The organism is Sphingomonas ginsenosidivorax, assembly GCF_007995065.1.
Taxonomy (GTDB): domain Bacteria; phylum Pseudomonadota; class Alphaproteobacteria; order Sphingomonadales; family Sphingomonadaceae; genus Sphingomonas; species Sphingomonas ginsenosidivorax.
In genome coordinates this window covers 2,458,728-2,570,707 of record NZ_VOQR01000001.1, presented here as the reverse complement: position 1 = coordinate 2,570,707, position 111,980 = coordinate 2,458,728, and the positions used below count along the sequence as shown (strand labels likewise).

Here is a 111,980-nt window from a genome sequence, read left to right as displayed (position 1 = left end):
GCGCTGATCGACCGCTTCCTCGAAATGATGATGGCCGAGGCGGGCGCTGCGCCGAACACGGTGGCGGCGTATCGCAGCGACCTGACGCTCGCGTCGCAGGCTTTGAGTGGTCGGCTGGCGGACGCGGATGCCGACGCCCTGGTGCGGCTGTCGGGTGGCTGGGCGTCGTTGTCGCGCGCGACCGTGAGCCGCAAATCGGCATCGCTGCGGCGGTTCTTCGCGTTCCTCGCGGACGAGGGCCACCGCGCCGACGATCCGGGCCAGTCGCTGCCCCGGCCCGGCACCGCGCGCCCGCTGCCCAGGATCCTCAGCCATGCCGATGTCGATCGGCTGTTTGCGGCGATCGCCGAGCGGCTCGCGCGCGAGATCTCGGACCCGAACGACCTGCGGCTCGCCGCGCTGATCGAGCTGCTCTACGGCTCCGGGCTGCGCGCGACCGAGCTCGTCAGCCTGCCGCGCGCCGCGGTGCACCCCGATCGCCCGTTCCTGATCCTGCGCGGCAAGGGCGGGCGCGAGCGGCTCGTGCCGATCTCCGATCGCGCGCGCGCCGCCGTCGCCGCGTGGCGCGAGCATGTCGCGGCCGACCGCGCCTGGCTGTTCCCCTCGGGCAAGGGCCATCTCTCGCGGATCCGGCTGTATCAGCTCGTCAAGGCGCTCGCCGCCGACGCCGGGATCCCGCCCGACCGCGTCTCGCCGCACGTGCTCCGCCACGCCTTCGCGACGCATCTGCTGGAGGGCGGGGCGGACCTGCGCGCGCTGCAATCGATGCTCGGCCATGCCGATATCGCGACCACCGAAATCTATACGCATGTCGATTCGAGCCGGCTGGTCGAGCTGGTCAACACGCGCCACCCGCTCGCCGACATCCCGCCTCGCGTTGACGCGCCGCCGCGCGCACCGTAACCGCAGACGCATGCCAAGCTTCCTCGACTTCGAGAAACCGATCGCCGAACTCCAGGGCCGGATCGACGAACTCCGCGACACCGCCGCCGAAGGCAGCGTCGACCTCACCGCCGACATCACGCGGCTCCAGGCCAAGTCCGACAAGCTGTTGAAGGACACCTTCGCCAAGCTGACGCCGTGGCAGAAGACGCAGGTCGCGCGTCATCCCGAGCGCCCGCACTTCAAGGATTATTGCGCGGCGCTGTTCGACGAGTTCGTGCCGCTCGCGGGCGACCGCGCGTTCGGCGACGACCAGGCGATCATCGGCGGCTTCGCGACCTTCCGCGGCCGCAAGGTGATGGTACTCGGCCACGAAAAGGGCGACGACACTGCCAGCCGGCTCCGCCACAATTTCGGCATGGGCAAGCCCGAAGGGTACCGCAAGGCGATCCGCCTCGTCGAACTCGCCGACCGCTTCGGCCTGCCCATCGTGACCTTGGTCGACACCTCGGGCGCGTTCCCCGGGATCCAGGCCGAAGAGCGCGGCCAGGCGGAGGCCATCGCGCGCTCGACCGAGGCGTGCCTCGGCGCCGGCGTGCCGATCGTCTGCGCGATCGTCGGCGAGGGCGGTTCGGGCGGCGCGGTGGCGCTTGCCGCGGGCAACCGCGTGCTGATGTTCGAACACGCGGTCTATTCGGTGATCAGCCCCGAGGGCTGCGCCTCGATCCTGTGGCGCACCGCGGACAAGGCGGCGGAAGCCGCCGAGGCGATGAAGATCACCGCGCAGGACTTGAAGGCGTTCGGCGTGATCGACGACATCGTCGCCGAACCGCTGGGCGGCGCGCACCGCGATCCCGCGGCTGCGATCGACACGCTCGGCGCCGCCTTGTCGAACGCGCTCGACGACCTGACGCATCTGTCGCCGGCCGAACTTCGCAGCGACCGCCGCGCGAAATTCCTGAAGATGGGCCGGCTGTAAGACCGACACGAAAAGGGCGGCGGAACAGAAGTCCCGCCGCCCCATCGTTCCATCCCTTGCGGGACGGGCTTACTTGACCGAGCTGTTGAGCTGGCCCGAGACGTTGTTGAAGGTCTTGTTCAGGCTGGTGCCCAGACCCTGCATCGCTGCGATGGCGGCAACGGCGATCAGCGCGGCGATCAGGCCGTACTCGATTGCGGTGGCGCCCTTGTTGTTCTTCAGGAAATTGCGAATCGTCTTCATTCCGGTCTCCATTGTCTGGTCGTTTCAGTCACCCGGCTGGACCGGACGGACCGGATCAGCAAATCGACGGATAAAGCTGGCAGGTTGAGAAAGGTTTAAGACCGGGCCCGTCGTGTCGGATCGTCAGCGCGCGTTGCTGACGCTGCCCGACACATAGTGCCACATCCCGCTGGTCGCGGTGCCGACCGAGGTGACGCCGATGAGCAGGGCAAGGAAGACGAACGCGAGAATCAGGCCGTATTCGGTCGCAGTCGCGCCCCGGCGATCCCGTACCAGACGGCTGAGCGTGCCGGCGGCGCGCTTTACGGCGAACGTAAGGGGCTTCATGACCGATGTTTACCGCCGGGATACTTAACGAATGACCAACGCCGTGGTGCCGAACATCCTCCTTCCCGTCGTCGCCGCGGCGCTCGTCGATGCCGATGGCCGCGTGCTTCTGCAGCAGCGGCCTGCCGACAAGTCCCTCGCAGGATTGTGGGAATTTCCCGGCGGCAAGGTCGAGTCGGGCGAAACGCCGGAGGACGCGCTGATCCGCGAACTCGAGGAGGAACTGGGCATCGCGGTACCCCATGCCTGCCTCGCGCCTGCCGCCTTCGCCAGCGCGCCGCTCGGCGACCGGCATCTGCTGTTGCTGCTCTATATCGCGCGCAAATGGGTCGGCGTACCGCGCGCGCTGGAGGCCACGGTGTTGAAATGGGTCCGGCCCGCGGACATGCACGCGCTGCCGATGCCACCCGCCGATCGCCCGCTGATCGGGCTGCTCGACGCGTTGCTCTGACGCGCGGAACGGCGCTCGTTGCAAAGACAGGGTTGACCGCCGCGCAAAACCCCCGCATTTGCGCCGCCTTCACGCGATCGAGGCCCGATGGCGGAGTGGTGACGTAGAGGACTGCAAATCCTCGCACCCGGGTTCGATTCCCGGTCGGGCCTCCAATCGTGCAGATCTGGTTTCAGGTCTCCGGCCTTGCGACGGGGCCCTAGAATGAAGCGCAATTCCGTACAATAACGCTTGACGTAGGAACTATTGTTTCTAACTAATGTTGGGCTAGCATCGACTGTCTTCGGTCAACCGAAGAAGGCGCTATTTGGGTGCGTACACCCTGAGATCTTCGCCTTCGGTATGCCCTCACGGCACTATCCTGCAACGCTGGCGCGGCGTTCCTTACAAATCGATGCGATAGCGCTCGGGATGCGTGCAGCTTCCGTCGCGCGCCGAAGGATTTTTCCGTGGCTACACTTACCGTAGGTCCCAATTCCACGTTCCGTTCCATCCAGGATGCCATGGTCGCCGGCGGCCCCGGTGATGTCATCCTGCTCGAGTCCGGCTATTCGGGCGAAACCGCCTCGGTTCTCTACACCGGCATGACGATTGCCGGCGACGCGACGTCGACCGGCATCGTGCTCAACCTCGCCGGCGGCGTCACCAGCGTCACGTTGGGCGGGACCGCACCGATCAACGTGTTCGATGGTGCCGACGGCAACATGATCACCGGCAACGACGGCGACAACGTCATCCAAGTCTCGGGCGGCGCAGACGCGGTCAGCGGAGGGCTCGGCCAGGATCGCCTGATCGTCGATTACAGGCTTGCGACCGGTGCGGTCACCGGTGATTCACTATCGAACTTCGCCGAAGCCGGCAGCGGCGGTCGCCTCGTCACGATCAATGGCGGGTTCGAGGACTTCACCGTCCTGACCGGCAGCGGCGCCGACACCATCACCGTCGGTAACGGCACCAACGAAATTCGCGTCGGCGACGGCGCCAACACCGTCACCGCGGGCAACGGCCGCAACCTGATCGTCGGCGGCAACGACGCCGACACCATCATCGCAGGCGACGGCGGCAACCGCGTCGAGGCCGGCAACGGCGCCAATACGATCACCACTGGCGCGGGTGCCGACATTGTCACGACTGGCAATGGCGCCGATTCGATCACCACGGGTGCCGGCAACGACATCATGACGATCACCGGCGGACAGGACACGATCGTCGCCGGTGGCGGCACCGACCAGCTGATCGTCGACTATTCGGCGGCGGTGACGGCGGTCACGGGCGGTGTCACCAGCGGGGACCTCGGCGGCGGCTATGTCGGGTCGATCGCCGATCTGTCGGGTGCCAAGGCCGACTTCATGGGCGTCGAGAATTTCCGCATCACCACCGGATCGGGCGATGACAGCGTTATCACCGGCGACGGCGACGACTATCTTGCTGGCGGCGCAGGGATGGACGTGCTGCGCGGCGGCGGCGGTGCCGACATGCTCTACGGCAACCAGGGCAACGACATTCTGTATGGCAACCAGGGCAATGACACGTTGTTCGGAGGCCAGGGTGAGGACCAGCTGTTCGGTGGGCAGGGCGACGACGTGCTCCACGGCAATCTGGGCAACGATTATCTCGAGGGCGGTATCGGCGCCAACCAGATCTTCGGCGATGGTGGGACGGATACGGCGGGCTATGCCAATGCCGCGACCGGTGTGACCGTCACGCTGGTCGGGCAGGGCGTCGGCGGAACGGGCGCGGTCGCACAGGCTACCGGGGTCAGCACCGACTCGCTCTATGACATCGCCAATCTGACCGGATCGGCCTATGCCGACACGCTGACCGGCGATGCCAACGCCAACGTCCTGACCGGCGGCTTCGGCGCCGACACGCTCAGCGGTGGTGACGGCAACGACACGCTCTATGGCAATCAGGACAACGACACGCTCAACGGCGGGTTCGGCACCGACACGCTGTATGGCGGCCAGGGCGACGACGTGCTGTTCGGCAACCAGGGCGATGACTCGCTGTTCGGCAACATCGGCACCGACACGCTGTACGGCGGGCAGGGCAATGACGTGCTCGACGGCGGCGACGGCAATGACATACTGGTCGGTGGGATCGGCACCAACACGCTCACCGGCGGTGCGGGCGCGGACAGCTTTGTCGCCAATGCCACGGCGCGCGACACCATCCTCGACTTCAGCCAGGGGGCGGGCGACCGTATCGACCTGCGCAGCGTCGACGCGGTGCAGGGCAACGCCAATCCGCTCGACCGCTTCGCGTTCGTCGACAGTTTCAGCGGCCAGGCCGGGCAGCTGACCGTCTCGGCGGCGAGCGATGCGGGCCATTACGTCGTCCAGGGCGACACCAATGGCGATGGCGTCGCGGACTTCGCGATCGACGTGTTCGGTGCGGCCGCCGCGCCCAACCAGGACGCGTTCCTCTTCGCCTGATCGCAGGTCGCGGACGACAAGGCCGGCCGGGGAAGCGATCCCCGGCCGGCTTTTTCATGTCACGCGATACCGTCGGTCCGTTTGTCGCCGACCAGCTCGAACCGCGTCGCCGGCGTGCCGATGTCGATCCCCTCCGCGACGAAGCGCTGCAGCACCTGCATCAACACCGCGCTGCGCGTAGGATAGGCTTCGCGCGGCCCTGCGACGTGCGCCATGCAGTTGAAGCCGATCCGCCCGTCGACGATGCCGTCGAGGAACACGACCGGTGCAGGCGTGTCGAGCACCGCCTCGGCATCCGCGAACGCCTGCAGCACGATCGCGCGCACGGGCCCCGGATCGGTGTTCAGCGGCACCGTGAACAGGATCTGGATCCGCCCCAGCGCATTCGACAGCGTCTTGTTGAGCACCGTCTCGGTGATCAGCTTCGAATTCGGCACGATCAGCGTCGAATGATCGCCGAGCACGATCTCGGTCGAGCGCACGCTGATCCGTTTCACGTCGCCCTCGTCCGCGCCGATCCGGATCAGGTCGCCGATCTTCACCGGGCGCTCGGCGAGCAGGATCAGGCCCGACACGAAGTTCTGCGTGATCGCCTGCAGGCCGAAGCCGATGCCGACCGACAGCGCCGACAGCAGCAGCGCGATCCGCTCGAGCCCGATGCCCAGTGCGGCGAGCCCCCACAGCACCGCGATCAGGATACCGATATAGCGCGCGACCAGCCCGACCGAATTGCGCGCGCTGTCGTCGAGCTCGGTGGTCGGCAGGTACCGATTGTTGAGCCAGCCGAGGAACCCGCGCGCGAGCGCCAGCCCGACGACGAACACCGCCAGCGCGCGCAGCACCGCGTTCGGCGAGATCGTCACCTGCCCGATCGTCAGTCCGTCCGACAGCGTGCCGAGCTGCGAGAAGAACGACCCGAACCCCGCACCGAACGGCGTCAGGATCGCGCCCAGCCCGAGCACGACCAGCATCAGCCGGACGACGCCCGACAGCAGCACGCCGAACTGGTCGATCGCGCTGGGGCGGATGCCGATGCTGCGTCCGATCAGGATGCCCGGCCGGCTGGAGGCGGCGAACAGGCTGGTCGCGACGTCGTCGGCGACCGTGAGCAGGATGTACAGCGCACCGATGACGATCGCCGGCCAGAAGATCACTGACCGCATCAGCCACAGCGCCAGCCCGATATAGCCGCCCAGGATCGCGATCGCCGCGCCGATCGTCGCGGCCGATACGATCAGCGCGACCAGCGCGATCGTCGGATGCGCGAACCCCGACGCGGCCTCGCCGCCCTCGGCCTGCAGCGCGAGGCGCGCGGCACGGCGCCGGCGCACGATCGTGACCAGCGCGCCGATCGCCACCGCCAGCGTCAGCACCGCCTCGGCGGTGTCGGCGGCGGTGTGCGCGGCGCGGCTGGCGCGCGCGGCGTCGTTGACCGCGAGCAGCACCGGATCGACCAGCGCCAGCGCCGCCAGCCACCAGCTCCACGGCCTGAGCGAATCCGCCAGCGTATCGTCGATCGGCAGCAGCCGCCACGACGCCTGGTGGCGCAGCAGCAGCGCACCCGCCAGCGCAGTGATGAACGCCGCGACGACGGTGGCGGGCACCAGCGCCGAGATGATCGGCTCCCACCGCGCATTGACCATCCCAGCGGCGCGCAACCCCCAGGCGAACGCCAGCGCCGCGAGCGCCGGGGTCGCGGTCCCGATCACCAGTCGCCACAATGCATAGCCCGACCGCCGCACGCGGTGTCCCGGCACGTTGTCGATCGCATATTGCCGCCCGACCGCGCGGAGCCGCAGCCGCACCGGTCCGAGCACCAGGATCGCGACCAGCGCGCCGACCAGCGCGAGCCAGCCATGCGCGCCGCGTGCACCCGCGACCGCGGTGGCGAACCCGAGTCGCGCCAACTGGCCGGTCCGCGCCACGTCCCCGGGGATGGCCTGCAACAGCGGCCCCCAGAAGCCCGGCGTCAGGATCGACGGCATCTGCTGCGCGAGCCGCCGACCGCGTCGCGCCGCGATCGTCGCGTCGAGTTCGTCGTCGATCTGCTTCGATTCGATCACGAGCAGTCGTTCGCGCTTGATCGCCGAATCGATCGTCGAGCGCTGCTGGGCCAGCAGCTTGCGCTGTGCGGCGATGTCGGGCGCCTCGGCGACCCCCGGCGTCGGCGGCCCGAGCTGCGCGATCCGCGCATCGACCATCGTGATCTGCGCCTGCAGCGTGTCCGCGCTGTCCGACGCCGCCTTGCGCGCCGCCGCCAGCCGCGCCTTCAGGTCGCGCTGGCCGTCCTCGTCGAGCCGCGCGTCGAGCATCCGGTCGGCCGCTTGCACGTCCTGCGACGCCTGCGCGAGCTGCGCGACCGCGTCGGCGACGGGATCGCCCTTTGCGGTCTGCGCTGCTGCCGCCTGCGTGCAGAACAGGGTGAATACCGCCAGCCAGATCAGGCGGACGCGCGTCATCGATCGGTACGTCATCGCTAGCCTTATACACGCCGGGCGGGGGTTTGCAGGGGCGCCTGCCGCGCCAGCCCGGCGGGCTGCCCCATGGGCGCCCGCTATGGTGTCGGACCTGCGATGCCGCTATCGCGATCGGCATGGCGACCAGCATCACTAGCGGCACCGGCTCCGGCGGCGTGGGCACACGAATCGCAGGGCCGGAGGATCACGTCGTGATCGTCGGCGGCGGCTTTTCGGGGACGTTGCTGGCGATCAACCTGATGCGCCACGGCGGCCCGCGCGCGACGCTGGTCGAGCGCCGCCAGCGCCAGCTCGCCCGCGGCGTCGCGTACAGCGCCGCGCATCCCAGCCACCTGCTCAACGTCCGCGCCGGCAACATGAGCGCGCTGCCCGACGATCCCGACCATTTCGTCCGCTGGCTCGGCGAACGCGGCGAGGGCGACCGCACCACCTTCGTGCCGCGCACCACCTATGGCCGCTATCTGCGGACGATGCTCGACGACACGATCGCGCGATCGGGCGGGCGGCTCGCGCTGGTCGAGGGCGAGGTCTGCGCCTTGGACTCGGCCGAGCGGGTGACGCTGACGATGGCGGACGGCAGCCGGATCGACGCCGACAGCGCGGTGCTGGCGCTCGGCAACCTGCCGCCGCACACCCCGCCGGGCCTCGCGCCCGAGACGCTGCCGGCAGGCACCTATTGTCCCGACCCCTGGGCCGCGGACCTCGCCGAGGACCTTGGCGACGACGACACCATCGTCCTCGTCGGCACCGGGCTCACCGCGATCGACGCCGCATTGCTGCTAGACGCGCGTGGCTTTGCCGGCACGATGCTCGCGATCTCGCGCCGCGGGCTGGTTCCGCGCCGGCATGTCGACGGTGCGCCCGCGACGCGCGGCGTGACCGACAAGCCGCAAGGCGGGCTCGCCGACCTGATCGTGCATGTCCGTGCCCGCGCGGTGGAGATAGGCTGGCGCGCCGCGGTCGACGAGCTCCGCCCGGTCACGCAGATGATGTGGGGCGCCGCCGCGCAACGCGAACGCGCGCGCTTCCTGCGTCACCTCCGCCCCTATTGGGACGTGCATCGCCACCGCCTCGCGCCGCGCGTCGCCGACCGGGTCGATGCCCTGGTCGCCGAGGGGCGCCTCCGCTTCGCCGCGGGCAAGCTGGTCGGCGCGCAGGCTCATGGCACGCAGGCCGACCTGACCTGGCGCCCGCGCGGCAGCGCGGATCCGGTCGTCACGCGCACTGCGCGGATCGTCAATTGCACGGGCCCACAGGGCGACCTGCTCCGCTCCGACGAACCGCTCGTGCGGCATCTGGTGGCCAGCGGCGCGATACGGCCCGATCCGCTGCGGCTCGGGGTGGACGTCGATGCGCAATCGCGTGCGATCCGCCGCGACGGCAGTGCCGACGACCGACTCCACTGCATCGGCCCGATGACCCGCGGCGGCTTGTGGGAGGTCGTCGCCGTTCCCGACATCCGCCAGCAGAGCTGGGACCTCGCCCGCCGCCTGTCCAACGCACAATGGGTGGGCGGCGAGGGGCTCTAGGCAGTCGCTCGGCGCGCTACCGTCGGTCCATCCGGCTGCTCGTAACCGACATCCGATACGCATCGCGGGTCTGTTGCGCGCCGTCGGCGGTATAGCCGTCGAACGCCCGCCACGCGGCGGCGGTGTTGCACACGCGGGTCGCCATGAACGAGCCCGTCGCCGTCATCGACCGGCAGGTCTTCTTCTCTTTCGCCGGTTGCTCCGTCGGCTGTGGAGCCTCCGGCGCCGTCTGCGCGACCGCGACGCCGGATATGAGCAACAGTGTAGCAGTCATTACCGTCTTCATCGCGTAGCTCCCCATTGGAGTATCCCGTAGTTTCCGTCCCGGCAGGCCGGCCATCACGCGCCGGTGGTCTGCCCGGGCAACGACGCCTGCCGAACGATCAGTGGTTCGTGCTGCCGCCGGCGTTGCGCGCCGCCGACATGCGCTCGGCATTTGCGGCGTTCGCGGCATCGATCGCGGTCCATTCCTCTTTCGAATGGCATGACCGCTGCGGAAAGATCGATCCGGTGACGGGTTCGCTGCGACAGATCGGCTTCGGTGGCTTGGCATTGGCCGCCGCCGAACCGGTCGCCGCGGTCTGGGCAAGACCGGCACTCGAACTCAGGATCAGTGCGATCGCGATCATCATCTTCATCGTACGTCTCCGGGAGTCGTCGGGACCATAGCCCGATTCCGTTCGCGTACAATGCGTTACCCGGGCGCCCCGTCGGCCCATCGCCACGATTGCCGCTTCAGGCCCCGAACTCCGGGCCGTCCTCGTCGGGATAGAAGGCGTGCGGATCGTGCACCGGCCGCGGCGCGGCGCGCATCGGCCGGGGCGCGGGCGGCGCGCGTGGCGGCTCCACGGGCGCAGGCGGCAGGGTGGGGAGCCCGCCGCCGAACCGTATCCGGACATAGGCGCCGCTCTGGACCAGTCCCTGGAACACCGCCGCGACCTCGTCCTCCTGCATCCGCTTCCCGATCCACGGCGCGCGCTCCGCACTGACATAGCCCATCTGCACGCCGCGCTCGGACCATATGCCGATCGCGTTGGCGTCATGCTGGTTGGTCGGTTCGAGCCGCAACTCGACCGGGTCGCCGGGCGCGCAGAGCATGATCTCCATGCGCCGGTTGCTCGCGCTCTTGTCGGGGTTCGGAAAATCGATCCCGACGATCGAGGTGGTCAGTTCGTCGCGGCTGCTCAACGGGACGTTCCGTCATCCACCGCAGGCGGTATGACATGCAGCGCCTGGGTCGGCGCGCCAAGGACCGCGGCACGGGCGCGCACGCTCGCTTCGAGGAAGGTGTTGGCGAGCTTCATGAAACGGCGTGGCGTCATACCCAGGAACGTATTGGCATCGCGGTGGAAATGCGAGATGTCGTGATAGCTCGGATCGATCGCGGACGCGTCGGTTGGAGTCCCGGACACGAACAGGGTGATGAACGAGCGCAGGAACCGCGCCCGTCGGAGCAACAGCTTGGCCGGCATGCCGAAATACCGCCGCGACAGGCGGAGCAGCGCCTGCTCGGTGATGCCCAGTTCGGCGCTGAGTTCTCGAACCTCGTTCATGCCGGGCCGAACGATCAGCTGCGACAGCGCCCGGATCTCGTTGATCCGCGGGTCCGTGCGGGCAAACAGCGGGACGCAGAACGTGTCGAGCAGGGGCTTGAGGCTGCGCGTGTCGGGTGCCGTCGCCAGCGTGGTGATGAGGCGATCGACCGTGTCCTGACCCAATATCGTCGCGGCCGGAACGATGAGATTATGGAAGTCGCCCGCGCTCCGGTCGGTGAGCGCGGCCCAGCCCGCCGGGCTGATCCCGATGCCGACCATCATGCCGCCATGCGTCGTCACGTTGAGCGGACGACTGGTGGGGCCGATCAGGCTGGCTTGCGGCATCGGCGAGAAGCGGCGGTTGCCGATGCGGGCCTCGATGGGGCCGGCGTCCACCGCAATGCACAGCATGACGGGCGCGGGAAGGAACCAGTCGGTACGGCAGTCGCGGTTATCCGCGGTGTAGGCGTTGTATCCGGTAACCAGGTCGGCCAGTCTGCGATCTGGCATGTCGTACCGGACCGACAGTCCCTCGGGCAGGTTGACGGATGCGAACTCTTCGGTTGCATGCCGCTCGATCTGAACGCTCATGTGTCTCGACGGCCTCACCTGACGAGCCTTCACGCGGATCGTCATCACAAAACGATTATGGTTTCGCTAGTTAGCTTTTCCATCCGGTCAACCATAATCGCGATGGAAGAGACGGAGACCTCTCAACGCCGCCCGTTCTACGGATCGCGACTCGGAGCGATCCCTCAACTTGCCTTTGTCGGAGTCCGCAACGGTCGAACCCTGACGATGACTGTTGCTACATGGCCGGTCAGGGCGCGCGCGCGAAGGGCAGCTCCGCCGGGCTGTCGTCAACGACGGGCATCGTGTACGGTGATCGCCGTGTCGATCATTGTCACTCCCTTGGCCGGCAGCCCGGGCTGATGTGCAACCGCGCGCGCAACCTCGGCGAACCCGAAGCCCTGTTCAGCCGCTTCGACGCGGGCTGGGCACCGGGTGTCGTGCGGCCGAACAGCGACCCCGTCGAACTCTATCCCCGTGGCAAGGCGTATGTCGTTCGCGCGGAACGCGACCGGCGCGTCCTCGACGTCATGGCTTGGGACGTGCTGGGCGGGCAGGCGGCGTGGCCGATGACCAACGTCCGCAATCTCGGCCTGCCGCAGTGGCGGCGTCTCGCGGCCGAACCGCACAACCGCTGCCTGATCCCGTTGACCGAATTCTGCGAATGGACCCCCGACAAGCACAAGGTGGGGAAGGGCGCGCCGATCAAGGGCGAGATGTGGTTCGCGGTGCCCGACCAGCCGCTGTTCGCCGTCGCCGGCTTCTGGCAGCAGACCGTAAAGGGCGCCGGCTTCACGATGGTCACCTGCGACCCGAACCCACTGGTCGCCCCGATCCATCCCAAGGCGATGATCACGATCCTCCATCCCGAGGATCACGCGCGGTGGCTGACCGGCAGCTATGACGACGTCGTCGCGTTGCAGCGGCCCTATCCCGCCGACCGCATGACGGTGCGCGGCCCGGTGTTTCCGACCCGCGAGGGCGCAGAAGCCTGACGCCGACCCGGGCGATGCGGCGAACCCGCTAAAATGTGGAAAATGGTCGGGAAGAGAGGATTCGAACCTCCGGCCCCTGCCTCCCGAAGACAGTGCTCTACCAGGCTGAGCTACTCCCCGACGGAGTCCGGACCGGCGCCGTGAGGCGGCATGTCCGTGCTTGGAGGCGCGGCTATAGACACAGGTTTCGCGCCGCGCAAGCGCCAGTTCGCCGCCCTGTTGCGGCGCCTCAGTTCGAGGGGGCCAGCTTGGTGTTCAGCACCCAGCCGACATTGTCGTTCTCGTCCGCGACCTCCCACCACAGCCCGGCCTTGGTGCCGGTCGGATAGACGATCGCGCCCGCGGGCAGCGTGCGGAGCACCTTCGCGGTGGCAACGCCGCTCGCGCGCATCGCCACCGGACCCTGAGCCGTATAGGTCTTGGTCGGGGCCGCCTCCGCGGTCCCCGCGCTGCCGGGCGTCACCAGCCCGAGCCCGGTCACCAATTTCGAATAGGCCTGGATGAAGCTCAGCGTCACGATCCGGCCGATATCGGTGTTGTCGTACCCGCCGCCGACCGCACCGCCGACCGCGAAGAACCCGCCCCCGCCGAAGGCGAGGTTGTTCTTGGCGGCATAGCCTTCCTCGACCGCGATCGTCTCCGTCGTGCGGACGTTGGTCAGCGACAGCACCGTGTTCGCCTCCATCTTCTTGCTCTTCATGCCGCCCAGCAGGCCGCCGACGCGCCCGCCGAGCAATCCGCCGACCGCACCCGCCGCGCCGCTGCCGCTGACGTTGCTGTTCGCGCCCTGGATTTCCGCGACCAGCACATAGTCCGCGGCCTTGATCTGGCCCTGGCCGACGTTCGACTGGCGCTGGAGACCCAGGTTCGATCCGATGTCGCGTTCGCGGCTGGCGGCGTTCAGCCCGGTGCCGCGGTCGACCAGGTTGAAGCAGCCCGACCGCTGGACCAGCGCGCGCAGCACCTTGGAGGGCGGGGCGAGGCTGTTCTGCGTCCAGGCATAGGGATCGTCGCCATCCGCGATCGACAGCGTGCCCAGCTTGCGTACGCAGCGCGGCACGTCGTTCGCGGCCTGGACCTGCAACTGCTGCCCCTTGGACGCGCGGGCCTGCGCTTCGGCCGCTCCCGGAATCGCGACTAGGACAGCGAACGTTACGGTTGCGACTCGAAGCATGGCAAAGACCCCCGGTTTGTGGACCGAAGTGTATCGGTCGGCCGTGACGGGGGGAAGTCGTTCGGACATGCGCGCTTTGGCATATCCGCCGCGCGATGCTAACGGCCTTTCCAACTCCCTTTTCGCAAAGAACGATAACCAGTGACCACGCCGCTCGACCGCATCCGCAACTTCTCGATCATCGCGCATATCGACCACGGCAAGTCGACGCTCGCCGATCGCCTCATCCAGCAGACAGGCGGGCTCACCGAGCGCGAGATGTCCGAGCAGGTGCTCGACAACATGGACATCGAGAAGGAGCGCGGGATCACCATCAAGGCGCAGACCGTGCGCCTCGCCTACAAGGCGAAGGACGGGCTCGATTACGTCCTCAACCTGATGGACACGCCGGGCCATGTCGACTTCGCGTACGAAGTCTCGCGCAGCCTCGCCGCATGCGAGGGCGCGCTGCTGGTGGTCGACGCGGCGCAGGGCGTCGAGGCGCAGACGCTCGCCAACGTCTACCAGTCGATCGAGCACGACCACGAGATCGTGCCGGTGATCAACAAGATCGATCTCCCCGCCGCCGAGCCCGAAAAGGTGCGGAAGGAGATCGAGGACGTGATCGGCATCGACGCGTCGGAGGCGGTGCTCGCCTCGGCTAAGTCGGGGATCGGCATCGCCGACATCCTCGAGGCGATCGTGACGAAGATCCCGCCGCCCAAGGGTGATCCCGAGGCACCGCTGAAAGCGATGCTTGTCGACAGCTGGTACGACCCGTATCTCGGCGTCGTCATCCTCGTCCGCGTGATCGACGGCGTCCTCAAGAAGGGCCAGCAGATCAAGTTCATGCAGACGGGGACGATGCACCTCGTCGACCGCGTCGGCTGTTTCCGCCCCAAGATCGAGCAGCTGACCGAACTCGGCACCGGCGAGATGGGCTTCATCACCGCGCAGATCAAAGAGGTCGCGCAGACCCGCGTCGGCGACACCATCACCGATGCCAAGCGCCCCGCGCTCGAGGCCTTGCCCGGCTTCAAGGAAGTCCAGCCGGTGGTGTTCTGCGGGATGTTCCCGGTCGACGCCGCCGAGTTCGAGAAGCTGCGCGAATCGATCTCGAAGCTGCGTCTGAACGACGCGAGCTTCTCGTTCGAGATGGAGACCTCGGCCGCGCTCGGCTTCGGCTTCCGCTGCGGGTTCCTCGGGCTGCTGCACCTGGAAATCATCCAGGAGCGCCTCACGCGCGAATACGACCTCGACCTCATCACCACCGCGCCGTCGGTGGTGTACGAGATCGAGCTGAGCCACCCCGATCCCGCGGGCACGACGCATATCGAGCTGCACAACCCCGCCGACATGCCCGAGCCGAACAAGATCGCGACGATCAGCGAGCCGTGGATCGAGGCGACGATCTACGTCCCAGACGAATATCTCGGCTCGGTGCTGAAGCTGTGCCAGGATCGCCGCGGCATCCAGAAGAACCTGACATACGTGGGCGGCCGCGCGCAGGCGACCTACGAACTGCCGCTCAACGAGGTCGTGTTCGACTTCTACGACCGGCTGAAATCGATGTCGAAGGGCTATGCCAGCTTCGACTATCACCAGATCGGCTACCGCGAGGGTGACCTCGTCAAGATGGGCATCCTCGTCAACGAGGAGCCGGTCGACGCGCTCAGCATGATCGTCCACCGCGGCACCGCCGAAGTCCGCGGCCGTGGCATGGTCGAGCGACTGAAGGAACTGATCCCGCGCCATCTGTTCAAGATCCCGATCCAGGCGGCGATCGGCGGCAAGGTCATCGCGCGCGAGACGATCAGCGCGATGCGCAAGGACGTCACCGCGAAATGCTATGGCGGCGACGCCACCCGCAAGAAGAAGCTGCTGGAAAAGCAGAAGAAGGGGAAGGCGAAGATGCGCGAATACGGTTCGGTCAGCATCCCCCAGGAAGCCTTCATCGCCGCGCTGAGAATGGGCGACGACGGCTAAGCCATCAATCCTCCCCCGCCAGGGGGAGGTGGCAGGCGCAGCCTGACGGAGGGGGCGGACAGGGTAACCGTCGTTCCGTATCTGCCCCCTCCGTCGCCTTCGGCGCCACCTCCCCCTGGCGGGGGAGGATGAGGAGCGCTTCCCTCCGTCATCCCGCGCTCGTCCCGGGATCCAGGGTTCCGCGCACAGATGCCCGCCCGCTAAAAGCCCCCGTCATGCCGGACTTGGTCCGGCATCCACCCCTCCGCGAACTCTTCGGCCAGAGGGTACGCCGCGCGGTGGACACCCCGGACCAAGTCCGGGGTGACGAGGGCAAGACCTACCACCGCGCACGTGACGCATTTGTCAGGAGCGGCACCCGCATCCACAATGGTAACGCCAGCCTGAATTGCGCACGCGGAGCCCCATGTCCCAACGTCCCGTCTTCTTCGACGCCAGCGGCCGCCGCCGCCGTCGTTTCGCGCTCGCGGTCGCCGCGTTCGTCGCGCTGCTGGTACTAGCGACCACCGTGTTCGCGGTCTCGATCGGCATCGTCCCCGCAGCGCCGCTGCTCCCGATCGAGCCTGAACACCCCGCGCTCCACCGCCTGCCGCCGCCGCGCGGCGGGATCATCGGCCGCACCCGGCGCGACATCGACTATTATGCCAAGCGGCTGTTCGGCGTCCCGCCCAGGGGCACGCGGACCGCGCGACCCGGCAACCCGTCGCTCGCGATCGCCTTCCACGCCCCCTGGGACCAGTCGAGCGCCGCCAGCCTCGCACGTCACGTCGACCAGCTCGACTGGCTGATCCCCGGCTGGATCTCGGTCACCGGCGCGAACCACCACATCACCGTGTTCCGCGACCAGGCCGGACGCGACATCCTCAACAAGGCGGTGCACCGCCCGGTCATCCTGCCGATGGTCCAGAACGCGGTCGACGGAAACTGGGACGGCAAGGGCAGCGCGGCGATGTTCGCCGACCCGAAGGCACGCAAGGCGTTCCTCGATTCGCTGGTACCGTTCCTCGCGGTCAACCACGCCGGCGGCGCGTTCTTCGACTTCGAGGACCTGCCGGTCACCGCGCAACGCGACTACCGCACGTTCCTCGCCGAGGCCAAGGCGCGGTTCGCGGCCCGCGGCTGGGTCGTCGCGATCGCAGCCCCGGTCGCCAACCCCGACTGGAACCTGCCCGCCTACGCCGCGGTGACCGACAAGATTGTCCTGATGGCGTATGACGAGCACGAGACCAGCGGTCCGGCCGGCCCGATCGCCTCGCAGCGCTGGTTCGCGCGCACCGTCGCCGACGCTGCACGCGGCATTCCGCCCGCCAAGCTCGTCGTCGCGATCGGCTCCTACGCCTATGACTGGCACGACGGATCGGGCGACGCATTGGACGTCGAGGAAGCGTGGCAGAACGCCGCCGATTCAGGCACCGTCCCGACCTTCGACAAGGCCAGCGGCAACAGCAGCTTCGCCTATTCCGAAGGCGCCAGCCGCCACCAGGTCTGGCTGCTCGATGCGGCGTCGGCGTACAACCAGATCGCGTTCCTGCAAAAGGCCGGGCTCGGCAGCGTCGCCTTGTGGCGCCTCGGGTCGGAGGACCCCAGCCTCTGGTCGATCTTCGGCCGCGATCACCGCACCTTGCCCGTCCCCGATTCGATCGACGCGATGCCCGCGGGCACCAATGTCGATATCGAAGGATCGGGCGAAATCCTCAAAATCGGCGCGACCCCCGTCACCGGCATCCGCGACGCGGTGCCCGCCAGGGACGGCAGCATCGCCGATGTCGTCTTCACCCGGATGCCGTCGCCCTATGTCGTCGATCGCACCGGCTATCGCCCGCGCCAGCTCGCACTGACCTTCGACGACGGGCCCGACGCCGAATGGACCCCGCAGATCCTCGACATCCTCAAGCGCGAGCACGCGCCCGCGACCTTCTTCGTGATCGGCGAGAACGCGCTGACGCAGCGCTCGCTGCTCGAACGCATGGTCGCGGAGGGGCACGAGATCGGCAGCCACACCTACACCCACCCCAATCTCGCCACCGTCTCGCCGCGCCAGGTCAAGTTCGAGCTGAACACCACGCAGCGGCTGTTCCAGGCGTTCACCGGCCGCTCGCTCCGCCTGTTCCGCGCGCCCTATTTCGGCGACGCCGAGCCGAGCACCGCGGACGAGATCGTCCCCGCGCTGCAGGCGCAGGAGCGCGGCTACATCTCGGTCGGCCTCCACGTCGACCCCGACGACTGGAAGCGCCCGGGTGTCCAGCAAATCGTCGACCGCACCATAGCGGGCGTCGAGGCTGGCAACCCCGAGCGCAGCGGCAACGTCATCCTGCTCCACGACGCCGGCGGCAACCGCGCGCAGACCGTCGCCGCGCTGCCGATCATCATCGAACGGCTCCGCGCGATGGGCTACAGCTTCGTTCCCGTCTCGACGCTCGCCGGCCTGTCGCGCGACGCCGCGATGCCGGTCATCTCGTCGGGCGACCGCGTCGCAGCGATGGCCGACCTCGCGCTGTTCAGCACGCTCGGCGGCCTCGTCGTCGCGCTGCGCTGGATTTTCGGGATCGCGATCACGATCGGTATCCTCCGCGCACTCGCCTTGTCCGCACTCGCGCTGATCCAGGCGCGCCGCGAGTTGAAGACCGTGTTCCCGCCGATCGACCCCGACCGCTTCGTCACCGTCATGATCCCCGCGTTCAACGAGGAGCGCGTCATCGTCCGCGCAGTGCACGGCGTGCTCGCCTCGACCGAGGTCCAGATCGAGGTCATCGTGATCGACGACGGGTCGAGCGACGGCACCAGCCGGGTCGTGCGCGACGCCTTTGCCGACGACCCTCGCGTCCGCCTGATGACGCTGCAGAACGGCGGCAAGGCGCGCGCGCTCAACCGCGGGCTGGAGGAAGCGCGCGGCGAGATCGTCATCGCGCTCGACGCCGACACGCAGTTCGAGCCCGTCACGATCGCCCGCCTCGCGCGCTGGTTCGTCGATCCGACGCTGGGCGCGGTCGCGGGCAATGCGAAGGTCGGCAACCGCGTCAACATCATCACCAAATGGCAGGCGCTCGAATACATCACCGCGCAGAACCTCGAACGCCGCGCGCTCGCCCGCCTGAACGCGATGACCGTCGTCCCCGGTGCGGTCGGGGCATGGCGGCTGTCCGCGATCCGGGCGGTCGGGGGCTATCCCGACGACACGCTCGCCGAGGACCAGGACCTGACCATCGCGATCCAGCGCGCCGGCTGGGCGGTGAAGTACGACCAGTTCGCGATCGCCTGGACCGAGGCGCCAGAGACGATGCGCGCGCTCGCCAAGCAACGGTTTCGCTGGGCGTACGGCACGCTGCAATGCCTCTACAAACATCGCTCGGCGATCTTCGGCTCGCATCCCAAGGGGCTCGGCTGGGTCGGCCTGCCACAGGCGATCCTGTTCCAGATCGTGCTCGCAGCGATCTCGCCGATCATCGATCTCGCGCTGCTGGTCAGCTTCCTCTTCACCTATCTCGCGGTGCGCGCGCATGGCTGGGAACAGACGAGTCACGACGTCTATACGATGCTCGGCTATTGGGTGGTCTTCACCGCGATCGACCTGCTCGCCGCGACGATCGCGTTCGCGCTCGAGCGCCGCGAGCGCTGGCACCTGCTCTGGCTGCTGATCCCGCAACGGATCGGCTATCGCCAGGTCATGTACTATGTCGTGCTGAAAGCGATCGCGCAGGCCTTGCGCGGTCCGCTCGTCGGCTGGGGCAAGCTGGCGCGGACGGGCAGGGTGACCGCCGCCTGAGAAACCATTGTTCTACACCCGCGCGATTGCCAGCGTCGGACCAAGTGCCCTCCACCCGCCACCACAGTCCCTCACTACCCCGGCGAAGGCCGGGGCCCAGTTGGGAAGGTCGTGGTAACGGAGAGCCGCGCTCCGACGCGATCGTCCCCAAACTGGGCCCCGGCCTCCGCCGGGGTGGCGCACGATATTCGCCGGAAAACACCCCCCTCCGCCGTGTCTTTTACGACTTTCCACGACCGCCGCGCGCCACCCGCTGGCCTTTCCCCGCGTTGACTATATATCGCGGGATATCGACATCCCGATCGAGGGCCAGCCATGAAATTCCTCCCCTACGCGCTCCTCCTCGCGCTGCCGACCGCCGCCACCGCGCAGCAGGCACCGCTGGTCCTCGCGGCCGCATCGCTGCAGGAATCGATGACCGCCGCCGCCGCCGCCTGGGCGAAGAAGGGGCACCCCAAGCCGGTCATCTCGTTCGCCGCCTCGTCCGCGCTCGCCCGCCAGGTCGAGGCCGGGGCGACCGCCGACCTGTTCGTCTCGGCGGACGAGGACTGGATGAACGACCTCGCCAGCAAGAGCCTGATCGTCGCCAGCACCCGCGTTACCTTCCTCGGCAACCGCCTCGTCGTCGCCGCCCCCGCGGGCAGCAAGGTCCGCATCCCCGTGCGTCCGCCCGCCGCGCTCGCCCGCGTGCTGACCACCGGCCCGCTGGCAATGGCCGACACCCCCGTGCCCGCCGGCAAATATGGCCAGCAGGCGCTCGAAAAGCTCGGCGTCTGGGCCCGGGTCGCCCCCAAAGTCGTCCGTGCCGAGAATGTCCGTGCGACGCTCGCCCTGGTCGAGCGCGGCGCCGCCCCGCTCGGCATCGTCTATGCGACCGACGCCAAGGCTTCGGCGAAGGTCCGCATCGCCGGCGTGTTCCCCGAATCGTCGCATCCCGCGATCACCTATCCGGTCGCGCGCCTGAAAGCGTCGACCAACCCGCAGGGCGAGGCATTCCGCCGCTTCCTCGTCTCGCGCGAGGGCAAGGCGATCTTCGTCCGCTACGGCTTCAGCGCACGCTGATATGCTGAGCCCGGGGATATGCTGAGGGCGCTGACATGCTGAGAGCGATGACATGCTGAGCGCCGCCGAATGGGAGATCGTCGCGCTGTCGTTGAAAGTCGGCGGTGTGGCGATGGCGGTGACGCTGCCGATCGCCTTCGCGCTCGCCTGGATGCTCGCGCGCGTCGCGTTTCCGGGCAAGATCCTGGTCGACGCCGCGATCCACCTGCCGCTGGTAGTGCCGCCCGTGGTGACCGGCTGGGTGCTGCTGCTCGCGTTCGGGCCCAACGGCCCGGTCGGCGGCTGGCTGCAGGGCTTCGGCATCACCGTGCTGTTCCGCTGGACCGGCGCGGCGATCGCGGCGGGCGTCATGGCACTGCCGCTGATGGTCCGCGCGATGCGGTTGTCGATCGAGGCGGTCGACCGCCGGCTCGAACAGGCCGCGCGCACGCTCGGCGCTGGCCGGTGGCGCGTGTTCTGGACGATCACTTTGCCGCTCAGCATCCCCGGCGTTCTCGCGGGCGCGGTGCTCGGCTTCGCGCGGTCGATCGGCGAGTTCGGCGCGACGATCACCTTCGTCTCGAACGTCCCCGGCGAGACGCAGACCCTGCCGCTCGCCATCTATTCGGCGCTGCAACAGCCCGGCGGCGATGCGATGGTCTGGCGGCTGTCCGCGATCTCGGTCGCGCTGTCGCTCGTCGCGCTGGTCGCCTCCGAACTGCTGACCCGGCGCGTGGGCAGGGGGCTCCATGTCCTTTGACATCGACGTGGTGCGCCGGCTCGGCGACACCCGCGTCGCGCTCGCGGCCAGGGTGGGCGAGGGCGCAACGGTGCTGTTCGGTCGCTCGGGCGTCGGCAAGACCAGCGTGCTCAACATGGTCGCCGGGCTCCTCCGTCCCGACACCGGCCGCATCGTCGTCGGTGGCGAGACTCTGTTCGGCGATAGCGACTGGGGGGGCATAGACCTGCCCCCCGAACGCCGCCGAGCCGGCTACGTCTTCCAGGCCGCGCGCCTCTTCCCGCACATGCGCGTCCGCGCGAACCTGCTCTACGGTGCCGCCGACGACGTCGAGCTGACGGACCGCACCGCGTTCCTCGGCATCGCGCACCTGCTCGACCGCTGGCCCCGCTCGCTCTCGGGCGGCGAGGCGCAACGCGTCGCGATCGGCCGCGCGCTGCTCAGCAACCCGCGCTTCCTGCTGCTCGACGAACCGCTCTCCTCGCTGGACCACGCCCGCCGCGAGGAAGTCATGCAGGCGATCGAACACGTCCGCGACGTGCTGAAGCTGCCGATCCTGATGGTGACCCACGACCCCGAGGAAGCCGAAAGGATCGGCACGCAGATCGTGAGAATGTAACCCTCTCCGCAATCCTCCCCCGCCAGGGGGAGGTGTCACCGCAGGTGACGGAGGGGGCGGACACGGAGCAGGTGTTATCGTTTCCGCCCCCTCCGTCAGGCTTCGCCTGCCACCTCCCCCTGGCGGGGGAGGATTAATCGCTACATCAGCTCGAACGCCTGCTTCTCGCCATCGACCGAACTCGTCGCGACCCAAAGGTCGAACATCCCCGGCTCGACCACCCAGCCGCCATCCCCCCAGAACCGCAGGTCCTCGCGCGCCAGAGCAAACCGCACCGGCTTCGATTCGCCAGCCTTCAGCGAAACCCGCGCAAACCCCTTCAACTCCCGCACCGGCCGCGTCCGGCTCGCGACCCGGTCGTGGATGTACAGCTGCACCACGGCATCCCCGTCCCGCGCGCCCGTGTTCGTGACCGTCGCCGACACCTCGATCCGGTCGGTCATCCGGGCCGGCACAGACACCGCCGATACCGCGAAGCTGGTGTAGCTCAGCCCGAACCCGAACGGATACAGCGCCTCGTTCTTCGTCTCGCGGTACCGCGACTTATACTCTTGCGACCCCGTATCGGGCGCCGGCCGGCCGGTATTCTTGTGGTTGTAGAAATACGGCTCCTGCCCGCTCTCGTTCGGAAAGCTCGCCGACAGCTTGGCCGACGGGTTCACGTCGCCGAACAGCACGTCCGCGATCGCATGACCGCTCTGCGACCCCAGGAACCACGTCGCCAGGATCGCCGGCGCGTCCTTCACCGCGCCGTGGAGCGCGAGCGCGCGACCATGCCGCAGCAGCACGACCACCGGCTTCCCCGTCGCCGCCACCGCCTCGGCCAGCGCCATCTGCGGGGTGGGCACCACGATCTCGGTCCGCGCCTGCGCCTCGCCCGACATCAGCTGCGACTCGCCGATTGCGAGCAGCACCACGTCGGCCGCCTGCGCCGCCGCCACCGCCGCCGCGATCCCACCCGGCAGCGGCGCCTCGATCCCCGACCCCGCCACCGCGGTCACGCTCACCCCCCGCGCGCGCAAACCCTGCGCGATCGAGACGTTGAGCGTTTCATCCGCCATGAACGCCCAGGTCCCGACGACGTTCTGCCGGTCCTCCCCGAACGGCCCGATCAGCGCGATTCTGCCCGGCGCCTTCTTGAGCGGCAGCAGCGCACCCTCGTTCTTCAGCATCACGATCGACCGCGCCCCAGCCTCGCGCGACAGCTTCAGCATCGCCGGCGTCGACACGCTGATCCGCTCGGCCCGCGCGCTGACCGAGCGATAGGGATCGGCGAACAGCCCGATCGCCTCCTTCAGCTGCAGCACGCGCCGCACCGCCTCGTCGAGCCGCGCCATCGGCACCTCGCCCTTGGCGACCAGGTCGGGCAGCCACAGATTGAACAGGTTGGACTGCATCGCCATGTCCATCCCTGCCAGGAACGCCTTCTTCGCGGCATCGCGGCCATCGGCGGCATAGCCGTGCGCGACCAGCTCCTCGTCCGCGGTATAGTCGCCGACGACCATCCCCCTGAACCGCCACTGGCCGCGGAGCAGATCGGTCATCAGCCAGTGGTTCCCGCTCGCCGGCACCCCGTCGATATCGTTGAACGCGCTCATCAGCGTCGCGACGCCCGCATCGACGCACGCCTTGAACGGCGCCAGATGCACCTCGTTCAGCGTCGCCGGCGAAATCTCGGTGAAATTGTAATCCTGCCCACCCGACACCGCGCCATAGGCCGCGAAATGCTTGGCGCAGGCCGCGACCCGCGTCGGATCGCGCAGATCGTCGCCCTGGAACCCCTTCACGCGGGCCTTCGCCAGCGCGATGCCGAGATACGGATCCTCGCCCGATCCTTCCGCGACGCGCCCCCAGCGCTGGTCGCGCGCCACGTCGACCATCGGCGCGAAGGTCCAGTGGATCCCCAGCGCCGTGCTTTCCAGCGCCGCGGCACGCGCGGTGCGCATCGCCAGGTCGGGATCGAACGCGCACGCCTCGGCGATCGGCAGCGGATAGGCGGTCCGCAGCCCGTGGATCACGTCGCCGGCGAAGATCAGCGGGATCTTCAGCCGCGTCGCCATCGCCGCATCCTGCGCGGCCTTCGCGCCTGCATAGCCGACGCCGTTGAACAGCATCCCGATCGCACCGGTCCTGATCCGCGCGAGCTGCTCGGTCGCGCCGCCGTTCGCCAGCCCCGGATTGAACGGCACGCCGATCGGCCGGATCTGGTCCGAGAAGCAGCTCAACTGCCCCGCCTTCTCGGCGGGCGTCATCTGCGCGATCAGGCTTTCGACCCGGTCGCTCTGAGCGACGGCCGCGCCGCCCAGCGAAAGGCCGGCAATGGTCGCGCTGGCTTTCAGCACCTGGCGGCGATCGAGATGGGACATGGGTCTGCTCCTGGAATGTCCAGGGAGCGTTACGCCCCCGGCACCGCTCACGGCAACCGCGGTATCGGGGGCAAAGGTGTCGCGGGCAGGGGGCTTACTTCGCCGCGGTCGCCTCGATCTCGACCAGGAACTGCGGCGCTGCCAGCGCGGCGACCTGCACCGTCGATCGTGCGACGGTGTTGGGGTTCTCGGCGCTCCCGAAATACATCTTGTAGGCGTCGTTCATGCCCGCGAAATCCATCTTGCCGCCGAGCTTCGGATCGCCCGCGACGAACACCGTCAGCCTGATGATATCGGACATTGTGAAGCCCTTGGCCTCGACCAGAGCCTTGATCTTCTTGAGCACGCTGATCGTCTGCGTCTTCGTATCGCCGAAGTCCGCGATCGTCAGCGCCGCGGGCGCGACCGTCTTGGTGGGGTCGATCGGCGCGGCGAGCTGGCCGCTGAGATAGAGCATTTCCGCGCCCGGCTTCACGGTCACGCCCTGCAGGATGAGCGCGGGCGGCGTGTTCGCGTGCCGAACGACGGTCTGCGCGGCGGCGGGGGTGGCGACGGGAAGGGTGGCGAGCAGGCAGGCGGCGAAGGCTGTCGTCTTGATCATGCGGAATCTCCCGGACGCGACGTCGCGGGGACCCCCCGTCGACGGCCTGTCGCAGCATCCCCGCCCGGCGCCCGCCGGATCCACGTCCGGGCGGTTCGTCAGGAATGCACGATTGAAGCCGAGCATTCGGCCGCGCGCAACGGGATTCGCACATCCGCGCGTCATCACGGGCCTGCCCCGCGGATGACACGCGTTCGACGGACCAGGTCTATTCGAGGTCGCCCTCGTCGATCACGATCAACGTCGCGTTGGGCTTGGCGACCGCGGCCTCGGCGCAGATGTCGACGATCTCGTCGCTGAACCGCTCGAACAGCTCGAGCGCGTCGTCCTCGGGCTCGTCGCCGCTCAGTTCTTTCAGAACCGCGTACTTGACCGCGAAATCCCGGTCCTCGCCGTCGATCTCACCGGTGAATTCGACCTGCTTCTGGCGGTCGTTGTCGGTCAGGCTGGCTTGGTCGATATCGAGGCGGCTGGACATAGGGAACTCCTGGAAGCGAATGGCCGCCTCCTGCCCGCGGGTTCGCGGTCGCGCAAGCGCTGATCGCTTGTCATGTCGATCGGAGAAATTTGGTGGGCCCGGCAGGAATCGAACCCGCAACCTAGCCGTTATGAGCGGCCAGCTCTAACCGTTGAGCTACAGGCCCCACCTGAGGCTGCGATAGCGCAGCGGCCGCCAAAGAAAAAGGCAAAGAAAAAGGGCACTCCCGCGAAGGAGCGCCCTTTCGTCATGCAAATCGTACCGGGTGCGAACACCCTGGTGCGATATTACTGCATGTTGTCGATCTTGGCGTCAGCCTGGTCACGGACGTTGTCCGCAGCAGCGTTGACGTTGTCGGCCACGTTCTCGAGAACGTCCGAAGCAGCGGCGTTGGACGTGTTGTCCGCCATCGCGTCGATGTTGTCGGCCTGCATTTCCATGTTGTCCGCCAGCATGTCCGCGTTGTTCTCAACAGCGGCAGCTTCAGGCGACTTGTTGCAGGCTGCGACGGACATCAGGCCGGCGGCAGCAGCGATCAGAACGATCTTCTTCATTCGAATGCTCCCAAGCATAGTTCACTTCGCGGCCGACCCGATTGCCGTCGCGAAGCGCCGCAAATAGCGCACGGGTCCCCCCGGTCAATCCGCTAAATGCACCGTTCGGCCCGGTTTGCGACGGTTCGAAGACAAGATCGAGCCCTCGTCTGGTCACTTTTTCGGGGCGATCGGTCCGATTTCCTCGGGTGCATCGGCCACCGTGGCCAGCATCGCGGTCCACGCCGCGACATTCTGCTTCAGCTGTGCGGGGTCGATCCGGTCGAGCGTATCCTCGGGCGTGTGATGCCAGTCGAAATAGCGCTGGCCCGACTGGTTGAGGTCGATTCCGGCCACCCCGGTCGCGATGATCGGCCCGACATCGGTACCGCCATGCGGCATGTCGGCGCCGCGGATGATCCCCAGCGGCGTGAGCGCGACCGCGAGGCGATCGACGATCGGCTTGGCCGCGTCGGGCAGGCTGCTTTCGAACCGCCAGACGCTGTCGGCACCGAAATCGGATTCGGCTGCGGTCGCGTGGCGCTCGCCCGCATGCGCCTTGGCATAGGCCGCACCGCCGAACCCGCCGCTCTCCTCGTCGCCGAACCAGACCACGCGGATCGTCCGGCGCATCGTGCCGGGCGCGTCCATCACGATCTTCGCCGCTGCAGCGGTGATCGCGACGCCTGCGCCGTCGTCGATCGCGCCGGTGCCGAGATCCCAGCTGTCGAGATGCCCGCCGACCAGCACGATCCCCGCCTTCGGGTCGGTGCCCGGCACCTCGGCGACGACGTTGCCCGATTCGCGCATGCCGACCTGGCGGTCGTCGAGCACCAGCTTCAGCGTCACCGGCTTGCCCAGCTTGACCAGCCGCTCGACCTGCTCGGCGTCCGCGACCGACAGCGCGGCGGCGGGAATCGGCGTGACGCCGGCCTCGAAATTGGTGTTGCCGGCATGCGGCCCGCGGCCATGGTCGGTCCCGATCGAGCGGATTACGATCGCCGCCGCACCCTTCTTCGCCGCGACGTTCGGCCCGACGAACCGCGCGGTGCCTTGCGAGCCATAGCTCGACCCGTCCTGCGTCGGCTGCATCGCGTTCGAGACGAAGGCGATCTTGCCCTTCAGGCTGCCGTCGGCCGCCAGCGCGAGGTCGTTGTACGTCGCGAAATAGGCGATCGGCAGCGTCAGCCCGCCCGCCGGAGTCGCGCCCGAATTGCCGAGCCCCACGACATGCAGCTTCTGCGCATAGGGCGCGACGAGGTCGGCGCTCTCCGTGCCGCGCGACCAGACCGGCAGCTGGTACGGCTCGATCCGGACGTTCTTGAACCCCATCGCCTTCAACCTGGCGACCGACCACGCCCGGGCGCGCGGCGCCGCCTCGGTCCCGGTCATCCGCGGCCCGACCTCGGTCGTGAGGCCCTCGACGATCTGATAGGCGGTGTCGTCGGTCAGCGCCTTGTCGCGCAGTGCGGCGACCTTGGGGTCGGCCGCGGTCGGCGGGGCGGCTGTGCGCTGTGCCGAGAGGGGAACGGCGGTGATCGCGGCACAGGCCGCCAGAAATGGTGCGATACGCGTCATTGTCTATTCCCCCTGAGTGGTTGGCCCACCGTTAGGTCCCACCGCGCGCGTTGCCAACCTTGGCGCCTGCGCTTACATGCGCACATCAATCCCGCACTCACGAACACCCGAACGGAGACCCCCGTGGCCGGCCAATACGCGTATGTCATGAAGGACATGACGAAGACCTTCCCCGGCGCGCCCAAGCCGGTGCTGTCGAACATCAACCTGCAATTCTATCACGGCGCCAAGATCGGCATCGTCGGCCCCAACGGCGCGGGCAAGTCGACGCTGATCAAGATCATGGCCGGGATCGACAAGGACTATACCGGCGAAGCCTGGCCGGGCGAGAACGTCACCGTCGGCTATCTCGAGCAGGAGCCGCAGCTCGACGCGTCCAAGACCGTGCTGGAGAACGTCAAGGACGGCGCGCGCGGCGTCGCGGACATGGTCGACCGCTTCAACGCGATCTCGGCCGAGATGGGCGATCCCCAGGACGACACCGACTTCGACGCGCTGCTCGAGGAAATGGGCACGCTCCAGGAGAAGATCGACGCGATCGACGGCTGGACGCTCGACAACCAGCTCGAGGTCGCGATGGAAGCGTTGCGCTGCCCGCCGGGCGACTGGCCGGTCGACAAGCTGTCGGGTGGTGAGAAGCGCCGCGTCGCGCTGACCCGCCTGCTGATCCAGAAGCCGGGGATCCTGCTGCTCGACGAGCCTACCAACCATCTCGACGCCGAGAGCGTCCAGTGGCTGGAGAATCACCTGAAGGATTATTCGGGCGCGGTGCTGATGATCACCCACGACCGCTACTTCCTCGACAATGTCGTCGGCTGGGTGCTCGAACTCGATCGTGGCAAGTATTTCCCGTACGAGGGTAACTACTCGACCTATCTCGAGAAGAAGGCCAAGCGCCTCGAGCAGGAGGATCGCGAGGAATCGGGTCGCCAGACCGCGATCAAGAACGAGCTCGAATGGATCCGGCAGGGTGCCAAGGCGCGCCAGACCAAGTCCAAGGCGCGTATCGCCAACTTCGAACGCCTCGTCGCGCAGCAGGAAAACCGCAGCCCGGGCAAGGCGCAGATCGTCATCCAGGTGCCCGAGCGCCTCGGCGGCAAGGTGATCGAAGTCGAGAACGTGTCGAAGGCGTACGGCGACAAGCTGCTGTTCGACAATCTCAGCTTCACGCTGCCGGCCGGCGGCATCGTCGGCGTCATCGGTCCCAATGGCGCCGGCAAGTCGACTCTGTTCAAGCTGATCACCGGGCAGGAAACCCCGGACAGCGGCACGATCGAGAAGGGCTCGACCGTCCGTCTGGGTTATGTGGACCAGAGCCGCGATCATCTCGACGACAAGAAGAACGTCTGGGAGGAAATCTCCGACGGTCTCGATTCGATGAAGGTCAACGGCTTCGACCAGTCGACGCGGGCCTATGTCGGCGCGTTCAACTTCAAGGGCCAGGACCAGCAGAAGAACGTCGGCAAGCTGTCGGGCGGTGAGCGCAACCGCGTCAACATCGCCAAGATGTTGAAGCGCGGCGGCAACGTGCTGCTGCTCGACGAGCCGACCAACGATCTCGACGTCGAGACGCTGGGCGCGCTCGAGGAAGCGATCGAGAATTTCGCAGGCTGCGCGGTGGTCATCAGCCACGACCGCTTCTTCCTCGATCGCCTCGCCACGCACATCCTCGCGTTCGAGGGCAACAGCCACGTCGAATGGTTCGAAGGCAATTTCGAATCCTACGAAGAGGACAAGCGTCGCCGCCTGGGCGATGCGGCGGATCGTCCGACCGCGCTGTCCTACAAGAAGCTCACGCGCTGATCGAAATGCCGGTCATCGAGGAATCCCCCGGCGGCGACACGCCGCCCGGGGCGGACGAACTGCAATACCGGCTGCGCCAGCAGTCGGTACTGGCCGAGTTCGGCATCGAAGCCCTGCGCGCACGCGAGCTCGAGCCGATGCTGCAGCGTGCCGTGATGCTGTGCGCCCGCGGCATGCGGTCGCGCTATTGCAAGTTCCTCGAACGCCTGCCGAACGACGATGCGTTGCTCGTTCGGACCGGTGTCGGCTGGTCCGACGGCGTGGTCGGGAATACCGAGATGCGCGCCGATCTCGGCTCGCCCGCGGGATTCGCCTTTCAGACCGGCGAGGCGGTGATCTCGAACCATCTCGAGAACGAGACCCGCTTCCGAACGCCCGCGTTCATGGCCAAGCATAATATCCGCCGCGCGATCAACGTCCTGGTCGAGGCGTCGGGCGAGCGGTTCGGCGTGCTCGAAGTCGACAGCGCGGACGAAGGCAGCTTCGAGCCCGCCGATCTGGCGTTCATGCAGGGGTTCGCCAACCTGATCGGGGTCGCGATCGAACGCCAACAGGCCGAACAGCGCCTGAGCGACGCGATCCAGCACCAGGAACTCCTCACGCGCGAGGCGAGCCACCGGGTCAAGAACAGCCTCGCTTTGGTGTCCGCCATGCTCAACCTGCAGATGCAGGAGGACGACGACCCGCGCATCACGCGGCTGCTCGGCGACGCGCAGGCGCGGATCACCGCGATCGCACGGACGCACGACCAGTTGTGGCGCGGCGCACAGGTCGGCATCGTCTCGCTCGACGAACTGATCGGCGGGATCGCCGGCGGGCTCGCCGAACAGGCCTCCAATCATCACATCGATTGCGACATCGCGCCGATCGAGATCAGCGCGGACACCGCGATTCCCGTCGGTCTGCTGGTGACCGAACTCGTCACCAACGCTATCAAATACGCCTATGGCGACGAGGGCGGGCCGATCAGCGTCGCGCTGCGCCAGGCCGGCGACCGGATCATCCTGACGGTGATCGACGACGGCGCGGGCCTGCCTGCCGATTTCGATATCAAGGCCGTATCGCGCGAAAGCCTCGGCATGCGGATGATCGCGAGCCTGACGCGCCAGCTGCGCGGAACGATCACGATCGAGAACACGCTGCGCGGCGGCACCTGCGCGACGCTCGACATCCCGGACCCGCAGGTCGCGGGCTAGCGCAACCGCTTGACGAAGACGCGCCCGTCGTCGCGCGTCTCCGACTGGAAGTTCGGGATCATCGCGATCAGGTCCTGCAGCCGCGAATAGCCGTAGTTGCGCGTGTCGAAGCTCGACCGGTTGCCCGCGAGCGTCCCCATCGCCGACAGGCTGACATAGCCGCGCTCGTCGCGCTTGCTCGCGCCGTAGGCGTCGATCAGCAGCTTGATCACGTCGGCGCCGATCTCCTGCTTGGGTTTGGCCTTCGGTGCCGCCGGTTTCGGCGCCGGTGCGGTGCCGGTGATCGAGGGGGGCAGGGGCAGGGGCACCGGCTCGGACGTGTCGTTGAGCGCGCCGACGTCGATGAACCGCGTGCACGCCTGGCGGAAGCCCTCGGGCGTCCTGCTCGTGCCAAAGCCATAGACCGGCACGCCGTCCTGCCGGATCCGCGTCGCCAGCGGCATGAAGTCGCTGTCCGACGACATGATCCCGAACCCGTCGATCCGCCCGCGGAACAGCAGGTCCATCGCGTCGATCGTCATCTTCATGTCGGTCGCGTTCTTGCCCTTGGTCAGGTCGAACTGCTGCTGCGGCTCGATGCCGTGCATGATCGACATGTCGCGCCACGCTTTCAGCGCGGGCTTCGACCAGTTGCCGTAGACGCGCCGGACGTTGACGGTGCCGAGCTCGGCCAGCACTGTCAGCACGGGGTCGAGCGTCGCGGCGGACGCGTTGTCGGCGTCGATCAGCAGGGCGACGTTGCGGGTGGGAGTGTCGGTCATCCCGCGGGGTTAGACCCGCCCGCGCGCCGCGTCCACGCTCCATGCGCCGCCGCCCGCGGCCGCCAGATACAGGAAGACGAAACAATAGAGCACCGCGGGTTCGCCGCCATTGGCGATCGGGAACGGCCCTTGCGGCGCGTGCGCCAGGAAATAGGCGGCCGCCGACATGCCCGACAGCAGGAACGCGACCGGCCGCGTGAACAGCCCGACGATCAGCAGGCCGCCGCCGACCACCTCCAGCACGCCCGCCACCATCAGCAACGGCGTCAGCGCCATCGGGAAGGGAGGGACGCCGAAGAATTTCGAGATGCCGTGGCTGAAGAAGACGAGCGCGACGACGACGCGCATGACGCTCAGCAGGCGCGGGCTCCAGGTAGCGGGTATCGGCATGAACGGGTCTCCGGCGTATCGTTGCGCGGAAAATCCCATGCGCCCTCGATCCGGTCAATGCGACGGCGCGAAACGCTAGGGTGACGGATAGCGGATCGCCACGACCTCGTACTCGCGCTCGCCCGCCGGCAGGTCGACGCGCCGGACATCGCCGATCGCGGCGCCGCGCAGGGCGCGTGCGAAGGGCGAGTTCCACCCGATCCGCCCCGCGCTCGCATCGGTCTCGTCGTCGCCGACCAGCGTCAGCACGCGTTCGGCATCGTCCTCGTCGGCCACCGTCACGCAGGCGCCGAACCAGATCCTCGACCGGTCGGCCTGCGCAGCGGGATCGACCACCTTCGCCGCCTTCATCCGCCGCGACAGCCAGCCGAGGCGCCGGTCGATCTCGCGCAGCCGCTTGCGGCCATAGATATAGTCGCCGTTTTCGGAGCGGTCGCCATTGCCGGCCGCCCAGGAAATGACCTCGACGAGTGCCGGGCGTTCGGTCGAGAGCAGCTGTTCGTATTCAGCGCGCAGCGTCGCATAGCCGGCAGGGGTGATATAGTTCGGGCGATCCATCAGCGTCGCTTAGCCAGCGCGATTACCCGCGTCACCCCAGCGCAGGCTGGGGTCTCCCGTAACGAAGCGCGCGCCGCCTCACGAGACCCCAGCCTGCGCTGGGGTGACGATAAGGGGGAACCTCAACCCGGCCGGTTCTTGCCCAGATACCAGGAAAGCCGCGCCGACCCCCGGCTCGCGGCGCGCGGTGGATTGAGCAGGTCGTACACCACGGCGTTCTCCAGCACGCGCTGCACATAGTTGCGCGTCTCCTGGAACGGGATCGCCTCGATCCAGTCGACCATGTCGACCGCCCCCGTCCGCGGATCGCCGTTCGCGCGCAGCCACTTGTTCACGTTGCCGCCGCCCGCATTGTACGCCGCCACCGCCAGCGGATAGCTGCCGTAATTGGCGTAGACGCGCTGAAAATAGCTCGACCCCAGCATGATCGACAGGTTCGGGTCGGTGGTCAGCGCCGCCTGCGAATAGGCGAGCCCCATCTTTCCCGACTGTTCGCGCGCGGTGCCCGGCATCAGCTGCATCAGCCCGCGCGCCCCGGCATGGCTGACGGCAGCGCGATCGAACTGGCTCTCCTGCCGCGAGATCGCGTGGATGATCGTCCAGTTGCTCTCATACCCCGTGGGCACTGGCACCGTCGGGAAGCCTACGGCCGAATATTCGCTGAGCCCGTTGGTCATCGCGCTGCGCCCGACCATCACGCCCAGGTCCGGACGATTGATCGTCCGCGACAATTCGTCCGCGAGCCGGTGGTCGGTCTCGGTCGTCGCATCGGCGGCGATCTGGCGGACGAACGCGGTCTGGTCCTGCCAGTCGCCGATCATCCCCAGGAACTTCACCGCGCGTACCGTCTCGCGTGCGTCGAACGCGGCGCGCACCGCGGGCGCGATCGGCACCGCCGGGATCGGCGGCGGCGCGACCAGCGGCTGGCCGGTCCGCTCGATCGCGAGCTGGCCATAGAACTGGTCGCGGTAGCTGGCGGCCTGCCCGTAATAGGCGGCGGCCTGCGGCTGCAGCGCCGCCGCCTCTGCCGCACGGCCCGCCCAGTAATAGCCCTTGGCGCGCACCGTCGGCGACTTCGACCCGCGCGCATAGCGGTCGAACAGCGTCATCGCATCCGCCGGCCGGCGCAGCTGCTTCATCGCCGCCTGCCCGCCGAGCCAGGCGAGGTTGGTATATTCGTCGCGCTCGGCATAGGATTTGGCCGAGATGTCGGCGCCCGTTGGATAGGCGTCGTCGATCTGCCGCGCGATGTCGTACGCGGTCTGCCACTGCGAATCCGCCGCCGCGCCGCGCGCGTTGGTGGCGAGCACCTCGTACCATTCGCCCGCATTGCCCGGCCGCGTCGTCAGCGACCGTGGCCGCGCCAGCCACGCCCGCGCGCTCGGGCTCGCGCCCGAATTGCGCAGCCAGATCGCACGATCCGCGACATAGCCCGCGTCGTTCCGGTACAGCTCCTGTGTCGACGCCGACAGGTCGGAGGCGTTCGGCGCGTTGGTGCGGAACGCGAGCCGCGCCTCGAACACCGGGCGGCGGCTTGGGCTCACATAACCGAGCTGGCGCTGCGCCGCGCTCGTCTGTCCGGCCCAGAGCAGCGCATCCATCCGCGCATCCTGGTCCTCGGGCGTCAGCGCCCCCGGGAACCCGCCGATCACCGCCGCCTCGTCCGACGGGCTCAGCCCCGCCGAGCGCCACGCCGCGCGCGCCGCCGCATAGGCCTCGCCGCGCGCGCCCGTCGCCATCGCGGCGCGCGCGAACGCCAGGTTGCCCGACGCGGTCGTCGGCGGATAGCGCCGGAAGAACGCGACCACGCTGCCCGGCGCGGCGTTGCCCGCCTGCTTCTCCGCCGCGCGGCGGTTCGCCGCGGCGTTGGGCCAGCCCGGATGCGCCATCAGGAACCCGGCATAGCTGTCGAACGGCAGCGCGTCGGTCTGCTGCAGCGCCCGCCACTGTGCGATCGTCGCCGCGATCGCGCCGTCGGCGGTCCTCGGGTTCGTCGTCGCGACCGGCTGCGGCCCCATGTTCGCCATCTGCGTGCGATAGCGGTCGAGCTCGTCCTGCGCGCCTCCCGATGCCGCTACGGTTCCGGCCGCCAGGGCCAGGAGAATGCTCGTCTTCAACGCAGATGCTACCATGTGGACATCATACGCCTTCAACCCGTATCTGTCCTGAACGAAATCCCGAAAACCGACCCTATTCTTCCAGCGCAACAGGAGCGCGCAGCCCCCATGTTCTCCGGATCCATCCCCGCGCTCGTCACGCCGTTCGCGCCCGACGGCAGCTTCGACGAACCCGCGTATCGCGACCTGATCGAATGGCAGATCGCCGAGGGCTCGTCGGCGCTCTGCGCCTGCGGCACCACCGGCGAGGCCGCGACCCTGTCGTACGAGGAGCATTTCGAAGTCGTCCGCGTCTGCGTCGAACAGGCGCGTGGTCGCGTGCCCGTGATCGCCGGCGCAGGCTCGAACGACACGCAGGTCGCCGCCAGCAACCTGCAGGCCGCCAAGGACGCCGGTGCCGACGCGGCGCTGATGGTCCCGCCCTATTACAACCGCCCGTCGCAGGAGGGCATCTTCCAGCATTTCGCGGCGCTTGGCGCGACCGCGCCGCTGCCGATCATCCTCTACAACGTGCCGACGCGCACCGCGACCGACATCCAGCCCGCGACGCTCGCACGCATCGTCGCGGCGTACCCCGCGATCTTCGTCGGCGTGAAGGATGCCAGCGGCGTGCTCGCGCGCGTGTCGCAGCACCGCGCGTCGTGCGGTCCCGATTTCGCGCAGCTGTCGGGCAATGACGACCTCGCGCTCGCCTTCGACGCGATGGGCGGCACCGGCTGCATCTCGGTCAGCGCCAACGTCGCGCCGCGGCTGTGCGCCGAGTTCCAGGCGGCGTGCCAGGCGGGTGATTTCGTCAAGGCGCTTAGCTATCAGGACACGCTCTATCCCTTGCACGACGCGCTGTTCACCGACGCGTCGCCCGGGCCCGTGAAATACGCGATGACCGTCGTGCGCCCCGGCTTCCCCGAAACGCTCCGCCTGCCGATGACACCTGCGAACGCGACGTCGCGCGCCGCAGTCGATGCCGCACTCGCGCACGCGGGCCTCGCCTGACCCCCTCCGTCATGCCGGACGTGTTCCGGCATCCACCGCCCCGCATACTCTAAACTATCGAGTGTGCGGAACGGTGGACCCCGGACCAAGTCCGGGGTGACGAAGCTAGGGCTATTCCACGGCCCACCTTCCCCAAACCCTTCCGCCCCCCTACATCGCACGCATGTCGCGTCCCAAGCCCCCCACCTTCGAGAAGACCAAGATCGTCGCCGAGAACCGGCGCGCGCGGTATGACTATTACATCGAACAGGTGTTCGAGGCGGGCATCGCGCTCACCGGCACCGAGGTGAAGGCGCTGCGCGGCGGCGAGGGTTCGATCGCAGAGGCCTATGCCGAGGTGAAGGGCAACACCGTCCAGCTGGTCAATTCGAACATCCCCGAATTCAGCCACGGCAACCGCTTCAACCACGAGCCCAAGCGCCCTCGGAAGCTGCTGCTCCACGAGCGCGAGATCAACAAGATGCACGGCGCCGTCGCGCGCCAGGGCATGACGCTCGTGCCGCTGATGATCTACTTCAATTCCAAGGGCCGCGCGAAGGTCGAACTCGCGCTCGCCAAGGGCAAGCAGAACCACGACAAGCGCGATTCGGTGAAGGAACAGGACTGGAAGCGCGAACAGGGCCGCATCATGCGCGACCGCGGCTGATCGGGGTTCGCAGGCGATGAGCGGCTGGCAACGTTTCGGCGCATGGAGCAGGCGCAACCTGCCGACGCGCGAGTCGATGGAGCGCAACCGCTTGCTCCGCCCGGTCGCGCACCGCGTGCTGGCCCCCGAACTCTGGCGCTTCACTCGTCGTTCGGTCCCGCGCGGCGTCGCGCTGGGGATGATCGCCGGCATCCTCGTCCCCGTCGCGCAGACCGCGGTCGCCGCTTTGTTCGCGCTGCCGTTCCGCGCCAACGTGCCGACCGCGGCGCTGACCACCTTCATCACCAACCCGCTGACCACGCCGCCGATCTGGGTCGCGGCCTATTGGATCGGCCGCTGGCTGCTGCGGCTCGACGCGCATGTGCCCGGCCAGCCGGTCGCCGATGCCGCCGCGCATACCGGCTGGATTCCGTGGCTGATGCAGGCGGGCCCCGCGACCGCGCTCGGGCTGATCGTGATCGCGGTCGTCTCCGCGGTTGCGGGCTATGCGCTCAGCGCGTTCGGCTGGCGCGTCTGGATCGGGCGCAAGTGGCGCCACCGGCATGCGAAGCACGGTTGAGCCACCTCAATCCTCCCCTGCAAGGGGAGGTGGCAGTCCGCAGGACTGACGGAGGGGTGTCGCCCTATCGATGGCGTGTTACCCCTCCGCTTGGCTTCGCCAGCCACCTCCCCTGCAAGGGGAGAATTGACCGCCACAATCGCCCAATCCCCGAATTGACGAGCCGTGTTAACGGCGTAGAACACGCTGCATCCTGACTTCCTGATCGAGGACCATCGATGCGCACGCCGATCCTGACTGCCCTTCTGCTCGCCTCCACCGTCTCGACCATCGCGATCGCCCAGAATACCCCGTCCAAGGCGCCCGCGCCGACCGGCGCCGCTACCGGACCCGTCGCCCCGAAGGACGCGAACAAGCCGCAGATCGGCGACTTCGGCTTCGATATGGCGGGCCGCGACACCACCGTGACGCCGGGCACCGACTTCTTCGACTATGCCAATGGCGGCTGGGTTAAGGCGACGCCGATCCCGCAGGACCGTTCGTCCTACGGCATGTTCCACGTCCTCCAGGACCTGTCGCTCACGCGTACCCGCACCATCCTCGACGCCGCGGCGAAGACGCCGAACGACAAGGTCGGCACCTTCTACACCAGCTTCATGGACCAGGCCGCGGTCGACGCGAAGGGCGCCGCGCCGGTCAAGCCCTGGCTGACCGCCATCAAGGGCACGCGCGACAAGACCGCGCTCGCCACCCAGATCGCAAAGCTCCAGCGCCAGGGGGCAGGGGGGCTGATCGGCGTCGGCGTCGGGCAGGACGACAAGGATCCGACCAGCTACGTCGTCAATCTCGGGCAGAGCGGGCTCGGCCTTCCCGACCGCGACTATTATCTCAAGGACGACGCCAAGCTCGCGACGATCCGCACCGCCTACCAGGCCTATCTGACGCAGATGCTGACGCTGGCCGGCGAGCCCAACGCCGCCGCGCGCGCCGCCGCCGTGTTCGGCATGGAGAAGGCGCTGGCGACCGCGCACTGGACGCGGATCGAGAGCCGCGACGCCGACAAGACCTACAACAAATGGACCGCCGCCGACTTCGCCGCGAAGGCGCCGGGCTTCCCCTGGGCCGAGTACATGACCGCGATGGGCGTGTCGGGTCGCCCCTTCTACCTCGTCGCCCAGCCGAGCGCGGTGACCGGCGAGGCGAAGGTCTATGCCGACACGCCGCTGCCGGTGCTGCAGGACTTCGCGATGCTCAAGGTCCTGCGCTCGTTCGCGCCCTATCTGTCGAGCGACTTCGACAAGACCAACTTCGCCTTCTACGGCACCACGCTGTCGGGCACGCCCGAGCAGCAGCCCCGCTGGAAGCGCGGCGTCTCGACCGTGTCGGGCGCGATGGGCGAGGCGATCGGCCAGCAATATGTCGCGCAGTATTTCCCGCCCGAGGCCAAGGCGACGGCGGACCAGCTCGTCAAGAACGTCATCGCCGCAATGGGCGACCGCCTGCGCAACCTCGCCTGGATGGCACCCGAGACCAAGACCAAGGCGCTCGCCAAGCTCGCCGCCTTCACCCCCAAGATCGGCTATCCCGACAAGTGGCGCGACTATTCGGCGCTGCAGATCCAGCCCGGCGACCTCGTCGGCAACGTCGCGCGCGCCAACGCCTTCGAATACGACCGCGACCTCAAGAAGCTGGGCCAGCCGATCGATCGCGGCGAATGGTTCATGACGCCGATGACGATCAACGCGTACGCCAACCCGACGATGAACGAAGTCGTCTTCCCGGCCGCGATCCTGCAGCCGCCCTTCTTCGATCCGAAGGCGGACCCTGCGGTCAATTACGGCGGCATCGGCGCGGTGATCGGCCACGAGATCAGCCATCACTTCGACGACCAGGGCCGCAAATACGACCTCAACGGCAAGCTCACCGACTGGTGGACCGCCAAGGACGTCGCGCAGTTCAAGGTCTTCACCGACGCGCTGGTCAAGCAGTACGACGCGTACGAACCGCTCCCCGGCCAGCACATCCAGGGCGGCCTCACGCTGGGTGAGAACATCGCCGATCTCGCTGGCCTGACGGTCGCCTACGACGCCTACCACAAGTCCCTGGGCGGCAAGACCGCTCCGATCATCGACGGCACCACCGGCGACCAGCGCTTCTACTATGGCTGGGCGGGCGTCTGGCGCACCAAGTTCCGCGACGCCGCGTTGCAGCAGACCCTGTTGTCCGACCCGCATTCGCCGGGCCACCAGCGCGTGCTGACGGTCCGCAACCTCGACCCCTGGTACGCGGCGTTCGGCGCCAAGCCCGGCGAGAAGAGCTACCTCGCCCCCGAAGCCCGCGTCCGCATCTGGTAACGTCGAGGCCTCGGACATACCGTCGACCAAACCCCCACCCCGGCGAAGGCCGGGGCCCAGTTGGGGGACAGACGTAACGGAAGTCCTGTCCGCTGTTACATCTGCCTTCCCAACTGGACCCCGGCCTTCGCCGGGGCGGTGACGGCGGATCGGCCGGCACTCGACCAATATTCAGGAGAACCCCATGAAGTCCCTCATCGCCGCGAGCCTCCTCGCCGCAACCGCCATCGCCGGCGTCACCGCCGCGACCTCGCAGACCTCCACCAAGACCACCGGCGCCCAGTACGGCACCTTCGGCTTCGACGAAAAAGGCATGGACCGCGCGGTACAGCCCGGCGACAATTTCTACGCCTATGCCAACGGCACCTGGGCGAAGACCACGCCGATTCCCGCCGACAACGCGAACTACGGCGCGTTCAACTTCCTGTCCGACCTGTCGGAAAGCCGCACCCGCGGCATCCTCGACACCGCCGCCAAGGACCCGAACTCGAAGATCGGCCGCGCCTACGCCACCTTCCTCGACCGCCCCGCGATCGACGCGAAGGGCCTGGCGCCGATCCAGCCCTGGCTCGCCAAGGTAAAGGGCGCGACCCGCGCGACCTATCCCGCGCTGGTCGCCGAAGCCTCGCGCGCCGGCATCCGCGGACCGTTCGGTGCCTATGTCGGCCAGGACGACAAGCAGCCGGAGATCTACGCGCTGTCGCTGTCGCAGGCCGGCCTTGGCATGCCCGACCGCGACTATTATCTCGGCACCGACGCCAAGCTCGTCGAGACCAAGGCGGCGTACCAGGCGCACCTCGCCAAGCTGCTGACGCTCGCCGGCGAACCCAACGCGGCGGCCCGCGCCGCCGCGCTCGTCGCGTTCGAGACCGAGATCGCGCGTGTCAGCTGGACCCGCATCGACAGCCGCGACGCCACCAAGACGTACAACAAGATGTCCGTCGCCGACCTGACCAGGGCCGCGCCCGGCTTCGACTTCGCGACCTATTTCAAGGGCATCGGCACGCCCGTCGACACGCTGATTGTCGCACAGCCGACCGCGGTCACCGGCATCGCCAAGCTCGTCGCCGCCGCCCCGATCGGCGTGCTGCAGGACCAGCTGATGCTGCGCTCGCTCGACCAATATGCCGACGTGCTGCCCAAGGCGTTCGACGACGAGCAGTTCGCGTTTGCCGGCACCGTGCTGTCGGGCACGCCCGAGCAGGAAGCCCGCTGGAAGCGCGGCGTCCAGTTCACCAGCGACGCGCTCGGCGACGAGGTCAGCAAGCTCTACGTCGCCCAGTACTTCCCACCCGAGACCAAGGCCGCGGCCGATACGCTCGTCAAGAACGTGCTCGCCGCGATGGGCAAGCGCATCGACACGCTCGAATGGATGGCGCCCGAGACCAAGGTCAAGGCGCATGCGAAACTCGCCGCGTTCACCCCGAAGATCGGCTATCCCAGCCAGTGGAAGAGCTACGACGCGCTGACGATCACCAAGGGCGACGCGTTCGGCAATTCGTGGCGCGCGAACGAATGGGCGCATCAGGACAATGTCGGCCATCTCGGCAAGCCGCTGCAGCGCTGGGAATGGGGCATGACCCCGATGACGGTCAACGCCTACGCCAATTTCGGCATGGTCGAGATCGTCTTCCCCGCCGCGATCCTGCAGCCGCCCTTCTTCGATCCGAAGGCGGACCCCGCGGTCAATTACGGCGGCATCGGCGCAGTGATCGGCCACGAGCTCAGCCATCACTTCGACGACCAGGGCGCCAAATACGACGCCAAGGGCCAGCTGACCGACTGGTGGACGCCGAAGGACGTCGCCAACTTCAACGCGCTGACCGGCAAGCTCGGCGCACAGTATGACGCGTACGAGCCGCTGCCGGGCCTGCACGTGAAGGGCCAGCTGACGATGGGTGAGAACATCGCCGATCTGGCGGGCCTGACCGTCGCCTACGACGCCTATCACGCCGCGCTCGGCGGCAAGGCGGCGCCGGTGATCGACGGCTTCTCGGGCGACCAGCGCTTCTATCTCGGCTGGGCGCAGGTCTGGCGCCGCAGCTACCGCGAGGCGAACCTGCGCCAGCGCCTGCTGACCGACCCGCACTCGCCCTCCGAACAGCGCGCCTCGGTCGTCCGCAACCTCGACCCCTGGTACGCCGCCTACAAGCCGACGCCCGGGCAGAAGCTGTTCCTGACCCCCGACCAGCGCGTCCGCATCTGGTAAGGGCCGACATAGCCACACCCACCCCGTCACCCTGAACTCGTTTCAGGGTCCACCAGGCGGCACGCGCACCGACCGGCATGAGCCCCGGTGCACGCCTCACGGTGGATGCTGAACCAAGTTCAGCATGACGGAGCAGGCGGCAACCGGTCGTGCGTGCAGGGGCCGCCCGTCGCAGGCATCGCTCCCGATCCCACCCCCGTCACCCTGAACTCGTTTCAGGGTCCACCAGGCAGCAAGCCCACCGGCCGGCTCGAGCCGCGACACGCGCCTCACGGTGGATGCTGAACCAAGTTCGGCATGACGGGGCAGGCTGCACCCGGTCGTGCGTGCAGGGGCCGCCCGTCGCTGGCATCGCGGCGAGCACCCCGTCACCCTGAACTCGTTTCAGGGTCCACCAGGCGGCAAGCGCACCGGCCGGCTCGAGCCCCGATACGCGCCTCACGGTGGATGCCGAACCGGGTTCACAAGGACGGGGGAGCTCTCGCCGCACACCGATCCCGCTTGACGCTCCGCCCCCCTAGGGCGGAAGACCGCACCGATGGCCTCGCTTCCCCAGACCACCCCCCATGTCCGCACCGCCGTGCTGATCGCCGCCGGCGCCGCGCTCGGCGCCGCGTTGCTGATCCTGCTGCTCGTCGGCAGCGTCGTCGCCGCGGCCGGCTTCCTCGCGGCCGGGATCATCGCGGGCGGCGCGGTGATCGCGTGGCGCACGCTCGATGCGGCGAGCACCGCAGGGCCGCGCGCGATCGACTGGGATTTCGCGCGTGCGCTCGCAGAGGCCAGCACCGACGCCGTTGCCGTAACGGACCGCGCCGGCCGGCTGGTCTGCGCCAACGACGCCTATGAACGCGTGTTCGGCGGCTTCCCGACGCCGCCCGGCCTGCCGCTCGATGAAGTGGGAGTCGCCGCGCTCGGCAATGCCGGCCGTGCCGCGTGGCGCGACGGATCCGCGCGCGCCGACCGGCTCGCCACGCCGACCGCGCGCGTCTCGGTGCGAGTCACGCGGGCCGGCGACGAGGCCGACATGCTCGTCTGGCGCTTCGTCACCACCGAGGAGGACGATCTCGCCGAGACCGCGAGCGCGCTGATCGCCGGCCCGACCGGCGACCGGCTCGGCAGCAGCGGCATCATGATCGCGCTGATCACCCCCGACGGCCGCATCCGCGCCGCCAACCGCGTCCTGCGAGTCCGCGCGCTCGGTCAGGATGGCGGAGAGACCGGCGGGGAGGGCGGCGGCGGCGATATCGCGGGCCGCGACTTCGCGCGCTTCCTGATCACCGACAGCCGCGGCCTCGTCCGCTTCGAACGCGAAGGGCTCGGCGGTACCCCGCTCCGCGTCGTCCAGATTCCGTTCGTCGAGGGCGACGATGCCCCCGTCCTCGTCATGCTGCTCGACGACGAGGAGGATGCGCCCGCGGTCGGCGCCAGCGCGGCCGCGCATGTCCGCAGCCTGGTCAGCCTGATGCCGTTCGGCATGGCGCTGGTCGACCGCGACGGCCGCTTCCTGCAGATGAACACCGCGTTCCTGCGCGCCGCTGGGGTCACGGGGGCCGCGCCGCCGCTCTACCCGGGCGACCTGGTGGTGCGCGAGGACAAGGCCGCGGTCGCCGACGCGATCCGCCGCTTCGCCGGCGGCGCGACGCATTCCAGCGACATGGCGGTGCGGCTGAAGGATCATCCCGACGAGCCGGTCGCGCTGACCATCGCCGGCGCGCGCGGGCTCGGCGACGCCGCGGTGCTGCTCAGCCTCAAGGACAATAGCGAGGAATCGCGCCTCAAGCGCGAGGTGGCGCAGGCGACCAAGATGCAGGCGGTGGGCCAGCTCGCCGGCGGCGTCGCGCACGACTTCAACAACATCCTGACCGCGGTCATCGGCCACTGCGACCTGATGCTGATGCGCCATTCGCCCGGCGACAGCGATTACGACGACATCCAGCAGATCCGCACCAACTCGAACCGCGCCGCCGGCCTCACGCGCCAGCTGCTCGCGTTCAGCCGCCAGCAGACGCTGCGCCCGCAGATCCTCCAGCTGCCCGATGTCGTTTCCGAAGTCTCGAACCTGCTGAAGCGGCTGATGGGCGAGAATGTCCGCCTCGACATGACGCACGGCCGCAACCTCGGGCCGGTCCGCGCCGATCCGGGCCAGCTCGAACAGGTCGTCGTCAACCTCGCCGTCAACGCCCGCGACGCGATCCTCGCGGCCAACCCCCGCGGCGGCGGCACGCTGTCGATCAGCACGCGCGCGGTGTCGTCGGCCGAGGTCCGCCAGATGGCGTCCGACATCCTCCCCGTCGCGGACTATACCGCGCTGGTCGTCCAGGACACCGGCGCCGGCATCGCACCCGACGTCCTCCCGAAGATCTTCGAGCCCTTCTTCACCACCAAGGAATTCGGCAAGGGCACCGGGCTCGGCCTCTCCACCGTCTACGGCATCGTCAAGCAGTCGGGCGGCTACATCTTCGCCGACTCGAAGCCCGGGCAGGGCGCCACCTTCACCATGTACCTGCCCGTCCATGCCGCGCCCGCCGCCCCCCGGCTCGCGCCCCCCAAGCCCGCGACCCGGCCCGCCGACCTGTGGGGCACCGGCACGATCCTGCTGGTCGAGGACGAGGACATGGTCCGCGCCGTCGCAGAACGCGCGCTGACGCGGCAAGGCTACAGCGTGCTGACCGCGGAGAATGGCGAGATCGGGCTCCAGGTACTTGAGAAGAACGGCCGTCCCGACCTGCTCGTCAGCGACGTGGTGATGCCGACGATGGACGGCCCGACGATGGTCCGCCGCGCGCGCGAGAAATATCCCGACCTGCCCGTGCTCTTCATGTCGGGCTATGCCGAGGAACAGCTGCGCAAGTCGATCGACCTCGACAATGTCGCCTTCCTGCCCAAGCCGTTCTCGGTCCAGCAGCTCGCGGAAGCGGCACGAGACGTGCTCGCGGGGCGGTGAATCGAACAAGTTGTTGGCATCGCGGAACAATCGTGATTAGAGGGCGGCGATGACTTCAATTCCGCAGATCCTCATCGTCGAGGACGAACCGCTGATCGCCATGATGCTCGAGGACTTCCTGGAAGTGCTTGAAAAGGGGGTCGCCGGTTCGGTCGACACCGTCGCGGACGCGCTGGCCCGCATCGAACAGGGCGGCGTCGACGGCGCGATCCTCGACGTCAACCTGCGCGGCGGCGAGAAGAGCACGCCGGTCGCCGAGGCGCTGGCCGCGCGCGGCGTCCCCTTCGTCTTCGCGACCGGCGGCGGCGACGACGGCGTCGATGCACGCTTCCGCGATCGCCCGCGCCTGCAGAAGCCCTTCACGATGGACGGCGTCGCCCAAGCCCTGGCCGGGCTCTGACATGCCAATCCTCCCCCGCCAGGGGGAGGTGGCACGCGCAGCGTGACGGAGGGGGCGGAAACGATAGCGCCTTGTTCCGTGTCCGCCCCCTCCGTCGCCTTCGGCGCCACCTCCCCCTGGCGGGGGAGGATGATCTTGGGTACCAAATTTCACGCAACACTCTTGCGTCCGCACCCCCTCCCGCGACATAGGCGTGCGCCATGACCCGCACGTTCGATAAATCGCGCCTGCCGAGCCGGCACGTCTCCGTCGGCCCAGAGCGCGCCCCGCACCGCAGCTATTACTACGCCATGGGCCTCGACGAGGAGCAGATCGCGCGCCCCTTCGTCGCGCTCGCCTCCGCCGGCAACAACTCCGCGCCCTGCAACACGACGCTCGACGCACAGGCCGACGCCGCGCAGAAGGGCGTGATCCAGGGCGGCGGCATGCCGCGGCGTTTCAACACCATCACCGTCACCGACGGCATCGCGATGGGCCATCAGGGCATGAAGTCGAGCCTGGTCAGCCGCGAGGTCATCGCCGACTCGGTCGAACTCAGCGTCCGCGGCCATTGCTACGATGCAATCGTCGCGTTCGCCGGCTGCGACAAGTCGCTCCCCGGCATGATGATGGCGATGCTCCGCCTCAACGTCCCCGGCATCTTCGTCTATGGCGGCTCGATCATGCCCGGCCGCTACGAGAATCGCGACGTCACCGTCGTCGACGTGTTCGAGGTCGTCGGCAAATACGCCGCCGGCGCCTGCCCGCTGTCCGAAGTCCATGCGCTCGAAAAGGTCGCCTGCCCCGGCCACGGCGCGTGCGGCGGGCAGTACACCGCCAACACCATGGCCTGCGTCGCCGAGGCGATCGGCCTGTCGCTCCCCAACTCGAACATGGTCCCCGCACCCTACAGCACGCGCGAGCAGATCGCCGTCGCCGCCGGCGCGCAGGTCATGGAATGCCTCGCCGACAACCTCCGCCCCCGCGACATCTGCACGCGCGAGGCCTTCATCAACGCCGCGCGCGTCGTAGCCGCGACCGGCGGCTCGACCAACGCCGCGCTGCACCTGCCCGCGATGGCGAGCGAGGCGGGGATCGACTTCGACCTGTTCGACGTCGCCGAGATCTTCAAGACCACCCCCTACATCGCCGACCTCAAGCCCGGCGGGAAGTACGTGGCCAAGGACATGTACGAGGCCGGCGGCGTCTACATGCTGATGAAGACGATGCTTTCGGGCGGCCTGCTCGACGGCAACTGCAAGACGGTGACCGGCAAGACGCTCGGCGAGAATATCGACCAGGTCACGTGGAACCCCGACCAGAAGGTCATCTACGACATCACCACCCCGCTCAGCCCGACCGGCGGCGTCGTCGGCCTGCGCGGCAGCCTCGCGCCCAACGGCGCGATCGTGAAGGTCGCCGGGATGCACCGCCTGCAATTCTCCGGCCCGGCGCGCGTGTTCGACTGCGAGGAGGACTGCTTCGCCGCGGTCGAGAACCGGCTGATCAACGAAGGCGAGGTCATCGTCATCCGCTACGAAGGGCCCAAGGGCGGCCCCGGCATGCGCGAGATGCTGTCGACCACCGCTGCGCTCTACGGGCTCGGCATGGGCGAGAGCGTCGCGCTGATCACCGACGGCCGCTTCTCGGGCGGCACGCGCGGCTTCTGCATCGGCCATGTCGGTCCGGAGGCGGCCGACGGCGGCCCGATCGCACTCGTCGAAGACGGCGACACGATCCATATCGACGCCGAAGCCGGCACGATCGACCTCGACGTGCCTGAGGACGTGATGACCGAGCGCCGGAAAAACTGGGTACCGCGCACCAACGATTACCAGTCGGGCGCATTGTGGCGCTATGCGAAGACGGTGGGTCCGGCCTACAAGGGCGCGATCACCCATCCCGGAGCCGCTGCCGAAACCCATGTCTACGCGGATATCTAGCGCGGTCCTGCTGCTCCTGCTTGCCCCGGGCCTTTGGGCGTGCGGGCGCGAGCAACCCGCCAACGCTCTGGCCCAAGTCGAGGCGCAGACGCGCACCGACGCGGCCGAGGAAGGCCGCATCCTCTGCGCGCAGGGCGGCGCCACGCTCGCGCGCGACTGCACGATCGAGCAGACGCAAGCGCAGGGCGGGCTGCTGCTCACCGTCCGCCACCCCGACGGCGCGTTCCACCGCCTTCAGGTCACGACCGACGGCCGCGGCGTGATCGCCGCCGACGGTGCCGAGGTGGCGAAGGTCACCGTGGTCGGCACCGACGGCATCGAAGTCGCGCTCGGTGGCGACCGCTACCGCCTGCCGGCCACGGTCAAGCCGACGCAATGATCCGACCGGAGGGCAGGCCGGTCCTCACCGCGGCGCAGATGCGCGCCGCGGAAGAGGCGACCGGCGAAAGCGTGTCCGCGCTGATGGAGCGCGCCGGCACCGCGATCGCGGTCGCTGTCCGGCGGCTGGCGAGCAGCAGCGAAATCCTGATCGTCTGCGGCCCCGGCAACAACGGCGGCGACGGCTACGTCGCCGCGCGCGTACTTGCCGAGCGCGGCGCGAAGGTCCGCGTCGCGGCGCTGGGCGACCCCAAGACCGACGCGGCCAAGGCGGCCAGGGCAGGGTGGTCCGGCCCGGTCGAAGCCTTCGCCGACGCGGCACCCGCCCCCATCCTCGTCGACGCCCTCTTCGGCACCGGCCTAACCCGCCCCCTGGATGAGCCAGCAACCAAAACCACCAACACCACCCCGGCGAAGGCCGGGGCCCAACTGGGCAGCGCCATCGATAGTCCGCCCGCCTCACCCATTTGGGCCCCGGCCTTCGCCGGGGTGGGAACGGTTGCAGACGGACGCCCACCCCTGAACCGTTCCCCCGCGGAGGCGGGGGCCCAGCTGAAGCCAAGCAGCAACTCCGCCCGCCACCCCGGGACCCCCGCCTCCGCGCGGGAACGGCCGATCGTCGAACAGCTCCACCACCTCGCCACCGCCGCGCATCTGACGATCGCCATAGACCTCCCCAGCGGCCTTGCCACCGACACCGGCGCCGCGCTCAGCCCGCCCCCCATCTTCGACGTCACCCTCGCGCTCGGCGCCGCAAAGCCGTCGCACCTCCTCCAACCCGCCGCGCGCTATTGCGGCGAGGTCCGCATCCTGGACATCGCCATCCCCGTCACCAGCGACACCCACGTCCTCGACCGCCCCGACCTCCCGACCCCAGGTCCAGACGCACACAAATACACCCGCGGCATGGTTGCGATCATCGCCGGCGCCATGCCCGGCGCCTCGGACCTCGCAGCCCTCGCCGCGATGCACGCGGGCGCCGGCTATGTGACTCTCCTCGGCGACACCAGCGGCCCGCCCCACGCGCTCGTCCGCGCGCCGTTCAGCGACCACGCACTCGCCAACGACCGCATCGGCGCGCTTGTCGTCGGCCCTGGACTCGGCCGCAGCGATGAAGCGAGATCATTGCTCCAATCCGCACTAGCCACCAACCACCCCCTCGTCCTCGACGGCGACGCGCTCCGCCTCCTCACCCCGGACCGCATTGCCGCGTCGAACCGCCCCGCGATCCTCACCCCCCACGCCGGCGAATTCGACGCGCTGTTCGGGAAATCCGACGCCGACAAGATCACCCGCACCCGCGCCGCCGCCAAAGCCGCGAACGCCATCGTCGTGTTCAAGGGCGCCGACACCGTCATCGCCGCCCCCGACGGACGCGTCCGCATCGCGCCCCATGCCAGCGACTGGCTCAGCACTGCCGGCACCGGCGACGTCCTCGCCGGCGCGATCGGCGCGATGCTCGCCGCGCGCCTCGCGCCGTTCGACGCCGCCGCCGCTGGAGTCTGGCTCCACGCCGACGCCGCGCGCCGGCTCGGCCCCGCCTTCATCGCCGACGAGCTCGCTCTCGCCCTAAGAAAAGCCCGCGCTTCCCTATGACCGACGACACCATCATCCGCATCGCCGCGCGCGGCGACGGCATTACCGCCGACGGCCGCCACGCCGCGCTCTCCGCACCCGGCGACACACTCGCCGCCGACGGCACGCTGACGCACGGCCCGCATCACCAGACGCCGCCCTGCATCCACTTCCCGACCTGCGGCGGCTGCCAGCTCCAGCAGCTCGACGACCAGAGCTATGCCGAGTTCGTCACCGACCGCATTGCCTCGGCACTCGACGGTCAGGGGATCACCACCATGATCCGCGAACCCCACATCTCCCCGCCGCGCACCCGCCGCCGCGCCACGCTCCACGCCGAAGCCAAGGGTGGCCGCATGACGCTTGGTTTCGCCGAGGAGAAGTCGCACGCGATCGTCGACATCAAGGAGTGCTGGATCCTCGACCCGCGGCTGTTCGCGCTGGTCGCCCCCTTGCGCGTCCTGCTGCGGAAGCTGAACTTCAAGCGCCGCGGCGACGTCCACCTGACGCTCGCCGACCAGGGCCCCGACATCCTGATCACCGGCTTCGCCCCAGAAGGCCTGCCCGCCGCCGAAGCGCTCGTCGCCTTCTGCGAAGCGCACAAGATCGCCCGCGTTGCGTTCAACGACGGCATGGGCCCCGAGACGCTCTGGGAACCCGACGCCTGCACGATCACGCTCGGCGGCGTCCCCGTGCCGCTCCCGCCCGCCTCGTTCCTCCAGGCGACCGTCGACGGCGAAGCGGCACTCACCACCGCGGTCCTCGACGCGATCGGCAAGCCCGCGACCGTCGCCGACCTGTTCGCCGGGCTCGGCACCTTCACCATGGCGATCCCCGCAAAGGTCTACGCCGCCGAAGCCGGCCGCGACGCGCTGGGGTCGCTGAAGGCCGGCGCCAACGCCGCGCGCCGCCCGGTCTTCCCTGAACACCGCGACCTCTACCGCCGCCCGCTCACCGTCGCCGAGCTCGACCGCTTCGACGCCGTCGTGCTCGACCCGCCGCGCTCGGGCGCGCGCGAACAGGCCGTCGCGCTCGCCGCGTGCAAGACGCCGGTGATCGCCTATGTCTCGTGCAATCCCGCGACCTTCGCGCGCGACGCGAAGGACCTGTGCGACGCGGGCTGGCAGATCGACTGGATCCAGCCGGTAGGCCAGTTCCGCTGGTCCACGCACGTCGAACTCGCGGCCAAGTTCACGCGGCCTTCACCCCAATAACCTTCGTCATCCTGACGAAAGTCAGGATCCAGAGCCCCAAACGCCACCACCTGTAACTCTGGCTCCCGGATCAAGTCCGGGATGACGGGGGAGGGTAAACCGCCTCCATAAAATACAAGCCGTCCGGCGGCGCATTCAGCCCCAGCTGCGCGCGGTCCTTCGCCTCGAGCGCCGCCGCCACATCTCCGACCGCCCAGCGCCCCATCCCGACCAGCGCCAGGCACCCGACCATCGACCGCACCTGGTGATGCAGGAACGACCGCGCCGCCGCCTCGATCGTCACCCGGTCCCCGACCCGCACCACGTCCAGCCGATCGAGCGTCTTCACCGGACTCGCCGACTGGCAATGCGCCGACCGGAACGTCGTGAAGTCGTGCAGCCCCACCAGTGCCTGCGCCGCCTCCGCCATCGCACCGGCATCAAGCGGCTGCGGCACCTGCCACGCCAGCCCCGCCTCGACCGTCAGCGGCGCCCGCCGGTTGACGATCCGATACGCGTACGCGCGCCCGATGCAGGAAAAGCGCGCATGCCAGTCGTCCGCCACCACCGCGCACGCCGTCACCGCGACGGGCGCCGGCCGCACCCGTGCGTTGAGCGCCTCCATCAACCGGAACGCCCCGATCTCCTTGTCGATATCGACATGTGCGCGCATCGCCAGCCCGTGGACCCCCGCATCGGTCCGCCCGGCGGCATGCACCGCGACCGTCTCGCCCGTCACCGCCAGCACCGCGGCCTCGAGCGCCGCCTGTACGCTCGGCCCGTGCGTCTGCCGCTGCCAACCCATGAACGGCCGGCCGTCAAACTCGACGGTCAGCGCGAATCGGCTCAAAGCTGCGTGTCCGACGCCACCGGGAAGCCGCGCAGGAACTCCGCGGTCGACGACACGCCGCGCCCCGCACGCTGGACCAGGGTCGGCCGGATCGCGCCGTCGCCGCACCCGATCGTCAGCCCGGCATCGACGGTGATGCCCTCGCCGCCGGGAAAGGTGAACGGCAGCACGTCCGCCGCAAGCACCTTCACCCGTTCGCCCGCCACCTCGAACCACGCCCCCGGCGCCGGGTTCATCGCGCGCACCAGCCGCTCGACCGCGCGCGCGGTCTGCGTGAAGTCGATCCGCGCCTCGGCCTTGTCGATCTTCGCCGCGTAGGTCACGCCCTCCTCGGGCTGCGGACGGGCAGGGTAGGCGTCCAGGTCGCGGATCACCTCTACCATCAATCGCCCGCCCATCGCCGCCAGCTCCGCGGTGAGTTCGCCCGCGGTCTTTCGGCCGATCGGCGTCCGCCCTTCCAGCCGCACCGGCCCGGTGTCGAGCCCGGCCTCCATCTGCATGATCCCGACGCCCGTCTCGGCATCGCCCGCCAGGATCGCGCGCTGCACCGGCGCCGCGCCGCGCCACCGCGGCAACAGCGACCCGTGCACGTTCAGGCATCCATGCACCGGCGCGTCGAGCACCGCGCGCGGCAGGATCAGCCCGTACGCCGCAACCACCGCCACCTCGGCGCCGAAGCCCGCGAACTCGGCCTGCGCCTCGGCGGTCTTGAGCGACACCGGCGACCGCACCGCTATCCCCAGCGCCTCGGCGCGCGCCTGCACAGGCGAGGGCACCACCGCGCGCCCGCGTCGCCCGCCCGGCCTTGCCGGCTGGCAATAGGCCGCGACGACGTCGTGCCCCGCCTCGACCAGGGCATCGAGGACCGGCACCGCGAAGTCCGGCGTTCCCATGAAAACGATCCGCATGGCGCTTCTCGAACACGCTGGCGGAGCCCGATGCAACCCCCTATCTGTTCTCCATGGCATCCCCCGAGATCGAGGCGCTGACTCAAGCCCTGGCGCGACTTCCCGGCCTCGGCCCCCGCTCCGCACGCCGCGCCGTGCTCCATCTTCTCAAGAAGCGCGAGGCGGCGTTGGGCCCGTTGCGCGAGGCACTGACCGCGGTCGACGAACGGCTCGAGAACTGCACCGTCTGCGGCAACGTCGACACCACCAACCCCTGCGGCATCTGCGCCGACCCGCGCCGCGACCAGCGTTCGCTGTGCGTGGTCGAGGAAGTCGCCGACCTCTGGGCGCTCGACCGCTCGCGCCTCTTCCCCGGCCGCTTCCACGTCCTCGGCGGCCGCCTCTCGGCGCTCGAAGGCATCCGCCCGGAGGATCTCAGCATCGACAGCCTCGTCCGCCGTATCGAGGTCGGCGGGATCGACGAGGTCGTGCTCGCGATGAACGCGACGCTCGAGGGCCAGACCACCGCGCACTATATCGCCGATCGCATCGAACGCTTCCCGGTCCGCGTCACGCAGCTCGCGCACGGCCTGCCCGTCGGCGGCGAACTCGACTATCTGGACGAGGGCACATTGGCTCAGGCGTTGCGCGCGCGGCGCCCGATGGCTTGACGCTGGCCCCCGCGTTTCCTAGCTCGCGACAATGGCCGTCCTCCCAATCGTAGAAGTCCCAGACCCGCGCCTGCGCCTGGTCTCCAAGCCCGTCGAGACGATCGACGACACCACGCGTGCGTTCGTCACCGACATGATCGACACGATGTACGACGCGCACGGCATCGGCCTCGCCGCGATCCAGGTCGGTGTCGACCAGCGCATCCTCGTCATCGACCTGCAGGAAGAGACGACGACCGACGACGACGGCAAGGAAACCCCGGTCCGCGCCCCCCGCGCGTACATCAATCCCGAGATCCTCTCGGTCAGCGACGAGACCAAGGTCTACAACGAAGGCTGCCTGTCGATCCCCGAGCAATATGCCGAGGTCGCCCGCCCCGCCGCCTGCCGCGTCCGCTGGCAGGACGAGACCGGCGCGGCGTTCGAGGAGGACCTCGACGGTCTGCTCTCGACCTGCATGCAGCACGAGATCGACCATCTCAACGGCGTGCTCTTCACCGACCATATCAGCCGCCTCAAGCGCGACATGGTGATGAAGAAGCTCGCCAAGATGCGCCGCGGAGGCTGAACCCCCCGTCATCCCGGCGAAAGCCGGGACCGAGAGCCCCAGGCGCTACCATCATTTCCCTTTCCTTCCGTCATCCTGACGAAAGTCAGGACCCAGAGCCCCAGGCGATACCGCCCGTAACTCTGGATCCTGACGTCCGTCAGGATGACGGAGCTCAGGCGAACCCCACCTCCAGCGCCTCCAACCCGGCAATCTCCGCCCGAACCCGCTCGCCCGCGCGGATCGGCCCGACCCCCGCCGGTGTCCCCGTGAAGATCAGATCGCCCGCTGCCAGCTCGACATAGGTCGACAGCACCGCGATCACCTCGGCCACGCTCCAGATCATCATCGACAGGTCGCCCGACTGCCGCGTCTCGCCCCCGATCGACAACGCGATCGCCCCGGTCTCGGGTGGCGCCCCCGGCGTCAGCGCCCCGATCGGTGCCGACCGGTCGAACCCCTTTGCCATGTCCCACGGCCGCCCCGCCTTCTTCGCCGCGGCCTGCAGGTCGCGCCGCGTCAGGTCGATCCCCACCGCGCTGCCCCAGATCAGCCCGATCGCATCCTTCGCCTCGATGTCGTGCCCGCCCGCGCCGAGCGCCACGACCAGCTCGACCTCGTGGTGCAGGTCGGCGGTGCGCACCGGGAAGGGCAGGGTGGTGCCATTATCCACCACCGCGTCGGCGGGCTTGGCAAAGAAGAAGGGCTGCTGCCGATCCGGATCGTTCCCCATCTCGCGCGCATGGTCGGCATAGTTCTGCCCGACGCAGAAGATCCGCCGCACCGGGAAGCGGTCGGTGGACCCGGCGATGGCGATGGTGGGGGCGACGACGACAGGCAGCATGGGACGGTCTCCTCGGGATGCGGCGCGATTGCACCCGTGTCCCGCGCTTTGCAATCGTGCGCGGAACGTCCCGGACGTGCGTGGGTTACCCAACCGAGATCAAGGAGATACCGCATGTCCAGCACGCCCGTCCGCTACGCCCCCTCAGTCGAGACCGTGGCCCCCGACGAAGCCGAGACGATCGCCGGGCTGAACGAGAGCTTCCAGGAGATCCTCGAAACCACGTCGCAGGACTATGGCCATGCGGTCCGCGCGGTCCACGCCAAGGCGCACGGCATCGCGCGTGGCACGCTGACCGTCGGCCACCTGCCGCCGCAGCTCGCGCAGGGCATTTTCGCGGCACCCGGCACCTATGAGGCGGTGATCCGCATCTCGACCAACGCCGGCGACATCCTCGACGACAGCGTCAGCCTGCCGCGCGGCGTCGCGCTCAAGGTCATCGGCGTACAGGGTGATCGCCTGCCCGACTCCGGGGACTCGACCAATCAGGACTTCATCATGGTCAACGGCCCGGCCTTCTCCGCGCCCGACGCCAAGGCGTTCGGCAAGAACCTGAAGCTGCTGTCGAAGACCACGGACCGCTTCGACGGCGTCAAGAAGGCTATGTCGGCGACGTTCCGCGTCGTCGAATCCGCGCTGGAGGCCGTCGGCGGCGAATCCGCGACGCTCAAGACGCTGGGTGGTGCCGCGCCGGTCCATCCGCTCGGCGAGACCTATTACTCGCAGACCCCGTTCCGCTTCGGCGATTACATCGCGAAGTTCGCGTTGTTCCCGGTCTCGCCCGGCCTGACCCGGCTGACCGGCGACCTCGTCAACGTCACCGCGCGCCCCGACGCGCTTCGCGAGGTCGTACGCGACGAGCTGATCGAGCATGGCGGCACCTGGGAGCTGCGCGTGCAGCTCAATACCGATCTCGACGCGATGCCGGTCGAAGACGCCAGCGTCGTCTGGGACGAGAAGCAGAGCCCGTTCGTCACCGTCGCGACGCTCGAAGTGCCCGCACAGCTGAGCTGGGCACCCGGCACCACCGACAAGACCGACGACGCGCTGGTCTACAGCGTGTGGGACGGCGTGACCGCGCACCAGCCGCTCGGTGGCATCAACCGTGCGCGGAAGAGCCCGTACGAGCTGTCCTCGACGTTCCGCGGCCAGTTCAACGGCTGCCCGGTGCACCAGCCCAAGAGCCTTTCCGACCTTGTCTGAGGCTCGGGCGCTCAAGCTCTTCCACGTCAGCGACGTGCATTTCGGTGCGGAGGACCCGGCAGCGATCGCCTGGTTCTCGGAGCTGGTGACCGCGGAGAAGCCCGACGCGGTCATCATGACCGGCGACCTGACGATGCGCGCCACCAAGGACGAGTTCCAGCGTGGCGGCGACTGGCTGCGCTCGCTCGGCGTGCCCGTGACGCTGGAGGTCGGCAACCACGACATCCCCTATTACTGGGACCCGTTCCGCCGCCTGTTCGCGCCCTATCAGCGCTATGCCGCGGTCGAGACGATGATCGAGAAGCCGCTCGACCTGCCCGGCCTGACCGTCGTCCCGCTCAAGACCACCGCGCGCGCCCAGTGGCGATGGAACTGGTCGAAGGGCAGGGTCAGCCCAGGCTCGCTGCAGCGCGCGCTGGCGATGATCGCCGATGCACCCAAGGACAATCTCATCTTCGTCGCCGCGCACCATCCGCTGATCGAGGCGGGCACGACCGGCACCGCGCGCACGCGCCACGGCGACAGCGCGCTGACCGCGCTCGCCGATGCGGGCGGGCACGCGGTGCTGTCGGGCCATGTACACGACCCGTTCGACATCCCGATCGACCGCGCCGGGCGCACCGTCCGGATGATCGGCGCCGGCACGCTCTCCAAGCGCACCCGCGGCAGCCCGCCCGCCTTCAACGAGATCCGCATCGACGGCGGCAACTTCGAGACGCTCGCGCGCACGTTGTCCTCCGAGCCCAAGCACGTCCTGAACGGCTGACGCCCCCACACCGTCATCCCGGGCTCGTCCCGGGATCCAGGGTTCCAGGCGCACCGCCAGCAACTCTGGGTCCTGACGTTCGTCAGGATGACGGACCGCGCCCTTCTCCCTGTCATCCTGGGCTCGACCCAGGATCCAGGGTCATACGCGCCGCACTCCGTGGCCTTAACGGTCGTCGCAACGCCAACAAGGCCAGAGCAGGCATCGGCGCATCTCCGGCGGGATCGCTCGCCCCGCTCGCCCGTTTCGTTTCCGAACGAACAGGAGTTTCCAATGCTACGCTCGATTCTGATGGGCCTCGTCGCGGGCCAGCGCTCGATGACGCCGCTCGCCGCGCTCGCCGGCGCCGCACGCCGCGGCACGCTGCCCCACGACACTCCCGGCGCCCGGCTGATGGCACACCCGCTGATCGCGACGGGCGGCGTGGCCATGGGTGCGTTGGAAATGGCGGGCGACAAGATGAAGACGGCGCCCGACCGCACCGTCTTCCTCGGCCTGCTCGCGCGCACGATCACCGCTGGCTTCGCAGGCGCCGCGCTCGCCCCGCCCAAGCGCCAGTTCGCCGGCGCCGCGCTCGGCATCGGGGCCGCGATCGGCTCGTCCTATGCCGGCCTCGCCGCGCGCAAATGGGCGATGGCACGCTGGGGCCAGACCGCGACCGGCTTCGTCGAGGAGGCGATCGTCTTCTCGGCCGCCAACGTCATCGCCAACGCGAAGCCCGCGCACGCCTGAGCCGCCCGCTGGCCGTTGACGATCCGGGCAGGGGCGGGGCCCACCGCCGCCCCAAACGAAAAAGGCCGCCGCCCGGATCCCCGGACGGCGGCCTTTCTCCTGTCAGGCGAACCCGACGAACCCGATCACTCGGGCTTGTTCAGATACTCGCCGGCATCCGCGTCGGTCCCGGTGCCGCTCGTCACGACCTCGCCCAGCGCGTCGTCGCCGGTGCCGCCGGCGTCGCGTGCCGATCGTGCCAGCTCGGCATCATGCTCTTCCTTCGCGTCCTTGGGCGCGATGATCGAGACTTCGGCCATCTTGCGCTGCGCGACGCGCATCGCCGCATCGCGGCTGTTGGCGGCGACACGCAGGCGGTTGAGCCCCGCGCCGGTGCCGGCCGGAATGAGACGCCCGACGATGACGTTCTCCTTCAGGCCCATCAGCATGTCCTGCTTGCCCTGCACCGCGGCCTCGGTGAGCACGCGCGTGGTTTCCTGGAACGACGCCGCCGAGATGAAGCTGCGGGTCTGCAGCGACGCCTTGGTGATGCCGAGCAGGATCGGCTTGCCCTGTGCACGGACCTGCTTCTTGTCGAGCTTCTCGTTGATCGCGTCCATTTCCTCGCGATCGACCTGCTCGCCGGCCAGCAGCGTGGTGTCGCCGCCGTCGGTGATCTCGACCTTCTGCAGCATCTGACGAACGATCGTCTCGATGTGCTTGTCGTTGATCTTCACGCCCTGGAGTCGGTAGACTTCCTGGATTTCCGACACGAGATACTCTGCAAGCGGCTCGATCCCGAGCACTTCCAGAATGTCGTGCGGATCGGGCGAACCGCCGATCAGGTTGTCGCCACGCTTGACGTAGTCGCCTTCCTGGACGTCGATGACCTTCGACTTCGGGATCAGATACTCCACGACCTCGCTGCCGTCCTCGGGCTGGATCCCGATCTTGCGCTTGGCCTTGTAGTCCTTGCCGAACACCACGCGACCCGAGACCTTCGCGATGATCGCGTTCTCCTTGGGCTTGCGCGCCTCGAACAGCTCGGCAACGCGCGGCAGACCGCCCGTGATGTCGCGGGTCTTGGCCGATTCACGGCTGACACGCGCCACGACGTCGCCGCCGAACACCTGTGCGCCATCCTCGACCGAGAGCGTCGCGCCGGTCGCCAGCATGTAGCGGCCGGTCTCTCCGCTAGTGTCGTCGAGCAGGGTCAGGCGCGGACGCAGATCCTCCTTCGACTTCGTCGCCGCACGATACTCCACCACCACGCGCTGGGCGATGCCCGTCGCTTCGTCGGTCTGCTCGGTGAGCGTCTTGCCCTCGATCAGGTCGACATATTTGATGGTGCCCGGGTTCTCCGTGATCACCGGCATGGTGAACGGATCCCACTCGGCCATCCGGTCGCCCTTCGACACGATGTGACCATCGTCGAACAGCACGTACGCACCGTAGGGGATGCGATCGACCGAGAGCTCGCGGCCGTCCATGTCGACGATCGCGATTTCGCCCGAGCGGCTGAGCACCACGCGACGACCACGCTGGTCGACGATGATGCGCAGGTCGCGGAACTGCACCGTACCGTCGGCATGCGCCTCGAGGTTCGACGTCTCGTTGAGCTGCGCTGCACCACCGATGTGGAACGTACGCATCGTCAGCTGCGTGCCCGGCTCGCCGATCGACTGCGCGGCGATGACGCCGACAGCCTCACCGATGTTCACCGGCGTACCGCGGGCGAGATCGCGCCCGTAGCACTTGCCGCAGACACCGATCTTCGACTCGCAGACCAGCGGGCTGCGGATCTTGCACGACTGGGTACCCAGCGCCTCGATCTGCGTGATCATCGGCTCGTCGAGCAGCGTGCCCGACGGGATGACGACCTTGCCGGTCTTCGGATCGACGATGTCCTCCGCGGTCGTACGACCGAGGATGCGCTCGCCGAGGCTCGCGATCGTCGAACCACCCTGGAGAATGGCCTTCATTTCCAGTGCGCGCTCGGTGCCGCAATCCGGCTCGATGATGACGCAGTCCTGCGACACGTCGACCAGACGACGCGTCAGGTACCCCGAGTTCGCCGTCTTCAACGCCGTATCCGCGAGGCCCTTGCGCGCGCCGTGGGTCGAGTTGAAGTATTCGAGGACGGTCAGGCCTTCCTTGAAGTTCGAGATGATCGGCGTCTCGATGATCTCGCCCGACGGCTTGGCCATCAGGCCGCGCATGCCGGCGAGCTGCTTGATCTGCGCCTGCGAACCACGCGCGCCCGAGTGTGCCATCATGTAGATCGAGTTGATCGGCTTCTCACGGCCGGTCTCCTCGTCGACCTTCACCGACCGGATTTCGTCCATCATGGCGTTCGCGACCTGGTCGCCGCAACGGCTCCAGGCGTCGATCACCTTGTTGTACTTCTCCTGCTGCGTGATCAGGCCGTCCTGATACTGCTGCTCGAAGTCCTTCACGAGCGCCTTGGTGTCGTCGACCAGCGCGATCTTCGCTTCCGGGATGATCATGTCGTCCTTGCCGAACGAGATGCCCGCGCGGAACGCGTGACGGAAGCCGAGCGACATGATCGCGTCGGCGAACAGCACGGTCTCCTTCTGGCCGGTGTGACGATAGACCTCGTCGATCACGTCCCCGACGTCCTTCTTGGTGAGAAGGCGGTTGACGGTCTCGAACGGCACCTTGTGGCTGTGCGGCAGCGTCTCGCCCAGCAGCATGCGGCCCGGGGTCGTCTCGTACCGCTTGAGGTACTGCTTGCCCTTCTCGTCGGTCTGCGGAACGCGGCTGATGATCTTCGAATGCAGCGTCACGGCGCCGGCGTTCAGTGCCTGGTGCACTTCGGCCATGTCGCCCAGCAGCATGCCCTGGCCCGGCTCGTTCTCCTTCATCATCGACAGATAATAGAGACCGAGAACCATGTCCTGCGACGGAACGATGATCGGCTTACCGTTGGCGGGCGACAGGATGTTGTTCGTCGACATCATCAGCACGCGCGCTTCGAGCTGGGCCTCGAGGCTCAGCGGAACGTGCACGGCCATCTGGTCGCCGTCGAAATCGGCGTTGAACGCGGAGCAGACCAGCGGGTGAAGCTGGATCGCCTTGCCTTCGATCAGCACCGGCTCGAACGCCTGGATGCCGAGACGGTGAAGCGTCGGCGCACGGTTCAGCATGACCGGATGCTCGCGGATCACCTCGTCCAGGATGTCCCAGACTTCCTTGCGCTCCTTCTCGACCCACTTCTTCGCCTGCTTCAGGGTCATCGACAGACCCTTGGCGTCGAGACGTGCGTAGATGAACGGCTTGAACAGCTCGAGCGCCATCTTCTTGGGCAGGCCGCACTGGTGCAGCTTCAGCTCAGGCCCGGTCACGATGACCGAACGACCCGAATAGTCGACGCGCTTGCCGAGCAGGTTCTGACGGAAGCGGCCCTGCTTGCCCTTGAGCATGTCGGAGAGCGACTTGAGCGGACGCTTGTTGGCGCCCGTGATCGTGCGACCGCGGCGACCATTGTCGAACAATGCGTCGACGGCCTCCTGCAGCATGCGCTTCTCGTTGCGGACGATGATGTCCGGCGCGCGGAGCTCCATCAGGCGCTTGAGACGATTGTTGCGGTTGATCACGCGGCGATACAGATCGTTCAGATCCGACGTCGCGAAGCGACCACCGTCCAGCGGCACCAGCGGGCGCAGCTCGGGCGGGATGACCGGCACGACCTCGAGGATCATCCACTCGGGGCGGTTGCCCGAATCGATGAAGCTCTCGACGACCTTCAGCCGCTTGATGATCTTCTTGGGCTTCAGCTCGGACTTGGTGACGGCCAGCTCTTCGAGCAGCGCGGTACGCTCACCCTCGAGATCCAGCGACTCCAGCATGATCCGCACGGCTTCGGCGCCGATCCCGGCCGAGAACGCGTCCTCGCCATACTGGTCCTGCGCGTCGAGGAGCTCGTCCTCGGTCATCAGCTGGTACTTCTCGAGCGGGGTCAGGCCCGGCTCGATGACGATGTACGCCTCGAAGTACAGCACGCGCTCGAGCTGCTTCAGCTGCATGTCGAGCAGCAGGCCGATGCGCGACGGCAGCGACTTCAGGAACCAGATGTGCGCAACCGGGGCGGCCAGTTCGATATGGCCCATCCGCTCGCGGCGGACCTTCGAGACGGTAACCTCGACGCCGCACTTCTCGCAGACGATGCCCTTGTACTTCATGCGCTTGTACTTGCCGCACAGGCACTCGTAATCCTTGATCGGACCGAAGATGCGCGCGCAGAACAGGCCGTCACGCTCGGGCTTGAACGTGCGATAGTTGATGGTCTCGGGCTTCTTGATCTCGCCGAACGACCAGCTGCGGATCTTGTCCGGCGATGCGATGCCGATCTGGATCTGGTCGAACGTCTCGGCCTTGGCGACCGGATTGGCGAAGGGGGTCATCTCGTTCATGAGCTGTCCTTAAGAAAAATCTAGCCCTCTCCCGCTTTCGCGGGAGAGGAGGGGCCCGCCGCTCTTCGCGGTGGGAGGTGAGGGTCTTCTTCTTGGGCGGGAAGAAGAAGACCCTCACCCAACCCTCTCCCGCGAAGGCGGGAGAGGGCTAATGGCTTGGCTTACTCCGCCGCGATCTGGATCCCGTCGCTGTCGAAGCCAGGCTCCGACTGCTTGAGGTCCACGTTCAGGCCCAGCGAGCGCATTTCCTTGACGAGAACGTTGAAGCTCTCCGGAATGCCGGCCTCGAACGTGTCGTCGCCCTTGACGATCGCCTCGTAGACCTTGGTGCGCCCGACGACGTCGTCCGACTTCACCGTCAGCATTTCCTGCAGGGTATACGCCGCGCCGTAGGCCTGGAGTGCCCAGACCTCCATCTCGCCGAAGCGCTGGCCACCGAACTGCGCCTTACCACCCAGCGGCTGCTGCGTGACTAGGCTGTACGGTCCGATCGACCGGGCGTGGATCTTGTCGTCGACCAGGTGATGCAGCTTCAGCATGTAGATGTAGCCGACCGTCACCTTGCGATCGAACTTGTCGCCGGTACGTCCGTCGAACAGGTCCGACTGGCCCGACGGGTCGAGACCCGCCAGTTCCAGCATCGCCGACACATCGGCCTCGCGCGCGCCGTCGAACACCGGCGTCGCCATCGGCACGCCGTTCTTCAGGTTCTGCGCGAGCTCGATGATCTCGTCGCCCGAGCGGGCTTCGATCTCGTCGTGATACTGCTCGCCATACACGGTCTTGAGGCGCTCCTTGACCGCGTCGGGCATCGCGCCCGGCTTGGCCTCGGGGTTCTCCTCGCGCCACGTCTCCAGCGCATGCGTGATCTGCTGGCCGAGACCGCGTGCGGCCCAGCCCAGATGCGTCTCGAAGATCTGCCCGACGTTCATGCGCGACGGCACGCCCAGCGGGTTGAGCACGATATCGACCGGCGTCCCGTCGGCGAGGAACGGCATGTCCTCCGCCGGCAGGATGCGGCTGATGACGCCTTTGTTGCCGTGACGGCCGGCCATCTTGTCGCCCGGCTGCAGCTTGCGCTTCACCGCCACGAACACCTTGACCATCTTCAGCACGCCCGGCGACAGCTCGTCGCCACGCTCCAGCTTCTCGCGCCGATCATGGAACTTGTCCGTGATCAGCTTGGCCGCGTCGTCATACTGCTGCTTGACGGCCTCGAGGTCGCTCTGCGTCTTGTCGTCGGCGACGGAGAACTTCCACCACTCGTGACGGTCGACGCTGTCCAGCGTCTCCATATCGATGACCGCACCCTTCTTCAGGCCCTTGGGCACCGAGGTCGAGGTCTGGTCGAGCAGCATCTCTCGCAGGCGGCTCCAGGTCGCACGGTTCAGGATCGACCGCTCGTCGTCCGAGTCCTTCTTCAGCCGCTCGATCTCCTCGCGCTCGATCGCCATCGCGCGCTCGTCCTTGTCGATGCCGTGACGGTTGAAGACGCGAACGTCGACGACCGTACCCGACACGCCCGGCGGCAGGCGCAGCGACGTGTCGCGCACGTCCGATGCCTTCTCGCCGAAGATTGCGCGGAGCAGCTTCTCCTCCGGCGTCATCGGCGATTCACCCTTGGGCGTGATCTTGCCGGCAAGGATATCGCCCGGCTCGACCTCGGCACCGATGTACACGATGCCCGCCTCGTCGAGGTTGCGGAGTGCTTCCTCGCCGACGTTCGGGATGTCGCGCGTGATGTCCTCGGGCCCGAGCTTGGTGTCGCGGGCCATCACCTCGAACTCGTCGATATGGATCGACGTGAACACGTCGTCCTTCACGATCCGCTCGCTGATGAGGATCGAATCCTCGTAGTTGTACCCGTTCCACGGCATGAACGCGACGAGGCTGTTGCGGCCCAGCGCCAGCTCGCCGAACTCGGTCGACGGACCGTCGGCGAGCACGTCGCCGGCCGAGACCACGTCGCCCACCTTCACCAGCGGACGCTGGTTGATGCAGGTCGACTGGTTAGACCGCTGGAACTTCATCAGCGTGTAGATGTCGACGCCCGACTTGCCGGCATCGATCTCGCCGGTGGCGCGGATCACGATACGCGCCGCGTCGACCTGGTCGACGATGCCCGCCCGCTTGGCTGAGATCGCAGCGCCGGAGTCCCGGGCCACGGTCTCTTCCATGCCGGTGCCGACGAACGGCGCCTCGGCCTGGACGAGCGGCACGGCCTGGCGCTGCATGTTCGAGCCCATCAGCGCGCGGTTGGCGTCATCGTTTTCCAGGAACGGAATGAGCGATGCGGCGACCGAGACGAGCTGCTTGGGGCTGACGTCCATCAGCGTGATGTTGTCGGGCAGCGCCATCAGGAAGTCGCCAGCCTGACGCGACGAGACCAGCTCCTCGGTGAAGCCACCGTCCGCGGTCAGGTCGGCGTTGGCCTGCGCGATCGTGTGCTTGGCCTCTTCCATCGCCGACAGGTACACGACGTCGTCGGTCACCTTGTGGTCGACGACTTTCCGATACGGCGTCTCGATGAAGCCATACTTGTTGACCCGCGAGAACGACGCCAGCGAGTTGATCAGACCGATGTTCGGGCCTTCCGGCGTCTCGATCGGGCAGATGCGGCCGTAATGCGTCGGGTGAACGTCGCGGACTTCGAAGCCTGCGCGCTCACGCGTCAGACCACCCGGTCCAAGTGCCGACACGCGACGCTTGTGGGTGACTTCCGACAGCGGGTTGGTCTGATCCATGAACTGCGACAGCTGCGACGAGCCGAAGAATTCGCGCACCGCGGCAACCGCCGGCTTCGCGTTGATCAGGTCGTTCGGCATCACGGTCGACACGTCGACCGACGACATCCGCTCCTTCACGGCGCGCTCCATGCGGAGCAGGCCGACGCGGTACTGGTTCTCGAGCAGCTCGCCGACAGACCGGACACGACGGTTACCGAGGTTGTCGATATCGTCGATCTCGCCCTTGCCGTCCTTGAGGTTCACGAGCGTCTTGACGACCTCGAGAATGTCCTCGGTGCGCAGCGTCGTCACCGTGTCCTCGACGTCGAGGTCGAGGCGCATGTTGAGCTTCACGCGGCCGACGGCCGACAGGTCGTAGCGGTCCGGATCGAAAAACAGGCCCGAGAACAGCGCCTCTGCCGTCTCGAGCGTCGGCGGCTCGCCGGGACGCATGACGCGATAGATGTCGCTAAGCGCCTGCTCGCGCTCTTCGGCCTTGTCGGCCTTCAGCGTGTTGCGGATCCACGGACCCGTCGCGACGTGGTCGATGTCGAGCAGCTCGAGACGCTCGATGCCTGCCTTGTCGAGCAGTTCGAGATTCTCTGCGGTGACCTCGTCACCGGCCTCGATGTAGATCGCGCCGGTCGACTCGTCGATCAGGTCGTATGCCGAATAGCGGCCGAAGATTTCCTCGGTCGGGATCAGCAGGTCGGTCAGGCCGTCCTTGAACGCCTTGTTCGCAGCGCGGGGGCTGATCTTCTGGCCGTTCGGGAACACGACTTCGCCGGTCTTCGCATCGACGATGTCGAACATCGGCTTCTGGCCACGCCAGTTCTCGACCTGGAAGGGGACGATCCAGCCACCCTGGCCGCGGACGAAGGTCACGCGGTTGTAGAAATAGTTGAGGATCTCTTCCGACGTCATGCCGAGCGCATAGAGCAAAGCCGTCACGGGCAGCTTGCGCTTGCGATCGATACGGACGTTGACGATGTCCTTGGCGTCGAACTCGAAATCGAGCCACGAGCCGCGATACGGGATGACGCGCGCAGCGAACAGATACTTGCCCGACGCGTGCGTCTTGCCGCGGTCATGGTCGAACAGCACGCCCGGCGACCGGTGCATCTGGCTGACGATGACGCGCTCGGTGCCGTTGATGAAGAAGGTGCCGTTCTCGGTCATGAGCGGCATGTCGCCCATGTAGACGTCCTGCTCCTTGATATCGATGACCGACTTGGCCTCGGTATCCGGATCGACCTCGAACGCGGTCAGGCGCAGCGTGACGCGCATCGGGGCCGCATAGGTGATCCCGCGCTGGCGGCATTCCTCGACGTCGAACTTCGGCGGCTCGAGAACGTAGTCGTCGAAATCGAGATAGGCGGTGCCCGCGAAATCCTGGATCGGGAACACGCTGCGCAGCGTCTTCTCGAGGCCCGACACATGGCCGATCGACTTGTCCGACCGCAGGAACTGCTCGTAGCTCTCGCGCTGGACCTCGATCAGGTTCGGCATCTGCACGACTTCGTGGATGTTGCCGAAAACCTTGCGGATGCGGCGCTTAGCGGTGCCGCCTGCGTTGATCGCTCTGGATGCCATGGTCTATTTTGCCCTCAAACTGATTGGGTCAGCCGTAAATTCGTGCCCGGGAACCCCCGAACGGGACGCAGCGAAACGCACAAAAGCCGCGCGCATGACATGCGGCGGCTCCAAGCGAATGATACCTCAAGACCCAATACGATCGACCCGCTGCGCGACGGCGAGTCATTTCCCGGATGCTGTGGCGAGAGGCGGATATAGGGCAGGGCAGGGGCGATGTCAAAGGTCCCTCCCGGCGCAGCCGGAAGAAGGTGTTTTCACGCCAAGCCGCGAAGACGCAAAGAGGGAGCGGATGGAACCATGGTCGCACCTTTGCTGATGGAGAAGAGCAAAGCCCGTTCCGGGCGAACCCCCTTTGCGCCTTCGCGGCTTCGCGTGAAAACCCCTTCTACTCACCCCACACCCCCTCCGCGTCTCCGCGTCTCCGCGTGAACCCCTTCTACGCCATCCCACTGGCAAAACCCTGACCCGACCGCTAACCCGCCCCGACCCGTCGCAAGACGGCTTGCCGCCGCGTGACGTTCGTCGTCCGCGACTCACAGGCGTAGAGGGAATTGCACAGATGACGATCGACCGGCGCGCCGTGACGCCCGCCGCCCTGGCGCTAGCCGCCGGCCTGATGACCCCCGCCGCGGCACAGAACGCCCAGGACACGCCGCCCCCGCCGCGCGGTCTCGAAAGCCTCGCACCGCAGTCGGTACCCGTTCCGCCGGCGCCGGTGATCGTCCTCCCGACCCAGACGCCCGGCGGCACGGGCAGCGCCACGCCCGAGCGGACGACGCCGCGCACCCGACCGACGCGCCCCGCGTCCGAACCCGCCCGCGAGCCGAGCCGCTCGTCCAGCCCGACGCCCGCGCCGACGCCCGGCGCGCGCCCCACGCGCACCCCGGAGCAACCCGCGACTCCTGCGCCGACGACCGTCGAACCCCAGGCTCAGGCACCGGTCGAGACTCCGGCCCCCGCGCCAACGGCCGCCCCGACCGCGCCCCCCGCGGCGACCCCGCAGGCCGAGCCCACGATCGCCGCACCCGAAACCGGCCGGACGATGCCGATCTGGATCCTGCCCGCAGTGATCGTCCTGGTCCTCGCTGGCCTCTGGGCACTCACCCGCCGCCGCCGCGAGCCCGCCGAACCCTTCGTCGAGCCCGAGGTCCTCGAAGCGACCCCCACGCCCGAGCCGGTCGCCGTCGCCCCCGTCGCTACCGCCCCCGTGGCCCCCACGCCCGTCGCAACCGCGCCCGCCGCGCCGAAATTCCTCGAACGGCCCGTCCCCGCAGCGCCCCGGGCGCGCCTCGGCGTCGAGATGCGCCCGCGGCGCGCCGGCCTCAACCTGCTGAGCGCGGTCGCCGAGTGCGAACTCGTCATCACCAACACCGGCGACGCGCCCGCCGAGGGCATCCGCACGCAGGTCTCGCTGCTCACCGCGCACACCGGGCTCGACGCCGACCTCGCCGCGCTCACCGCCGCGCCGATCGGCCGCCCCTCGACCCCGCCCTTCGCGCTCGCGCCCGGCGAGAGCCGCACCGTCAAGGCGATTGCCGCCACCCCGCGCGACGCGATCCAGACGATGACCGCCGCCAACCGCCCGATGTTCGTGCCGGTCGTTGCGGTGAACCTGCTCTACCCCGACGGCCAGACCACGCGCGCCTGGGCGATCGGCATCGAACGCGTCGACTCCGCCAAGCTCGCCCCCTTCTGGCTCGACGCCGCGCCGAAGATGTACGCCGACATCGGCGCCCGGCCCCATGCGGCAGCGTTCGAACGGTAGGCGCGCGGCGACCATCGCTTACCAATTTCCGTCACCCCAGCGAAGGCTGGGGTCTCCCGCGGCTCCTGCTGCGCCCTAGCCACGGGAGATCCCAGCCTTCGCTGGGATGACGTAAGGGGGGGCGCACGATCATCGCTGGAACGGATACATCGTCACCCCGGCCGGCAGGGCAGGGGCCGCCGTCCCCGCCACGCTCGCCGCCACCGCATCGATCACCGCCGCCATCACCGCGCCGTCGGGCCGATGCCCGCCCCCCGCGACCACGAACGACGCGCCCGCCTTGTGCGCCTTTGCCGCCGCTGCGTGCAGCGTGTTGCCGAGCGCCGCCGGCACGGTATCGTCCGCAGTCCCGTGGACGAGGAAATAGGGCTCGTCCAACCCCGGCACCGCGGCGAGGTTGTCGTAATCGTTCGGCACGAACGCCCGCGCGATCTTCGGCGCCATGTCGCGCAGCCGCGTGAACGTCCCGACCGTCACCAGCGCATCGAGCCGCTGCCGCGTCGCCAGCCCGAACGCGACCCCGCCGCCGAGACTATGCCCGACCACGATCACCCGCCGCGTCCCCGCCAGCGCCCTGGCGCGCGCGTAGAAGGCGTCGGCATCGGCGGCGAGCCCCTTGGCATCGGGCCGCCCCGGATTGGCGCTGTACCCGCGATACTCCGCCGCGACGACGCCGTAGCCGTCTGCCACCAGCGGCGCGAACCACGCCACGCTCCGGTCCGCGCTGCCGGCATTGCCGTGGAACACGAGAAGCACCGGCTTGTCCGCCGCCCCCGCGACCTCGACGCCGCCCAGCAGCAACCCGTCCGCGGTCCTCACCCGGTCGAGCGCGGCGCCCGGCGGCAGGCCGGCGACCGTCAGCGGGGTGCTGTGTGGCTGGTAAATCCGGTCGTGGATCGACTGTGCATCGGCGCAGGAGGCGGTGAGGAGAAGCGGAAGGAGCAGGGCATGGCGCATGAGACGCACGATAGCCGCTACCCACCCCCTCCGTCATCCTGAACTCGTTTCAGGATCCACCGGGCGGCACGCGCAGCGCGGCGGTTTGAAGACAACCCCTGCATCCCGGTGGATGCTGAACCGAGTTCAGCATGACGCGCGGACACGAAAAAGGGCGACCGCATCGCTGCGGCCGCCCCTTCTCTTCGCTGCGGCCGACTTCGGCAAAGCCGAAGTCTCGTCGGTCGGTCCAAGGACCGCCGGCCGGCCTTGCGGGAGTGCGGGCCAGTGTGGCCCGTCTCTCCCGCTGCGGCTTACTTGACCTCGACGGTCGCGCCGGCTGCTTCCAGCTGCGCCTTGATCTTGGCGGCCTCGTCCTTCGACACGCCTTCCTTGATCGCCTTCGGAGCCGACTCGACCAGCGTCTTGGCTTCGGTCAGGCCGAGCGAGGTGATCGCGCGGACTTCCTTGATGACGTTGATCTTCTTGCCGCCGTCGCCGGTCAGGATGACGTCGAATTCGGTCTGCTCTTCAGCGGCCGGAGCGGCTGCGCCACCGGCGCCGCCGGCTGCGGGTGCTGCAACCGCTGCTGCGGCCGAAACGCCCCACTTCTCTTCGAGCAGCTTCGACAGGTCGGCTGCTTCGAGGACGGTGAGGGCCGAAAGCTGGTCAACCAGTGCGTTCAGGTCTGCCATGTGTAGTCTCCATCTCGGGGCGTGTGCCCCATCAGTTCAAAATTGACGAAAGTGCCCAAGATCAGGCGTCTTCCTTCTCCGCGTAGGCGGAAAGCACGCGCGCGATCTGCGCTGCCGGAGCCTGCGTGATCGTCGCCAGCTTCGTTGCGGGTGCAACGAGCAGACCGATGATCTTGGCACGCAGTTCGTCCAGCGACGGCATCGTCGCGAGAGCCTTCACGCCGTCCACGTCGAGGACGGTCGAACCCATCGCCCCACCCACGATTTCGAACTTGTCGTTCGTCTTCGCGAAATCGACGACCACCTTGGCGGCCGCGACGGGATCGATGGAGCTGGCCAGCGCGACCGGACCCGTGAGCATGTCGCCCAGCGAGAGATAGTCGGTGCCGTCCAGCGCGATCTTGGCAAGCTTGTTCTTCGAGACCTTGTAGGTCGCGCCGGCGTCGCGCATCTTGTTCCGCAGCACAGTGGACTGTGCGACGGTCAGGCCGAGGTTGCGCGTCACGACGACGACGCCGACCTCGGAAAAGGTGCGGTTCAGCTCGGCGACGGCCGCGGTCTTTTGATCACGATCCATGCCATTCTCCACGTTTTTGGGTCATCCGCCTCGCGGCGGACCACCCGGTCACTAACCGGAGGCGCGGACATCCCACGCTTCCGGGGTGTCTCATCGATGGGGCATGGGAGAGGCGCCTGACGGGCAGGCGACACAGCCGACGTGACGGGCACGAAGGCGAAATTCCATTCCCCGTCTAGATGGGCAATTAAGTCCAGGCAAACCCCGCACACCCACCGTCTCGGACGGAGTTCGACGAGCAAGCCCGCCGAACGAAGCCGCCCCATAGCGGAATGCGCCGCGGAGTCAACGGCCCGGTGTGCCCCGCATGCCGTCGCGCGTTCGCGTCAGAATGGCCGCGATCGTCCTTGCCTGTGCGATCACCCCGGGACCAGCATCGTCGGAATGGAAAGACCGGACCGACTTGTCGTGGCGATCACGGGCGCGTCCGGCGCGATCTACGGGATCCGCGCGCTGGTCCATCTCCGGCAGCTCGCGCAGGTCGAGACGCATCTCGTCGTCACCGCCGCTGCACGGCGGACGATCGCGGAGGAAACCGACTGGGCGCTCGCCGACATCGTCGCGCTCGCCGATCATTGCCACCACCCGGCCAATCTCGGCGCGGCGATCGCGTCCGGATCGTTCCGCACCCGCGGCATGCTGGTCGCGCCCTGTTCGGTGAAGACGCTGAGCAGCATCGCGCACTGCGCCGACGGCGACCTCGTCGCGCGCGCCGCCGACGTCTGCCTCAAGGAGCGCCGCCGCGTCGTGCTGATGCTGCGCGAGACCCCGCTCCACGCCGGCCACATCGCGCTGATGGCCACCGCCACCGCCAGCGGCGCGATCCTGATGCCGCCGGTCCCCGCCTTCTACCGGCGCCCGCAGACGATCGACGACATCGTCGACCACAGCATCGGCCGCGCGCTCGACCTGTTCGGCATCGACGCCGGCCTCGTCCGTCGGTGGGGCGAGTGACGGCGTTGGCGGTCGTTTCGCCGATTGCATGGGCGATTGTCGGATCGTGAGTGGAGCGCGGACTTTACTGCTGCCGCTATCAACCTCCTCAGCCAGTGGCGTTCCGGGATGCGGGCGGGAGCGGTCCAAGGATCGCACCCCCGGCGCACCCGATAATCAGGGCGGCAAACAGTAGCGGGTCGGGATAGTCGCCGCTGCGCACCGTCTCGATCAGACCGGTCGTCGCGAGCCAGGCCACAACGACAATCGACAGCCGCGTGACGAACATACGCAATCGAGGCGGCACCCAGTTCGTTAGTCGCGCCGTTAAGTTCGCCATACCTGCCTCCCTGTTCGGTAAGACATGTCACGATCCTCTTATGTCCGCAATTGCGCGCTATATGCCGCAAGATCGATCGCTGCCCGACTGTCGGATTGTAGGTGGATAGCGACCCGTCCGCTATCGGGAAAGCAGATGAGTTAGCCGACGTCGCGTCCGGCTGTATCAAAATGCTCTATTACGCGCGAACGACCCCGAGCCTAGGATAGTGGTAAGATCGCCGGGAGTCTGAGCAACGTTCCGCTTTCCATTCAGACCCACGCGACGGTTCCGTAGTTCCGCTAGCCACGGCAGTCTTCCCTCGATACTCTGCGTAACCGGGTCGCTCGTGATTTGAAAAGTGACCCTGTTTAGCGCCACGTCCGGACCAAAGCTCTTAGAAAGGTTGCCAGGATCTACGCTCCGAACTGTAGCGGGATCTTTGATGTCCTCGAAAAAGACGAATTTCGGATACTCGCGACGGTGGGTTTCGAATGCGTGTTTATTCGGCACTAGGTAAAGGTCTGCCGTTTCACGAGCGCGTTGGATCGCAATTGGGGCCCTACGGAGATCGGCTCTCATCGTCGCCATCTCGATCAGATCGCTTGGATTGGTGTTAAGAAGGACGAATAGGGTCTTGCCGGATGGTAAATCCACCGCCACGGCCTCGCCGCGCTCCGTGTAGTGAATGTCATTCCCGGTAAACGCCGTAGACGATTTTTTCCAGCTGAACTCCCGAACGACTGCCCCCTTTTTCAGGCCGTCAGGCGTGTCGACTTCAACCGTCAAGCGATAGCGGGACCGTTCGGGCGGGTGAACCAGTGCCGTCAATAACCCGACACCTACAATCAGGCAGGCGATCAGTAACGTGATGACCGCCCCGGAGATGAGAGTGAATGGCATTCGCACGGAAAATCCTCGAACCAGGCAATCTTGTGCCAATGGAACGCGCAGTTCTACCCGACATCTTACCGATGATATCGCATGACTGAACAGTCGCAATAGGGATCCATATACCGATCGTTGCACGTGGGGGTTTGGGCGTTATCTGCCGCCGACCATCTGATAGCTGATGGTCACGCCGGAAACACGCTCCCTCTGTTTAAATATCCTCGACTTTGCGGCGTATCGGACAAGTAGGCGTTCCGGCGAAAGCCACTTCATATCAGCCCATGACCCTTCCCAGTCACCGACTCTAGCGGCACCGTGATCGTCGTCAGCAACGAAGGCGTTGCCGCGTCCGGATGATTTATCGTCTGCGTCCAATATCGAGATTTGGGTGGAGAAGCCCGTCGTCGCTCCGCAGTCCCGTTGGAATAGCACCGCGACATGTGTGCCATCAGGTGAAAGGCTTCGTGATGCCACTGTGTTCTGGCAGGCGTCTGAACATCCTGAGCAAATCATCAACGCCGGGAGTAGTGCTGCCCTCATTGTCGCGGATGGTAACCGTAGCTTCCCCGCCGTCAACGGCTGGTTTCAGGATCGTCAGATTCGGGCCTGAGTGTCCGGAAGTGGGCGTCGGCTGTCATTCGCTGCGATCGTCCCACGAACGTCCGGGATTGGTGGAGAGCGAACGTTCTGCTTTCGGTCGTGCGTAGCCCTTACCGCCTACGGAAAAGCAAAACGAACCCGCCCATAAAACACCCGAAATTAGCACCAGCGGCGCGCCACCGATCCACACTATCGAGCGGACCCCAACACCATCTCGCGCTGCCGATGCGTGAGGAAGCTGCGCTAGTAACCCGAGCATCCCGATCGCCGCGAGCGACCCAACGACAAGCAATGCTACCCCAAACCCGCGCATCATCATGCCCTTGTATTGTTCGTCATCGAGCATGCTGTCTTGCCGAACGATCGTCCGCAATGGGGAGGCTTGCTGGCGGTCGGGAATGGCAAGGAGTGGGCGTTATCTGCCGCCAGATCGATCGCTGGCCCGACCGTCGCATCGTGGTGAGAAGCGAACGTCAACTTCCGGGCGTGGTAGGCTCAGCCCGGGATGACCGGCCCATAGGACGCCCAGCAATTGGGCGTCTCCCATACCTTCAGGCACACCAGGCTTGCCTGGCCCGAGGTCCGCGCGACGACCCGCGGCGCGAGCAGGTCGAACCAGAGCTTCGCCAGATTCTCCGCCGTCGGCACCACCGCGAGCACGCAGATCTGCATGCCGTCGCGGCCGTGGCCGAGGAACAGGCCGTCCTCCGACACCGCCGCCGCGACCCTGTGCGACAGCGCGCCGTCGTCGAGCCCGAACATCGCGCGGCACAGCGGATCGTCGACGCACAGCATGAACGCATGGTCGAACCGCGCGTCGATCGCGTGCATCATCTCGTCCTTCAGGAACCCGAAATCGAGCACCATCCCGTTCTGCTCGCCCGCGGCGAACAAGGGGCCCCGACACCACGCCTCGATCCTGTAGCGATGGCCGTGGAGGTTATGGCATTTCGATCCGTGGTCCATCACCCGGTGCCCCGCATCGATGCCGATCTCGCGGCTGATTAGGTGCCAGGTCGTCGCGTCGTGCGCGTTCGTGGTGCGCGGCATCGCGCCGGGCATCGGCAGCTCGACGATGGGCAGGCGGCCATTCCCGCCATCGCCCCTCGCATCATCGAGGCGGGCCTGCGGGCTATCCACGGAACGCGCCCACGCACGGCGCGGCGGCAGGCGATGCGCTCATCCGATGATATCTGCTCAACTGATCATCTCCCCGTGACGTAAAGACAGGATACGGGCGATGCGGCGACGGCATTACGTCACGCCATGCCAAGATATCGCGCGTATCCGCCAGTGAACGATCCGGATGTATGGCACTGGTATGCTTGCGGCATCACGCGCTTTTGTATCCGTATCGGAGATTGTAACTCTAGGCAGCGGGTTCGACGTCGCTGATACCCTTTTCTCGCAGCGGACAGGCGGGGCAATCGACGCCCCGCATCGGACGAGGAAGGGCGATCACCTTGAATCTTCGATACGGATCCTTCGACATCGATCGCGTCGACGCGGACATCGGCCTGTCGTTCGACGACGTCCTGCTCGTGCCGCGCCGCAACCGCTTGCGCAGCCGCCGCGACGTCGACACTGCGATGCAGCTCACGCCCGGCATCCGGCTCGCGGTCCCGATCGTGTCCGCCAACACCCCCTGGTGCACGGCCGCGCCGATGGCGACCGCGATGGCGCGCGCGGGCGGCATCGGCATCGTCCACCGGATGTGGTCGCCGCAGGACCAGGCGGAAGCGGTCGCCGCAACCAAGGCCGCGGCAGCCGGCGATACGCCTCACGCCACGCTCGACCTCGCAGGCCGCCTCCGTGTCGGCGGCGCGGTCGGGATCAAGGGCGACTATCTCGAGCGTGCCGATCGCCTCGCCGATGCGGGCGTCGACATCCTCGCGATCGACGTCGCGCACGGCCATTCGGATCACGTCATCGCCGCGCTGCTCGAGCTGAAGGCCCGGCATCCGCAGCTCGACTGCATCGTCGGCAACGTCGCGACCGCGGACGGTGCACGCGACCTGATCGATGCCGGCGCGGACGCGATCAAGGTCGGCATCGGCCCGGGCAGCGTCTGCACCACGCGCGTCGTCACCGGCGCCGGCATGCCGCAGCTCACCGCGATCCTCGAATGCGCCGCGGTCGCGCGCAAGGCCGGCGTCGGCGTGATCGCCGATGGCGGCATCCGCGGGTCGGGCGACATCGCCAAGGCGATCGCCGCGGGGGCGTCCGCGGTGATGCTCGGCAAGCTGCTCGCCGGCGCCGACGAGAGCGAGGCGCGCGCGGTCGAGCATGACGGCCGCCGCTACAAGGTGACCACCGGCTTCGTCACGCTCGGCGTCGACCTCACGCTGCAACGCCTCGCCGGCGCCACGATCTCGCGCGACGCCTTCGACGCCTATCTGCCCGAAGGCGTGGAAGGGACCTTCGACCATAGCGGCCCCGTCGCCGACACGCTCGGCAAGCTGGCGAGGGGCCTCTGCTCCGGCGTCACCTATAGCGGCTGCGCGGCCGTGGCCGAGCTTGCCGATCACGCACGGTTCGTGCGCGTCTCGAACGCCGGCCATGCCGAGGGGCGCCCGCACGTCCGCGACGGCGTCCCCGCGCTGCATCCCGATTACGCGCAGGCGTTCGTCGCCGGTCCGGTCGCGGGGTGATGCTCGACCCTGCGCGCCCGGTCTCGACGATCCACCGCTTCTCCTGGGAGGAGATCGCAGGGCTGGCGCGGCTGCTCGCCGACCGGCTGGCCGATGCGCGGGTGGACGGCGTGGTCGGGATCGCGCGCTCGGGCCTCGTCCCCGCGGTAATGCTCTCGCACATGCTCGGCGTCCGGCCGTTCGCGGTGCTCGACATCGCACGGACGCACAGCGATGCGATCCGTGCGGACAAATCGCAGCCGGCGAACCACGGCGCGCTCGGTCTCGAACGGATGCGCGGCCGCCGCGTGCTGCTGGTCGACGACGTCGTGGGGCAGGGGCTGACGCTGGACGCGGCCTGCCGTGTCCTGGTCCAGGCCGGCGCCGATCCGGTCACCGCCACGCTGGTCGTCAACCGCGACAACCTCGCCGGTCGCAACCCCCGCGCGATCGTCGACCACTGGGCGTGCGACGTGCACGGCTGGGTGATCTTCCCGTGGGAGGGGAAGGACCCCTGGGAAGGTAGCGTTCATGCGTGAGGCGCTGCAGGCGGCGAAGCTGTTCCGCGTGGACCAGCCGGTCGACCCGGATCTCGGCGTCACGCGCTTCCTGTCCGACTGGCAGCGGCGGACCGGAGCCGAGCCCTGCTTCCTGTTCACCGACGTGATCGGGTCGCGGCTGCCGCTGGTGATGAACCTGCCGACCCGCGCCGCGCTGCTCGGCGAGATGGGGCTCGCCGATGCGCGCGGTGCCGTCACGCGGCTCGCCGATCGTCTCGCGGTCCCCGCACCGCCGGTGTTCGCGCCCAGCCTCGCCACCCGCGACCTCGGCTCGCTCGCCGAGCTGCCGCTGCTCTGGCACCAGCCGGGCGACGCGGGCCGATATCTGACCGCGTTCGTCGGCGCGCTCGCGGACGAGAGCGGCGGGACCAATCTCGGCTTCTACCGCGGCCTCGTCGCCGGCCCGCGCGAGATTGTGCTGTTCATGGATCCGCGCACCGACGCGCACCGGATCGTGACCGCAGGCCTCGCCGACGCGCCGCGCGTGCCGATCACGCTGTTCAACGGCGGCCCTTTCGCGGCCTATCTCGCCGCCGCCGCGAAACTGCCGTCCGCGCTCGACAGCTACGACGCGGCCGGACGGCTGGGCGGCGGCGCAGTGGCGCTCGCCGGCGGCGACTATCCGTCCGCGCCGGCCGACGCCGAGATCGTGATCGAGGGCCATGTCACGCGCGAACACCGCACCGAGGCGCCGTTCGGCGAGTTCAAGGGCTATTACAGCGATGCGACCTCCAGCCCCGTCGTCATCGTCGATCGCATCCGCGTCCGCGACGACGCGCAGTGCCTGGGGCTGTTCTGCGGCAAGACCAGTGGGCTCACGCTGATGGCGCTGCAGAACGAGGTCCTGCTGTTCGACCATCTGCGCACCGCCGGGTTCGCGGTCGACACCGTCCGCTACCCGCTCGACGCGTTCGGCGAATACATGGCCGTCATCGAGAGCGAAGCGCCGTCCGCTGCGATGGTCGCCGCCGCGCTCGATTTCGACGGCCGCGCGAAACTGGTGGTCGCGACGCGCCCGGGCGTCGACGTGTTGAAGGAAGCGATCGTCTTCCCCGCCGAGGTCGAGCGCCGCCCCTATATCCGTCGCGGCCGGCAGGAGGGCCACCGCATCGGCATCCTCTGCGACCGTCGCACCGATCATCGCTGGACCGAGCTCTGATGTTCGGCGGCAACCCCGCGCGCGCGCAGGAGATGGGCGACGGCGCCAGCCTCTGGATCCAGGAAGTCTTCTACACGCTGCAGGGCGAAGGCCCCTTCGCCGGCGACCCCGCGGTCTTCGTACGCACCGCGGGATGCAACATCCGCTGCTACTGGTGCGACACCGACTTCGAAAGCTCGACCTGGCGGCCGGCCTTGGCCGATCTGATCGCCGCGATCGAGACGCATCGCCCGGCGCATTGCGACCTGATCGTGCTGACCGGCGGCGAACCCTTCCGCCAGAACATCGCGCCGCTCGTCCAGCAGCTCCTCGCCCGGGGACTACGCGTCCAGATCGAGACCAACGGGACGCTGTCGATCCCGCTTCCCGTCGACGACCGGCTGACGATCGTGTGCAGCCCCAAGACCAAGCAGCTGCACGACGCGATCGTGCCGCGTATCACCGCGTACAAATATGTGCTGGCGGCGGGCGAGGTCGATCCCGATGATGGCTTGCCGATGGCGTCGACCCAGAAGGCGGGCCAGCGCACCCGCCTGTTCCGCCCGCCGTCCAACACACGCGTGTTCGTGATGCCGCGTGACGACGGCGACGCGGTTGCGAACCGCGCGCATCAGGCGACCGCCGCGGGGATCGCGATGCGTCACGGCTACCGCCTCTGTCTCCAGCTGCACAAGCTTCTCGACCTGCCCTGACCGGCGTTCACCCATTACCGCCGAAACGGTGCCAGTTGGTGCATAAACTGCTTTAGAACATGCCATGAAGGGGCATGGCTCCGCCCCCTCCTTCCCTGACCCCCGCGCAGCGCGAAGAGCGCCGGCGTCGCGCGATCGAAGCGCTGGCACGCGGGCTGACGCAGAAACAGGTCGCAGCGCTGCTCGACACGTCGGTGGCAAGCGTCAGCCAATGGAAGTCGCGATTCCACCGTGGCGGCGCCGACGATCTCGCCGCCAGACGCCAGGGTCGTCCGCCACGCCTCGCGGGCAACACGCCGATCGACCGGCTTGCGACGCATCTGCTGGCGGGACCGCCCGATGCGCAGGGCCTGCCGTACGGCGTGTGGGACGGCGCGGCGGTGCGCCTGTTGATCGAGCGCGAGACCGGCATCCAGGTCTCGCGCTGGACGTTGCTCCGGTATCTCGACGCGTGGCGGGTGGCGCCCCCCGCGCTTCCATCGGCACCGGCGCGCTGGTGCGCCGCGCCGCGGTCGGCCGCCACGATGGTCGTCCTGCAAAGCGGCCAACGCGCCTATCCCGATCCGTATTGGCTGCTTTGGGCGCGCCGCCCGCGCGGCGACTGGAGCGTGCTCGCCTATCCGCATGCGCCGACCGCGGCCGAGCGCGAAGCCTTCGTCGCGCGGCTCCTCATCCTCTGGCGGGGGCGACTGTCGCTAGTCGCGCCGCCCGGCGACCCGCTCTGGACCGCCGTGACGCTCGCGCAGTGCGGGGCACGCTGGCCCAGCCGCCTGATCCCGGTCCCCGCCGATCCGGCGTCGACCCACGCCCACCAGAAGACCCTGGTCACCCCGAACTGAAAGGAGACATGACATGGCACGACCCACTATCCGCAAGGCTATCCGGCGCCGTCCGACGGCGAAGCGCGCCAGCCTGCCCGCCGCCGTCGCCAGCGCCGTCGTCGCGCAGCTCACCACGACGGTCGGATCCGGAAGGGTGGCGCGCACTGCACCCGTCAGAACGAAGCGCAAGACCGGCGCGCTCAGCCATCCGGCCGCACGCGGCAAGACGGGGGCACGGCGGCCGACGCTCGCTGCCGCCGTCGCCAGCGCGGTCACCGGGCGGCTCTCGGCATCGGGTGCCGCGCGCAAGACGCCCGCGCGCAAGGCGAAACCCCGCGGCAGCCTCGTCGCGGCGGTCGCCAGTGCGGTCTCGCGCCAGCTCGCCGGCCGCGCGGCCTTGCGTCGTCGCTAGGGGAATGCGCCGGGCGGGGTGACCTCGTCCGGCGCTACAGGAGACAGGACATGCCCAGAACTGTTGTCGATAGCGTTGCCGCCGCCGTCGTGCGCCGGCTCCAGACGCGGGGACCGCGCGCCGGCCCGGCGGCCGCTCGGTACGCCAGCGTCGCTGCTCCCCGCCGCGGCCGCAAACCCGGCGCGGATCCATCGGTCGATCGTCTCGCGACCGTTCTCGCCAGCGCGGTGACCCGCCGGCTCGCGACGGGGCCGGCGGTACCCGGCATCCCGCTCGCTGCCAGCCGCCTGACCCGCGGCATCGTGCGCACGGTCACCCGGCAGCTCGGCAAGGCGCCGGGTCCCGAACCGGTGGCGCTGAGCACGATCGATCCCGCCGCCGCGGCGAAGGCGCTGGCCGGCGCGCTCGGCAGCCGTCAGGCCGCCGCCGACCCCGCCGCTATCGTGGCCAGCACGATCCTGCGCCGGCTGAACAGCGTGCGGCTGGTCGGCACGCCGGCCGACGCGCGCGCATTCCAAGGCCGTGTCGCCTCGATTGTCACCGCCTCGCTCCGCACCGCGCAGGCCGAGCCGACCGCGGCGGAGGCTGAGCAACCGGTGGCCGCTGCCACCGCAGCGCCGACCGTGGCGCTGTCCGACCCTCCCGCTGCGCCCCCGGCCACCGTTCGTAAACGCGACTAGCGCCAATCCTCCTCCCCTGAGCGGGGGGAGGACCCGCGCCGATCCGCCGCGCCCGCAGCCACCCCCTATCCGACAGGACGCACCGCATGCGGATCGACGACGATACCCCCGAACCCGGTGCGCTGCCCCCGGTCTATCCCTGCCGACCGCCGCTCAACCTGGTGGTCGAGCCCGGGCTGCTGCGCCCGCGCAACCTGTTCGCGTTCGAGGGGATCGACGGTGCCGGCAAATCGACTCTGCTCGACCGCGTCATCGCCGCGCATGCCGCGCGTGGACGCGAGACGCTCAAGCTCAGGCTCGGTCGTTCCGACATCACCGCGCACGCGCTGGAACGCGCGAAATGGCGCAACGCCACGCCGCTCACCTTCAGCCTGCTCAGCTGGGTCACGATCGTCGAGCAGGTCGCCGAACACCGCCACGCGCTCGACGGCGACGGGCTCGTCTTCTTCGATCGCTACGTGCCCACTTTGATGGTCCGCGGCATCCTCGAGGGCCTCTCGACGGACTATATGCACGCGCTCGCCGCCTATGCGCCGCGGCCGACCATCCTGTTCCTGATCGACTGCGATCCCGCCATATGTCGCGACCGGATGATCGCGCGGGGTCGCCCGGTCAGCTATTTCGAACGCGGCGCGCGGATCGTCGGCGGGCTGCACCAGACGATGACGGAAGGCGATCCGGCGATCCGCGGCGCCGCCGACGGGGCCGTGCCGTTGCTCGGACACCTCGTCCGGATGCGCGATGCGCTCGGACAGCGCATGGCGGACTATGACACCGTCATGGTCATCGACAATGAAGGCAGCCCGGATGCGGCGTTCGAAACCATAATGGAGGCGATAGACGCGGTAGATCGCAACCGGGATGCAAGTCGAATTGCCGCAGTTTCACGCGCTGGATAGTCTTTTCCGATAGTCGATCGGGAAAATCCATGACCATGACCTTCGTCGACGCCCTTGCGAGCGCCATCTGCAGGCAGATGACGGCCGACCAGGGCCGCGAACCCTTGCTCCCATCGGCGCGCGGGCGCCATCAAGACCTGCAGCGCTCGCAGGCCACGGTCCGGCTCGGCCGCCACGGGGTCGAGCGGGTCGCATCCGCCATCGCCGGACAACTCGCCGCGGCGGACCGCCGCCTGGAACTTCCCCTCGAAGCGGTCGAGATCTGAGCCATGTCGTCCCAGACCGTCATGGTGCAAGCCGAGCACCCGTCCGAGGCCCCCCTCGTCCGGCTGCTGGCAGGCCAGGCGCCGCAGGGTGAGACGCTCTGTGCCGACGGCTCGGCCACACTCCTCGCGTCACTGTTCGCCAACTGGCAGATCCTGCCGGCGCTCGCACCGACGCTGCTGGAGCCGACGCTCGTCGAACAGGATCACGCGCGGTTCGTACGCGCGCGCCTCGCTGTCACCGCGTTCGTGCAGGCGCAGGTCGCCGGGTGCGCAGGGTTCCTCGCGGCGCTCGACGCCGCCGGGATCCGCTACGCACTGCTGAAGGGCGCGGCGGCGGGGTGCCTGCTCTATCCCGCACGGCACCTGCGTGGCGCGTGGGAGTTCGACCTCGGCGTCGGCTGGGACGATCTCGAACAGGCCGAGGCGCTCGCGCTCGACTGCGGCTTCCATCAGGCGCAGCGCGATCCCGAGCGCGGCCGGTTCGTCCGCGCCGACCGCGATCTGCGCGCGATCGTCGAGGAATCGCATTTCGAACTCGGCTTCCTCGCCCGGCGGCTGCTCGTCACCAACCTGTCCGACGAGACGCGCGCCGCGATCCGCGACGAGCCCTGGACGCACCAGTTCTGGCACGACGCCACCACCGATGCGCCGTGGTGCTATGCAGTGGTCGACATCCACCACAAGCTCTCGCTCGACATCGAACTCGACGGCCTGCTCGCCTGCTCGTGGCAGAAGGCCTATCCGGACCACGTGATCGGGCTGCCCGACTTCGCGTGGTTCGGCGCGCATCTGGTCTTCAAGCTCTATTGGGAAAGCGTCCACACCTACGGCAAGGGCTTCTACCAATATGCCGACCTGATCCGGCTGGTCCCGCTGCTCGACCCGATCACTTTCCTGCGGATGGTCTCGATCCTGCGCGAGCACAATCTGACCGCCGCGGCCTACCATGTCTTCAAGCACCTCCCGCGGTTCGGCCTCACACTCCCCGGCCATGTCGCGGACTTCATCGCCGAGGCCGCGGTGCCGCCGCCCGGCACCGATCCGATCGACACCAACGATCTCGGCGACCTCTGGCCGAAGCTCTGGAACCGGCGCTAGCGCTCTCGCCTCAGTCGGGCTCCAGCGACTCCACCTTGCGCCGGAAGCACGCGATGTCGGGGCCGCGGTCGCCGAACCCCTCGCGCACGCACGCCCGCACGATCGCGCACCCGATCCGGTCGACCCGCCTGTCGCCGCTCGAGATCGACGTCCGGCACCACCGCAGGATCCGCCCGCTGCTCGCATAGGTCAGCCGCAACCGGCGCAGCCGTCGCGCGACGACGACGATGTCGTCGGCAGACTCCGCCACCGCCGCCCTGCAGTTGCCGGTCCGATCCGCCTCCAGCCGCGCCCGGGACTCGTTGTAAGCCTTGCCGCCCTTGCCCGGCTGCCCTTGCATCCTACCTGTTGAAGTCCCCCACAAAAGGCGCGCGTCATGTCTCTCCCCGATTCCCCCGTCTGGTTCATCACCGGTTGCTCGACCGGCTTCGGCCGCGATCTTGCCAAACTCGTGCTCGACCGCGGCTGGAACGCCGTCGTCACGGCGCGCGGCGCAGACCGCGTGGCCGACCTGGTCGAGGGGGTCGAGGACCGCGCGCTCGCACTGGATCTGGACGTCAACGACCAGGCGCAGATCGACGCCGCCGTCGCCGCGGCGACCGACAAGTTCGGCCGCATCGACGTGCTCGTGAACAACGCCGGCTATGGCTACCAGGCGACCGTCGAAGAGGGCGAGGAGGCCGAGATCCGCGCGCAGTTCGACACCAACGTCTTCGGCCTGTTCGCGCTGACCCGCGCCGTGCTGCCCGTGATGCGCGCGCAGGGGAGCGGCAACATCGTCAACTTCACCTCGGTCGCCGGGCTCGTCGGCTTTCCCGGCTCGGGCTATTACGCCGCCTCGAAGCACGCGGTCGAGGGCTGGTCCGACGCGCTGCTCGCCGAGGTCGGCCCGCTCGGCATCGGCGTCACCTGCGTCGAGCCCGGCCCGTTCCGCACCGACTGGGCCGGCCGCTCGCTCAGGCAGACGCCCAGCACGATCCCCGCTTATGCCGAGACCGCAAAGGCCCGGATGAAAGGCACGAAGGACGTCAGCGGAACGCAGGTCGGCGACCCGGTGCGGGCAGGGGAGGCGATCATCGCCACCGTCCAGCAGAACACCGCGCCGCGTCACCTCGTGCTCGGCGAGTTCGGCTACGACGCCGTGACCGCGAAGCTCAAGGAACGGCTCGACGCCATCACGGCCGCGCGCGACGTCAGCCTGGGGGCGGATTTCCCGGAAACCGTGGACGCCTGACGGGCTCAACCACCCCGGCGAAGGCCGGGGCCCAATTGGGAAACCGACGTGACGGCGGACTGCGTTCCGTTATCACGACCGTCCAATTGGGCCCCGGCCTCCGCCGGGGGTGGGTCCTGAGCTTACCGCGCACAAACAAAAAGGGCCGGGAGATCGCTCTCCCGGCCCTTCCTGTCTCACCGAAATGCGAAGCGCTTAGGCGCCCGCAACCTCGGCCGTATCGACCTTGATCCCCGCACCCATGGTGCTCGAGATCGCGACTTTCCGCACATACTTGCCCTTGGCGCCGGCCGGCTTGGCCTTGACCACCGCATCGACCAGCGCGTCGAAGTTGGCGCGCAGGTCTTCCGCCGGGAACGACGCCTTGCCGATGCCCGAATGGATGATGCCGGCCTTCTCGACGCGGTATTCGATCTGGCCGCCCTTGGCTGCTTCGACCGCAGCCGCGACGTTCATCGTCACCGTGCCGAGCTTCGGGTTCGGCATCAGGCCCTTGGGGCCCAGCACCTTGCCGAGGCGACCGACGATGCCCATCATGTCCGGGGTCGCGATGCAGCGATCGAAATCGATCGTGCCACCCTGGATGGCCTCCATCAGGTCCTCGGCACCGACGACGTCTGCGCCGGCGGCCAGAGCCTCTTCAGCCTTCGCGCCGCGGGCGAACACGCCAACGCGGACGGTCTTGCCGGTGCCCTTGGGCAGCGTCACCACGCCGCGGACCATCTGGTCGGCGTGACGCGGGTCGACGCCCAGGTTCAGCGCGACTTCGATCGTCTCGTCGAACTTCGAGGTCGCACCCGAACGGGCCAGTGCGATCGCTTCGTCGACGCCGTGCAGCTTGACGGTGTCGACCGTGACGGCCTTCTGCTTCTTGGTCAGCTTTGCCATGATATCAGCCCTCCACCACTTCGAGGCCCATCGCGCGGGCGCTGCCTTCGATGATCTTCGTCGCAGCCTCGATGTCGTTGGCGTTGAGGTCCTTCATCTTCGTCGTGGCGATCTCGCTCAGCTGCGAGCGCTTGATCTTGCCGGCGACGACCTTGCCGGGCTCCTTGGACCCCGACTTGAGGCCGGCGGCCTCCTTGATCAGGTAGGATGCCGGCGGCGTCTTCGTCTCGAACGAGAACGAGCGATCCGCATAGACCGTGATGACGGTCGGGATCGGCATGCCCTTCTTCAGGTCGCCCGTGCCGGCGTTGAACGCCTTGCAGAACTCCATGATGTTGACGCCGCGCTGACCCAGCGCAGGCCCGATCGGCGGCGCGGGCTTTGCCTCGCCTGCAGGCACCTGCAGCTTGATGTATCCGGTAATCTTTTTAGCCATGGTCTCTCTTCTCAAGGTGAGTGGTTCAGACGAGCGCCGAGGCGCTCTCCCACAGGCAATCCAATGCTGTCGCTCTGGAAGCCGGCGCCCCTACCGCAAAACCCGCGCAGCAGCAACACCTACCGCCTTCTTCTTCTTCTCTCCGCGGCCTCCGCGCCTCCGCGCGAAACCCCTTCTCCCCTTCGCGTCTTTGCGTCTTTGCGTGAACCACCCTTCCTTTCCGATCCCGCAAAGCCGCGAAGCCGCCAGCAGAAGGGGGATTGCAATGTAGGAAAACCCAAGCGACCCCATGCGGCATGATCCGTCCGCTGACCCCGAAGCAGGCGACCCAGAACGCCGCCTTCCTCGCCGCGCTCCGCCGCACCGGCAACGTGCGCGCCGCCGCCGAAACGCTCGGCCTCAATCGCTCGATGCTCATCAAGCGCCGCGGCAAGCATCCGGCGTTCGCCGCCGACTGGGACGCCGCGCTGGTCTTTGCCGACGCCAATCCGCCCTCCCGACTGCAGGAGGGGCAGGGGGAGGGCCCGTCCGCGACGCCTGCGCCCCAGCCCAGCAGAACGCCGTCAGGCGGCATGCAACTTCGCCGCAGCTCTCGGCGGCGCCTGACGCATGACGGCGAACAGCGTTTCCTCGCCGCGCTGAGCGCGACCGCCAACGTGCGCCTGTCCGCCGCCGCTGCGGGGTTCAGCTACGGCACCTTCTATGCGCGCCGGCGCAAAAGCCCGGCGTTCGCGCGCGAAATGCGTCTGGCGCTGCAATGCGGCTACGAGCGTATCGAGGCCGCGCTGCTCCATAGCTTCACGCCCGGGTCCCACGCCGACGACGCCTGGCGCCACAACGAGCCGCCGCCGATGCCCAGGATGACGGTGACCGAAGCGCTGCAACTCCTCAAGCATCACCAGACCGAAGCCCGCCTTCTGGCCGAGCCGCCGCACATCAAGCGCCGCCGCGGCGAATCCTCCGACGCCTGCAGCTTCCGCCTCGCCGCCATGTACCGCGCCCAGCTCGATCGCGACCGCGAGGCCTTCGCCATCGCCGAAGCCGAACGCCAGATCCGCGGCGAACGCGCCTGGTTCGCCGAAGGCCCAGCGCTACCCGCGCTCGACCAGGTCACCGGCTGGAGCAGGGCTGGCACGAAACGCGGACCGAAGGATGGCGGTTGAGGCGGTGCGCTGATGTCGGAAACAGGTGGAACGCGGACGTTCCCTGCTTAGCCCTCTCCCGCCTTCGCGGGAGAGGGTTGGGTGAGGGTCTTCTTCCTGCCTCTTGGGTCTTCTATCGTGTGCCGATGTATCCGGTGCGTCGCCAGGTCAGCCGTCATGCCGCGCGCCTGAGACGCGAGCGTACAGACGTGGAACAGATCATCTGGCTGGCGGTCCGCAGCCGACGCCTTGGCGGCTTCAAGTTTCGCGAACAGCATACGATCGCCGACCAATACGTCGCGGACTTTGCCTGTCTCGAAGCCAGACTTGTCGTGGAACTGGACGGTGGGCATCATGATCCGACAATCGATGCACCGCGAACTGCCGTCCTCGAAGCCAGAGGATATCGCGTGATGCGATTTTGGAACAGCGAGGTCATCGAGAATCGAGTGGGTGTTCTTGAAACCATCCTGGCCGCTCTCCTGGAACGAACGGCGAAGTAGAAAAAGACCCTCACCCAACCCTCTCCCGCGAAGGCGGGAGAGGGCTAGGAACGACGTCCGTAACTGGGCGGTAACTCTCGTTGCCAGCTACCCCCCCAAAACGAAAGGGCGCCCGAGTTGCCTCGGACGCCCTCCTATACGGGCCGTGCTTGGGAGCGGCCCGAACCCTACGGGTCGGTGACCCGCTGTTACATGCCGTTCGACAGGTTGGTGTCGGGATCGTTGGTGCGCATGTCCTCGGCCTGGTTCTGGCCGGTCGCGCGGACCGCGTCGGCCTTGTTCTCGAGGCCGGCCTCGGCAGCGTCCGTGGTCGCGTTGTCCGCGGCCTCTTCGAGGTTGTCGGCAACCGCCTCGGTGTTCGACTCGATGGCGTCCGCTGCGTTTTCGCGCGGGCTCGAGTTGCAGGCGGAGAGCGAAGCCAGGCCGGCTGCAAGTCCGAGAACGATCATCTTCTTCATGGAATACCCCTGTTCTGAACGGCGCGAACGCCGACGAACGATAACCCGTCGGGGCGGGGTTTGTTCCCCGAAACGCGACGACCCGGCGCGGAGGCTCCGCGCCGGGTCGTCAGATCTCGACCGATCTGGTCGGTCGGTGTCGCGGCAGCCTCAGTTCGGCCAGCCGCGCGCGGCTCACTTGGAGCGTTCGACCTGTTCGAAATCGAGTTCCACCGGCGTCGCGCGCCCGAAGATCGAGACCGAGACCTTGACCTTCGACTTGTCGAAGTCGAGCTCCTCGACCACGCCGTTGAAGGTCGCGAACGGACCGTCCAGCACCTTGACCGAATCGCCGATCTCGTAGTCGACCTTGACCTTCTGCTTCGGCGCCGCGGCGGCTTCTTCCTTGGAATTGAGCATCCGCGTGGCTTCCGCCTCGCTGATCGCCTGCGGCTTGCCCATGCTGCCCAGGAAGCCCGTCACCTTGGGTGTGTTCTTGACCAGGTGGTAGACGTCGTCGTTCATGTTCAGCTTGGCGAGGACGTAGCCCGGCATGAACTTGCGCTCGACCGCGATCTTCTTGCCGCGGCGGGCCTCGGTGATCGTCTCGGTCGGCACCTCGATCTGCTCGACCAGCTGCTCGAGACCCATGCGGGTCGCCTCGGCCATGATCGAATCGCGGACCTTGCCCTCGAAGCCCGAATAGGCGTGAATGATGTACCAGCGCGCCATGTGCGGACCTTATTGAGCGAGTTTCAGGAGCATGGTGACGATCGCCTGCAGGATCGAATCCACGCCGAAGAAGAACACCGCGAGGATCGTCGTCATGATCACCACCATCACGCCGGTCATCACCGTCTCGCGCCGCGTCGGCCAGGTGACCTTCGACGTCTCGGTGCGGACCTGCTGGATGAATTCGAGTGGGGACGTTTTCGCCACGATGTTCTTCGCACCCGCATGTTGAGGAAAAGGAGCGGCAGCGGCATCACCCGAAAGGCGGTGCCGGCATACCGTCGGAAGGTCGGGCAGATAGCTTTGCCGCCGCGTGAAAGCAAGGGCAGGGGGCTAGGCATCAATTTCACGCGACCCGCGCCTCGCCCGGACCAGAAAACCCGTGGCCAAAACCCCGGACCAAAAAAAAGGCCGGTCATGCGACCGGCCGTAAAGTTTTTAGGAGAGGATGCCTGAAAGGCCTGATCTTTGTGCGTCGCAGCAGGCGAAATCACAATTGCTGATACCGCAACCATGATTGCGTTTTCTGCATTCATGGTGTGGTGCGTACTGAAATGCGCCGAAGGGCGACATCCGCCCCGCCCGTCCGTCACCTCCACGTCGGGAAGAGGGCAGGAGCGGGCCGCCGACGTCACAACCCCCACGAAAGCCGCACATAGCCGAACTGCCCCGGCACGTCATACGTCGTCGGATCGTAATTCGGCCCGGTGCAGCTCGTGCACGCCGGCGGATCCTGATCGAACACATTGTTCACCCCGATCGTCACCGCCAACCTATGCTCCATCCATGCCGGCGAGAACGCCAGCTGCACATCGCCATAGAAGGTGCTGTCGAGCTTGCTGCCGTCACCTTCCCTCACGCTGTCGATATAGCGCCCGGTGAACGACGCCCGTACCAGACCGAGATCCCAGTCCGCCACGGCGTTGCCCTTGAACTTCGGATAGGACTGATCGGGGAAGCCGCGCGTCGTGCCGCGATAGTCGGTGGTGGTGAAGCCGTTCTCCGCGGGGAATGTCTCGGTATATTTCAACAGCACATTGCCGTTGAGCGACAGACCGAAGATGCCGGCCGAGGTCCGTGGCGACCGGTACACCGCGGTCACGTCGACGCCCTTGGTGCGGATCCCGCCGATATTCTGCAACTGCGCATTGATCCGCGAGATCAGCCCGCTCGGCGTCCGCGTGATCGCCGCGCAGCTCAGGGCATCGCCGCTCTGCGCACAGCGGCTGAGCGTCAGCTGTGCGTCGACCGGCGCGATCGCGTCCTCGACCTTGATATCGTAATAATTGCCCTCGATGCTCAGCTGGCTGGCAAAGCCGCTGTCGCGCGCCCAGCCCGGCGCATAGACCGCGCCGAACAGCAACGTCCGCGACGTCTCGGGCTTGAGCGCGGTGTTGCCGCCGGTCAGAACGCCAAGCTGTCCGCCATTGGGCTCCTGGTAGCTGCCATTGGCGGGCACGCCGTTGGCGGTGCAGTTCGCGCGCACCGACGGCGATGTCCGGTAGGGCGATCCGGCGACGTTGGTGCAAGGATCGTCGATAGGCGCGTCGGAGCGCGAGGCCGCGCCGAACAGCTCGCCGATGCTCGGCGCACGGAAGCCCTGCGCCCAGGATCCGCGGAGAAGCAGGTCGGTGACCGGCTTCCACAGCGCGTTGCCCGTATAGGTCGTGTTGCCGCCGCTGGTCGAATAGTCGGAATGCCGTACCGCGCCGCCGACCTCGAACGACTTGATTAGCGGCGTGTCGTGGATCAGCGGCACGCGCAGCTCGGCATAGATCTCGTCCGAGTTGAACTGGCCGCGTGCGGGCTGCGCCGGGATGTCCGCGCCCAGCCCGGCGGTGATCAGCGGGTCGGGGGTGAACCGTCCGAACTGCACGCGGTGCTCGTATCCCGCGGCGATGCCCACTGCGCCCGCGGGCAGGTCGAACAGCTCGCCCGAGATGTTGGCGGTATAGTCCTCCAGCCGCTGCGAGCTGCGCGCGCGTTCGTCGAAGGCGACATAGGCGAGCATCGCCGGCGTCACCGATCCGGCGCCACCGAAGATGTTGAACGGCACGCACGCATCGGTGCACCGCGACACCGGCCCCAGCGCCTGCGCCAGCCGCGCGGCGTTGATGTTACCGGTGAACAGCTGCTTGGCATCGTTGAAGCCGATGACCGCGTTGGCGTCCCAATAGAATTTGCGCCCCATCGCATCGAACGACCCGTCGAGCGTCGCCGTCGCCGACATCGTGTCGACATGCTGCGTATAGGTGCGTTGTCCTGCCTCGACCAGGCGACGCCGGACCGTCGAATAATTGGCCGCCGGATTGCCCGCGCCGCCCGCCGACAGCGTGTAGCCAAACGGATTGAACGGGTTGGTCGCATCGATCGAGATCGTGTCGAGCAGATTGCCATTGCCGGCGTCGGGCCCGACGAACAGCGGCAGGAACGCCGCCTGGTTCTGCGAATTGCGCTTGGTATAGTTCAGCTTGACGCGCAGGTTGATGCTGTCGGTCAGTTCCTGCTTGCCGCTGACGAAGAAGCCATAGCGTTCGGACGGCGTCAGGAAGTAATTGTACGGCGAGAAGTTGAACCGGTCCGCCGCCGTCAGCAGGCGAAAGTCGCTGTTCGGGCCGGTCGGGTTCGCGGCATCGTACCGCGGCCGCCCCAGGATCGGCGGAGTCTTGATCGTCAGCGCCGGCCCGGTCAGCTGGACATAGCCGTTGACCGTTGCGCTCGAACAGCCGCCGACCGGGTCGGTGCAGCTGGTCTGCCCGGGATTGGGGAATTGCGAGATGGACCGGTCGCGGGTGCGGACCGCCTCCTGCTTCACATAGCTGCCACCGAAGACCACGCTCGTGCGCGGCGACTGGATGCCGTAGCTGGCGTTATAGTCCTGCGTATGCCCGTCGCCCTGGCGGAAGGTGCCGAACTGTGCCGACGCCTTCAGCCCCTTCTGCTGCGACTTGGTGATGATGTTGACGACGCCCGCCAGCGCGTCCGACCCATAGAGCGGCGACTGGCCCGACTGCAGGATCTCGATTCGCTCGATCGACCCGACCTGGATCGTGTTCAGGTCGACCGTCGACGGGATCCCGCTCGCCGAGGCGCCGTTGACGAAGCGCAGCCCGTCGACCAGCACCAGCGTACGCTTGGCGGTCAGGTAGCGCAGGTCGATCTCCGCCGATCCCGCGCCGACGCCGCCGCCATCGGGTGGGTTGCCGATATTGCCCGAATTGTTGACCTTGGAATTCAGCCCGCCAGCGGCGCTCGGCAGCCGCTGCAGCACGTCGGCGACCGAGGACAGCCCGGTGCGCTGGATCGATTCGGCGTCGACGGTGATGACGGGGGAGGGCTGGTCGAGCGGGTCACGGCGAATGCGCGATCCGGTGACGACGATCTCGTCTCCGGTGGAATCCGTTACGGCCGGTGCAGCGACCTGCTGCGCCGCGGCGGGCATCGCAGCCAGCATGGTGGCGAGCGCGAGCAAGCCGGTCCCGTTAAATATCGTCGTGAAGCGCATGAACCCATCCCCCTGTTCAAGCCCGTCCGGTATCCGCCCCCAAAACTCTTATGGGCAGGAGGATGCGCTATCCGCAGGACGAAGCAAGGGAATCTTTGGGTCGGGAATGAAGGGGAAAGACGCGGTGGCAGGAGTGAGGGGACTCGAACCCATGACCCTCGGTTTTGGAGACCGATGCTCTACCAACTGAGCTACACTCCTCCGCGCCCGCCGCCCCTAGCGCCCTGTTCGCGGCAGGGCAAGCGGTGTTGCGGGCGTATCGACGTTGACCCGCAAAAAGCTATCAGCGGTTTTCCACCATGACCATCGCAGAATTGAGCGGCGCACACGTCGGGACTAGCGCAGGACGGCGAGCCGCGGATTGTCGTTCGCAGCCGACCGAACGTGCGGCCGCCACAGGAGTATCAGTGCCGTCACCAGCGCGAGTGTCGCAGCAAGCGGTAAGGCAGATGCTGCAAGCGCGCTCGCCGCGACGACCGCCGCCAGTACGCGTCGGTCTGGCGCAAGGACGGCAAGCGCGACCGGAATCGCCATCGAAGTCTGCTGAATCACCAGCGCCGCACCGAGCGCGACCATCGTCGCAGTAGAGATCAGCGCGCGCCCGTGCAGCGAACGCGTGGTCAACGAGGCAGTTACCCATGCCGATGCACCGATACCGACGGCGAGAAGCAGGCCATCGGCGGCGCCATCCGGCGTGATCGCCGCGAGGCCGATCATCCCGCGGCCATCGGGCAGGGGCATGGCGCCGAGCGCCATCGCGGTCGCTGCCGCCGCCACCGGGGTCAGCAGTAACAAAGGTGCCCGAACCCGTCGCCGGATCGCGACGCCGATCGCGACCGGCAACAGCATCGCCCCATAGGCGACGAGACCGCAGGCAAGTCCGGCGGCGATCAGCATCGCCGTGTAGCGGCGCTCGCCTGCCGCGACGACGACCGCGATCAGTGCCAGATCGGCCAGCAGTGCCTTCGGACCGCCCGCGAAGATCGCCTCGACCAAGATGGCAGTGCCCGTCACCAGGATAACCGGCAGCGGGTCAGTGCGCGGCAGGATTCGGTGCAGGGACGGGGGCGTATCGACGGTCACCGGCGATCCTTGCCCCGGTCCGCCTTTAGACCCCGTAAACATGGTTCCAGGGGCCGGCGGTGCCATTGACCGCTTCCGAGTCTGTGCGTATAGGCGCGCCCTGTTCGACGGGACCGTTCCTGCCGGACATGCTTGAACATTGCTGGATGCGATCCAGGGCCCGGGTGGCGTCAGCCACCCAAGGGGTCCTTTTTGTATTCCTCGGCGCCCCAGGGCTCCAGCAAAGTAACCATTTGAAAGGTGAAGGCTTCAATGCCGACGATCAACCAGCTGGTCCGCAAGGGCCGCGACCCGCAGAAGGCCAAGTCCAAGGTCCCTGCGATGGAAGCCAACCCGCAGAAGCGCGGCGTTTGCACCCGCGTCTACACGACGACCCCGAAGAAGCCGAACTCGGCTCTGCGCAAGGTGGCCAAGGTTCGCCTGACCAACCAGCGCGAAGTCATCAGCTACATCCCGGGCGAGGGCCACAACCTGCAGGAGCACTCGGTGGTCCTGATCCGTGGCGGTCGTGTCCGCGATCTTCCCGGTGTTCGCTACCACGTCCTGCGCGGCGTGCTCGATACACAGGGTGTGAAGGACCGGCGTCAGTCGCGTTCCAAGTACGGCGCCAAGCGTCCGAAGTGATCATGCCGGGGGCATGATCATCCCGGAAGATCGTTTCAGGCGATCTATCCGGGATCCAGGCTCCGGACTCGAAGCTCAGTAAGCCCCGGACGTGTTCCGGATCAGCTGAAGAACAAAAGGAATTTGAAATGGCACGTCGCCGTCGTCCAGAAAAGCGTATCATCCTCCCCGATCCGAAGTACGGTGATGAGGTTCTCTCCAAATTCATGAATTCGGTCATGCTCGACGGCAAGAAGTCCGTCGCCGAACTGATCGTCTACGGTGCTTTCGAGACCGTCGAGCAGCGCGCCAAGCGCGATCCGATCGGCGTGTTCCACGACGCGCTGACCAACGTGAAGCCGGGCATCGAAGTCCGCTCGCGTCGCGTCGGTGGTGCGACCTACCAGGTCCCCGTCGAGGTTCGCCCCGAGCGCGCCCAGGCGCTGGCCATTCGCTGGCTGATCGGCGCGGCACGCGCCCGCAGCGAGAACACGATGGCCGCGCGGCTGTCGGGCGAGCTGATGGACGCTGCCAACAACCGTGGCAACGCCGTCAAGAAGCGCGAAGACACGCACCGGATGGCGGAAGCCAACCGCGCCTTCTCGCACTACCGCTGGTAAACCGGTGCGGGTGGTCTATCGCCCGCAACGTATAACGCCTATATATTGGGGAGCCGGTTCTGCTGGCTCCCCATATCTTTAAGGAAGCACGATCATGGCCCGCAGCCATCCGCTCGACCGTTACCGCAACATCGGCATCATGGCGCACATCGACGCCGGTAAGACGACGACGACCGAGCGCATCCTCTATTACACCGGCAAGTCCTACAAGATCGGCGAAGTGCATGAAGGCACCGCGACGATGGACTGGATGGAGCAGGAGCAGGAGCGCGGGATCACGATCACGTCCGCCGCGACGACGTGCAAGTGGCGCGCCGAAGAGGGCAAGGGCGAAGAGCACCTGATCAACATCATCGACACCCCCGGGCACGTCGACTTCACGATCGAAGTCGAGCGTTCGCTGCGCGTGCTCGATGGTGCGGTCGCATGCTTCGACGGCGTTGCCGGCGTCGAGCCGCAGTCCGAGACCGTGTGGCGCCAGGCCGACAAGTACGGCGTGCCGCGCATGTGCTTCGTCAACAAGCTCGACCGCACCGGCGCCGATTTCTACTTCTGCGTCGACTCGATCATCGAGCGTCTCGGCGCACGTCCGGCGGTCCTGTATCTGCCGATCGGCATGGAAGGCGGCTTCAAGGGCCTCGTCGACCTCGTCGAGAACCGTGCGATCATCTGGCTCGAAGAGAGCTTGGGTGCGAAGTTCGAATATCAGGACATTCCGGCCGACATGGTCGAAAAGGCTGCCAAGTATCGCAGCGACCTGATCGAGATGGCCGTCGAGCAGGACGATGACCTGATGGAGGCGTATCTCGAGGGCAACGAGCCGAGCACGGCCGACCTCAAGAAGCTGATCCGCAAGGGCACGCTCGCGATGGCATTCGTGCCGGTCGTTTGCGGCTCGGCGTTCAAGAACAAGGGCGTTCAGCCCCTGCTCGACGCCGTGGTCGACTATCTGCCGAGCCCGCTCGACGTCCCCGCGATCCAGGGTCTGAAGCTCGACGGCGTGACGCCGGACGAGCGTCCGTCCTCGGACGAGGCACCGTTCTCGGCGCTCGCGTTCAAGATCATGAACGATCCCTTCGTCGGCACGCTGACCTTCGCACGCATCTATTCGGGCAAGCTCGAAGCGGCGTCGATGGTCACCAACTCGGTGAAGGACAAGAAGGAAAAGGTCGGTCGCATGCTGCTGATGCATGCGAACAGCCGTGAGGACATCCAGGAAGCGTTCGCTGGCGACATCGTCGCTCTGGCGGGCCTCAAGGACACCACCACGGGCGACACGCTCTGCGCGCAGACCGCACCGATCATCCTCGAGCGGATGGAATTCCCCGAGCCTGTGATCGAGCTGTCGGTGGAGCCGAAGACCAAGGCCGACCAGGAGAAGATGGGCGTCGCGCTCAATCGTCTCGCACGCGAGGATCCGTCGTTCCGCGTGTCGTCGGACCCCGAGTCGGGCCAGACCATCATCAAGGGCATGGGCGAGCTCCATCTCGAGATCCTGGTCGATCGCATGAAGCGCGAGTTCAAGGTCGAGGCGAACGTCGGTGCACCGCAGGTGGCGTATCGCGAGTATCTGAAGAAGCCGGTCGACGTCGACTACACGCACAAGAAGCAGTCGGGTGGCACTGGCCAGTTCGGCCGCGTGAAGGTCAAGGTCACGCCGGGCGAGCGCGGTTCGGGCATCGTCTTCAAGGACGAGATCAAGGGCGGCAACATTCCGAAGGAATATCTGCCCGCCATCGAGAAGGGCTTCCGCGAAACCGCCGCGTCGGGTTCGCTGGTCGGCTTCCCGATCATCGACTTCGAGATCGTGCTGTATGACGGCGCGTATCACGACGTCGACTCGTCGGCACTGGCGTTCGAAATCTGTGCACGCGGCGCGATGCGCGAAGTCGCACAGAAGTCGGGCATCACGCTCCTCGAGCCGGTCATGAAGGTCGAGGTCGTTACCCCGGAGGATTATCTGGGCGACGTCATCGGCGACATGAACAGCCGTCGTGGCCAGATCCAGGGCACCGACAGCCGCGGCAACGCGCAGACGGTCGAGGCGATGGTCCCGCTGGCGAACATGTTCGGCTACGTGAACTCGCTCCGCTCGTTCACCCAGGGCCGCGCGCAGTACTCAATGCAGTTCTCGCACTATGACGAAGTGCCGCAGAACGTCGCGGACGAGGTGAAGGCGAAGCTGGCGTAATCGCCTCCCTCCGCCGTTCGTCCTGAGCGAAGTCGAAGGACATTCGCTCGGGCGCACGGGGAGGGGGCTTCGACTGCGCTCAGCACGAACGGATGTTGGTGCTAGCGCGAATGGAAATGAGCCGCTACAGGGCCGCGTTCGCGTGGCCCCCGGTGGCACCGGAATTCGAATCAGAAGGTAGGAAATCATGGCCAAGGCAAAATTTGAGCGGAACAAGCCGCATCTCAACATCGGCACCATCGGTCACGTCGACCATGGCAAGACGTCGCTGACCGCAGCGATCACGAAGGTCCTCGCCGAGACCGGCGGCGCCACGTTCACCAGCTACGCCAACATCGACAAGGCTCCCGAGGAGCGCGAGCGCGGCATCACGATCTCGACCGCACACGTCGAGTACGAGACGCTTGCCCGTCACTACGCGCACGTCGATTGCCCGGGCCACGCCGATTATGTGAAGAACATGATCACCGGTGCAGCCCAGATGGACGGCGCGATCCTCGTCGTGTCGGCGACCGACGGCCCGATGCCGCAAACCCGCGAGCACATCCTGCTCGCACGCCAGGTCGGCGTGCCGACGATGGTCGTGTTCATGAACAAGGTCGATCTGGTCGACGACGAGGAAATCCTCGAGCTGGTCGAGATGGAAATCCGCGAGCTGCTCTCGAAGTACGACTTTGACGGCGACAACATCCCCGTCATCCGCGGTTCGGCTGTTGCAGCGCTCAACGACACCACGCCTGAGATCGGCCATGACGCCGTCCTCAAGCTGATGGAAGCCGTCGACACCTACCTGCCGCAGCCCGAGCGTCCGCTCGACAAGCCGTTCATGATGCCGATCGAGGACGTGTTCTCGATCTCGGGTCGCGGTACGGTTGTCACTGGCCGCGTCGAGACCGGCATCGTGAAGGTTGGCGAAGAAGTCGAGATCGTCGGCATCCACCCGGCAGTCCGCAAGACCACGGTCACGGGCGTTGAGATGTTCCGCAAGCTGCTCGACTCGGGCCAGGCTGGCGACAACATCGGCGCGCTGATCCGCGGCGTCGGCCGCGAAGAGGTCGAGCGTGGCCAGGTGCTCTGCAAGCCCGGCTCGATCAAGCCGCACACCGACTTCGCATCGGAAGTCTACGTGCTGTCGAAGGACGAGGGTGGCCGTCACACGCCGTTCTTCGCCAACTACCGCCCGCAGTTCTACTTCCGCACCACGGACGTCACCGGCACCGTCGAGCTGCCTGAGGGCACCGAGATGGTCATGCCCGGCGACAACGTCGCGCTCGGCATCAAGCTGATCGCACCGATCGCCATGGACGTGGGCCAGCGCTTCACGATTCGCGAAGGCGGCCGTACGGTTGGTTCGGGCATCGTCAGCGGTATCTCGAAGTAATCTTCTTCTCCTTCGGGAGGTGAACGAAAGAGCCCGGCTTCTCGCGAGAGAGGCCGGGCTTTTTCGTGTCTGGCGCGGGGGCGTCGCAAACTTTCGCGATCATGATGCTAGGATTTAGTCGAGCTGCGTCGCTTGCCGCCCCCTCCGTGACGCTACGCGTGCCACCTCCCCCTGGCGGGGGAGGATTGCGGGGCTCGCTTCTCTAATCCTCCCCCGCCAGGGGGAGGTGGCGCCGAAGGCGACGGAGGGGGCGGCAGCGCTCACCTCTCGAAGGCGGCGCGGCGTTCGACAGCGACGGCAACGATCTGTCGGAGGATGTCATCGAGGTTCGAGAGGACCTCGCACGCCGGGTAGCGGAGGACGCGGATACCTCGCGCGACGAGCCATGCATCGCGGACGGCGTCTCGCGCCGGGCGGGTCCCGCGGTTATGGGCCTCGCCGTCGACTTCGATCGCAAGGCGGGCCGGGGCGCAGTAGAAGTCGAGGACATAGTCCGCGGCCGCGTATTGCTTCCGGAAGCGCAGCCCCGCGTCGTTGCGGCTGAGCGCAAGCCACATCGCGATCTCCGGTGGCGTCATCTCGTTGCGGAGGCGCTTTGCGTTGCGGCGGCCGTTCGGTGACCCTTCCAAGCGCATCGCCTACCGCCCCCTCCGTCACGCTTCGCGTGCCACCTCCCCCTGGCGGGGGTGGATTTCAGCGCTCACCCTAACGTCGAGTCGCCAACCTCGACAATCCTCCCCCGCCAGGGGGAGGTGGCGCCGAAGGCGACGGAGGGGGAGGACGGCGGCGCCCTCGATCGTGCCCAACCGCCACCCAAAAATCCCACACCCCCGGTTGCCTTTCCCCCGACTCTCCCGTATGCGCCCGCCTTCGGTTTGAACATCAATCAGCAAGAGCCCTGAAACGGGCCCGCTCTTTCGCATCGGTAGGGACTATGGACAGCAATATCCGCATTCGTCTGAAGGCGTTCGATCACCGCGTGCTCGATCAGGCCACCGGCGACATCGCCGACACCGCCCGCCGCACCGGCGCGCTCATCCGTGGCCCCATTCCGTTGCCGACGCGCATCGAGAAGTTCACGGTTCTGCGCGGGCCTCACGTCGACAAGAAGTCGCGCGAGCAGTTCGAAGTCCGCACCTACAAGCGCATGCTCGACATCGTGCAGCCGACCCCGCAGACGGTCGACGCGCTGATGAAGCTCGACCTCGCGGCCGGCGTTGACGTAGAGATCAAGCTGGCCTAAGGGCCACGCTTCCTCGGCAGGTCATCCTGCCGGGTTCGTGTTTCCGCGGAGGCGGAAATCCAGTTCGGACGAGGCTTCGGCCAGTGTCCGACTGAAAAAGAGATACCGCTGGTGGCTTGCTACCGGGTCTGCGTCTCCCGTTTCGTCCGGTTCGCCGGATCCCAGCCCGGGACGGGGGCTCGCATCGCATATTCCGGGCTGGAAGGGGCACCATCGAGGCATTTCGCTTCGGTGGCGTTTCGTATTTGGCGCCTTGTCGCGGCTCCGGTCGCGGCGGGCACCGCAAGCCCCCGGGGAATCGTCCTGCGGGGGCCTCTGTCGAGGAAGGGACAAGATCATGCGTACTGGCGTGATCGCGAAGAAGATGGGGATGACCCGCCTGTTCCAGGACGATGGTCGGCACGTGCCGGTCACGGTTCTGGCACTCGAAGGCAATCAGGTCATTTCCGTTCGCGAAATGGATCGTGACGGCTACACCGCCGTCCAGCTTGGTGCAGGCGTCGCCAAGTCGAAGAATGTCGCAAAGCCGCAGCGTGGCCATTTCGGCAAGGCCGAAGTGGAGCCCAAGGCTGTCGTCCATGAGTTCCGCGTGAACGCTGACGGCCTGCTCGACGTTGGTGCCGAGATCTCGGCAGACCATTATGTCGCAGGCCAGATCGTCGATATCCAGGGCAAGACTCAGGGTAAGGGCTTCCAGGGCGGCATGAAGCGTTGGGGCTTCGGCGGTCTGCGGGCAACCCACGGCGTGTCGGTCTCGCACCGTTCGCTCGGTTCGACTGGTCAGCGCCAGGATCCGGGCAAGGTCTTCAAGAACAAGAAGATGGCCGGTCACATGGGCGACAAGTATCGCACCCAGCAGAACCTCGAGATCGTATCGACCGACGTCGAGCGTGGTCTCCTGTTCGTCAAGGGTTCGGTTCCTGGCTCCAAGGGCGGCTGGCTCTTCGTCAAGGACTCGGTGAAGGTCGCGCGCCACGCCGACGCACCGTTCCCCGCCGGTCTCAAGACCGCCAACAGCAACACTGCAGCAGATACGCCGGCCGAAACGACCGACGCACCCGCAGCCGACGGCCAGGAGGGCTGAACGTGAAGGTCAAGATTTCATCCTTCGCCGGCACCGACACGGCGGACATCGAGCTCAACGACGAGGTCTTCGGCCTCGATCCGCGCGCCGACATCCTGCACCGTGTCGTCACCTGGCAGCTCGAGAAGCGTCGCGAGACGGCTCGTGGCACCCGCGAGCGTGCAGACGTCGCGCGCACCGGCAAGAAGTTCGGTCGCCAGAAGGGTGGCGGTACCGCCCGTCACGGCGATCGCCGCGCTCCGGTGTTCATCGGCGGTGGTAAGGCGCACGGCGCCCGCGTCCGCGACTTCAATCCCGGCCTGAACAAGAAGGTTCGCGCTCTGGGCCTGAAGATGGCGCTGTCGAGCCACGCCAAGGCTGGCACGCTGGTCGTCATGGACAGCCTCGTCGTCGAAGGCGGCAAGACGAAGACCCTGCTCGGCGATCTCGCCAAGCTCGGCTTCGGCAAGCGCGCGCTGGTGATCGATGGTGACATGGTCGAGACGAGCTTCGCGTTCGCCGCCGGCAACCTGTTCGAAGTGGACGTGATGCCGGCAGCCGGCGCCAACGTCTACGACATCCTGAAGCATGACACGCTGGTGCTCACCCGCGCCGCTGTCGAAAAGCTGGAGGCGCGCTTCCATGGCTAAGAAGCAGAACGGCACGATCGATAACCGTCACTACGACGTTATCCTCGCGCCGCACATCACCGAGAAGACGACGACCCTGTCGGAGCACAACGCGGTGGTGTTCAAGGTGTCCAACGACGCCACGAAGCCCGAGATCAAGGCCGCTGTGGAAGCGCTGTTCGACGTCACCGTCGTCGGCGTCAACACGCTGGTCCAGAAGGGCAAGACCAAGAAGTGGAAGGGCACGAACTATTCGCGCTCGGACATGAAGAAGGCAATCGTGACGTTGAAGGACGGTCAGTCCATCGACGTGACGACGGGGATCTGAGGCCATGGCACTCAAGCATTATAATCCGACATCGCCGGCCCGCCGCGGCCTCGTCCTGGTCGACAAGTCGTCGCTCTGGAAGGGCAAGCCCGTCAAGGCGCTGACCGAAGGCAAGCACAAGACCGGCGGCCGCAACAACAAGGGCCATGTGACCTCGCGCGGTATCGCGGGCGGTCACAAGCAGAAGTACCGCTACATCGACTTCAAGCGTCGCAAGTGGGACGTCGAGGGCACCGTCGAGCGGATCGAGTATGATCCCAACCGCACCGCGTTCATCGCCCTGGTCAAGTACCCGGACGAGGAGCTGGCCTACATCCTGGCGCCGCAGCGTCTGGGCGTCGGCGACAAGGTGATCGCGGCCAAGAAGACCGACGTGAAGCCTGGCAACGCCATGGAGCTCGGTCAGATGCCCGTCGGCACCATCGTCCACAACGTGGAGATGAAGCCGATGAAGGGTGGCCAGATCGCCCGTTCGGCCGGCACGTACGTGCAGGTCGTCGGTCGCGACAAGGGCATGGTGATGGTTCGCCTCAACTCGGGCGAGCAGCGCTACATCCGCAGCGATTGCATGGCGACGGTTGGCGCGGTCTCGAACCCCGACAACCAGAACCAGAACTTCGGCAAGGCCGGTCGTTCGCGCTGGATGGGCATCCGCCCGCTGACGCGCGGCGTCGCCAAGAACCCGGTCGACCATCCGCACGGCGGTGGTGAAGGCCGCACCTCGGGTGGCCGTCATCCGGTTACGCCGTGGGGCAAGCCGACGAAGGGTGCTCGCACTCGTCACAACAAGTCGACCGACAAGATGATCATCCGGTCGCGTCACGCGAAGAAGAAGGGCTAAACGAATGGCTCGTTCCGTATGGAAGGGTCCGTTCGTGGACCTTCATCTGCTCAAGAAGGCAGAAACCGCCCAGGACACCAACGCGCGTTCGCCGATCAAGACCTGGTCGCGCCGCTCGACGATCCTGCCGTCGTTCGTGGGTCTCACGTTCAACGTCTACAATGGCCGCAAGTTCGTGCCGGTGTCCGTCAACGAGGACATGGTCGGCATGAAGCTCGGTGAGTTCGCGCCCACGCGCTACTTCCCGGGTCACGCCGCCGACAAGAAGGGCAAGCGCTGATGTCTAAGCAGGCAGCACCCCGCAAGGTCGCCGACAACGAGGCTCTCTCGGTCGGCACCCAGATCCGCGGTTCCGCGCAGAAGCTCGGCCTCGTCGCCGCGCTCATCCGCGGCAAGAAGGTCGGCGATGCGATGAACATCCTCGCCTTCTCGACCAAGGGCATGGCGATCGAAGCCCGCAAGGTTCTCGCATCCGCGATTGCCAATGCAGAGAACAACCACAACCTCGACGTCGACGCGCTCGTCGTCGCCGAGGCGTCGGTGGGCAAGTCGATCACGATGAAGCGCTTCGCGACCCGTGGTCGCGGCAAGTCGACGCGCATCCTCAAGCCGTTCTCGCGGCTGCGGATCGTCGTTCGCGAGCAGGAAGAAGCATAATGGGTCAGAAGAGCAACCCCATCGGTCTGCGTCTGCAGATCAACCGTACCTGGGACAGCCGCTGGTACGCCGAAGGCGCCGACTATGGTCGTCTCCTGCTTGAGGATCTCAAGATCCGCGCGTTCATCTTCAAGACGCTGCCGCAGGCCGCGATCTCGAAGGTCGTGATCGAGCGTCCGGCCAAGCTCGCGCGCATCTCGATCTTTGCTGCACGCCCCGGCGTGATCATCGGCAAGAAGGGTGCGGACATCGAGAAGCTGCGCTCGACGATCGGCGCGATGACGTCGTCGACGGTGTCGCTGAACATCGTCGAGATCCGCAAGCCGGAAGTCGATGCGCGCCTGGTCGCCCAGGGCATCGCCGACCAGCTCGAGCGTCGTATCGCCTTCCGTCGCGCCATGAAGCGTGCGGTCCAGTCGGCGATGCGTCTGGGTGCCGAAGGCATCCGCGTCGGTTGCGGCGGTCGTCTCGGCGGCGCCGAGATCGCACGGTCGGAATCGTACCGTGAAGGCCGCGTTCCGCTGCACACGCTGCGCGCGAACATCGATTATGCCGAAGCCACGGCGCACACGTCCTACGGCGTTTGCGGCGTCAAGGTCTGGGTCTTCAAGGGCGAGATCCTCGGCAACGATCCCACGTCGTATGACCGGATCATGATGGAGGCTCAGACCTCCGGCGTGCGTCCGCAGCGCGACGATCGTCGCTAAGGGTCAGGAACAGACATGCTGCAACCAAAAAAGACGAAGTTCCGGAAGGCCTTCAAGGGCAAGATTTCCGGCGACGCAAAGAGCGGCTTCTCCCTCAACTTCGGCTCCTACGGGCTGAAGGCGATGGAGCCGGAGCGGATCACCGCGCGTCAGATCGAGGCGGCCCGCCGCGCGATCACGCGTCACATCAAGCGCCAGGGGCGTTTGTGGATCCGCATCTTCCCGGACGTTCCCGTCTCGGGCAAGCCTGCCGAAGTCCGCATGGGCTCGGGCAAGGGCGCGCCGGAGTTCTGGGCTGCCCGCGTGAAGCCGGGCCGGATCCTGTTCGAGCTCGACGGTGTCGAGGGCAAGATCGCCGCAGAGGCGTTCGAGCGGGCGGCCATGAAGCTGCCGATCAAGGTAAAGGTCGTTGCCCGCCTGGGTGACACCTCGCATCTGGGAGGCGAGTAAGATCATGGCTCGTATCGACGACATGAAGACCAAGAGCGACGACCAGCTGTCGGAATCGCTCGGCGAGCTGAAGCGCGAGCAGTTCAACCTCCGCTTCCAGGCGGCGACGAACCAGCTCGAGAAGCCCAGCCGCGTTCGTGAAGTCCGTCGCGACATCGCGCGGATCAAGACCCTGCAGTCGCAGCGCACCAGCGCCGCGGCCGCGAAGTAAGGAACACATCATGCCGAAGCGCGTGCTGACCGGTCTGGTCGTGTCCGACAAGGGCGACAAGACGGTGGTCGTGAACGTCGAGCGTAAGGTGAAGCACCCGCTCTACGGGAAGATCATCCGTCGCTCGAAGAAGTATCATGCTCATGACGAGAGCAACGAGTTCAAGCAGGGCGAGACCGTGCGGATCGAAGAGACCGCACCGATCTCCAAGCTGAAGACCTGGAAGGTGATCGAGCGGGTCAACACCCACGCGACGCCGGAGCGGGCTTCGGCCGAGGGCTGAACCCCGCGCGCACCCCACGCGTCATCCCAGCGCAGGCTGGGATCTCGTGCGGTGGAGCGAGCGGCTCGAACCAAAAGACCCCAGCCTACGCTGGGGTGAGGGGTTTGGGATGATATCGGGGCGCTTGCGTCCCATCGACGGAGCGGCTACAGGGCCGCTCCCCCCGGTGCGGTTCTCCGCGCCGGGGTGATTTTTTAGGCGGGGTCCGGTCGGTATCGGCCCCAGAGAGAGAAGGGATACGGATCCATGATCCAGATGCAGTCCAATCTCGACGTCGCTGACAACAGCGGCGCGAAGCGGGTGCAGTGCATCAAGGTGCTTGGGGGTTCCAAGCGTCGTGTTGCAGGTGTCGGCGACATCATCGTCGTCTCCATCAAGGAAGCGCAGCCGCGCGGCCGCGTGAAGAAGGGCGACGTTCACCGCGCCGTCATCGTCCGCACCGCCAAGGACATCCGTCGCGCAGACGGCACGGTCATCCGCTTCGACGGCAACGCCGCGGTGCTGGTCAACAAGAACGAGGAGCCGATCGGCACCCGTATCTTCGGCCCAGTTGTTCGCGAACTGCGTGGCAAGAAGCACATGAAGATCATCAGCCTTGCGCCGGAGGTGCTGTAATGGCGTCCGCTCGTATCAAGAAGGGTGACAAGGTCATCATCCTGTCCGGCAAGGACAAGGGCAAGACCGGCGAAGTCACCATGTCGATGCCGAAGGCCGACAAGGTCGTCGTGGCCGGCGTGAACATCGCCGTGCGTCACACCAAGCCGACCCAGGGCGACCCGCAGGGTGGCCTGGTCCGCAAGGAAGCGCCGCTGCACGTTTCGAAGGTCGCGCACGTGACCGCCGACGGCAAGCCGACCCGCGTCCGCTTCGAGGAGCAGGACGGCAAGAAGGTCCGCGTTGCGGTCAAGACCGGGGAGAAGATCGGTGGCTGATGCAACCTACACGCCGCGGATGCGGAAGCTGTACGACGAGACCATCGTCAAGGCGATGACCGAGAAGTTCGGCTACAAGAACGTCATGGAGATCCCCCGGATCGACAAGATCGTGCTGAACATGGGTGTCGGCGAAGCGACGCAGGACAAGAAGAAGGTCGACCAGGCCGCTTCGGAAATGCAGCTGATCGCGGGCCAGAAGCCCATCGTCACCAAGGCGAAGAAGTCGATCGCACAGTTCAAGCTGCGCGAAGGCATGCCGATCGGCGTGAAGGTCACCCTTCGCCGCGAGCGCATGTACGAATTCCTTGATCGCTTCATCACGATCGCTCTTCCCCGCGTCCGCGATTTCCGTGGGCTGAACCCAAAGAGCTTCGACGGCCGTGGCAACTATGCCTGCGGTCTGAAGGAGCAGATCGTGTTCCCGGAAATCAGCTATGACCAGGTCGACAAGGTCCGGGGCATGGATGTCATCGTGACGACGACGGCCAAGACCGACGACGAGGCGCGCGAGCTGCTCCGCCTGTTCGGCTTCCCGTTCCCGATCGAGGAAGCTGCCGACGAGAAGCAGGCAGCCTAACCCGAATTCCCCTCCCGCTTGCGGGAGGGGCTAGGGGAGGGCCTGTCCGTCCAGGTGACGGTGCAGAACCTCCCACCCCCGACCCCTCCCCCGGGATGGGCACAGAAGAAAGAAAGAACTTAAGTCGATGGCGAAACTGAGTTCAGTCAACAAGAACGAGCGTCGCAAGGCGTTGGTCAAGCAGTACGCGCCCAAGTTTGCGGCGTTGAAGGCGATGGCCAAGGACGCGACCCTCGATGACGGCGAGCGCCTGATGGCCCGCCTCAAGATGTCGGCATTGCCGCGCAACGCGAACCCGACGCGCATCCGTAACCGGTGCGAGCTTACCGGTCGTTCGCGCTCCTACTACCGCAAGTTCCGGCTCTCGCGGATCATGCTGCGCAATCTGGCCAACAAGGGCCTGATTCCCGGCGTCACGAAGTCGAGCTGGTAAGGACATAACATGGCAGTGACCGATCCCCTGGGTGACCTGCTCACCCGCATCCGCAACGGCCAGCGCGCGAAGAAGGACTCCGTCCTTTCGCCCGCGTCCAAGCTGCGCGTTCGCGTTCTCGACGTTCTGCAGCGCGAAGGCTACATCCGTGGCTACAGCGACGAGCAGATGGGCCCCGCAGCGGGCATCCGCATCGAGCTGAAGTATTTCGAGGGCCAGCCTGCGATCAAGCATGTCGCACGCGTCTCGAAGCCCGGCCGCCGCGTCTATTCCGGTTCGCAGGAACTCCCCCGCGTCCGCAACGGCCTCGGCATCACCATCGTCTCGACGCCCCGCGGCGTGCTTTCGGATGCCGAAGCACGCGAGCAGAACGTCGGCGGCGAAATCCTCGCAGAGGTGTTCTGATGAGCCGCATTGGTAAGAAGCCGGTCACCGTACCGGCGGGCGTTACGCCCACGATCGACGGCAAGCAGCTGACCGTGAAGGGCCCCAAGGGCACCCTCAAGATGCCGCTGCGCGACGAGATCAGCTACACGCTCGAGGACGGTGGCATCTCGGTGCAGCCGGCCAACGACACCAAGCGCGCGCGGGCCTTCTGGGGCATGCAGCGTACGATGGTGCAGAACCTGATCACCGGTGTGTCGGACGGCTTCACGAAGAAGCTCCTGATCAACGGCGTCGGCTACCGTGCCGCTGCGCAGGGCCGCAACCTGAAGTTGCAGCTCGGCTACAGCCACGACGTCAACATCGACGTGCCCGAGGGCATCGAGGTGAAGACCCCGGACAACACGACGATCGAGATCTCGGGTTCGGACAAGCAGATGGTTGGCCAGCTGGCCGCGGAGATTCGTCAGTGGCGCAAGCCTGAGCCGTACAAGGGCAAGGGCATCAAGTACGACGGCGAGTTCATCTTCCGCAAGGAAGGGAAGAAGAAGTAATGACCAAGGGACTTTCTCTTTTCGCCAAGCGGCGCCGCCGCAACCGTACCGCGCTCCGCGCACGCGCCGGCACCCGTCCGCGGCTGTCCGTGCATCGCTCGGGCAAGCACATCTACGCGCAGGTGATCGACGACGCCGCCGGCACGACGGTGGCTTCGGCCTCGTCGCTTGAAAAGGACGTGCGCGGCACGTCTGGCGCCAACATCGACGCGGCGACTTCGGTCGGCAAGCGCGTCGCAGAGGCTGCCAAGGCGGCGGGCGTGACCCAGGTCGTGTTCGATCGCGGTGGCTTCCTCTACCATGGTCGCGTGAAGGCTCTGGCTGACGCCGCACGCGAAGCCGGATTGGAGTTCTAAGACATGGCTGACGAAAACAACACGCCGGCAGCAGCACCCGAGACGACCGCACAGGACGTCACGCAGCAGAGCACGCCTCCGCAGAGCACTGGGTACCAGGGCGGCGGCGGTGGTCGTGGTCGTCCCGGTGGCGGCGGCGGCGGTGGCCGTGGTGGTCCCGGCGGCAATCGCGGTGGCGGTGGCCCCGGTGGCAACCGTGGCGGTCGCGACGGCGGTCGTGGCGGCCCCGGTGGCAATCGTGGCGGTCGTCCCGGTGCGGATGACGGCGGCGAAGAGCTGATCGAGAAGCTGGTCCACATCAACCGCGTGTCCAAGACGGTGAAGGGCGGCAAGCGCTTCGGTTTCGCGGCACTCGTGGTCGTGGGCGACGGCAAGGGCCGTGCAGGCTTTGGTCATGGCAAGGCGCGCGAAGTGCCGGAAGCCATCTCGAAGGCGACGGCTGCTGCCAAGAAGAAGATGGTCCGCGTTCCGCTCAAGGACGGTCGCACGCTGCATCACGACGGCAACGGTCACTTCGGTGCCGGTCGCGTGACGCTGCGCTCGGCTCCGCAGGGGACGGGCATCATCGCTGGTGGCCCGATGCGCGCCGTGTTCGAGTCGCTGGGCGTTGCGGACGTGGTGACCAAGTCGGTCGGTACGTCGAACCCCTACAACATGATCCGCGCCACGTTCGAGGCCCTTGGCGAGCAGACCTCGCCCAAGGCCGTCGCACAGCGTCGCGGCAAGAAGATCGCCGACCTGCTCGGCCACGGTGGGTCGAAGACCGCCGAGGCTGATGCAGCCGCGATCACGGAGTAAGATCAGATGGCAACCATCAAGATCACGCAGACCGGTTCGCCGATCCGCCGCGAGAAGGACCAGCGCGCAACGCTGATCGGTCTCGGCCTGAACAAGATGCATCGTACCAGCGAGCTTCAGGATTCCCCTGAAGTCCGCGGTATGATCCGCAAGGTTCAGCACATGGTGTCGGTCGAGGGCTAAGCCCCTCTACCTCACTAGTGACAAATACGGGGAAGGGGGCTAACGGCCCCCTTCTTCTTTCCATCAGCGCGACAAAAGCGAAAGCGAGTGCAAAGCATGAAACTCAACGAACTCCGCGACAACCAGGGTGCCCGCAAGTCCAAGATGCGCGTCGGACGCGGTATCGGCTCGGGCAAGGGCAAGACCGGCGGCCGTGGCCAGAAGGGCCAGAAGAGCCGCGAGGGCGTCTCCATCGCCGGCTTCGAAGGCGGCCAGATGCCGCTCCACATGCGTCTGCCGAAGCGCGGCTTCAACAACATCTTCCGCAAGGACTTCGCCGAGGTGAACCTCGGTGCGATCCAGAAGGCGATCGACGCCGGCAAGATCGAAGCGAACGCGACGCTCGACCATGACGCGCTCAAGGCCGCCGGCCTCGCACGCGGCGGCAAGGACGGCGTCCGCCTCCTCGCCAAGGGCGAGCTGACCACGGTCGTCTCGTTCACCGTCAACGGCGCGTCGAAGGGCGCGATCGAGGCGGTCGAGAAGGCCGGCGGCAAGGTCGACGTGATCGAATATATCGATCCCGCCACCAAGGCTGCCGCCAAGAAGGGCGTGAAGTACAAGGAGCGTGCGGCGCACAAGGCGTCGTTCAAGGCCTAAGCCTCTCCCTCCGTCATGCCGGGCTCGTCCCGGCATCCAGGGCCGCAAGCGCGACGTTTGTAACACTGGACCCCGGGACAAGCCCGGGGTGACGAAGTAGGTGGTGCACCGCCACCCCCCAAATCCGTTCGCCCTGAGCGCAGTCGAAGGGCTGGCCCGCTTGTGGCATTGTCCTTCGACTTCGCTCAGGACGAACGGATTTTCGGGTTTGGCAGGCCAACCTTATGCCGCGAGGCATTAGACAAGCCCGCACGGGCGCCTATATGAGCGGCGGGGGGCGGTTAAACGCATCCCGCCGTTTTTGTTTCCCCCTCGCGAAAGCCCGCTTTCGCGAGACCCGTCCAGGATATCTTGACGCATGGCATCCGCAGCCGACCAGATGGCGCAAAGCATCAGCCTTTCGAAATTCGCGAAGGCCACCGACCTCAAGAAGCGGCTGTGGTTCACGATCGGTGCGCTGATCGTCTTCCGCCTGCTTAGCTACGTGCCGCTGCCGGGCATCGACCCGACCGCGCTCGGCGTGCTGGGCCAGCAGACGCAGGGCGGCGTCCTCGACTTCTTCAACACCTTCTCGGGCGGTTCGCTCAGCCGGATGTCGCTGATCGCGCTCGGGGTGATGCCGTACATCACCGCGTCGATCGTCGTGCAGCTCGCGACCTCGCTGAGCCCCACGCTCGCCGCGATCAAGAAGGACGGCGAATCGGGCCGCAAGCGCCTCAACCAGTACACCCGCTACGGCACTGTCGGCCTGACCGCGGTGCAGGGCTATTTCATCGCGGTCGGTCTCGAGACGCTCGGCGCCAATGCCGGCGTCCAGGCGGTGATCGAACCCGGCATGCTGTTCCGCATGACCGCGGTGGTCAGCCTGATCGGCGGCACGATGTTCCTCATGTGGCTCGGCGAGCAGATCACCAGCCGCGGCATCGGCAACGGCGTCTCGCTGATCATCATGGCCGGCATCGTCGCGCATCTGCCCACCACGCTCGTCAACCTGCTCGAGGGCGGCCGCTCGGGCAGCCTCGATCCGCTCAAGCTGATCGGCATCGTTGTCGCGGTCGTCCTGCTGATCCTCTTCATTTGCTTCATGGAGCGGGCGCAGCGCCGCATCCTAATCCAGTATCCTAAGCGCCAGACGCAGCGCGGGATGCAGGCCGATCGCAGCCACCTGCCGCTGAAGATCAACACCGCGGGCGTCATTCCCCCGATCTTCGCGTCGTCGCTGCTGCTGATGCCGCTGACGATCACGCAGTTCGCGGGCAAGTACGCCGCCGGGCAGAGCAAGTGGGGCGATTTCATTATCACCCTCAACCAGTACCTCCAGCACGGTTCGCCGGTGTACATGCTGCTCTACGGCGCCGGCATCATCTTCTTCTCGTTCTTCTACACCGCCGTCGTCTTCAATCCGGAAGAGACCGCGGACAATCTGAAGCGGCATGGCGGGTTCATCCCCGGCATCCGTCCGGGCAAGAACACCGAGAATTATTTCGATTACGTGCTGACCCGCATCACCGTCATCGGTGCCGCCTATCTGACGATCATCTGCCTGTTGCCGGAATATCTCGTCACCGCGCTGTCGATCCCGTTCTATCTCGGCGGGACTAGCCTCCTGATCGTGGTCAACGTAACGATGGACACGGTTACGCAGATCCAGTCGCACTTGCTGGCGCACCAGTATGGCGACCTGATCAAGAAGGCGAAGCTGAAGGGCGGCCGCCTGCGCTGATGCGCAGGCCGGTCGATTTGGACTCCGCACGGACGAGGGAGTGCGTTTCGTGAATATCATCCTGTTGGGCCCCCCCGGTGCGGGCAAGGGCACGCAAGCCGCCACGCTGGTCGAGACGCGCGGCATGGTCCAGCTGTCGACGGGGGACATGCTCCGCGCCGCCGTCGCCGCCGGCACGCCCGTAGGGCTGCAGGCCAAGTCGGTGATGGCATCGGGCGGCCTGGTCTCGGACGAGATCGTCTCCGGCATCATCGGCGAACGCCTCGACCAGCCCGACACCGAATCGGGTGTGATCTTCGACGGCTATCCGCGTACCGCGGCGCAGGCCGAATCGCTCGATGCGTTGCTGGCTGCACGCGGTCGCACGCTTGATTACGTCATCGAGCTCGAAGTCGATGAGGCCGCACTGACCGACCGCGTCGTCGGTCGCTACACCTGCGCCAAGTGCGGCACGGGGTATCACGACAAGTTCAAGCAGCCCGCCGTCGCCGGCGTCTGCGACGTCTGCGGCTCGACCGAGTTCAAGCGCCGCCCCGACGACAACGCCGAGACGGTGCACACCCGTATGCAGGAATACCGCGCGAAGACCGCGCCGATCCTGCCGATCTACGAAGCGCGCGGCCTGGTCCGTCGCGTCGACGGTATGGCCGATATCAAGCACGTCGCGGCTGCGATCGGCGAGATCCTCGACAAGTAACCCCGCCGGCGCGGCGGGTGCATGACGGAAATGTCACCTCTCCTTCACCGCCCCGAAAGCTGCCGTTCTCTAGGAAACCGTAATGCCCGTCATGGCGGCGCAGACGAGTTTCCAGAGATCGGTGCCCGTCACTCCCGGGGGTATCGTTGGGGGCCGGTGGAAAGGCTTCTTTCCGCCGGCCTTTCCCGTTAGAGGATCGCCGGACGGGCAGGCAGGAAGGGCAAGTCGTTGAGCCGCAAGATCCTGATCGTCGAAGACGACGCATCCACCTCGGCCTATCTGGCAAAGGGCCTGACGGAAGCCGGCCACGCGGTGGAGGCCTGCGCCGACGGTCGCGACGGGCTGTTCCTCGCCAGCGAAGGCATCTTCGACCTCATCATCGCCGACCGCATGCTGCCCGGGCTCGACGGCCTGTCGATGGTCAGCGCGGTCCGCGCCGCCGGCATCGCGACGCCCGTGCTGATCCTGTCCGCGCTGGCGGCGGTCGACGACCGCGTCGACGGACTGAAGGCGGGCGCCGACGACTATCTGTGCAAGCCCTTCTCCTTCGCCGAGCTTTCCGCCCGCGTCGAAGCACTCGTCCGCCGCTCGGACCGCGCCGCGACCGAACCGCAGAAGACTCGCCTTTCGGTCGGCGACCTCGAGATCGACCTGCTCGCCCGCGCCGTCTCGCGCGCCGGCCGCACGATCCCGCTGGGCGCGCGCGAATTCAACCTGCTCGAATTCCTCGCCCGCCACGCCGGCCAGGTCGTCACCCGCACGATGATGCTCGAGAAGATCTGGAACTATCATTTCGACCCGGGATCGAACGTCGTCGACGTGCACATCGGCCGCCTGCGTCGCAAGCTCGAGGACGGTTTCCCCACGCCGATCCTCCACACGGTGCGTGGCGCCGGATACCGACTCGCCGTCGAGGCGTGACTAATCCTCCTCCGCCAGGGGGAGGTGGCAGCGAAGCTGACGGAGGGGGAGGACACGAAGCCGATGTTACCCTTGCCGCCCCCTCCGTCTGCCTCCGGCAGCCACCTCCCCCTGGCGGGGGAGGATAGTCCCGCATGATCCGCCTTTCCGTCACCGCGCGCATCGCGCTTCTGTCTATCGCGCTCGCGCTCGTCTCAAACCTCGCGCTCGTCGGCTTCGTCTGGAAGACGACGAGCGCCGATGCGATCGACGCGATCCATCTCGAAACCACCGAACAGTCCGAATCGCTGCGTGCCGTCTGGCGCAGCGGCGGGATGAAGGCGCTGCGCCAGGCGATCGGCAATACCGTCGTACCGGGCGACGTCTCGCTGGTCCTGGCCGTCGTCGATGCGAAGGGGCAGACCGTCGCCGGCGTGGCACCGGCCCGGCTCGCGGTGCCGCTCCGCCCCACCCAGTTCCGCATCGCGCGCCTGGGACGCGACGAACTCTGGTCGGCGCGTGAATCCGCCTATGCGCTGCACCCGATAGGCTCCGACTGGCTGCTCACGGGCCGCAACCTCGACCTGATCGCCTCCGAGGAACGCGCAATCGAACGCGCACTGGCGCTCGCCGTGCTGCTCTCGCTGGGCCTGGGGGTACTCGGCGGACTCGTCCTCGCGCGCTATGTCGGCCGCCGCCTCGACGCGATCGCCAGCGTCATCGAGACGGCAGGGGAGGGAGACCTGTCGCGCCGCGTCATCGTCGTCACCGAAGGCAGTGACGCATTCGACCGCCTGGCGGCACGGTTGAACGTCATGCTCGGAAAGCTCGAAGGCGTGATGGCGGAGCTCCGCATCGTCACCGACAGCCTCGCGCACGACCTTCGCTCACCGCTCGCCCGCCTGCGCACCAAGACCGAACAGGCGGTCCTGATCGCCGATCCCGACGCGCGGGAGGCGGCACTCGGCGGGCTGCTCGTGGAGACCGACCTCGTCATGCGGATGCTGACGATGGTCATCGAGATCAGTCGTTCCGGCTCGGTGTCGCGCGATCGCTTCGTCCAGGTCTCGCTTCCCGACCTGCTGGAGGAGATTGCCGAGCTTTACGCCCCCGTCGCCGAGGATGCCGGCCTGGTCTTCACGGTCGCGATCGACGATCGCCCGCCGGCGATCGCGCTCCACCGCGAACTGATGATCCAGTCGATCACCAACCTGATCGACAACGCGCTGCGCCACGGGGCAGGGGGCGGCGAGGTGACGCTCCGCCTCGTCCACCGCACCGACGGCATCGCCATCCAGGTCGAGGACCGCGGTCCCGGCATCGCCGAAGCGGATCGCGCGCAGGCGATGAAGCGCTTCGGCCGCCTCGACAGCGCGCGGTCCACACCGGGCGCGGGGCTCGGCATGGCGCTGATCGAAGCGGTCGCGCGGTTGCACGAGGGCCGGTTCGAACTTGCGGACAATGGGCCGGGGCTGGTCGCCCGCATCGTCTTGCCCATCTGATCTGTTCCCTCTTTGAAGGGGCCGGGATTGGGTTGGCCGGCGGTGCGCAACCCCCGAAGCCCCGATTCCCGGGCCGGCCGCAGCCGCTCCCCACACTGTCATCCCGAACCCGTTTTCAGGACCCGCCTGCGGGAGGCGCCGGGCGTCCTGCCTCGAACGCAGCGATCGCGACATCGTGGATGCTGAACCAAGTTCAGCATGACGAAGTAGTTCGGGCGCGCGTACTCCCACGCCGTCATCCTGAACTCGTTTCAGGATCCACCAAGCGGTAGGCGCTGATCCCCCCAGCTCGGACGCAGCGATCGCGACACCGTGGATGCTGAACCAAGTTCAGCATGACGAAGTAGTTCGGGCGCGCGCGCTCCCCCGTCGTCATCCTGAACTCGTTTCAGGATCCACCAGGCGGCAAGCGCCGATCCCCCCGTTCGAACGCAACGATCGCGAGACGGATGCCGAGCAAGGTCAGCAGGTGGAATCACCGCTGTTCTACACCGCTGATCCCTGACGGCCTTCCCCCACGCCAGCGATCTCAACGCCCGCGCCCCGCAACCTAACCGAAGCGCTGGCCCCCGGACCACAATCCCGCCACAAGCGCCCCATGGATAGCCTCACCGCCTTCGGCCTGTTCGCCGTCACCTTCATGCTCATCTGCTACATGCTCGAATCGCGGTCGCACTGGTGGCAGCTCGGCTTCGCGCTTGGCTGCCTGCTCGGATCGGCCTATGGCTTCCTGCAGGGCGCCTGGCC

At 67.3% G+C, this 111,980-nt stretch carries 112 protein-coding genes and 4 tRNA genes (2 of these 116 cut by a window edge); 75 read left to right on the top strand and 41 right to left on the bottom strand.

The genetic code is table 11. The features are described from left to right. Positions 1-903, top strand: the 3' portion of a protein-coding gene (locus FSB78_RS11600) for a tyrosine recombinase (protein ID WP_147082791.1). It extends 18 nt beyond the left edge of the window; only the last 903 of its 921 coding nucleotides appear in the window; the start codon falls outside the window, past its left edge; its stop codon occupies positions 901-903. Between the two features lie 10 nt (positions 904-913). Further along, positions 914-1,861: an acetyl-CoA carboxylase carboxyltransferase subunit alpha gene (locus FSB78_RS11595; protein WP_147082790.1), complete on the top strand. Its 948-nt coding sequence runs from the start codon at positions 914-916 to the stop codon at positions 1,859-1,861. Positions 1,862-1,930: 69 nt separating this feature from the next. Here FSB78_RS11595 and FSB78_RS11590 read toward each other — a convergent pair whose 3' ends face one another. Continuing rightward, complete coding sequence (locus FSB78_RS11590; RefSeq protein WP_147082789.1) at positions 1,931-2,104, bottom strand: Flp family type IVb pilin; 174 nt, start codon at positions 2,102-2,104, stop codon at positions 1,931-1,933. Positions 2,105-2,227: 123 nt separating this feature from the next. Then, complete coding sequence (locus tag FSB78_RS11585) at positions 2,228-2,431, bottom strand: Flp family type IVb pilin (protein WP_147082788.1); 204 nt, start codon at positions 2,429-2,431, stop codon at positions 2,228-2,230. A gap of 31 nt (positions 2,432-2,462) precedes the next feature. Between FSB78_RS11585 and FSB78_RS11580 the strand changes: the two genes are divergently transcribed. The 3 genes from FSB78_RS11580 (at position 2,463) to FSB78_RS11570 (ending at position 5,317) form a co-directional block, all read left to right on the top strand. Beyond that, complete coding sequence (locus FSB78_RS11580) at positions 2,463-2,882, top strand: (deoxy)nucleoside triphosphate pyrophosphohydrolase (protein ID WP_147082787.1); 420 nt, start codon at positions 2,463-2,465, stop codon at positions 2,880-2,882. Positions 2,883-2,963: 81 nt separating this feature from the next. Continuing rightward, positions 2,964-3,037: transfer RNA gene (locus FSB78_RS11575), tRNA-Cys, on the top strand. 294 nt (positions 3,038-3,331) lie between these two features. After that, on the top strand, positions 3,332-5,317 hold the full coding sequence (locus tag FSB78_RS11570) for a calcium-binding protein (RefSeq protein ID WP_147082786.1): 1,986 nt from the start codon (positions 3,332-3,334) through the stop codon (positions 5,315-5,317). Positions 5,318-5,376: 59 nt separating this feature from the next. Here the strand turns inward: FSB78_RS11570 and FSB78_RS11565 are convergent, their stop codons facing one another. Beyond that, the gene (locus FSB78_RS11565; RefSeq protein ID WP_242008228.1) at positions 5,377-7,791 is read right to left on the bottom strand and encodes a DUF3772 domain-containing protein; all 2,415 of its coding nucleotides are present in this window, start codon (positions 7,789-7,791) and stop codon (positions 5,377-5,379) included. Positions 7,792-7,910: 119 nt separating this feature from the next. On the opposite strand from FSB78_RS11565, the gene FSB78_RS11560 reads away from it, so the two are divergent. After that, a complete protein-coding gene (locus FSB78_RS11560) occupies positions 7,911-9,323 on the top strand; it encodes an FAD/NAD(P)-binding protein (protein ID WP_147082785.1) in 1,413 nt (470 codons plus the stop codon). A 16-nt stretch (positions 9,324-9,339) separates the two neighbouring features. Here FSB78_RS11560 and FSB78_RS11555 read toward each other — a convergent pair whose 3' ends face one another. The 4 genes from FSB78_RS11555 to FSB78_RS11540 form a co-directional block, all read right to left on the bottom strand. Then, a complete protein-coding gene (locus FSB78_RS11555; RefSeq protein ID WP_147082784.1) occupies positions 9,340-9,609 on the bottom strand; it encodes a hypothetical protein in 270 nt (89 codons plus the stop codon). A 97-nt stretch (positions 9,610-9,706) separates the two neighbouring features. Beyond that, on the bottom strand, positions 9,707-9,961 hold the full coding sequence (locus FSB78_RS11550; RefSeq protein WP_147082783.1) for a hypothetical protein: 255 nt from the start codon (positions 9,959-9,961) through the stop codon (positions 9,707-9,709). Between the two features lie 97 nt (positions 9,962-10,058). Continuing rightward, positions 10,059-10,511 carry an HIRAN domain-containing protein gene (locus FSB78_RS11545; protein ID WP_242008227.1) on the bottom strand — a complete coding sequence of 151 codons (453 nt, stop codon included), beginning with the start codon at positions 10,509-10,511 and terminating at the stop codon, positions 10,059-10,061. Next, on the bottom strand, positions 10,508-11,494 hold the full coding sequence (locus tag FSB78_RS11540; protein WP_147082782.1) for a helix-turn-helix domain-containing protein: 987 nt from the start codon (positions 11,492-11,494) through the stop codon (positions 10,508-10,510). Before FSB78_RS11540 ends, FSB78_RS11545 begins: the two co-directional genes overlap by 4 nt. A gap of 296 nt (positions 11,495-11,790) precedes the next feature. On the opposite strand from FSB78_RS11540, the gene FSB78_RS11535 reads away from it, so the two are divergent. Continuing rightward, positions 11,791-12,423 carry an SOS response-associated peptidase family protein gene (locus FSB78_RS11535; RefSeq protein WP_147084155.1) on the top strand — a complete coding sequence of 211 codons (633 nt, stop codon included), beginning with the start codon at positions 11,791-11,793 and terminating at the stop codon, positions 12,421-12,423. 43 nt (positions 12,424-12,466) lie between these two features. Here FSB78_RS11535 and FSB78_RS11530 read toward each other — a convergent pair. Continuing rightward, positions 12,467-12,543 (bottom strand) — tRNA-Pro (locus FSB78_RS11530). Between the two features lie 109 nt (positions 12,544-12,652). Next, positions 12,653-13,597, bottom strand: a complete 945-nt coding sequence (locus FSB78_RS11525; RefSeq protein WP_147082781.1) for an SH3 domain-containing protein — start codon at positions 13,595-13,597, stop codon at positions 12,653-12,655. Between the two features lie 141 nt (positions 13,598-13,738). Between FSB78_RS11525 and lepA the strand changes: the two genes are divergently transcribed. The 5 genes from lepA (at position 13,739) to FSB78_RS11500 (ending at position 21,724) form a co-directional block, all read left to right on the top strand. Then, entirely contained in the window at positions 13,739-15,562 is a 1,824-nt protein-coding gene (gene lepA / locus FSB78_RS11520; RefSeq protein ID WP_147082780.1) for a translation elongation factor 4, read from the top strand. 406 nt (positions 15,563-15,968) lie between these two features. Further along, the gene (locus FSB78_RS11515) at positions 15,969-19,325 is read left to right on the top strand and encodes a polysaccharide deacetylase family protein (protein ID WP_147082779.1); all 3,357 of its coding nucleotides are present in this window, start codon (positions 15,969-15,971) and stop codon (positions 19,323-19,325) included. A gap of 315 nt (positions 19,326-19,640) precedes the next feature. Then, positions 19,641-20,387: a molybdate ABC transporter substrate-binding protein gene (gene modA, locus FSB78_RS11510; protein WP_147082778.1), complete on the top strand. Its 747-nt coding sequence runs from the start codon at positions 19,641-19,643 to the stop codon at positions 20,385-20,387. A gap of 52 nt (positions 20,388-20,439) precedes the next feature. After that, a complete protein-coding gene (gene modB, locus FSB78_RS11505) occupies positions 20,440-21,126 on the top strand; it encodes a molybdate ABC transporter permease subunit (protein WP_147082777.1) in 687 nt (228 codons plus the stop codon). Next, the gene (locus FSB78_RS11500; RefSeq protein ID WP_147082776.1) at positions 21,116-21,724 is read left to right on the top strand and encodes an ATP-binding cassette domain-containing protein; all 609 of its coding nucleotides are present in this window, start codon (positions 21,116-21,118) and stop codon (positions 21,722-21,724) included. The genes modB and FSB78_RS11500 overlap by 11 nt, the downstream gene beginning before the upstream one ends. Before the next feature lie 140 nt (positions 21,725-21,864). Here the strand turns inward: FSB78_RS11500 and FSB78_RS11495 are convergent, their stop codons facing one another. The 6 genes from FSB78_RS11495 to FSB78_RS11470 form a co-directional block, all read right to left on the bottom strand. Next, a complete protein-coding gene (locus tag FSB78_RS11495) occupies positions 21,865-24,090 on the bottom strand; it encodes a glycoside hydrolase family 3 N-terminal domain-containing protein (protein ID WP_147082775.1) in 2,226 nt (741 codons plus the stop codon). Positions 24,091-24,184: 94 nt separating this feature from the next. Further along, complete coding sequence (locus FSB78_RS11490) at positions 24,185-24,691, bottom strand: RidA family protein (protein WP_147082774.1); 507 nt, start codon at positions 24,689-24,691, stop codon at positions 24,185-24,187. 208 nt (positions 24,692-24,899) lie between these two features. Continuing rightward, on the bottom strand, positions 24,900-25,169 hold the full coding sequence (locus tag FSB78_RS11485) for a DUF1488 family protein (protein ID WP_147082773.1): 270 nt from the start codon (positions 25,167-25,169) through the stop codon (positions 24,900-24,902). 90 nt (positions 25,170-25,259) lie between these two features. Beyond that, positions 25,260-25,335: transfer RNA gene (locus FSB78_RS11480), tRNA-Ile, on the bottom strand. Between the two features lie 121 nt (positions 25,336-25,456). Next, the gene (locus FSB78_RS11475) at positions 25,457-25,723 is read right to left on the bottom strand and encodes a hypothetical protein (RefSeq protein ID WP_147082772.1); all 267 of its coding nucleotides are present in this window, start codon (positions 25,721-25,723) and stop codon (positions 25,457-25,459) included. Between the two features lie 153 nt (positions 25,724-25,876). Next, the gene (locus tag FSB78_RS11470) at positions 25,877-27,280 is read right to left on the bottom strand and encodes a M20/M25/M40 family metallo-hydrolase (protein WP_147082771.1); all 1,404 of its coding nucleotides are present in this window, start codon (positions 27,278-27,280) and stop codon (positions 25,877-25,879) included. 123 nt (positions 27,281-27,403) lie between these two features. On the opposite strand from FSB78_RS11470, the gene ettA reads away from it, so the two are divergent. Next, a complete protein-coding gene (gene ettA / locus FSB78_RS11465; RefSeq protein WP_147082770.1) occupies positions 27,404-29,083 on the top strand; it encodes an energy-dependent translational throttle protein EttA in 1,680 nt (559 codons plus the stop codon). Between the two features lie 5 nt (positions 29,084-29,088). After that, positions 29,089-30,279: a sensor histidine kinase gene (locus tag FSB78_RS11460; RefSeq protein WP_147082769.1), complete on the top strand. Its 1,191-nt coding sequence runs from the start codon at positions 29,089-29,091 to the stop codon at positions 30,277-30,279. Here FSB78_RS11460 and FSB78_RS11455 read toward each other — a convergent pair. The 4 genes from FSB78_RS11455 to FSB78_RS11440 all read right to left on the bottom strand — a co-directional run bounded on the left by FSB78_RS11455 (position 30,276) and on the right by FSB78_RS11440 (position 34,120). Further along, the gene (locus FSB78_RS11455; protein ID WP_147082768.1) at positions 30,276-31,040 is read right to left on the bottom strand and encodes an NYN domain-containing protein; all 765 of its coding nucleotides are present in this window, start codon (positions 31,038-31,040) and stop codon (positions 30,276-30,278) included. The two genes, FSB78_RS11460 and FSB78_RS11455, sit on opposite strands and share 4 nt — an antisense overlap. Positions 31,041-31,049: 9 nt before the next feature. Beyond that, the gene (locus FSB78_RS11450) at positions 31,050-31,430 is read right to left on the bottom strand and encodes a DoxX family protein (protein WP_147082767.1); all 381 of its coding nucleotides are present in this window, start codon (positions 31,428-31,430) and stop codon (positions 31,050-31,052) included. Between the two features lie 75 nt (positions 31,431-31,505). Beyond that, the gene (gene greB, locus FSB78_RS11445; RefSeq protein WP_147082766.1) at positions 31,506-31,988 is read right to left on the bottom strand and encodes a transcription elongation factor GreB; all 483 of its coding nucleotides are present in this window, start codon (positions 31,986-31,988) and stop codon (positions 31,506-31,508) included. Positions 31,989-32,110: 122 nt separating this feature from the next. Further along, a complete protein-coding gene (locus FSB78_RS11440; RefSeq protein WP_147082765.1) occupies positions 32,111-34,120 on the bottom strand; it encodes a lytic transglycosylase domain-containing protein in 2,010 nt (669 codons plus the stop codon). 93 nt (positions 34,121-34,213) lie between these two features. On the opposite strand from FSB78_RS11440, the gene dapA reads away from it, so the two are divergent. From dapA to FSB78_RS11385, 11 genes are all read left to right on the top strand, one after another. After that, the gene (gene dapA, locus FSB78_RS11435) at positions 34,214-35,098 is read left to right on the top strand and encodes a 4-hydroxy-tetrahydrodipicolinate synthase (protein ID WP_147082764.1); all 885 of its coding nucleotides are present in this window, start codon (positions 34,214-34,216) and stop codon (positions 35,096-35,098) included. A gap of 163 nt (positions 35,099-35,261) precedes the next feature. Further along, positions 35,262-35,744 carry an SsrA-binding protein SmpB gene (gene smpB, locus FSB78_RS11430; protein WP_147082763.1) on the top strand — a complete coding sequence of 161 codons (483 nt, stop codon included), beginning with the start codon at positions 35,262-35,264 and terminating at the stop codon, positions 35,742-35,744. A 16-nt stretch (positions 35,745-35,760) separates the two neighbouring features. Continuing rightward, positions 35,761-36,303, top strand: a complete 543-nt coding sequence (locus FSB78_RS11425) for a DUF2062 domain-containing protein (RefSeq protein WP_147082762.1) — start codon at positions 35,761-35,763, stop codon at positions 36,301-36,303. A 218-nt stretch (positions 36,304-36,521) separates the two neighbouring features. Further along, positions 36,522-38,597, top strand: a complete 2,076-nt coding sequence (locus tag FSB78_RS11420; RefSeq protein ID WP_147082761.1) for a M13 family metallopeptidase — start codon at positions 36,522-36,524, stop codon at positions 38,595-38,597. A 184-nt stretch (positions 38,598-38,781) separates the two neighbouring features. Continuing rightward, entirely contained in the window at positions 38,782-40,806 is a 2,025-nt protein-coding gene (locus tag FSB78_RS11415; RefSeq protein WP_147082760.1) for a M13 family metallopeptidase, read from the top strand. A 538-nt stretch (positions 40,807-41,344) separates the two neighbouring features. Continuing rightward, positions 41,345-43,750, top strand: coding sequence for a response regulator (locus tag FSB78_RS11410; protein WP_147082759.1), 2,406 nt, complete (start codon positions 41,345-41,347; stop codon positions 43,748-43,750). Positions 43,751-43,799: 49 nt separating this feature from the next. Then, entirely contained in the window at positions 43,800-44,150 is a 351-nt protein-coding gene (locus FSB78_RS11405; RefSeq protein ID WP_147082758.1) for a response regulator, read from the top strand. A 200-nt stretch (positions 44,151-44,350) separates the two neighbouring features. Then, positions 44,351-46,072, top strand: a complete 1,722-nt coding sequence (gene ilvD / locus FSB78_RS11400; protein WP_147082757.1) for a dihydroxy-acid dehydratase — start codon at positions 44,351-44,353, stop codon at positions 46,070-46,072. Continuing rightward, complete coding sequence (locus tag FSB78_RS11395; RefSeq protein ID WP_242008225.1) at positions 46,053-46,451, top strand: hypothetical protein; 399 nt, start codon at positions 46,053-46,055, stop codon at positions 46,449-46,451. Before ilvD ends, FSB78_RS11395 begins: the two co-directional genes overlap by 20 nt. After that, positions 46,448-48,046 carry an NAD(P)H-hydrate dehydratase gene (locus tag FSB78_RS11390; RefSeq protein ID WP_147082756.1) on the top strand — a complete coding sequence of 533 codons (1,599 nt, stop codon included), beginning with the start codon at positions 46,448-46,450 and terminating at the stop codon, positions 48,044-48,046. The genes FSB78_RS11395 and FSB78_RS11390 overlap by 4 nt, the downstream gene beginning before the upstream one ends. After that, positions 48,043-49,239, top strand: coding sequence for a class I SAM-dependent RNA methyltransferase (locus FSB78_RS11385; protein ID WP_147082755.1), 1,197 nt, complete (start codon positions 48,043-48,045; stop codon positions 49,237-49,239). Before FSB78_RS11390 ends, FSB78_RS11385 begins: the two co-directional genes overlap by 4 nt. A 70-nt stretch (positions 49,240-49,309) precedes the next feature. On the opposite strand, the gene truA is transcribed toward FSB78_RS11385, so the two are convergent. Next, positions 49,310-50,068, bottom strand: a complete 759-nt coding sequence (gene truA, locus FSB78_RS11380; RefSeq protein ID WP_147082754.1) for a tRNA pseudouridine(38-40) synthase TruA — start codon at positions 50,066-50,068, stop codon at positions 49,310-49,312. Continuing rightward, positions 50,065-50,976, bottom strand: coding sequence for a methionyl-tRNA formyltransferase (gene fmt, locus FSB78_RS11375; protein WP_147082753.1), 912 nt, complete (start codon positions 50,974-50,976; stop codon positions 50,065-50,067). Before fmt ends, truA begins: the two co-directional genes overlap by 4 nt. A gap of 53 nt (positions 50,977-51,029) precedes the next feature. On the opposite strand from fmt, the gene recR reads away from it, so the two are divergent. Beyond that, complete coding sequence (recR, locus tag FSB78_RS11370; protein WP_147082752.1) at positions 51,030-51,626, top strand: recombination mediator RecR; 597 nt, start codon at positions 51,030-51,032, stop codon at positions 51,624-51,626. Positions 51,627-51,657: 31 nt separating this feature from the next. Continuing rightward, positions 51,658-52,194, top strand: coding sequence for a peptide deformylase (gene def, locus FSB78_RS11365; protein ID WP_147082751.1), 537 nt, complete (start codon positions 51,658-51,660; stop codon positions 52,192-52,194). Between the two features lie 154 nt (positions 52,195-52,348). On the opposite strand, the gene FSB78_RS11360 is transcribed toward def, so the two are convergent. After that, complete coding sequence (locus FSB78_RS11360; protein ID WP_147082750.1) at positions 52,349-53,017, bottom strand: fumarylacetoacetate hydrolase family protein; 669 nt, start codon at positions 53,015-53,017, stop codon at positions 52,349-52,351. Positions 53,018-53,131: 114 nt separating this feature from the next. Between FSB78_RS11360 and FSB78_RS11355 the strand changes: the two genes are divergently transcribed. The 3 genes from FSB78_RS11355 (at position 53,132) to FSB78_RS11345 (ending at position 55,718) form a co-directional block, all read left to right on the top strand. After that, the gene (locus tag FSB78_RS11355) at positions 53,132-54,220 is read left to right on the top strand and encodes a catalase family protein (protein ID WP_147082749.1); all 1,089 of its coding nucleotides are present in this window, start codon (positions 53,132-53,134) and stop codon (positions 54,218-54,220) included. Next, entirely contained in the window at positions 54,213-54,986 is a 774-nt protein-coding gene (locus FSB78_RS11350) for a metallophosphoesterase family protein (protein ID WP_147082748.1), read from the top strand. Before FSB78_RS11355 ends, FSB78_RS11350 begins: the two co-directional genes overlap by 8 nt. A gap of 273 nt (positions 54,987-55,259) precedes the next feature. Further along, positions 55,260-55,718, top strand: coding sequence for a DUF4126 domain-containing protein (locus FSB78_RS11345; RefSeq protein WP_147082747.1), 459 nt, complete (start codon positions 55,260-55,262; stop codon positions 55,716-55,718). A 125-nt stretch (positions 55,719-55,843) separates the two neighbouring features. Here FSB78_RS11345 and rpoC read toward each other — a convergent pair whose 3' ends face one another. After that, on the bottom strand, positions 55,844-60,130 hold the full coding sequence (rpoC, locus tag FSB78_RS11340; RefSeq protein ID WP_147082746.1) for a DNA-directed RNA polymerase subunit beta': 4,287 nt from the start codon (positions 60,128-60,130) through the stop codon (positions 55,844-55,846). 161 nt (positions 60,131-60,291) lie between these two features. After that, the gene (gene rpoB / locus FSB78_RS11335; RefSeq protein ID WP_147082745.1) at positions 60,292-64,449 is read right to left on the bottom strand and encodes a DNA-directed RNA polymerase subunit beta; all 4,158 of its coding nucleotides are present in this window, start codon (positions 64,447-64,449) and stop codon (positions 60,292-60,294) included. Positions 64,450-65,011: 562 nt separating this feature from the next. Here rpoB and FSB78_RS11330 point away from each other — a divergent pair. Further along, on the top strand, positions 65,012-66,217 hold the full coding sequence (locus FSB78_RS11330) for a hypothetical protein (protein ID WP_147082744.1): 1,206 nt from the start codon (positions 65,012-65,014) through the stop codon (positions 66,215-66,217). A 129-nt stretch (positions 66,218-66,346) separates the two neighbouring features. On the opposite strand, the gene FSB78_RS11325 is transcribed toward FSB78_RS11330, so the two are convergent. The 3 genes from FSB78_RS11325 to rplJ all read right to left on the bottom strand — a co-directional run bounded on the left by FSB78_RS11325 (position 66,347) and on the right by rplJ (position 68,425). After that, on the bottom strand, positions 66,347-67,174 hold the full coding sequence (locus FSB78_RS11325; protein WP_147082743.1) for an alpha/beta hydrolase: 828 nt from the start codon (positions 67,172-67,174) through the stop codon (positions 66,347-66,349). A gap of 293 nt (positions 67,175-67,467) precedes the next feature. Next, positions 67,468-67,848 (bottom strand): 50S ribosomal protein L7/L12, encoded by a 381-nt coding sequence (rplL, locus tag FSB78_RS11320; RefSeq protein ID WP_147082742.1) that lies wholly within the window; start codon positions 67,846-67,848, stop codon positions 67,468-67,470. 61 nt (positions 67,849-67,909) lie between these two features. Then, on the bottom strand, positions 67,910-68,425 hold the full coding sequence (gene rplJ / locus FSB78_RS11315) for a 50S ribosomal protein L10 (RefSeq protein WP_147082741.1): 516 nt from the start codon (positions 68,423-68,425) through the stop codon (positions 67,910-67,912). Between the two features lie 408 nt (positions 68,426-68,833). Here rplJ and FSB78_RS11310 point away from each other — a divergent pair, with 408 nt between their 5' ends. After that, complete coding sequence (locus FSB78_RS11310) at positions 68,834-69,379, top strand: UbiX family flavin prenyltransferase (RefSeq protein ID WP_242008224.1); 546 nt, start codon at positions 68,834-68,836, stop codon at positions 69,377-69,379. 88 nt (positions 69,380-69,467) lie between these two features. Here FSB78_RS11310 and FSB78_RS11305 read toward each other — a convergent pair whose 3' ends face one another. From FSB78_RS11305 to FSB78_RS11290, 4 genes are all read right to left on the bottom strand, one after another. Continuing rightward, positions 69,468-69,698, bottom strand: coding sequence for a hypothetical protein (locus tag FSB78_RS11305; RefSeq protein ID WP_147082739.1), 231 nt, complete (start codon positions 69,696-69,698; stop codon positions 69,468-69,470). Between the two features lie 165 nt (positions 69,699-69,863). After that, the gene (locus FSB78_RS11300) at positions 69,864-70,580 is read right to left on the bottom strand and encodes a hypothetical protein (RefSeq protein ID WP_147082738.1); all 717 of its coding nucleotides are present in this window, start codon (positions 70,578-70,580) and stop codon (positions 69,864-69,866) included. A 622-nt stretch (positions 70,581-71,202) separates the two neighbouring features. Further along, positions 71,203-71,514 carry a hypothetical protein gene (locus tag FSB78_RS11295; protein WP_147082737.1) on the bottom strand — a complete coding sequence of 104 codons (312 nt, stop codon included), beginning with the start codon at positions 71,512-71,514 and terminating at the stop codon, positions 71,203-71,205. A 149-nt stretch (positions 71,515-71,663) separates the two neighbouring features. After that, positions 71,664-72,308 carry a 6-carboxytetrahydropterin synthase gene (locus FSB78_RS11290; protein WP_199743171.1) on the bottom strand — a complete coding sequence of 215 codons (645 nt, stop codon included), beginning with the start codon at positions 72,306-72,308 and terminating at the stop codon, positions 71,664-71,666. A 323-nt stretch (positions 72,309-72,631) separates the two neighbouring features. On the opposite strand from FSB78_RS11290, the gene FSB78_RS11285 reads away from it, so the two are divergent. The 10 genes from FSB78_RS11285 (at position 72,632) to FSB78_RS11240 (ending at position 80,385) form a co-directional block, all read left to right on the top strand. Continuing rightward, the gene (locus tag FSB78_RS11285; RefSeq protein ID WP_199743170.1) at positions 72,632-73,819 is read left to right on the top strand and encodes an IMP dehydrogenase; all 1,188 of its coding nucleotides are present in this window, start codon (positions 72,632-72,634) and stop codon (positions 73,817-73,819) included. Then, positions 73,819-74,337: a phosphoribosyltransferase gene (locus FSB78_RS11280; protein WP_147082736.1), complete on the top strand. Its 519-nt coding sequence runs from the start codon at positions 73,819-73,821 to the stop codon at positions 74,335-74,337. The genes FSB78_RS11285 and FSB78_RS11280 overlap by 1 nt, the downstream gene beginning before the upstream one ends. Beyond that, entirely contained in the window at positions 74,330-75,517 is a 1,188-nt protein-coding gene (locus tag FSB78_RS11275) for a UbiD family decarboxylase (RefSeq protein WP_147082735.1), read from the top strand. Before FSB78_RS11280 ends, FSB78_RS11275 begins: the two co-directional genes overlap by 8 nt. Next, positions 75,517-76,209, top strand: coding sequence for a 7-carboxy-7-deazaguanine synthase QueE (locus tag FSB78_RS11270; RefSeq protein WP_147082734.1), 693 nt, complete (start codon positions 75,517-75,519; stop codon positions 76,207-76,209). The genes FSB78_RS11275 and FSB78_RS11270 overlap by 1 nt, the downstream gene beginning before the upstream one ends. Before the next feature lie 74 nt (positions 76,210-76,283). Next, positions 76,284-77,048 carry a helix-turn-helix domain-containing protein gene (locus FSB78_RS11265; protein ID WP_147082733.1) on the top strand — a complete coding sequence of 255 codons (765 nt, stop codon included), beginning with the start codon at positions 76,284-76,286 and terminating at the stop codon, positions 77,046-77,048. Positions 77,049-77,061: 13 nt separating this feature from the next. Further along, positions 77,062-77,442 (top strand): hypothetical protein, encoded by a 381-nt coding sequence (locus tag FSB78_RS11260; RefSeq protein ID WP_147082732.1) that lies wholly within the window; start codon positions 77,062-77,064, stop codon positions 77,440-77,442. Positions 77,443-77,492: 50 nt separating this feature from the next. Next, a complete protein-coding gene (locus tag FSB78_RS11255; RefSeq protein WP_147082731.1) occupies positions 77,493-78,122 on the top strand; it encodes a hypothetical protein in 630 nt (209 codons plus the stop codon). An 86-nt stretch (positions 78,123-78,208) separates the two neighbouring features. Then, complete coding sequence (locus tag FSB78_RS11250; RefSeq protein WP_147082730.1) at positions 78,209-79,021, top strand: dTMP kinase; 813 nt, start codon at positions 78,209-78,211, stop codon at positions 79,019-79,021. A 29-nt stretch (positions 79,022-79,050) separates the two neighbouring features. Further along, complete coding sequence (locus FSB78_RS11245; protein ID WP_147082729.1) at positions 79,051-79,287, top strand: hypothetical protein; 237 nt, start codon at positions 79,051-79,053, stop codon at positions 79,285-79,287. A gap of 3 nt (positions 79,288-79,290) precedes the next feature. Then, entirely contained in the window at positions 79,291-80,385 is a 1,095-nt protein-coding gene (locus tag FSB78_RS11240) for a nucleotidyltransferase family protein (protein ID WP_147082728.1), read from the top strand. 10 nt (positions 80,386-80,395) lie between these two features. Here FSB78_RS11240 and FSB78_RS11235 read toward each other — a convergent pair whose 3' ends face one another. After that, positions 80,396-80,725: a hypothetical protein gene (locus FSB78_RS11235; protein WP_147082727.1), complete on the bottom strand. Its 330-nt coding sequence runs from the start codon at positions 80,723-80,725 to the stop codon at positions 80,396-80,398. A 36-nt stretch (positions 80,726-80,761) separates the two neighbouring features. Here FSB78_RS11235 and FSB78_RS11230 point away from each other — a divergent pair, with 36 nt between their 5' ends. Then, complete coding sequence (locus FSB78_RS11230) at positions 80,762-81,619, top strand: oxidoreductase (protein ID WP_147082726.1); 858 nt, start codon at positions 80,762-80,764, stop codon at positions 81,617-81,619. Between the two features lie 195 nt (positions 81,620-81,814). Here FSB78_RS11230 and rplA read toward each other — a convergent pair whose 3' ends face one another. Continuing rightward, the gene (gene rplA / locus FSB78_RS11225; protein ID WP_147082725.1) at positions 81,815-82,507 is read right to left on the bottom strand and encodes a 50S ribosomal protein L1; all 693 of its coding nucleotides are present in this window, start codon (positions 82,505-82,507) and stop codon (positions 81,815-81,817) included. A 4-nt stretch (positions 82,508-82,511) separates the two neighbouring features. Then, on the bottom strand, positions 82,512-82,943 hold the full coding sequence (rplK, locus tag FSB78_RS11220; protein ID WP_147082724.1) for a 50S ribosomal protein L11: 432 nt from the start codon (positions 82,941-82,943) through the stop codon (positions 82,512-82,514). Between the two features lie 296 nt (positions 82,944-83,239). Here rplK and FSB78_RS11215 point away from each other — a divergent pair, with 296 nt between their 5' ends. Together FSB78_RS11215 and FSB78_RS11210 are read left to right on the top strand one after the other, a co-directional pair. Continuing rightward, positions 83,240-84,106, top strand: coding sequence for a hypothetical protein (locus FSB78_RS11215; protein ID WP_147082723.1), 867 nt, complete (start codon positions 83,240-83,242; stop codon positions 84,104-84,106). 125 nt (positions 84,107-84,231) lie between these two features. Continuing rightward, positions 84,232-84,588 carry an endonuclease domain-containing protein gene (locus FSB78_RS11210; RefSeq protein ID WP_147082722.1) on the top strand — a complete coding sequence of 119 codons (357 nt, stop codon included), beginning with the start codon at positions 84,232-84,234 and terminating at the stop codon, positions 84,586-84,588. 188 nt (positions 84,589-84,776) lie between these two features. Here the strand turns inward: FSB78_RS11210 and FSB78_RS11205 are convergent, their stop codons facing one another. From FSB78_RS11205 to FSB78_RS11180, 6 genes are all read right to left on the bottom strand, one after another. Then, a complete protein-coding gene (locus FSB78_RS11205) occupies positions 84,777-85,046 on the bottom strand; it encodes a hypothetical protein (protein ID WP_147082721.1) in 270 nt (89 codons plus the stop codon). A 174-nt stretch (positions 85,047-85,220) separates the two neighbouring features. Next, positions 85,221-85,757 (bottom strand): transcription termination/antitermination protein NusG, encoded by a 537-nt coding sequence (nusG, locus tag FSB78_RS11200; RefSeq protein WP_147082720.1) that lies wholly within the window; start codon positions 85,755-85,757, stop codon positions 85,221-85,223. Positions 85,758-85,766: 9 nt separating this feature from the next. Beyond that, positions 85,767-85,964 carry a preprotein translocase subunit SecE gene (gene secE / locus FSB78_RS11195; protein ID WP_147082719.1) on the bottom strand — a complete coding sequence of 66 codons (198 nt, stop codon included), beginning with the start codon at positions 85,962-85,964 and terminating at the stop codon, positions 85,767-85,769. A gap of 424 nt (positions 85,965-86,388) precedes the next feature. After that, on the bottom strand, positions 86,389-89,262 hold the full coding sequence (locus FSB78_RS11190; RefSeq protein WP_147082718.1) for a TonB-dependent receptor domain-containing protein: 2,874 nt from the start codon (positions 89,260-89,262) through the stop codon (positions 86,389-86,391). 125 nt (positions 89,263-89,387) lie between these two features. Beyond that, a tRNA-Trp gene (locus FSB78_RS11185) sits at positions 89,388-89,463 on the bottom strand. A 135-nt stretch (positions 89,464-89,598) separates the two neighbouring features. Then, positions 89,599-90,345 carry a hypothetical protein gene (locus FSB78_RS11180; RefSeq protein WP_147082717.1) on the bottom strand — a complete coding sequence of 249 codons (747 nt, stop codon included), beginning with the start codon at positions 90,343-90,345 and terminating at the stop codon, positions 89,599-89,601. Positions 90,346-90,597: 252 nt separating this feature from the next. Between FSB78_RS11180 and rpsL the strand changes: the two genes are divergently transcribed. The 4 genes from rpsL to tuf all read left to right on the top strand — a co-directional run bounded on the left by rpsL (position 90,598) and on the right by tuf (position 95,140). Beyond that, a complete protein-coding gene (gene rpsL, locus FSB78_RS11175) occupies positions 90,598-90,969 on the top strand; it encodes a 30S ribosomal protein S12 (protein ID WP_010164594.1) in 372 nt (123 codons plus the stop codon). A 128-nt stretch (positions 90,970-91,097) separates the two neighbouring features. Further along, positions 91,098-91,568 (top strand): 30S ribosomal protein S7, encoded by a 471-nt coding sequence (gene rpsG / locus FSB78_RS11170; RefSeq protein WP_147082716.1) that lies wholly within the window; start codon positions 91,098-91,100, stop codon positions 91,566-91,568. A gap of 94 nt (positions 91,569-91,662) precedes the next feature. Further along, positions 91,663-93,759, top strand: coding sequence for an elongation factor G (gene fusA, locus FSB78_RS11165; RefSeq protein ID WP_147082715.1), 2,097 nt, complete (start codon positions 91,663-91,665; stop codon positions 93,757-93,759). Between the two features lie 187 nt (positions 93,760-93,946). Further along, positions 93,947-95,140, top strand: coding sequence for an elongation factor Tu (tuf, locus tag FSB78_RS11160; protein ID WP_147082714.1), 1,194 nt, complete (start codon positions 93,947-93,949; stop codon positions 95,138-95,140). A 260-nt stretch (positions 95,141-95,400) separates the two neighbouring features. Here the strand turns inward: tuf and FSB78_RS11155 are convergent, their stop codons facing one another. Continuing rightward, on the bottom strand, positions 95,401-95,775 hold the full coding sequence (locus tag FSB78_RS11155) for an endonuclease domain-containing protein (protein ID WP_147082713.1): 375 nt from the start codon (positions 95,773-95,775) through the stop codon (positions 95,401-95,403). A gap of 299 nt (positions 95,776-96,074) precedes the next feature. Between FSB78_RS11155 and rpsJ the strand changes: the two genes are divergently transcribed. The 26 genes from rpsJ to FSB78_RS11025 form a co-directional block, all read left to right on the top strand. Then, on the top strand, positions 96,075-96,383 hold the full coding sequence (rpsJ, locus tag FSB78_RS11150; RefSeq protein ID WP_147082712.1) for a 30S ribosomal protein S10: 309 nt from the start codon (positions 96,075-96,077) through the stop codon (positions 96,381-96,383). 337 nt (positions 96,384-96,720) lie between these two features. Next, positions 96,721-97,467 carry a 50S ribosomal protein L3 gene (gene rplC / locus FSB78_RS11145; RefSeq protein ID WP_147082711.1) on the top strand — a complete coding sequence of 249 codons (747 nt, stop codon included), beginning with the start codon at positions 96,721-96,723 and terminating at the stop codon, positions 97,465-97,467. A 2-nt stretch (positions 97,468-97,469) separates the two neighbouring features. After that, positions 97,470-98,096 carry a 50S ribosomal protein L4 gene (gene rplD / locus FSB78_RS11140; RefSeq protein ID WP_147082710.1) on the top strand — a complete coding sequence of 209 codons (627 nt, stop codon included), beginning with the start codon at positions 97,470-97,472 and terminating at the stop codon, positions 98,094-98,096. Continuing rightward, positions 98,089-98,403 (top strand): 50S ribosomal protein L23, encoded by a 315-nt coding sequence (locus FSB78_RS11135; protein ID WP_147082709.1) that lies wholly within the window; start codon positions 98,089-98,091, stop codon positions 98,401-98,403. Before rplD ends, FSB78_RS11135 begins: the two co-directional genes overlap by 8 nt. Positions 98,404-98,407: 4 nt before the next feature. Continuing rightward, positions 98,408-99,244: a 50S ribosomal protein L2 gene (gene rplB / locus FSB78_RS11130; protein ID WP_147082708.1), complete on the top strand. Its 837-nt coding sequence runs from the start codon at positions 98,408-98,410 to the stop codon at positions 99,242-99,244. Between the two features lie 4 nt (positions 99,245-99,248). After that, positions 99,249-99,524: a 30S ribosomal protein S19 gene (gene rpsS, locus FSB78_RS11125; RefSeq protein WP_147082706.1), complete on the top strand. Its 276-nt coding sequence runs from the start codon at positions 99,249-99,251 to the stop codon at positions 99,522-99,524. After that, positions 99,524-99,901 carry a 50S ribosomal protein L22 gene (rplV, locus tag FSB78_RS11120; protein ID WP_147082704.1) on the top strand — a complete coding sequence of 126 codons (378 nt, stop codon included), beginning with the start codon at positions 99,524-99,526 and terminating at the stop codon, positions 99,899-99,901. Before rpsS ends, rplV begins: the two co-directional genes overlap by 1 nt. Next, on the top strand, positions 99,901-100,608 hold the full coding sequence (gene rpsC, locus FSB78_RS11115; protein ID WP_147082702.1) for a 30S ribosomal protein S3: 708 nt from the start codon (positions 99,901-99,903) through the stop codon (positions 100,606-100,608). The genes rplV and rpsC overlap by 1 nt, the downstream gene beginning before the upstream one ends. A 15-nt stretch (positions 100,609-100,623) precedes the next feature. After that, positions 100,624-101,058 carry a 50S ribosomal protein L16 gene (gene rplP, locus FSB78_RS11110; RefSeq protein WP_147082699.1) on the top strand — a complete coding sequence of 145 codons (435 nt, stop codon included), beginning with the start codon at positions 100,624-100,626 and terminating at the stop codon, positions 101,056-101,058. Between the two features lie 4 nt (positions 101,059-101,062). Beyond that, complete coding sequence (gene rpmC / locus FSB78_RS11105; protein ID WP_147082697.1) at positions 101,063-101,269, top strand: 50S ribosomal protein L29; 207 nt, start codon at positions 101,063-101,065, stop codon at positions 101,267-101,269. A gap of 10 nt (positions 101,270-101,279) precedes the next feature. Then, on the top strand, positions 101,280-101,552 hold the full coding sequence (gene rpsQ, locus FSB78_RS11100; protein WP_031393756.1) for a 30S ribosomal protein S17: 273 nt from the start codon (positions 101,280-101,282) through the stop codon (positions 101,550-101,552). Between the two features lie 246 nt (positions 101,553-101,798). Next, a complete protein-coding gene (rplN, locus tag FSB78_RS11095) occupies positions 101,799-102,167 on the top strand; it encodes a 50S ribosomal protein L14 (RefSeq protein WP_031393755.1) in 369 nt (122 codons plus the stop codon). Next, entirely contained in the window at positions 102,167-102,484 is a 318-nt protein-coding gene (gene rplX / locus FSB78_RS11090) for a 50S ribosomal protein L24 (RefSeq protein ID WP_147082695.1), read from the top strand. Before rplN ends, rplX begins: the two co-directional genes overlap by 1 nt. Continuing rightward, positions 102,477-103,064: a 50S ribosomal protein L5 gene (gene rplE, locus FSB78_RS11085; RefSeq protein WP_147082693.1), complete on the top strand. Its 588-nt coding sequence runs from the start codon at positions 102,477-102,479 to the stop codon at positions 103,062-103,064. Before rplX ends, rplE begins: the two co-directional genes overlap by 8 nt. 127 nt (positions 103,065-103,191) lie before the next feature. Beyond that, entirely contained in the window at positions 103,192-103,497 is a 306-nt protein-coding gene (rpsN, locus tag FSB78_RS11080) for a 30S ribosomal protein S14 (RefSeq protein WP_147082691.1), read from the top strand. Positions 103,498-103,506: 9 nt separating this feature from the next. Continuing rightward, on the top strand, positions 103,507-103,902 hold the full coding sequence (rpsH, locus tag FSB78_RS11075) for a 30S ribosomal protein S8 (RefSeq protein ID WP_147082689.1): 396 nt from the start codon (positions 103,507-103,509) through the stop codon (positions 103,900-103,902). After that, the gene (gene rplF, locus FSB78_RS11070) at positions 103,902-104,435 is read left to right on the top strand and encodes a 50S ribosomal protein L6 (RefSeq protein WP_147082687.1); all 534 of its coding nucleotides are present in this window, start codon (positions 103,902-103,904) and stop codon (positions 104,433-104,435) included. Before rpsH ends, rplF begins: the two co-directional genes overlap by 1 nt. After that, positions 104,435-104,791 carry a 50S ribosomal protein L18 gene (gene rplR / locus FSB78_RS11065; protein ID WP_147082684.1) on the top strand — a complete coding sequence of 119 codons (357 nt, stop codon included), beginning with the start codon at positions 104,435-104,437 and terminating at the stop codon, positions 104,789-104,791. Before rplF ends, rplR begins: the two co-directional genes overlap by 1 nt. 3 nt (positions 104,792-104,794) lie before the next feature. Beyond that, positions 104,795-105,589, top strand: coding sequence for a 30S ribosomal protein S5 (gene rpsE, locus FSB78_RS11060; protein ID WP_242008220.1), 795 nt, complete (start codon positions 104,795-104,797; stop codon positions 105,587-105,589). 6 nt (positions 105,590-105,595) lie between these two features. Beyond that, a complete protein-coding gene (rpmD, locus tag FSB78_RS11055) occupies positions 105,596-105,772 on the top strand; it encodes a 50S ribosomal protein L30 (RefSeq protein ID WP_147082682.1) in 177 nt (58 codons plus the stop codon). 96 nt (positions 105,773-105,868) lie between these two features. Beyond that, complete coding sequence (gene rplO / locus FSB78_RS11050; RefSeq protein WP_147082680.1) at positions 105,869-106,411, top strand: 50S ribosomal protein L15; 543 nt, start codon at positions 105,869-105,871, stop codon at positions 106,409-106,411. A 358-nt stretch (positions 106,412-106,769) separates the two neighbouring features. After that, the gene (gene secY, locus FSB78_RS11045) at positions 106,770-108,134 is read left to right on the top strand and encodes a preprotein translocase subunit SecY (protein WP_147082678.1); all 1,365 of its coding nucleotides are present in this window, start codon (positions 106,770-106,772) and stop codon (positions 108,132-108,134) included. 49 nt (positions 108,135-108,183) lie between these two features. Continuing rightward, positions 108,184-108,831: an adenylate kinase gene (locus FSB78_RS11040; RefSeq protein ID WP_147082675.1), complete on the top strand. Its 648-nt coding sequence runs from the start codon at positions 108,184-108,186 to the stop codon at positions 108,829-108,831. 228 nt (positions 108,832-109,059) lie between these two features. Continuing rightward, positions 109,060-109,752, top strand: a complete 693-nt coding sequence (locus FSB78_RS11035) for a winged helix-turn-helix domain-containing protein (RefSeq protein WP_147082673.1) — start codon at positions 109,060-109,062, stop codon at positions 109,750-109,752. Positions 109,753-109,886: 134 nt separating this feature from the next. Next, complete coding sequence (locus tag FSB78_RS11030; RefSeq protein ID WP_147082671.1) at positions 109,887-111,233, top strand: sensor histidine kinase; 1,347 nt, start codon at positions 109,887-109,889, stop codon at positions 111,231-111,233. Between the two features lie 598 nt (positions 111,234-111,831). Beyond that, a protein-coding gene (locus FSB78_RS11025) for a hypothetical protein (protein ID WP_147082669.1) crosses the window boundary here: on the top strand, positions 111,832-111,980 show its 5' portion. Its footprint extends 79 nt past the window's final position; 149 of the gene's 228 nt are visible here — the first part of the coding sequence; it begins with the start codon at positions 111,832-111,834; the stop codon falls past the right edge of the window.

Excerpts from the sequence above, each read along its gene's own strand:
- FSB78_RS11595 (WP_147082790.1), top strand. The coding sequence starts at position 914 with ATGCCAAGCTTCCTCGACTTCGAGAAACCGATCGCCGAACTCCAGGGC.
- FSB78_RS11590 (WP_147082789.1), bottom strand. The coding sequence starts at position 2,104 with ATGAAGACGATTCGCAATTTCCTGAAGAACAACAAGGGCGCCACCGCA.
- FSB78_RS11585 (WP_147082788.1), bottom strand. The coding sequence starts at position 2,431 with ATGAAGCCCCTTACGTTCGCCGTAAAGCGCGCCGCCGGCACGCTCAGC.
- FSB78_RS11580 (WP_147082787.1), top strand. The coding sequence starts at position 2,463 with ATGACCAACGCCGTGGTGCCGAACATCCTCCTTCCCGTCGTCGCCGCG.
- FSB78_RS11565 (WP_242008228.1), bottom strand. The coding sequence starts at position 7,791 with ATGACGTACCGATCGATGACGCGCGTCCGCCTGATCTGGCTGGCGGTA.
- FSB78_RS11560 (WP_147082785.1), top strand. The coding sequence starts at position 7,911 with ATGGCGACCAGCATCACTAGCGGCACCGGCTCCGGCGGCGTGGGCACA.
- FSB78_RS11555 (WP_147082784.1), bottom strand. The coding sequence starts at position 9,609 with ATGAAGACGGTAATGACTGCTACACTGTTGCTCATATCCGGCGTCGCG.
- FSB78_RS11550 (WP_147082783.1), bottom strand. The coding sequence starts at position 9,961 with ATGAAGATGATGATCGCGATCGCACTGATCCTGAGTTCGAGTGCCGGT.
- FSB78_RS11540 (WP_147082782.1), bottom strand. The coding sequence starts at position 11,494 with ATGACGATCCGCGTGAAGGCTCGTCAGGTGAGGCCGTCGAGACACATG.
- FSB78_RS11535 (WP_147084155.1), top strand. The coding sequence starts at position 11,791 with ATGTGCAACCGCGCGCGCAACCTCGGCGAACCCGAAGCCCTGTTCAGC.
- FSB78_RS11525 (WP_147082781.1), bottom strand. The coding sequence starts at position 13,597 with ATGCTTCGAGTCGCAACCGTAACGTTCGCTGTCCTAGTCGCGATTCCG.
- FSB78_RS11515 (WP_147082779.1), top strand. The coding sequence starts at position 15,969 with ATGTCCCAACGTCCCGTCTTCTTCGACGCCAGCGGCCGCCGCCGCCGT.
- modA (WP_147082778.1), top strand. The coding sequence starts at position 19,641 with ATGAAATTCCTCCCCTACGCGCTCCTCCTCGCGCTGCCGACCGCCGCC.
- modB (WP_147082777.1), top strand. The coding sequence starts at position 20,440 with ATGCTGAGCGCCGCCGAATGGGAGATCGTCGCGCTGTCGTTGAAAGTC.
- FSB78_RS11500 (WP_147082776.1), top strand. The coding sequence starts at position 21,116 with ATGTCCTTTGACATCGACGTGGTGCGCCGGCTCGGCGACACCCGCGTC.
- FSB78_RS11495 (WP_147082775.1), bottom strand. The coding sequence starts at position 24,090 with ATGTCCCATCTCGATCGCCGCCAGGTGCTGAAAGCCAGCGCGACCATT.
- FSB78_RS11490 (WP_147082774.1), bottom strand. The coding sequence starts at position 24,691 with ATGATCAAGACGACAGCCTTCGCCGCCTGCCTGCTCGCCACCCTTCCC.
- FSB78_RS11485 (WP_147082773.1), bottom strand. The coding sequence starts at position 25,169 with ATGTCCAGCCGCCTCGATATCGACCAAGCCAGCCTGACCGACAACGAC.
- FSB78_RS11475 (WP_147082772.1), bottom strand. The coding sequence starts at position 25,723 with ATGAAGAAGATCGTTCTGATCGCTGCTGCCGCCGGCCTGATGTCCGTC.
- FSB78_RS11470 (WP_147082771.1), bottom strand. The coding sequence starts at position 27,280 with ATGACGCGTATCGCACCATTTCTGGCGGCCTGTGCCGCGATCACCGCC.
- FSB78_RS11460 (WP_147082769.1), top strand. The coding sequence starts at position 29,089 with ATGCCGGTCATCGAGGAATCCCCCGGCGGCGACACGCCGCCCGGGGCG.
- FSB78_RS11455 (WP_147082768.1), bottom strand. The coding sequence starts at position 31,040 with ATGACCGACACTCCCACCCGCAACGTCGCCCTGCTGATCGACGCCGAC.
- FSB78_RS11450 (WP_147082767.1), bottom strand. The coding sequence starts at position 31,430 with ATGCCGATACCCGCTACCTGGAGCCCGCGCCTGCTGAGCGTCATGCGC.
- greB (WP_147082766.1), bottom strand. The coding sequence starts at position 31,988 with ATGGATCGCCCGAACTATATCACCCCTGCCGGCTATGCGACGCTGCGC.
- FSB78_RS11440 (WP_147082765.1), bottom strand. The coding sequence starts at position 34,120 with ATGGTAGCATCTGCGTTGAAGACGAGCATTCTCCTGGCCCTGGCGGCC.
- dapA (WP_147082764.1), top strand. The coding sequence starts at position 34,214 with ATGTTCTCCGGATCCATCCCCGCGCTCGTCACGCCGTTCGCGCCCGAC.
- smpB (WP_147082763.1), top strand. The coding sequence starts at position 35,262 with ATGTCGCGTCCCAAGCCCCCCACCTTCGAGAAGACCAAGATCGTCGCC.
- FSB78_RS11425 (WP_147082762.1), top strand. The coding sequence starts at position 35,761 with ATGAGCGGCTGGCAACGTTTCGGCGCATGGAGCAGGCGCAACCTGCCG.
- FSB78_RS11420 (WP_147082761.1), top strand. The coding sequence starts at position 36,522 with ATGCGCACGCCGATCCTGACTGCCCTTCTGCTCGCCTCCACCGTCTCG.
- FSB78_RS11415 (WP_147082760.1), top strand. The coding sequence starts at position 38,782 with ATGAAGTCCCTCATCGCCGCGAGCCTCCTCGCCGCAACCGCCATCGCC.
- FSB78_RS11410 (WP_147082759.1), top strand. The coding sequence starts at position 41,345 with ATGGCCTCGCTTCCCCAGACCACCCCCCATGTCCGCACCGCCGTGCTG.
- FSB78_RS11405 (WP_147082758.1), top strand. The coding sequence starts at position 43,800 with ATGACTTCAATTCCGCAGATCCTCATCGTCGAGGACGAACCGCTGATC.
- ilvD (WP_147082757.1), top strand. The coding sequence starts at position 44,351 with ATGACCCGCACGTTCGATAAATCGCGCCTGCCGAGCCGGCACGTCTCC.
- FSB78_RS11395 (WP_242008225.1), top strand. The coding sequence starts at position 46,053 with ATGTCTACGCGGATATCTAGCGCGGTCCTGCTGCTCCTGCTTGCCCCG.
- FSB78_RS11390 (WP_147082756.1), top strand. The coding sequence starts at position 46,448 with ATGATCCGACCGGAGGGCAGGCCGGTCCTCACCGCGGCGCAGATGCGC.
- FSB78_RS11385 (WP_147082755.1), top strand. The coding sequence starts at position 48,043 with ATGACCGACGACACCATCATCCGCATCGCCGCGCGCGGCGACGGCATT.
- fmt (WP_147082753.1), bottom strand. The coding sequence starts at position 50,976 with ATGCGGATCGTTTTCATGGGAACGCCGGACTTCGCGGTGCCGGTCCTC.
- recR (WP_147082752.1), top strand. The coding sequence starts at position 51,030 with ATGGCATCCCCCGAGATCGAGGCGCTGACTCAAGCCCTGGCGCGACTT.
- def (WP_147082751.1), top strand. The coding sequence starts at position 51,658 with ATGGCCGTCCTCCCAATCGTAGAAGTCCCAGACCCGCGCCTGCGCCTG.
- FSB78_RS11360 (WP_147082750.1), bottom strand. The coding sequence starts at position 53,017 with ATGCTGCCTGTCGTCGTCGCCCCCACCATCGCCATCGCCGGGTCCACC.
- FSB78_RS11355 (WP_147082749.1), top strand. The coding sequence starts at position 53,132 with ATGTCCAGCACGCCCGTCCGCTACGCCCCCTCAGTCGAGACCGTGGCC.
- FSB78_RS11345 (WP_147082747.1), top strand. The coding sequence starts at position 55,260 with ATGCTACGCTCGATTCTGATGGGCCTCGTCGCGGGCCAGCGCTCGATG.
- rpoC (WP_147082746.1), bottom strand. The coding sequence starts at position 60,130 with ATGAACGAGATGACCCCCTTCGCCAATCCGGTCGCCAAGGCCGAGACG.
- rpoB (WP_147082745.1), bottom strand. The coding sequence starts at position 64,449 with ATGGCATCCAGAGCGATCAACGCAGGCGGCACCGCTAAGCGCCGCATC.
- FSB78_RS11330 (WP_147082744.1), top strand. The coding sequence starts at position 65,012 with ATGACGATCGACCGGCGCGCCGTGACGCCCGCCGCCCTGGCGCTAGCC.
- FSB78_RS11325 (WP_147082743.1), bottom strand. The coding sequence starts at position 67,174 with ATGCGCCATGCCCTGCTCCTTCCGCTTCTCCTCACCGCCTCCTGCGCC.
- rplL (WP_147082742.1), bottom strand. The coding sequence starts at position 67,848 with ATGGCAGACCTGAACGCACTGGTTGACCAGCTTTCGGCCCTCACCGTC.
- rplJ (WP_147082741.1), bottom strand. The coding sequence starts at position 68,425 with ATGGATCGTGATCAAAAGACCGCGGCCGTCGCCGAGCTGAACCGCACC.
- FSB78_RS11305 (WP_147082739.1), bottom strand. The coding sequence starts at position 69,698 with ATGGCGAACTTAACGGCGCGACTAACGAACTGGGTGCCGCCTCGATTG.
- FSB78_RS11300 (WP_147082738.1), bottom strand. The coding sequence starts at position 70,580 with ATGCCATTCACTCTCATCTCCGGGGCGGTCATCACGTTACTGATCGCC.
- FSB78_RS11295 (WP_147082737.1), bottom strand. The coding sequence starts at position 71,514 with ATGCTCGATGACGAACAATACAAGGGCATGATGATGCGCGGGTTTGGG.
- FSB78_RS11280 (WP_147082736.1), top strand. The coding sequence starts at position 73,819 with ATGCTCGACCCTGCGCGCCCGGTCTCGACGATCCACCGCTTCTCCTGG.
- FSB78_RS11275 (WP_147082735.1), top strand. The coding sequence starts at position 74,330 with ATGCGTGAGGCGCTGCAGGCGGCGAAGCTGTTCCGCGTGGACCAGCCG.
- FSB78_RS11270 (WP_147082734.1), top strand. The coding sequence starts at position 75,517 with ATGTTCGGCGGCAACCCCGCGCGCGCGCAGGAGATGGGCGACGGCGCC.
- FSB78_RS11265 (WP_147082733.1), top strand. The coding sequence starts at position 76,284 with ATGGCTCCGCCCCCTCCTTCCCTGACCCCCGCGCAGCGCGAAGAGCGC.
- FSB78_RS11260 (WP_147082732.1), top strand. The coding sequence starts at position 77,062 with ATGGCACGACCCACTATCCGCAAGGCTATCCGGCGCCGTCCGACGGCG.
- FSB78_RS11255 (WP_147082731.1), top strand. The coding sequence starts at position 77,493 with ATGCCCAGAACTGTTGTCGATAGCGTTGCCGCCGCCGTCGTGCGCCGG.
- FSB78_RS11250 (WP_147082730.1), top strand. The coding sequence starts at position 78,209 with ATGCGGATCGACGACGATACCCCCGAACCCGGTGCGCTGCCCCCGGTC.
- FSB78_RS11245 (WP_147082729.1), top strand. The coding sequence starts at position 79,051 with ATGACCATGACCTTCGTCGACGCCCTTGCGAGCGCCATCTGCAGGCAG.
- FSB78_RS11240 (WP_147082728.1), top strand. The coding sequence starts at position 79,291 with ATGTCGTCCCAGACCGTCATGGTGCAAGCCGAGCACCCGTCCGAGGCC.
- FSB78_RS11235 (WP_147082727.1), bottom strand. The coding sequence starts at position 80,725 with ATGCAAGGGCAGCCGGGCAAGGGCGGCAAGGCTTACAACGAGTCCCGG.
- FSB78_RS11230 (WP_147082726.1), top strand. The coding sequence starts at position 80,762 with ATGTCTCTCCCCGATTCCCCCGTCTGGTTCATCACCGGTTGCTCGACC.
- rplA (WP_147082725.1), bottom strand. The coding sequence starts at position 82,507 with ATGGCAAAGCTGACCAAGAAGCAGAAGGCCGTCACGGTCGACACCGTC.
- rplK (WP_147082724.1), bottom strand. The coding sequence starts at position 82,943 with ATGGCTAAAAAGATTACCGGATACATCAAGCTGCAGGTGCCTGCAGGC.
- FSB78_RS11215 (WP_147082723.1), top strand. The coding sequence starts at position 83,240 with ATGATCCGTCCGCTGACCCCGAAGCAGGCGACCCAGAACGCCGCCTTC.
- FSB78_RS11210 (WP_147082722.1), top strand. The coding sequence starts at position 84,232 with ATGTATCCGGTGCGTCGCCAGGTCAGCCGTCATGCCGCGCGCCTGAGA.
- FSB78_RS11205 (WP_147082721.1), bottom strand. The coding sequence starts at position 85,046 with ATGAAGAAGATGATCGTTCTCGGACTTGCAGCCGGCCTGGCTTCGCTC.
- nusG (WP_147082720.1), bottom strand. The coding sequence starts at position 85,757 with ATGGCGCGCTGGTACATCATTCACGCCTATTCGGGCTTCGAGGGCAAG.
- FSB78_RS11190 (WP_147082718.1), bottom strand. The coding sequence starts at position 89,262 with ATGCGCTTCACGACGATATTTAACGGGACCGGCTTGCTCGCGCTCGCC.
- rpsL (WP_010164594.1), top strand. The coding sequence starts at position 90,598 with ATGCCGACGATCAACCAGCTGGTCCGCAAGGGCCGCGACCCGCAGAAG.
- rpsG (WP_147082716.1), top strand. The coding sequence starts at position 91,098 with ATGGCACGTCGCCGTCGTCCAGAAAAGCGTATCATCCTCCCCGATCCG.
- fusA (WP_147082715.1), top strand. The coding sequence starts at position 91,663 with ATGGCCCGCAGCCATCCGCTCGACCGTTACCGCAACATCGGCATCATG.
- tuf (WP_147082714.1), top strand. The coding sequence starts at position 93,947 with ATGGCCAAGGCAAAATTTGAGCGGAACAAGCCGCATCTCAACATCGGC.
- FSB78_RS11155 (WP_147082713.1), bottom strand. The coding sequence starts at position 95,775 with ATGCGCTTGGAAGGGTCACCGAACGGCCGCCGCAACGCAAAGCGCCTC.
- rpsJ (WP_147082712.1), top strand. The coding sequence starts at position 96,075 with ATGGACAGCAATATCCGCATTCGTCTGAAGGCGTTCGATCACCGCGTG.
- rplC (WP_147082711.1), top strand. The coding sequence starts at position 96,721 with ATGCGTACTGGCGTGATCGCGAAGAAGATGGGGATGACCCGCCTGTTC.
- FSB78_RS11135 (WP_147082709.1), top strand. The coding sequence starts at position 98,089 with ATGGCTAAGAAGCAGAACGGCACGATCGATAACCGTCACTACGACGTT.
- rplB (WP_147082708.1), top strand. The coding sequence starts at position 98,408 with ATGGCACTCAAGCATTATAATCCGACATCGCCGGCCCGCCGCGGCCTC.
- rpsS (WP_147082706.1), top strand. The coding sequence starts at position 99,249 with ATGGCTCGTTCCGTATGGAAGGGTCCGTTCGTGGACCTTCATCTGCTC.
- rplV (WP_147082704.1), top strand. The coding sequence starts at position 99,524 with ATGTCTAAGCAGGCAGCACCCCGCAAGGTCGCCGACAACGAGGCTCTC.
- rpsC (WP_147082702.1), top strand. The coding sequence starts at position 99,901 with ATGGGTCAGAAGAGCAACCCCATCGGTCTGCGTCTGCAGATCAACCGT.
- rplP (WP_147082699.1), top strand. The coding sequence starts at position 100,624 with ATGCTGCAACCAAAAAAGACGAAGTTCCGGAAGGCCTTCAAGGGCAAG.
- rpmC (WP_147082697.1), top strand. The coding sequence starts at position 101,063 with ATGGCTCGTATCGACGACATGAAGACCAAGAGCGACGACCAGCTGTCG.
- rpsQ (WP_031393756.1), top strand. The coding sequence starts at position 101,280 with ATGCCGAAGCGCGTGCTGACCGGTCTGGTCGTGTCCGACAAGGGCGAC.
- rplN (WP_031393755.1), top strand. The coding sequence starts at position 101,799 with ATGATCCAGATGCAGTCCAATCTCGACGTCGCTGACAACAGCGGCGCG.
- rplX (WP_147082695.1), top strand. The coding sequence starts at position 102,167 with ATGGCGTCCGCTCGTATCAAGAAGGGTGACAAGGTCATCATCCTGTCC.
- rpsN (WP_147082691.1), top strand. The coding sequence starts at position 103,192 with ATGGCGAAACTGAGTTCAGTCAACAAGAACGAGCGTCGCAAGGCGTTG.
- rpsH (WP_147082689.1), top strand. The coding sequence starts at position 103,507 with ATGGCAGTGACCGATCCCCTGGGTGACCTGCTCACCCGCATCCGCAAC.
- rplF (WP_147082687.1), top strand. The coding sequence starts at position 103,902 with ATGAGCCGCATTGGTAAGAAGCCGGTCACCGTACCGGCGGGCGTTACG.
- rplR (WP_147082684.1), top strand. The coding sequence starts at position 104,435 with ATGACCAAGGGACTTTCTCTTTTCGCCAAGCGGCGCCGCCGCAACCGT.
- rpsE (WP_242008220.1), top strand. The coding sequence starts at position 104,795 with ATGGCTGACGAAAACAACACGCCGGCAGCAGCACCCGAGACGACCGCA.
- rpmD (WP_147082682.1), top strand. The coding sequence starts at position 105,596 with ATGGCAACCATCAAGATCACGCAGACCGGTTCGCCGATCCGCCGCGAG.
- rplO (WP_147082680.1), top strand. The coding sequence starts at position 105,869 with ATGAAACTCAACGAACTCCGCGACAACCAGGGTGCCCGCAAGTCCAAG.
- secY (WP_147082678.1), top strand. The coding sequence starts at position 106,770 with ATGGCATCCGCAGCCGACCAGATGGCGCAAAGCATCAGCCTTTCGAAA.
- FSB78_RS11030 (WP_147082671.1), top strand. The coding sequence starts at position 109,887 with ATGATCCGCCTTTCCGTCACCGCGCGCATCGCGCTTCTGTCTATCGCG.